At 62.0% G+C, this 115,343-nt stretch carries 89 protein-coding genes, 1 tRNA gene and 7 pseudogenes; 55 read left to right on the forward strand and 42 right to left on the reverse strand.

Annotated features, from left to right (window positions below; translation table 11 throughout):
• Nucleotides 1–243: 243 nt before the first annotated feature.
• Nucleotides 244–888 (reverse strand): CatB-related O-acetyltransferase, encoded by a 645-nt coding sequence (locus IVA95_RS34220; protein WP_247514528.1) that lies wholly within the window; start codon nucleotides 886–888, stop codon nucleotides 244–246.
• A gap of 129 nt (nucleotides 889–1,017) precedes the next feature.
• Entirely contained in the window at nucleotides 1,018–2,130 is a 1,113-nt protein-coding gene (gene leuB / locus IVA95_RS34225) for a 3-isopropylmalate dehydrogenase (protein ID WP_247514529.1), read from the reverse strand.
• A 243-nt stretch (nucleotides 2,131–2,373) separates the two neighbouring features.
• Between leuB and IVA95_RS34230 the strand changes: the two genes are divergently transcribed.
• A complete protein-coding gene (locus tag IVA95_RS34230; RefSeq protein WP_247514530.1) occupies nucleotides 2,374–3,561 on the forward strand; it encodes a YbfB/YjiJ family MFS transporter in 1,188 nt (395 codons plus the stop codon).
• A 343-nt stretch (nucleotides 3,562–3,904) separates the two neighbouring features.
• A complete protein-coding gene (locus tag IVA95_RS34235; protein WP_247514531.1) occupies nucleotides 3,905–5,074 on the forward strand; it encodes a saccharopine dehydrogenase NADP-binding domain-containing protein in 1,170 nt (389 codons plus the stop codon).
• Between the two features lie 348 nt (nucleotides 5,075–5,422).
• On the opposite strand, the gene IVA95_RS34240 is transcribed toward IVA95_RS34235, so the two are convergent.
• The gene (locus IVA95_RS34240) at nucleotides 5,423–5,680 is read right to left on the reverse strand and encodes a hypothetical protein (RefSeq protein WP_247514532.1); all 258 of its coding nucleotides are present in this window, start codon (nucleotides 5,678–5,680) and stop codon (nucleotides 5,423–5,425) included.
• Nucleotides 5,681–6,268: 588 nt separating this feature from the next.
• Here IVA95_RS34240 and IVA95_RS34245 point away from each other — a divergent pair.
• From IVA95_RS34245 to IVA95_RS34260, 4 genes and pseudogenes are all read left to right on the forward strand, one after another.
• On the forward strand, nucleotides 6,269–7,342 hold the full coding sequence (locus IVA95_RS34245) for a TRAP transporter substrate-binding protein (RefSeq protein ID WP_247514533.1): 1,074 nt from the start codon (nucleotides 6,269–6,271) through the stop codon (nucleotides 7,340–7,342).
• A gap of 132 nt (nucleotides 7,343–7,474) precedes the next feature.
• Nucleotides 7,475–8,035, forward strand: a complete 561-nt coding sequence (locus tag IVA95_RS34250) for a TRAP transporter small permease subunit (RefSeq protein ID WP_247514534.1) — start codon at nucleotides 7,475–7,477, stop codon at nucleotides 8,033–8,035.
• A gap of 20 nt (nucleotides 8,036–8,055) precedes the next feature.
• Nucleotides 8,056–9,438, forward strand: a complete 1,383-nt coding sequence (locus IVA95_RS34255) for a TRAP transporter large permease subunit (protein WP_247514535.1) — start codon at nucleotides 8,056–8,058, stop codon at nucleotides 9,436–9,438.
• A gap of 32 nt (nucleotides 9,439–9,470) precedes the next feature.
• A pseudogene (locus tag IVA95_RS34260) lies at nucleotides 9,471–9,609 on the forward strand (transposase domain-containing protein); the annotation flags it as partial.
• A 379-nt stretch (nucleotides 9,610–9,988) separates the two neighbouring features.
• Here the strand turns inward: IVA95_RS34260 and IVA95_RS34265 are convergent.
• The 4 genes from IVA95_RS34265 to IVA95_RS34280 form a co-directional block, all read right to left on the reverse strand.
• Entirely contained in the window at nucleotides 9,989–10,774 is a 786-nt protein-coding gene (locus tag IVA95_RS34265) for a molybdopterin-dependent oxidoreductase (protein WP_247514536.1), read from the reverse strand.
• Between the two features lie 17 nt (nucleotides 10,775–10,791).
• Complete coding sequence (locus tag IVA95_RS34270) at nucleotides 10,792–11,421, reverse strand: cytochrome b/b6 domain-containing protein (RefSeq protein ID WP_247514537.1); 630 nt, start codon at nucleotides 11,419–11,421, stop codon at nucleotides 10,792–10,794.
• A gap of 180 nt (nucleotides 11,422–11,601) precedes the next feature.
• Nucleotides 11,602–12,156: a fasciclin domain-containing protein gene (locus IVA95_RS34275; protein ID WP_247514538.1), complete on the reverse strand. Its 555-nt coding sequence runs from the start codon at nucleotides 12,154–12,156 to the stop codon at nucleotides 11,602–11,604.
• A 294-nt stretch (nucleotides 12,157–12,450) separates the two neighbouring features.
• Entirely contained in the window at nucleotides 12,451–13,212 is a 762-nt protein-coding gene (locus tag IVA95_RS34280; RefSeq protein WP_247514539.1) for an SDR family oxidoreductase, read from the reverse strand.
• An 84-nt stretch (nucleotides 13,213–13,296) separates the two neighbouring features.
• Here IVA95_RS34280 and IVA95_RS34285 point away from each other — a divergent pair, with 84 nt between their 5' ends.
• The 12 genes from IVA95_RS34285 to IVA95_RS34340 all read left to right on the forward strand — a co-directional run bounded on the left by IVA95_RS34285 (nucleotide 13,297) and on the right by IVA95_RS34340 (nucleotide 28,007).
• The gene (locus IVA95_RS34285; protein WP_247514540.1) at nucleotides 13,297–14,826 is read left to right on the forward strand and encodes a malonyl-CoA synthase; all 1,530 of its coding nucleotides are present in this window, start codon (nucleotides 13,297–13,299) and stop codon (nucleotides 14,824–14,826) included.
• Nucleotides 14,827–14,856: 30 nt separating this feature from the next.
• Nucleotides 14,857–15,339: a DUF3658 domain-containing protein gene (locus IVA95_RS34290; protein WP_247514541.1), complete on the forward strand. Its 483-nt coding sequence runs from the start codon at nucleotides 14,857–14,859 to the stop codon at nucleotides 15,337–15,339.
• Nucleotides 15,340–15,718: 379 nt separating this feature from the next.
• The gene (gene sdhC, locus IVA95_RS34295) at nucleotides 15,719–16,117 is read left to right on the forward strand and encodes a succinate dehydrogenase, cytochrome b556 subunit (protein ID WP_213250830.1); all 399 of its coding nucleotides are present in this window, start codon (nucleotides 15,719–15,721) and stop codon (nucleotides 16,115–16,117) included.
• Nucleotides 16,118–16,131: 14 nt separating this feature from the next.
• Nucleotides 16,132–16,506: a succinate dehydrogenase, hydrophobic membrane anchor protein gene (gene sdhD, locus IVA95_RS34300; RefSeq protein WP_247514658.1), complete on the forward strand. Its 375-nt coding sequence runs from the start codon at nucleotides 16,132–16,134 to the stop codon at nucleotides 16,504–16,506.
• Nucleotides 16,507–16,509: 3 nt separating this feature from the next.
• Entirely contained in the window at nucleotides 16,510–18,360 is a 1,851-nt protein-coding gene (sdhA, locus tag IVA95_RS34305; protein ID WP_247514542.1) for a succinate dehydrogenase flavoprotein subunit, read from the forward strand.
• A gap of 135 nt (nucleotides 18,361–18,495) precedes the next feature.
• Nucleotides 18,496–19,281 carry a succinate dehydrogenase iron-sulfur subunit gene (locus IVA95_RS34310; RefSeq protein ID WP_213289840.1) on the forward strand — a complete coding sequence of 262 codons (786 nt, stop codon included), beginning with the start codon at nucleotides 18,496–18,498 and terminating at the stop codon, nucleotides 19,279–19,281.
• Between the two features lie 271 nt (nucleotides 19,282–19,552).
• Nucleotides 19,553–21,685: a hybrid sensor histidine kinase/response regulator gene (locus IVA95_RS34315; RefSeq protein ID WP_247514543.1), complete on the forward strand. Its 2,133-nt coding sequence runs from the start codon at nucleotides 19,553–19,555 to the stop codon at nucleotides 21,683–21,685.
• A 186-nt stretch (nucleotides 21,686–21,871) separates the two neighbouring features.
• Entirely contained in the window at nucleotides 21,872–23,866 is a 1,995-nt protein-coding gene (locus tag IVA95_RS34320; RefSeq protein ID WP_247514544.1) for an ABC transporter ATP-binding protein/permease, read from the forward strand.
• A gap of 256 nt (nucleotides 23,867–24,122) precedes the next feature.
• Nucleotides 24,123–24,950, forward strand: coding sequence for an FkbM family methyltransferase (locus IVA95_RS34325; RefSeq protein WP_247514545.1), 828 nt, complete (start codon nucleotides 24,123–24,125; stop codon nucleotides 24,948–24,950).
• 42 nt (nucleotides 24,951–24,992) lie between these two features.
• Nucleotides 24,993–25,379, forward strand: coding sequence for a VOC family protein (locus tag IVA95_RS34330; protein WP_247514546.1), 387 nt, complete (start codon nucleotides 24,993–24,995; stop codon nucleotides 25,377–25,379).
• Between the two features lie 93 nt (nucleotides 25,380–25,472).
• Nucleotides 25,473–25,703 carry a hypothetical protein gene (locus IVA95_RS34335; RefSeq protein WP_213250808.1) on the forward strand — a complete coding sequence of 77 codons (231 nt, stop codon included), beginning with the start codon at nucleotides 25,473–25,475 and terminating at the stop codon, nucleotides 25,701–25,703.
• Between the two features lie 195 nt (nucleotides 25,704–25,898).
• Nucleotides 25,899–28,007 carry an OmpA family protein gene (locus IVA95_RS34340; RefSeq protein WP_247514547.1) on the forward strand — a complete coding sequence of 703 codons (2,109 nt, stop codon included), beginning with the start codon at nucleotides 25,899–25,901 and terminating at the stop codon, nucleotides 28,005–28,007.
• A 56-nt stretch (nucleotides 28,008–28,063) separates the two neighbouring features.
• On the opposite strand, the gene IVA95_RS34345 is transcribed toward IVA95_RS34340, so the two are convergent.
• Nucleotides 28,064–29,020: a homocysteine S-methyltransferase family protein gene (locus IVA95_RS34345; RefSeq protein ID WP_247514548.1), complete on the reverse strand. Its 957-nt coding sequence runs from the start codon at nucleotides 29,018–29,020 to the stop codon at nucleotides 28,064–28,066.
• A 227-nt stretch (nucleotides 29,021–29,247) separates the two neighbouring features.
• Between IVA95_RS34345 and IVA95_RS34350 the strand changes: the two genes are divergently transcribed.
• Nucleotides 29,248–29,865 (forward strand): TetR/AcrR family transcriptional regulator, encoded by a 618-nt coding sequence (locus tag IVA95_RS34350; protein ID WP_247514549.1) that lies wholly within the window; start codon nucleotides 29,248–29,250, stop codon nucleotides 29,863–29,865.
• Nucleotides 29,866–29,885: 20 nt separating this feature from the next.
• Here the strand turns inward: IVA95_RS34350 and IVA95_RS34355 are convergent, their stop codons facing one another.
• From IVA95_RS34355 to IVA95_RS34385, 7 genes are all read right to left on the reverse strand, one after another.
• Nucleotides 29,886–31,640 (reverse strand): alkaline phosphatase, encoded by a 1,755-nt coding sequence (locus IVA95_RS34355; RefSeq protein WP_247514550.1) that lies wholly within the window; start codon nucleotides 31,638–31,640, stop codon nucleotides 29,886–29,888.
• 267 nt (nucleotides 31,641–31,907) lie between these two features.
• Entirely contained in the window at nucleotides 31,908–33,245 is a 1,338-nt protein-coding gene (gene argG / locus IVA95_RS34360; RefSeq protein ID WP_247514551.1) for an argininosuccinate synthase, read from the reverse strand.
• A 111-nt stretch (nucleotides 33,246–33,356) separates the two neighbouring features.
• The gene (locus IVA95_RS34365) at nucleotides 33,357–34,118 is read right to left on the reverse strand and encodes a phosphatase PAP2 family protein (RefSeq protein ID WP_247514552.1); all 762 of its coding nucleotides are present in this window, start codon (nucleotides 34,116–34,118) and stop codon (nucleotides 33,357–33,359) included.
• Between the two features lie 164 nt (nucleotides 34,119–34,282).
• Entirely contained in the window at nucleotides 34,283–34,774 is a 492-nt protein-coding gene (locus IVA95_RS34370) for a hypothetical protein (RefSeq protein ID WP_247514553.1), read from the reverse strand.
• A 154-nt stretch (nucleotides 34,775–34,928) separates the two neighbouring features.
• Nucleotides 34,929–36,155, reverse strand: a complete 1,227-nt coding sequence (gene rlmN / locus IVA95_RS34375) for a 23S rRNA (adenine(2503)-C(2))-methyltransferase RlmN (protein WP_247514554.1) — start codon at nucleotides 36,153–36,155, stop codon at nucleotides 34,929–34,931.
• 185 nt (nucleotides 36,156–36,340) lie between these two features.
• The gene (locus tag IVA95_RS34380; protein WP_247514555.1) at nucleotides 36,341–36,988 is read right to left on the reverse strand and encodes an invasion associated locus B family protein; all 648 of its coding nucleotides are present in this window, start codon (nucleotides 36,986–36,988) and stop codon (nucleotides 36,341–36,343) included.
• Between the two features lie 163 nt (nucleotides 36,989–37,151).
• Nucleotides 37,152–37,991 (reverse strand): SDR family oxidoreductase, encoded by an 840-nt coding sequence (locus IVA95_RS34385; RefSeq protein ID WP_247514556.1) that lies wholly within the window; start codon nucleotides 37,989–37,991, stop codon nucleotides 37,152–37,154.
• 117 nt (nucleotides 37,992–38,108) lie between these two features.
• On the opposite strand from IVA95_RS34385, the gene IVA95_RS34390 reads away from it, so the two are divergent.
• From IVA95_RS34390 to IVA95_RS34400, 3 genes are all read left to right on the forward strand, one after another.
• Nucleotides 38,109–39,083 (forward strand): NADPH:quinone oxidoreductase family protein, encoded by a 975-nt coding sequence (locus tag IVA95_RS34390; RefSeq protein ID WP_247514557.1) that lies wholly within the window; start codon nucleotides 38,109–38,111, stop codon nucleotides 39,081–39,083.
• Nucleotides 39,084–39,424: 341 nt separating this feature from the next.
• Nucleotides 39,425–40,525 carry a hypothetical protein gene (locus IVA95_RS34395; protein WP_247514558.1) on the forward strand — a complete coding sequence of 367 codons (1,101 nt, stop codon included), beginning with the start codon at nucleotides 39,425–39,427 and terminating at the stop codon, nucleotides 40,523–40,525.
• 53 nt (nucleotides 40,526–40,578) lie between these two features.
• On the forward strand, nucleotides 40,579–41,742 hold the full coding sequence (locus IVA95_RS34400; protein ID WP_247514559.1) for a TAXI family TRAP transporter solute-binding subunit: 1,164 nt from the start codon (nucleotides 40,579–40,581) through the stop codon (nucleotides 41,740–41,742).
• Between the two features lie 116 nt (nucleotides 41,743–41,858).
• Here the strand turns inward: IVA95_RS34400 and IVA95_RS34405 are convergent, their stop codons facing one another.
• Complete coding sequence (locus tag IVA95_RS34405; protein WP_247514560.1) at nucleotides 41,859–42,245, reverse strand: YkvA family protein; 387 nt, start codon at nucleotides 42,243–42,245, stop codon at nucleotides 41,859–41,861.
• Between the two features lie 108 nt (nucleotides 42,246–42,353).
• Nucleotides 42,354–42,659 (reverse strand): 4a-hydroxytetrahydrobiopterin dehydratase, encoded by a 306-nt coding sequence (locus IVA95_RS34410; protein WP_247514561.1) that lies wholly within the window; start codon nucleotides 42,657–42,659, stop codon nucleotides 42,354–42,356.
• Nucleotides 42,660–42,878: 219 nt separating this feature from the next.
• On the opposite strand from IVA95_RS34410, the gene IVA95_RS34415 reads away from it, so the two are divergent.
• Both IVA95_RS34415 and IVA95_RS34420 read left to right on the forward strand, forming a co-directional pair.
• Nucleotides 42,879–44,309, forward strand: coding sequence for a TAXI family TRAP transporter solute-binding subunit (locus IVA95_RS34415; RefSeq protein ID WP_247514562.1), 1,431 nt, complete (start codon nucleotides 42,879–42,881; stop codon nucleotides 44,307–44,309).
• Nucleotides 44,310–44,398: 89 nt separating this feature from the next.
• Nucleotides 44,399–45,985, forward strand: coding sequence for an alkaline phosphatase D family protein (locus IVA95_RS34420; RefSeq protein WP_247514563.1), 1,587 nt, complete (start codon nucleotides 44,399–44,401; stop codon nucleotides 45,983–45,985).
• Nucleotides 45,986–46,007: 22 nt separating this feature from the next.
• Here the strand turns inward: IVA95_RS34420 and IVA95_RS34425 are convergent, their stop codons facing one another.
• Nucleotides 46,008–46,388 (reverse strand): response regulator, encoded by a 381-nt coding sequence (locus tag IVA95_RS34425; protein WP_247514564.1) that lies wholly within the window; start codon nucleotides 46,386–46,388, stop codon nucleotides 46,008–46,010.
• 199 nt (nucleotides 46,389–46,587) lie between these two features.
• Between IVA95_RS34425 and IVA95_RS34430 the strand changes: the two genes are divergently transcribed.
• The 3 genes from IVA95_RS34430 (at nucleotide 46,588) to IVA95_RS34440 (ending at nucleotide 50,881) form a co-directional block, all read left to right on the forward strand.
• Entirely contained in the window at nucleotides 46,588–47,343 is a 756-nt protein-coding gene (locus IVA95_RS34430) for a Crp/Fnr family transcriptional regulator (protein WP_247514565.1), read from the forward strand.
• 244 nt (nucleotides 47,344–47,587) lie between these two features.
• A complete protein-coding gene (gene typA / locus IVA95_RS34435) occupies nucleotides 47,588–49,414 on the forward strand; it encodes a translational GTPase TypA (protein ID WP_213250754.1) in 1,827 nt (608 codons plus the stop codon).
• A gap of 207 nt (nucleotides 49,415–49,621) precedes the next feature.
• Nucleotides 49,622–50,881, forward strand: a complete 1,260-nt coding sequence (locus IVA95_RS34440) for an NAD(P)/FAD-dependent oxidoreductase (RefSeq protein ID WP_247514566.1) — start codon at nucleotides 49,622–49,624, stop codon at nucleotides 50,879–50,881.
• A 245-nt stretch (nucleotides 50,882–51,126) separates the two neighbouring features.
• Here the strand turns inward: IVA95_RS34440 and IVA95_RS34445 are convergent, their stop codons facing one another.
• The 4 genes and pseudogenes from IVA95_RS34445 to IVA95_RS34455 form a co-directional block, all read right to left on the reverse strand.
• Nucleotides 51,127–51,534 carry a thiol-disulfide oxidoreductase DCC family protein gene (locus IVA95_RS34445; protein ID WP_247514567.1) on the reverse strand — a complete coding sequence of 136 codons (408 nt, stop codon included), beginning with the start codon at nucleotides 51,532–51,534 and terminating at the stop codon, nucleotides 51,127–51,129.
• A gap of 10 nt (nucleotides 51,535–51,544) precedes the next feature.
• A complete protein-coding gene (locus IVA95_RS34450; protein WP_247514568.1) occupies nucleotides 51,545–52,864 on the reverse strand; it encodes an SDR family oxidoreductase in 1,320 nt (439 codons plus the stop codon).
• Between the two features lie 5 nt (nucleotides 52,865–52,869).
• Nucleotides 52,870–53,027 (reverse strand): annotated as a pseudogene (locus IVA95_RS39210) (DUF2269 family protein); the annotation flags it as partial.
• Nucleotides 53,028–53,041: 14 nt separating this feature from the next.
• Complete coding sequence (locus IVA95_RS34455) at nucleotides 53,042–53,878, reverse strand: alpha/beta hydrolase (RefSeq protein WP_247514659.1); 837 nt, start codon at nucleotides 53,876–53,878, stop codon at nucleotides 53,042–53,044.
• Between the two features lie 343 nt (nucleotides 53,879–54,221).
• Here IVA95_RS34455 and IVA95_RS34460 point away from each other — a divergent pair, with 343 nt between their 5' ends.
• Nucleotides 54,222–54,731: a GNAT family N-acetyltransferase gene (locus IVA95_RS34460; RefSeq protein WP_213250743.1), complete on the forward strand. Its 510-nt coding sequence runs from the start codon at nucleotides 54,222–54,224 to the stop codon at nucleotides 54,729–54,731.
• A gap of 141 nt (nucleotides 54,732–54,872) precedes the next feature.
• Nucleotides 54,873–55,403, forward strand: coding sequence for an inorganic diphosphatase (gene ppa, locus IVA95_RS34465; protein WP_213250741.1), 531 nt, complete (start codon nucleotides 54,873–54,875; stop codon nucleotides 55,401–55,403).
• Nucleotides 55,404–55,515: 112 nt separating this feature from the next.
• Here the strand turns inward: ppa and folD are convergent, their stop codons facing one another.
• From folD to IVA95_RS34480, 3 genes are all read right to left on the reverse strand, one after another.
• A complete protein-coding gene (folD, locus tag IVA95_RS34470; RefSeq protein ID WP_247514569.1) occupies nucleotides 55,516–56,400 on the reverse strand; it encodes a bifunctional methylenetetrahydrofolate dehydrogenase/methenyltetrahydrofolate cyclohydrolase FolD in 885 nt (294 codons plus the stop codon).
• Nucleotides 56,401–56,464: 64 nt separating this feature from the next.
• Entirely contained in the window at nucleotides 56,465–56,782 is a 318-nt protein-coding gene (locus IVA95_RS34475; RefSeq protein WP_213250737.1) for a DUF167 domain-containing protein, read from the reverse strand.
• Nucleotides 56,783–56,801: 19 nt separating this feature from the next.
• Nucleotides 56,802–57,092, reverse strand: a complete 291-nt coding sequence (locus tag IVA95_RS34480; RefSeq protein ID WP_247514570.1) for a YggT family protein — start codon at nucleotides 57,090–57,092, stop codon at nucleotides 56,802–56,804.
• Between the two features lie 183 nt (nucleotides 57,093–57,275).
• Here IVA95_RS34480 and IVA95_RS34485 point away from each other — a divergent pair.
• Nucleotides 57,276–57,351: transfer RNA gene (locus tag IVA95_RS34485), tRNA-Ala, on the forward strand.
• A gap of 225 nt (nucleotides 57,352–57,576) precedes the next feature.
• On the opposite strand, the gene IVA95_RS34490 is transcribed toward IVA95_RS34485, so the two are convergent.
• The 4 genes from IVA95_RS34490 to IVA95_RS34505 all read right to left on the reverse strand — a co-directional run bounded on the left by IVA95_RS34490 (nucleotide 57,577) and on the right by IVA95_RS34505 (nucleotide 61,097).
• Nucleotides 57,577–58,389, reverse strand: a complete 813-nt coding sequence (locus tag IVA95_RS34490) for an enoyl-CoA hydratase (RefSeq protein WP_213250731.1) — start codon at nucleotides 58,387–58,389, stop codon at nucleotides 57,577–57,579.
• Nucleotides 58,390–58,615: 226 nt separating this feature from the next.
• Complete coding sequence (locus IVA95_RS34495; RefSeq protein ID WP_247514571.1) at nucleotides 58,616–59,416, reverse strand: glutamine amidotransferase; 801 nt, start codon at nucleotides 59,414–59,416, stop codon at nucleotides 58,616–58,618.
• Between the two features lie 166 nt (nucleotides 59,417–59,582).
• Nucleotides 59,583–60,362 carry an SDR family oxidoreductase gene (locus tag IVA95_RS34500; protein WP_247514572.1) on the reverse strand — a complete coding sequence of 260 codons (780 nt, stop codon included), beginning with the start codon at nucleotides 60,360–60,362 and terminating at the stop codon, nucleotides 59,583–59,585.
• 231 nt (nucleotides 60,363–60,593) lie between these two features.
• Nucleotides 60,594–61,097 (reverse strand): TerB family tellurite resistance protein, encoded by a 504-nt coding sequence (locus IVA95_RS34505; protein ID WP_213250723.1) that lies wholly within the window; start codon nucleotides 61,095–61,097, stop codon nucleotides 60,594–60,596.
• A gap of 371 nt (nucleotides 61,098–61,468) precedes the next feature.
• On the opposite strand from IVA95_RS34505, the gene IVA95_RS34510 reads away from it, so the two are divergent.
• Nucleotides 61,469–61,945 (forward strand): hypothetical protein, encoded by a 477-nt coding sequence (locus IVA95_RS34510; RefSeq protein WP_213250720.1) that lies wholly within the window; start codon nucleotides 61,469–61,471, stop codon nucleotides 61,943–61,945.
• 6 nt (nucleotides 61,946–61,951) lie between these two features.
• On the opposite strand, the gene IVA95_RS34515 is transcribed toward IVA95_RS34510, so the two are convergent.
• The 3 genes from IVA95_RS34515 to IVA95_RS34525 form a co-directional block, all read right to left on the reverse strand.
• Nucleotides 61,952–63,361 (reverse strand): adenylate/guanylate cyclase domain-containing protein, encoded by a 1,410-nt coding sequence (locus IVA95_RS34515; RefSeq protein WP_247514573.1) that lies wholly within the window; start codon nucleotides 63,359–63,361, stop codon nucleotides 61,952–61,954.
• Between the two features lie 102 nt (nucleotides 63,362–63,463).
• A complete protein-coding gene (locus IVA95_RS34520; RefSeq protein WP_247514574.1) occupies nucleotides 63,464–64,849 on the reverse strand; it encodes a cytochrome P450 in 1,386 nt (461 codons plus the stop codon).
• Between the two features lie 174 nt (nucleotides 64,850–65,023).
• Nucleotides 65,024–66,391, reverse strand: a complete 1,368-nt coding sequence (locus IVA95_RS34525; protein ID WP_247514575.1) for a hydrolase — start codon at nucleotides 66,389–66,391, stop codon at nucleotides 65,024–65,026.
• A gap of 149 nt (nucleotides 66,392–66,540) precedes the next feature.
• On the opposite strand from IVA95_RS34525, the gene IVA95_RS34530 reads away from it, so the two are divergent.
• The 6 genes from IVA95_RS34530 to IVA95_RS34555 all read left to right on the forward strand — a co-directional run bounded on the left by IVA95_RS34530 (nucleotide 66,541) and on the right by IVA95_RS34555 (nucleotide 73,345).
• Entirely contained in the window at nucleotides 66,541–68,232 is a 1,692-nt protein-coding gene (locus tag IVA95_RS34530; protein ID WP_247514576.1) for an MFS transporter, read from the forward strand.
• Between the two features lie 325 nt (nucleotides 68,233–68,557).
• A complete protein-coding gene (locus IVA95_RS34535) occupies nucleotides 68,558–69,679 on the forward strand; it encodes a TRAP transporter substrate-binding protein (RefSeq protein WP_247514577.1) in 1,122 nt (373 codons plus the stop codon).
• Nucleotides 69,680–69,800: 121 nt separating this feature from the next.
• Nucleotides 69,801–70,406, forward strand: a complete 606-nt coding sequence (locus IVA95_RS34540; protein ID WP_247514578.1) for a TRAP transporter small permease subunit — start codon at nucleotides 69,801–69,803, stop codon at nucleotides 70,404–70,406.
• Nucleotides 70,403–71,752, forward strand: a complete 1,350-nt coding sequence (locus IVA95_RS34545; RefSeq protein WP_247514579.1) for a TRAP transporter large permease subunit — start codon at nucleotides 70,403–70,405, stop codon at nucleotides 71,750–71,752. Before IVA95_RS34540 ends, IVA95_RS34545 begins: the two co-directional genes overlap by 4 nt.
• Nucleotides 71,753–71,783: 31 nt before the next feature.
• A complete protein-coding gene (locus IVA95_RS34550; RefSeq protein ID WP_247514580.1) occupies nucleotides 71,784–73,175 on the forward strand; it encodes an amidase in 1,392 nt (463 codons plus the stop codon).
• Complete coding sequence (locus IVA95_RS34555) at nucleotides 73,172–73,345, forward strand: hypothetical protein (RefSeq protein ID WP_247514581.1); 174 nt, start codon at nucleotides 73,172–73,174, stop codon at nucleotides 73,343–73,345. The genes IVA95_RS34550 and IVA95_RS34555 overlap by 4 nt, the downstream gene beginning before the upstream one ends.
• Before the next feature lie 20 nt (nucleotides 73,346–73,365).
• On the opposite strand, the gene IVA95_RS34560 is transcribed toward IVA95_RS34555, so the two are convergent.
• Together IVA95_RS34560 and IVA95_RS34565 are read right to left on the reverse strand one after the other, a co-directional pair.
• Nucleotides 73,366–73,593, reverse strand: a complete 228-nt coding sequence (locus IVA95_RS34560) for a hypothetical protein (RefSeq protein ID WP_247514582.1) — start codon at nucleotides 73,591–73,593, stop codon at nucleotides 73,366–73,368.
• Between the two features lie 214 nt (nucleotides 73,594–73,807).
• A complete protein-coding gene (locus IVA95_RS34565) occupies nucleotides 73,808–74,035 on the reverse strand; it encodes a hypothetical protein (RefSeq protein WP_247514660.1) in 228 nt (75 codons plus the stop codon).
• Between the two features lie 363 nt (nucleotides 74,036–74,398).
• Between IVA95_RS34565 and IVA95_RS34570 the strand changes: the two genes are divergently transcribed.
• Entirely contained in the window at nucleotides 74,399–75,427 is a 1,029-nt protein-coding gene (locus IVA95_RS34570) for a polysaccharide deacetylase family protein (RefSeq protein WP_247514583.1), read from the forward strand.
• Nucleotides 75,428–75,504: 77 nt separating this feature from the next.
• Here IVA95_RS34570 and IVA95_RS34575 read toward each other — a convergent pair whose 3' ends face one another.
• Nucleotides 75,505–75,909: a hypothetical protein gene (locus tag IVA95_RS34575; protein WP_247514584.1), complete on the reverse strand. Its 405-nt coding sequence runs from the start codon at nucleotides 75,907–75,909 to the stop codon at nucleotides 75,505–75,507.
• A gap of 299 nt (nucleotides 75,910–76,208) precedes the next feature.
• On the opposite strand from IVA95_RS34575, the gene IVA95_RS34580 reads away from it, so the two are divergent.
• From IVA95_RS34580 to IVA95_RS34590, 3 genes are all read left to right on the forward strand, one after another.
• A complete protein-coding gene (locus IVA95_RS34580) occupies nucleotides 76,209–77,552 on the forward strand; it encodes a site-specific integrase (RefSeq protein WP_247514585.1) in 1,344 nt (447 codons plus the stop codon).
• 68 nt (nucleotides 77,553–77,620) lie between these two features.
• Nucleotides 77,621–78,379, forward strand: a complete 759-nt coding sequence (locus IVA95_RS34585; protein WP_247514586.1) for a hypothetical protein — start codon at nucleotides 77,621–77,623, stop codon at nucleotides 78,377–78,379.
• Nucleotides 78,380–78,775: 396 nt separating this feature from the next.
• On the forward strand, nucleotides 78,776–79,246 hold the full coding sequence (locus IVA95_RS34590) for a hypothetical protein (protein ID WP_247514587.1): 471 nt from the start codon (nucleotides 78,776–78,778) through the stop codon (nucleotides 79,244–79,246).
• A 194-nt stretch (nucleotides 79,247–79,440) separates the two neighbouring features.
• Here IVA95_RS34590 and IVA95_RS34595 read toward each other — a convergent pair whose 3' ends face one another.
• Nucleotides 79,441–79,863 carry a hypothetical protein gene (locus IVA95_RS34595; RefSeq protein WP_247514588.1) on the reverse strand — a complete coding sequence of 141 codons (423 nt, stop codon included), beginning with the start codon at nucleotides 79,861–79,863 and terminating at the stop codon, nucleotides 79,441–79,443.
• A 487-nt stretch (nucleotides 79,864–80,350) separates the two neighbouring features.
• On the opposite strand from IVA95_RS34595, the gene IVA95_RS34600 reads away from it, so the two are divergent.
• From IVA95_RS34600 to IVA95_RS34635, 8 genes and pseudogenes are all read left to right on the forward strand, one after another.
• Nucleotides 80,351–80,719: a hypothetical protein gene (locus tag IVA95_RS34600; protein ID WP_247514589.1), complete on the forward strand. Its 369-nt coding sequence runs from the start codon at nucleotides 80,351–80,353 to the stop codon at nucleotides 80,717–80,719.
• A 245-nt stretch (nucleotides 80,720–80,964) separates the two neighbouring features.
• The gene (locus tag IVA95_RS34605) at nucleotides 80,965–81,267 is read left to right on the forward strand and encodes a hypothetical protein (RefSeq protein WP_247514590.1); all 303 of its coding nucleotides are present in this window, start codon (nucleotides 80,965–80,967) and stop codon (nucleotides 81,265–81,267) included.
• A gap of 335 nt (nucleotides 81,268–81,602) precedes the next feature.
• A complete protein-coding gene (locus IVA95_RS34610; protein WP_247514591.1) occupies nucleotides 81,603–81,968 on the forward strand; it encodes a hypothetical protein in 366 nt (121 codons plus the stop codon).
• A gap of 469 nt (nucleotides 81,969–82,437) precedes the next feature.
• Nucleotides 82,438–83,421: a SpvB/TcaC N-terminal domain-containing protein gene (locus tag IVA95_RS34615; protein ID WP_247514592.1), complete on the forward strand. Its 984-nt coding sequence runs from the start codon at nucleotides 82,438–82,440 to the stop codon at nucleotides 83,419–83,421.
• Between the two features lie 45 nt (nucleotides 83,422–83,466).
• A complete protein-coding gene (locus IVA95_RS34620; RefSeq protein ID WP_247514593.1) occupies nucleotides 83,467–83,802 on the forward strand; it encodes a hypothetical protein in 336 nt (111 codons plus the stop codon).
• 34 nt (nucleotides 83,803–83,836) lie between these two features.
• Nucleotides 83,837–93,976 (forward strand): neuraminidase-like domain-containing protein, encoded by a 10,140-nt coding sequence (locus tag IVA95_RS34625; RefSeq protein ID WP_247514594.1) that lies wholly within the window; start codon nucleotides 83,837–83,839, stop codon nucleotides 93,974–93,976.
• Between the two features lie 330 nt (nucleotides 93,977–94,306).
• On the forward strand, nucleotides 94,307–94,558 hold the full coding sequence (locus IVA95_RS34630; protein WP_247514595.1) for a cupredoxin domain-containing protein: 252 nt from the start codon (nucleotides 94,307–94,309) through the stop codon (nucleotides 94,556–94,558).
• A gap of 39 nt (nucleotides 94,559–94,597) precedes the next feature.
• A pseudogene (locus IVA95_RS34635) lies at nucleotides 94,598–95,843 on the forward strand (IS3 family transposase); the annotation flags it as partial.
• 178 nt (nucleotides 95,844–96,021) lie between these two features.
• On the opposite strand, the gene IVA95_RS34640 reads toward IVA95_RS34635, so the two are convergent.
• Both IVA95_RS34640 and IVA95_RS34645 read right to left on the reverse strand, forming a co-directional pair.
• Nucleotides 96,022–96,408, reverse strand: a complete 387-nt coding sequence (locus IVA95_RS34640) for a hypothetical protein (RefSeq protein WP_247514596.1) — start codon at nucleotides 96,406–96,408, stop codon at nucleotides 96,022–96,024.
• 2 nt (nucleotides 96,409–96,410) lie between these two features.
• Nucleotides 96,411–104,339: a SpvB/TcaC N-terminal domain-containing protein gene (locus IVA95_RS34645; protein ID WP_247514597.1), complete on the reverse strand. Its 7,929-nt coding sequence runs from the start codon at nucleotides 104,337–104,339 to the stop codon at nucleotides 96,411–96,413.
• 165 nt (nucleotides 104,340–104,504) lie between these two features.
• On the opposite strand from IVA95_RS34645, the pseudogene IVA95_RS34650 reads away from it, so the two are divergent.
• Nucleotides 104,505–104,643: pseudogene (locus IVA95_RS34650) on the forward strand (transposase); the annotation flags it as partial.
• A gap of 36 nt (nucleotides 104,644–104,679) precedes the next feature.
• Here IVA95_RS34650 and IVA95_RS39215 read toward each other — a convergent pair.
• Nucleotides 104,680–104,754 (reverse strand): annotated as a pseudogene (locus IVA95_RS39215) (hypothetical protein); the annotation flags it as partial.
• Nucleotides 104,731–104,904: pseudogene (locus IVA95_RS34660) on the reverse strand (recombinase family protein); the annotation flags it as partial. The pseudogenes IVA95_RS34660 and IVA95_RS39215, both read right to left, overlap by 24 nt.
• A gap of 341 nt (nucleotides 104,905–105,245) precedes the next feature.
• Between IVA95_RS34660 and IVA95_RS34665 the strand changes: the two are divergent.
• The 3 genes from IVA95_RS34665 (at nucleotide 105,246) to IVA95_RS34675 (ending at nucleotide 107,479) form a co-directional block, all read left to right on the forward strand.
• A complete protein-coding gene (locus tag IVA95_RS34665; protein ID WP_247514598.1) occupies nucleotides 105,246–105,950 on the forward strand; it encodes a hypothetical protein in 705 nt (234 codons plus the stop codon).
• A 222-nt stretch (nucleotides 105,951–106,172) separates the two neighbouring features.
• Nucleotides 106,173–106,673, forward strand: a complete 501-nt coding sequence (locus IVA95_RS34670) for a hypothetical protein (RefSeq protein ID WP_247514599.1) — start codon at nucleotides 106,173–106,175, stop codon at nucleotides 106,671–106,673.
• A gap of 53 nt (nucleotides 106,674–106,726) precedes the next feature.
• Complete coding sequence (locus IVA95_RS34675) at nucleotides 106,727–107,479, forward strand: DUF5131 family protein (RefSeq protein WP_247514600.1); 753 nt, start codon at nucleotides 106,727–106,729, stop codon at nucleotides 107,477–107,479.
• On the opposite strand, the gene tcmP is transcribed toward IVA95_RS34675, so the two are convergent.
• Entirely contained in the window at nucleotides 107,437–108,339 is a 903-nt protein-coding gene (gene tcmP / locus IVA95_RS34680; RefSeq protein ID WP_247514601.1) for a three-Cys-motif partner protein TcmP, read from the reverse strand. The two genes, IVA95_RS34675 and tcmP, sit on opposite strands and share 43 nt — an antisense overlap.
• Nucleotides 108,340–109,690: 1,351 nt before the next feature.
• Between tcmP and IVA95_RS34685 the strand changes: the two genes are divergently transcribed.
• Nucleotides 109,691–113,035 (forward strand): adenylate/guanylate cyclase domain-containing protein, encoded by a 3,345-nt coding sequence (locus IVA95_RS34685; protein WP_247514602.1) that lies wholly within the window; start codon nucleotides 109,691–109,693, stop codon nucleotides 113,033–113,035.
• A gap of 439 nt (nucleotides 113,036–113,474) precedes the next feature.
• Nucleotides 113,475–114,834: pseudogene (locus tag IVA95_RS34690) on the forward strand (IS1182 family transposase).
• A 314-nt stretch (nucleotides 114,835–115,148) separates the two neighbouring features.
• Here IVA95_RS34690 and IVA95_RS34695 read toward each other — a convergent pair.
• Entirely contained in the window at nucleotides 115,149–115,319 is a 171-nt protein-coding gene (locus IVA95_RS34695) for a hypothetical protein (protein ID WP_154070762.1), read from the reverse strand.
• Nucleotides 115,320–115,343: the final 24 nt, after the last annotated feature.

The following is a 115,343-nucleotide window of genomic DNA, read 5'->3' on the forward strand; positions in this document are numbered from 1 at the left end:
TCGCAAGATCGACGTCCGACCTCAGACCGGGACAGCCCCAGACGAACCAACGGAAATGCGTGAACCCGCGAATAAGAGCTTGTTGACCGACGTCTCTGGATTCTGCTTCCACCCTTGCACGATCATTCCACCGACACCTCTCCTGCATTCCTGGAGACAGCCCTTCATCATGTCCCGCCTCTTGACACGGGACATAAGAGGATGAGGTCTGGCAGGAGTGCCACGCCCTTCCCGGATTTCGATCTAGCGACCCGCAGCAAGCGCCGGGTCGTAACGCTCGCAAAACTGCTCGATCGCTTCGGAGCGAAAATCGCTTATGCGTTCGAAGATAATGTCATCCGGCCAATCCCACCAGGCGATGCGACGCAGGCTTTCGGCGATCGCGTCGGGAAAGCGCTTTCGGATCGGGCGAGCCGGAACGCCGCCGACGATGGTATAGGGCGACACGCTGCGGCTGACGACCGCTCCCGCGGCAATGACGGCACCGTCGCCGACCGTCACGCCCGGCAGGATGATGGCGGCATGCCCGATCCAGCAATCGTTGCCGACGATCACCCGGTCGCTGCGGCGTTCCGCAAAGAAGTCGCGGTCGCGGGTGGCCGTCGCCTCGTAATATTCCGGGCAATAGGTGAAGCGATGCTGGGACGGGCGGCCCATGGGGTGGTTCGGAGCGCCGATCCGGACCGAGTTGGCGATTGCCGTGAACTTGCCGATCAGTGCGTCGGCGACCTCGCAATTCTCCCCGAGATAGGAGTAGTCGCCAAGCGAGGCATATTCGATGCGCGTGTTACACAGGACCTCGCAACGCCGGCCGATCTGCGCCTCCCGCAGCCGCACCGTTTCATGGACGACGGTTTCCACGATCTTCGGCCGATGCGATGCGTCCATGAAACGGCTCCGATGGTGTCTTCTGCGACGTAGCCCGGATGGAGCGAAGCGCAATCCGGGAATCTTGCCGCTTGTGAGATAGACACCGGATTTCGCTACGTTTCATCCGGGCTACACCAAACAAATCACTCACGCGTGTAGCTTCTGCAGCTCCTTCAGGATCGCCTCGCCCATCTGCGTGGTTGAGGCTGCCGTCGTGCCCTCGGACTTGATATCAGCGGTACGCAATCCACTGGCGAGCACCGCGGCGATCGCCGCGTCGACCTTGTCGGCGAGATCGCCCATGTCGAAGGAATAGCGCAGCGCCATCCCGAACGACGAAATCATCGCAATCGGATTGGCCAGCCCCTTGCCGGCGATATCGGGCGCCGAGCCGTGCACCGGCTCGAACAGCGAGCGGCGCTTCTTGGTCTTGGCGTCGATCTCGCCGAGCGACGCCGAAGGCAACATGCCGAGCGATCCCGTCAGCATCGCCGCGATATCAGACAGCATGTCACCGAACAAATTGTCGGTGACGATGACGTCAAATTGCTTCGGCGCCTTCACCAGCATCATGCCGCCGGAATCGGCGAGCTGGTGCTCCAGCGTCACGTCCTTGTACTCGCGCGCATGCACCGCCGTCATGACCTCGTTCCAGAGCACGCCCGATTTCATGACGTTGCGCTTTTCCATCGACGTCACCTTGTTGCGACGCTTGCGCGCCAGGTCGAAGGCGACGCGGCCGATGCGCTCGATCTCATAGGTGTCGTAGACCTGGGTATCGATGGCGCGCTTCTGGCCGTTGCCGAGATCGGTGATGGTCTTCGGCTCGCCGAAATAGACGCCGCCGGTGAGCTCGCGCACAATCATGATGTCGAGGCCTTCGACCGCCTCGCGCTTCAGGCTGGAAGCATCGGCGAGCGCCGGGTAGCACACGGCGGGGCGCAGATTGGCGAACAGGCCGAGATCCTTGCGCAGCCGCAACAGGCCTGCCTCGGGGCGCACCTCGTAGGGCACGCTGTCCCACTTCGGGCCGCCGACCGCGCCGAAGATAATGGCGTCCGCGGCCTTCGCCTTGGCCATGTCGCCTTCCGAGATCGACACCTTGTGCGCGTCATAGGCGGAGCCGCCAACCAGCCCCTGCTCGGTCTCGAATGACGCGATACCTGCCGCGTTCAGCCAGTCGATCAGGCGCCGCACCTCGCCCATCACTTCGGGGCCGATACCGTCGCCGGGGAGAAGCAGCAGTTTCTGGGTCGCCATGTCGTTTACCTCAGACTGGTGTTTTGGCCGTCATTGCCGGGCTTGACCCGGCAATCCATCCCGCTTCGCAAAATCTTCTGAAGATGGATGGATGCCCGGGTCAAGCCCGGGCATGACGAGCGAAGGAAATCCGGGCGGAGTGCTAGAGCGGCATTGCGCCATTGGCAAGACACCATTGCGGCCGCAGAGCCTGTGCATCCCCCTGCCGGCCTGCCACAATGCCGTTCCGCCGGAGCAAATTCCTTGCACGCCCCCGACCGTCCCGCGAGTTACGCGCATCCCGCACGGCTGATCCTGATTCTGTCGCTGGCGCCGACCGTCGGTCTCGGCATCGGCCGCTTCGCCTATGCGCTGGTGCTGCCTGATATGCGCGACACGCTGGCCTGGAGCTATTCCGCCGCCGGTTTCATGAACACCATCAATGCCGCCGGCTATCTCGCGGGCGCCCTGTTCGCCTCGCGGATGATCCGGCGTTTTGGACTGGCGGCTTCGGTTCGATGGGGCACGCTGGCCTGCGTGTTGTCGCTGGCGCTCTGCGCCACCACAGGCAATTTCTACGTCCTGAGTTTTGCGCGGCTTCTGGCGGGCGTCGGCGCCGCGGCCGGATTCGTCGGCGGCGGCGCCCTGGCGGCGACGATTGCGCAGTCGCGCCCCGAACGGGCGAATTTTCTGCTCAGCCTGTTCTATGCCGGCCCCGGGATCGGCATCCTGGCGTCCGGGCTGGTGGCGCCGTTCGTGCTGCAGGGCTTTGGGCCGGGCTCGTGGTGGATCGTCTGGTGGGCGATGACCGCGCTGGCGGTCGTCATGACCATTCCCGTTCTGCTCGCGCCGCTTCATGACGGCGTGACGGCCGCCGCGACCACAACGGCCAAATTCGCGATTGCGCCGGTGGTGATCTATCTCGCCGGGTACTTCCTATTCGGCGCCGGCTACATCGCCTACATGACCTTCATGATCGCCTATGTCCGCGACGCCGGTGGCGGGGCCGCGGCACAGAGCGCGTTCTGGAGCCTGATCGGCCTCAGCGCCTTTGTCACACCCTGGGTGTGGCGGCGCGTGCTGGCGCTCGACCGCGGCGGCCTCGCCACCACGATCATTCTCGGCGTCAACGCGATCGGCGCGGCGATGCCGATCTTCGGACACTCGGTTTGGCTGCTCGCCACATCGGCCCTGGTATTCGGCGTCGCGTTCTTCGCCGTGGTCGGCTCCACCACCGCCTTCGTCCGCTTCAACTACCCGCCGCAAGCCTGGCCCACGGCGATTGCGGCGATGACGATTTCATTCGGCATCGGCCAGACGCTGGGCCCGATCGTGGTCGGCGCGATTACGGATGCGCTGGGCAGCCTGTCGTTTGCGCTGAATGTTTCCGCGGCGATGCTGGCGTTAGGCGCAGTATTGTCGGCGTTTCAGAGAAAGGTGCGAAGTTTTTAGTGGGAGTGCGCCAGTCGTCATTGCGCGGAGCAAAGCGGGACGAAGCAATCCATCTATCGCTGCGCGAAGAGGTGGATTGCTTCGCGGAAGCCTGTCATCCGGCGCGCATTCGCGCGACCCGTTGGCTCGCAATGACGGCAGCGAAAAGCGCGCTCGACGGTCTTCCCAGAAGCTGCCTTACACTCGTATGCTTTGGACGTTTCCGACCGCAAAGTGTGGCGGTTTGCGGCATAAAGTGACGTCGCCTGATGGTAAGATGTCTGCTCGGCAGCGGGAACTGTGGTATCCTCCATCAAACGCGATGAGGCGGTAGCTCTCCCGGGTTTCGAGAAGGACCAACGTCGTGAAGCGGGACTTCGACCTCATCGTTTATGGCGCGACGGGTTACACCGGCCGTCTCATCGCCGAATATCTGGCGACGTCCTATCGCGGCGACGATGCTCCGTCCTGGGCGATCGCGGGACGCTCGACCGACAAGCTCCAGAAGGTGCGTGTTGACATCGGCGCACCGGGCGATTTGCCGTTGGTCAAGGCGGATGCCGACGAGCCGGCCAGCCTGCGTTCGATGTGCGAGCGTGCGGCCGTGATCATCACGACCGTCGGGCCCTATCAGCTCCACGGTCCCGGGCTGGTGGCGGCCTGCGCGGCCACGGGAACCGCCTATGTTGATCTCTGCGGCGAACCGGTTTGGATGCGGCGCATGATCGACGCCCATTACGAAGAAGCGAAACGGACCGGCGCGCGCATTGTCTTCTCCTGCGGCTTCGACTCCATCCCGTTCGATCTCGGCGTGCTCACGCTGCAGGAGAAGGCGCGCGAGAAATTCGGACGCCCGGCGCGGCGGGTCAAAGCCCGCCTGCGCAAGGTGAAAGGCGGCATGTCTGGCGGCACCGCGGCGAGCGCCCAAGCAACGTTGGCCGCCGCCGCGCGCGATCCAGCCCTGATCGGGCTGCTGACCGACCCCTTCGCGTTGACGCCGGGGTTCACCGGGCCGTCTCAGCCGTCGGGCCTCATCCCCGAATACGACCCGCACATGAACGCGTGGCTCGTGCCGTTCCCGATGGCGCCGGTCAACACCAAGAACGTGCACCGCACGAATTTCCTGTTGGGTCATCTCTACGGCAGGGATTTCGTCTACGACGAGATGATGGTCGCGCCGGGATTGGGGGAAATCGCCGGCGTAACCACGGAGGCGTTCGCCACGGTGTTTTCCTTGTTCAGGACCGGCGGTCTCAAACCCGGCGCAGGCCCGACCCGGGAAGAGCGCGAGAAGGGCTTCTATGACATCCTCTTCCTGGGCGAGCAACCGGATGGCGGACGGGTCGAGACGGTCGTCAGGGGCGACCGCGATCCGGGCTACGGCTCGACCAGCAAGATGATCGCCGAGAGCGCTCTCTGCCTCGTGCGCGACGTGCAGGGCGAGGGCGGCATCTGGACGCCAGGCGCGCTGATGGGTCCGGCGTTGCGCAAGCGTCTGACGGAGCGCGCCGGCCTCACCTTCAGCACGCGTTGAGGTAACGTCAGAACTGCAGCGGCGTGGTCGAGTGCGGTTACTTTCGCGCAGCCCCAACGCCACCGCATCCTCTCGCCTTCGCGAGAGGATGCCTATGTTGTGGAGTACCTGCAGGTACCTGCAGCGGCCCCAGAGTGACGATGGGAGGTATGCTCATGGGCATGCCGAGCAAGGAATTTGCGCTGGCGGGCAGCCTTGAGGAGCTGAAGCTCAAGGGGCGGCTCGTTGTGCGCGGTGACCATCGTCCGATCCTTGTCATCTACGACCGGTGAGGGCCGCACTAAGTGCGATCTGAAGTGACAAAGGCCTGCTGTCATTCAGCGTGCAAAATTGCACGCCGATCATGGGTCAATTTTGGACGCCGATTGACATACCAAACGTTGAGCCGATTGTCCGAGCGCGTGGACGGAACCTCGCGTCCCGCGGGTACTTCACCGCCAAAGTCGGCTCCGCGAACTGGTCTAGGCGACGGTACGACGCGAGCACACCGTTCATCAGCTTGCTGAACGACGTCAGATCGTTGCTGCTGAGATCCAGGTTGTAGGACTTGGCGATGTGCTCGACCGTCAGTTCCAAATCACGTTTGGCGAAAATCTCGCGCCTCAAGGGCGCGACCCCGCGCAGGCGCGGGCGGAGATTCCGATGGAGATTCCGATCAAGGCATCCTGCATCTGCTGACGAATGGACATGGCAGCCGCGTAGTTGTTCGCGGCTCCAGTTTGGATTGGGCCTTTGGCCGAAACAGCCCGTCGTCGCGTCGGTTGTCAGCGGCAGAGCGAAGATCGGTCCGCGCTCTCTTCGCGGCTACTTTTGACCCGAGTCGGACATCGGGGGCACTGGTTTGTCCTAATTGTTTGTGCGGCACCCTGGCCAATGTGAGCTCTTTTGGATGGGCGTGGGATCGTGTAGTCTTGTTTAGAGCTGCTCTTCGAGACGGGACGTGCCGACGTCTTCGTTCGAGGCGAATTGGCAGCGGGGAATGCCGTCGGCAGGCATCGCACTCTCAATAGAACCGACAGTCCTTTTTGCCGGTATCGAGCACTCGCCGTGCCGCACGGGCACGCGAAATGCTTGCTTTGACTGCGACGAGGGAGCGGCGCGCAACCACCTTAACGAACGTGCCGTCGAGCAACCATTGCGGCCGTGTGGGCTGCGGGAGTTGGCATTGCGAGCAACGAAGGGAGGAGCTGCAAGATGATGAAATCCACACTGTTAATGGGATTCGCGGGGCTAGCCGCCTTGGCCCTCACGGCCGTGACCACAGATGCGAACGCGCAGGACAAAGTCCGCTGGAAGATGCAGAGCGCGTTCGGCAGCCAGCTGCCACACCTCGGCACCCCGGCCGTGCGCTTCGCGAAGAATGTCGAGCGGTTGTCGGGTGGCAAATTGGAGATCAAGTTCTACGAGCCCGGCGCGCTGATCCCGCCGCTGGAGTGCTTCGACGCGGTGTCCAAGGGCTCGATCGAATCGTGCTGGACGACACCGGGCTACCACACCGGCAAGTACCCCGCGCTCGCCTTCTTCACCACCGTGCCGTTCGGCCCGCCTATCGGCGAGTTCCTCGGCTGGAAGTGGTTCGGCGGCGGCAACCAGTTGCGCGATGAGATTTACGCCAAGCACGGCCTGATTGCGATCGACTCCAGCGCCATTGCGCCCGAGACCTCCGGCTGGTTTCGCAACGAGATCAAGTCGATCGAGGAGCTGAAGGGGCTGAAGATGCGGTTCTTCGGCCTTGGCGCACAGGTGATGCAGAAGCTCGGTGTTTCCACCCAGCTGCTGGCAGCGGCTGACATCTATCCTGCGCTGGAGCGTGGCGTGATCGACGCGACCGAGTTCTCGATGCCGACGATGGACACCAAGTTGGGCTTCCATCAGATCGCCAAGTTCAACTATTTCCCAGGTTGGCATCAGCAGGTCTCGGCGGGCGAGCTTCTGATGAACAAGGCGGCATGGGACGCGCTGTCGGATCAGAACAAGGCGATCATCGAGATCGCCCTCGGCGAAAACATCACGCGCAATTACGTCGAGAGCGACCACTCCCAGTTCGCGGCGATGGCCGAGATGCGCGACAAGCACAAGGTTCAAATCAAGCGCTGGAGCGACCAGGACCTGGCCACGCTGGAGAAGGCCTGGTTGGAAGTACTGGCGGAGGAATCGGCCAAGGACCCGCTGTTCAAGAAGGTCGCCGACCACTACCTGGACTACCGCAAGAAGTTCGCGGTTTGGGGCGCGTCGCAGACGATGAAAGCCACCTACCAGAAGGATTGAGCGGAGGAGCCGGTGCAGCGCGCGGCTGCACCGGCTCCCGCCGGGGAGGTTTGCCTCGCCGGCCGGTGATGAGATCAGCCGGTTGCGCACAGTGCGCTGCCGCGGGTTGCACCACAGCAGGACTTTGTTGCGATGAATGCATTGCTGAAGCTGGCCGAGAATATGCGGCGGGCGCTCGAGGTTGTTGCCCTGGCGTCCGGTTGGCTGCTCGTCATCATGGCGTGCGTGACTACGTTCGATGTCGTCGCGCGCAAGTTTGGCTTGCAGCTGCCGTACACCAGGCTGCAAGAGCTGGAATGGCACTTCCACGCCGCGATCTTCTCGCTTTGGATGGGCTACTGCTACACGATCAACGCGCATCCGCGGGTCGATACATTCAGCGAGATGATGTCGTATCGCCGCAGGGCATGGATCGAACTCGCTGGCTGCCTCCTGCTGGCGCTGCCCTACACGGCGCTGGTCGCCTACTACAGCCTGGATTTCGTTGCGCAGTCCTATCGGCTCGGCGAGCAGTCCGATAGCACCGTCGGGCTGACCCACCGCTGGATCATCAAGGGCATCTACGCAGCCGGCCTGTGGATGGTGGTGCTCGGCATCGTCAGCGTACTGCTCCGCGTGATCGTCTTCCTGTTCAGCCAAAAGTCGGAGCGCGAAGTCAATCTGCAAATCGGACATGTGATTACCGAAGTCTAATCCAACCGGGGGACCGCAACGTGCTCGACTGGCTGGCCGACAATCTCGCTCTGATCATGTTCGTGTCGATGTTTTTCTTCATTTTCATGGGCTACCCGGTCGCATTTATCATGGGCGGACTGGCGCTCGCCTTCGCGGTCTTCGGCGCCTGGCTCGGCACGTTCAACCTGATCGGCCTGTCCGATATCGTACTGCGCATGTGGGGCGGGGTCGCCAACGATCCGGTGCTGGCGTCGATCCCGATGTTCATCTTCATGGGCGCGATCCTGGAGCGATCGGGCTCCGCCAAGGACATGCTGGATGCCACCGAGGTCCTGCTCAAGCGGTGCCCGGGCGCGCTGGCGGTCTCCGTGATGGTGATGGGCACGATCCTGGCGGCGCCGATCGGCGTGGTCGGCGCGGCGGTCATCACGCTGTCGGTGATCGCGCTGCCGCAGATGATAGCCGCGGGCTACGACAAGCGGCTTGCCATCGGCACCATTGCCTCGGCCGGAACGCTCGGCATCCTGATTCCGCCGGCCATCATGCTGGTGGTGATGGCGGACATGCTGGCGATTTCGGCAGGCAACCTGTTTCTCGCCGCCATCATGCCGGGCTTCCTGCTCTCCGGCCTCTACCTCGTCTATATCCTGCTCGTCGCCATCTTCAGGCCGGGCGCCGCGCCCAAGCTGCCGCCCGGCTACGGGCCGCAAACCCGCACTGCGTTCTGGTACGCCCTCTGGCGGGGCCTGTTCCCGATGACGGCGCTGCTGGTGATCGTGCTCGGCTCGATCTTCGCCGGCTGGGCCACGCCTACGGAGAGCGGGGCTGTCGGCGTGATCGGCTCCATGTTCATCGCAGCGCTGAACCGGCGCATGACGTTCAAGATGATGAACGACGCGATCTATGCCTCCTGCCGCGCCAACGGCCTCGTGTTCCTGATCTTCCTCGGCGCGACCGGCTTCTCCTACGTGTTCCGCGTGCTCGGCGGCGACGACCTGATGATCTCGACGCTCACCCATTTCGGCATCGACACCAAGTGGGAAATGCTCGGCTTCGTCATGATTCTGATCTTCCTGCTCGGTTTCCCGTTCGAGTGGATCGAGATCTGCCTGATCGTCCTGCCGGTGTTCGGGCCGATCCTGTTGAGGTACGACTTCTCCGACCACATCGGCAACAACGCTGCCCTGATGACCTGGTTCGGCACGCTCGTTGCAGTCAATCTGCAGACCGCATTCATGACTCCGCCGTTCGGGGCGACGCTGTTCTACATGAAGGGCACGGCGCCGCCGGGCGTCACCATGAATGACGTGTTCACGGCCATGTATCCGTTCGTCGCGCTGCAGGCTTTCGGCTTGATACTCTGCATTTATTTTCCAAGCATCAGCCTATGGCTGCCGAGACTGGCCGGCTTCATCGAATAGCCGCCATTCCCTTGGACCGTGGAAATTCGGCTTCGGCAAAGCTCAACGAGCCCGATCCGCAAGCCTGGCTGGCGGATGTTGCCCGCTCGAATCGCCGATACCGAACAAGACCGGCTCCATGAGCTGCTGCCTTGGAAATGGAAGAAGATGCTCACGCGCTCCGCTGCCTGACGGCCACGATCCCCCGCGGTGCTCATCGAACGGTTAGCCAAAGAACGAGATTTCCGCACATCGGAGTGGTCCGCTTGTGGCCGATTGCGTTGCAAAAGTCGAAATTCGAACGACCCCGAAAATCTCGCGAAAGGCGAATTTCAGAGAGTTGTAACGTTGCGAAGCGCCATCACGCCGCTACGCAGGTCCGTGGTCGTTTTTCCGAGGAACGACGTGGTCCCTCACGTCGCCACGTGCAACACGCGTCAGCGTCCCCGAAAATTTTCGTTCGTCACCCCAAAAAGACTTTTGCAACAGAATCGGCCCGAAGCGGACTTGCGGGACATGTTCGCTTCGCGCCGATTTCGGACGACATCAAACGCGGCTGATCGGAGCGCCTCTAACTCCCACTGAACGAATTATATCCCTGGTCTTCCCAGAAGCCGCCCTTGTAGTCGTTGGTGACTTCCATCGAGATCACGTATTTCGGGTTCTTGAAGCCGAGCTTGGTCGGCACCCTGATCTTCATCGGGAAACCATAGGCGCGCGGCAGGATCTCGTCGCCGAATTTGAACGTCATCTGGGTCTGCGCATGCAGCGCGCTCGGCATGTCGAGCGGCGAATTGTAACCGTCCTTGTCGGCGCACTGGAACCAGACATATTTCGCGCGGGTATCCGCGCCGACCAGTTTGAGGAAATCGCGCAACGGCGTGCCGGTCCAACTTCCGATCGCGCTCCAGCCTTCGACGCAGATATGGCGCGTGACCTGCTTGACCTGCGGCAGTTGATAGAGCTCGTCCAGCGTCCAGGATTTCTTGTTCTCGACGAGGCCACGCACCTCGAGTTTCCAAGTCTTGCTGTCGACTTCAGGCGCCTCGTCAAGATCGTAATAGGCGTTGAACGGGAACGGCTTTGTAATTGCGCTTTCCGGGAAGGTCGGCGCCATCGCATCGGGATTGAACATCAATGCCTGCACGCCGTCATTGAACTTCGAGACCTGCTTCAGCATCTCCTCGGCCGAGAAACTGTCCGTGACGTCGCAGCCGGTCAGAAGCGTCAGCGCGCCGAGGCTGGCGCCGCCGGAGATGAAACGACGGCGGGTGAGATCCGGCATCGTCTTGACGGCGTCCCGGACCAGAAGCGCCTTGTCAACGCCGGGGATCAGAAGCTTGCGCATGCGGCCCATGGTCGTTCTCCCCTAAATTAGCGGCCGATGATCATGGCGCGCAGGCTCTTCGGCACCAGAAGCGCGAGCGCGACATGAACCACCATGAAGGCGACGATCGCCGCCATGCAGAAGAAATGAACGTAACGGGCGCCCTCGTAGCCGCCGAACAATGCCGCCAGATATTGCAGTTGCACCGGCTTCCAGAGCGCCAGACCCGACAGCACGATTAGGATGCCGACGACGATGATGCCAGCGTAGAGCAGCTTCTGCACGTGGTTGTATCTGGTAAGGTCATCGTGCGACAGCTTGCCGGTCAGCGCAGCTTTCGTATCTGAAATCACGCCCTCCGACGTGATCGGCAGCAGTTTCTTGCGGAAGCGGCCGGTGACAAAACCCAGCACCAGATAGATCAGGCCATTGACCATCAACAGCCACATCGCGGCGAAGTGCCAAAGTAGCGCGCCCGCGAGCCAGCCGCCCAGCGTGATAGATCGGGGGAACGTAAAGCCGAATAGCGGCGAGGCGTTATAGATCTGCCATCCCGACATGATCATCAGGACCATCGCGAAGGCATTGGTCCAGTGCAGCGCCCGCACCCAGGCCGGCTGAATGATTTTTGCCTTGGCTGACGCGGCGTGTTCGTCGCTGACTGTTACGGCCGACATGGCTCATCCCCGCTTGCATTTCGTTGTCGAATATACGCCCGGAACCGGGTTTTCGTTACTGCCATGACGCTATCAGATCGATGCCTGGCGCGTATCGATCTTCACGAAAAAGCGAGCCGGGGTTGCCCCGGCCCGCCAATCCACGCGTCCCTGTTGGGACCAGTCAGGCGCGCGCGGGGCTCAGGACGCCGGCATCAGCACAGTGTCGACCACATGGATCACGCCGTTCGACTGGTTGACGTTGGTGATCGTGACCGTCGAGGTTCCGCCCTTGGCGTCGACGATCCAAGTCTTGCCGTCCTGCTTCTTGACCGTCAGCTCCTCGCCTTCGGCCGTCTTGAGCTTCTTGCCATCGGTGAGGTCAGCCGCGGCGAGCTTGCCGGGCACGACATGGTAGGTGAGGATTTTGGTCAGAGTCGCTTTGTTCTCAGGCTTCACCAGCGTCTCGACGGTGCCGGCCGGCAGCTTGCCGAAGGCGGTGTTGGTCGGCGCGAACACGGTGAACGGGCCCTTGCCTTCCAGCGTCTCGACCAGGCCGGCCGCCTTCACGGCGGCGACCAGCGTGGTGTGGTCCTTCGAATTGACGGCGTTCTGGATGATGTTCTTGGACGGGAACATCGCCGCACCGCCGACCATCACGGTCTTTTCCTCCGCGCTTGCGGGCGCGGTCATGGTGGCGGTGAAAGCCAGCGCGCCGAACACGGCGGCGGACAGAAGTGCAATACGTTTCGACATGGAATCTTCTCCCGAGGATTGCTGCGGCCGGCGGGTATCGCCGGTGATGAAAACAACGACGCTGGTCGATGGACCGGTTGATTTCGTCGTCGTTGGGCCGAGCTACGGGAGGTTTTTGGGGCCGGTTTCGAGGAATAATTTATCGTGATGTCTGAAACTTTTGCGGGCGCAGTCCGTGCTGTGCCGTCATTGCGAGCGAAGCGAAGCAATCCATCGCGCGCACGTGGCGGCATGGATTGCTTCGTCGCTGGCGCTCCGCAATGACGGGGTCCCAATTCGCAGAGGATTGGCGGACTAATCCCGGCTGTGCGGCGTCTGGATAAACCCGCGATTATGCGTCGGGCTGATCAGGATCTCGTTGACGCAGACCCGCGGCGGCAGGCTGGCGACGAAGGCGATGGTGCGCCCGCAATCTTCCGGCTGCAGCATTTTGGCTTGCTCTTCCTCCGAGGGCACCACCGGACGCAGCTTCAGAATCGGGGTCGCGACCTCGCCGGGTGAGAGGCAGCAGGCGCGCAGCCCGTTGACGCATTCGTCCATGTTGAAGGAATGGGTCAGCGCCAGCACCGCATGCTTTGTCGTGGTGTAGGCCGGGCCCGGCATCTTTGACACGTGACGGCCGGCCCAGGACGCGACGTTGATGATGCAGCCGTCCTTTTGCTTGCGCATCGCCGGCAGCACCGCGCGCATGCAGTAGAGCACGCCGTTGAGGTTGATATCGACGACCTTGTCCCAGCCCTCCAGTTCCATGTCGGCCCAGCTTCGCTTCGGCACATTGATGCCGGCACTGTTAACCAGGAGGTCGATCCGGCCGTGTTTGGCCAGGATCTGCTCAGCCGCCTTGTTGACGTCTTCCTTGTTGCTGACATCGAGCGCGATCGCCTCGGCCTTGCCGCCCTTTTGGGTGATATTGGCCACGACCTTGTCGAGGGCATCTTTCCGCCGCCCCGAGACCACCACCGTCCAGCCGTCGGCCGCCAGCGCCTCGGCGCCGGCCTCGCCAATCCCGCTGCCACCGCCCGTCACCCAGGCCACGCGTTTCCCGCCATTTGTCATGCAAACTGTCTCCGTTGCTTTTTGAAGGGCGTTCTTGCTATTCCAGCCTGCGAAATTCGCCAGCGCCCTCTTAGGGAAGTTTGCATGAACACGACCGCCAACGCCAACCTGTTTTCCCGCCTGTTCGATACGCTGGACGATCCGAACCGGCTCGCGATCGAAATGCTCGATGGCGCGCGCATCAGCTATGGCGAGCTGATTGCTCGCGCTGGCCAGATGGCGAATGTGCTGGCGTCGCGCGGCGTCAAGCCCGGCGATCGCGTCGCGGCCCAGACCGAAAAGTCCGTGCCGGCGCTGGTGCTATATCTTGCGACCGTGCGCGCGGGCGGCGTCTACCTGCCGCTCAACACTGCGTATACGCTGAACGAGCTCGACTACTTCATATCCGACGCCGAGCCTGCGCTGGTCGTCTGCGATCCCTCCAAGGCCGAGGGCATCGGCGCCATCGCGGCGAAAGTGAAGGCGAAGGTCGAAACGCTCGGGCCCGACGGCACGGGATCACTGACGGACGCCGCCGCCAAGGCCGATGCCGCCTTCGCGACGGTAGCCCGTGGCAATGACGATCTGGCCGCCATTCTCTATACGTCAGGTACCACCGGCCGCTCCAAGGGAGCGATGCTGACGCATGATAATCTAGCGTCAAACTCCTACAGCCTGGTCGACTACTGGCGCTTCACCGACAAAGACGTGCTGATCCACGCGCTGCCGATCTATCACACCCATGGCCTGTTTGTGGCGAGCAATGTTACGCTGTTCGCCCGCGCCTCGATGATCTTCCTGCCGAAATTCGATCCTGAAGTAATCATCAAACTGATGGCGCGCGCGACCGTGCTGATGGGCGTGCCGACCTTTTATACACGGCTGTTGCAGAGCCCGGCGCTGTCGAAGGAGTCGACCAAGCACATGCGGCTGTTCATTTCGGGCTCCGCGCCGCTGCTCGCCGACACCCATCGCGAATGGGCCGCGCGCACCGGCCACGCCGTGCTGGAACGCTACGGCATGACCGAAACCAACATGAACACGTCGAACCCCTATGACGGCGAGCGCGTGCCCGGCGCGGTCGGCCATCCCCTGCCTGGCGTCTCCGTGCGCGTCACCGATCCCGAGACCGGGAAGGAGCTCGCTCGCGACGAGATCGGCATGATCGAGGTGAAAGGCCCGAACGTGTTCAAGGGCTATTGGCGGATGCCGGAGAAGACCAAGTCCGAATTCCGGGACGACGGCTTCTTCATCACTGGCGATCTCGGCAAGATCGACGACAAGGGCTATGTGCACATTCTCGGCCGTGGCAAGGACCTGGTGATCTCGGGCGGCTTCAACGTCTATCCCAAAGAAATCGAGAGCGAGATCGACGCCATGCCGGGCGTGATCGAATCCGCCGTGATCGGCGTGCCGCATGCCGATTTCGGCGAAGGCGTCACCGCGGTCCTAGTCTGCAACAAGGGTGCTGACGTCACCGAGGCGGGTGTGCTGAAAGCGCTCGAAGGCAGGCTCGCCAAATTCAAGATGCCGAAGCGCGTGTTCGTCGTCGACGAACTGCCGCGCAATGCCATGGGCAAGGTGCAGAAGAACATTTTGCGGGATACGTATAGGGATATTTATGCGAAGAATTAGCGGCGCGCCGCCGATCCGGGGGCAGAGACCATGAACGAAGCGCAAGCGGCCGAAATTCTTGATTGCTTGATCGAAGCGGCCCGCGAACTCGATGAGGCGAGGGCCGCCGCGGACATTCTTGCACACGAGAACAAGGAAGCTGCCTCGGTCAGGGATCTCGTCATCAAGCTCAATTCGGAGCTGCTGCAAGCGATTTATGAGCGATTTCCCGATTTGCTGCCGTTTAAAGAATTTCCCGCAATCAGCAGCTCGCTGAGATGGGACCAGGTCCGGCTTCCGCCCTCCGCCTCCGAGGCGCAGGTCGATCAGATCATCTTCTCGGTCATTGCACCTATCTGGCACAAGATGGCGCGCATCATCTGGGATGCCGTAAAGCGCGGCGAAGAGCTCGCTCTCGGAGTCACCCACGAAATGTTCGCTGCCCGCATTCGGGTCTTGGTTGAGGCGGGTCGTCTGGAAGGCCAGGGTGATCTTCGCAAATGGCGGCATAGCGAGGTGCCATTCAAAGACTGAGCGGGCGGCGACCCGGCTCAGCGGACCGGTGCCCGCTACTGTCCATTCAACAGACCAATCACGAACCCCCGGCTGGCTTCTCCGAAGATCAGGGCCTTCGTCGACTATCTCGCTGAGCGGTCGCGCGGAACTGATCCCTTTGACGTGCAGCTCCGCGCCCCTCAACGAATAGAATGCGTATTCAATTCTTCGATCGCGCCCGACACTGTGGTATACCAAGCCACTGAACAATCGCGTTTCGTAGCCGCATAGCAATGAACGCTGACTCCATTCCAAGCGATTTGATCGTTGCGCGGACGGACTCGACTACGTAAATAGAATTTATCTACCGCGTTCCCCGATGGGCCGGCCGCGGCCCCACACAACGTAAAGCCGCCGAATGACCGCCAGGATAGAACGACCGCTATCGCCCCATTTGCAGACCTATCGCGTCACCCTGACGATGGCGCTTTCCGTCATCCACCGCGCCACTGGGATTGCGCTCTATTTCGGTACCTTGCTGCTGGCCTGGTGGCTGATTGCAGCGGCGTCCGGCCCCGGGGCGTATGCCCATGTCCAGGCCTTCACCGGCAGCATAATCGGCAAGCTGATCGTGTTCGGCTACACTTGGGCGTTGCTGCACCATCTGGTCAGCGGTATCCGCTACTTCTTCTGGGACCTCGGCTACGGCTTCAAGCCCAACGAGCGCGAAGCGCTCACCTGGGGCGCGCTGATCGCGGGCATTTCGCTGACCGTCCTGGTCTGGATCATCGCCTACACGGTCGGAGGCGGACGATGAGCGGCCGCTCCTCGATGCGCACGCCGCTCGGCCGCGTCCGCAATCTCGGTTCCTCGCATTCCGGCACCACCGATTTCTGGCGCCAGCGCCTCACGGCGGTGGCCATGACGCTGCTGATCGTGCCGGTCATTGTGATCGTGCTGATGCTGATCGGCCGCAACCAGGCCGGCGCGGCGCAAATCCTCGGCTCGCTTCCGATCGCGATCATCCTGGTGCTCTTCATCATCGCCAGCGCCTGGCACATGAAGATCGGCATGCAGATCATAATCGAGGACTATGTGCACAACGAGATGCTGAAGCTCGCCAGCGTGATGGCCAATAATTTCTTCTGTATCGCGGTCGCCTTGGCGTCGATCTACGCGATCGTCAAATTGTCATCGGGAGTGTAACCCATGGCGTCTCAAGGTTCGGCCGCTGAAGGTAACGGCAAGGCCACTAGGGCCAGTGCCAGCAACGGAAAAGCCTATCCGATCGAGGACCACACCTACGACGTCGTGGTCGTCGGCGCCGGCGGCGCCGGCCTGCGTGCCGTGGTCGGCTGCAGCGAGGCTGGCCTGCGCACCGCCTGCATTACAAAAGTGTTCCCGACGCGCTCGCATACGGTCGCGGCCCAAGGCGGCATTTCGGCCTCGCTCGGCAACATGCATCAGGACGACTGGCGCTGGCACATGTACGACACCGTCAAAGGGTCGGACTGGCTCGGGGACCAGGACGCGATCGAATACATGGTGCGCAACGCGCCGGAAGCCGTCTACGAGTTGGAGCATTGGGGCGTGCCGTTCTCGCGCACCGAGGACGGCAAGATCTACCAGCGTCCGTTCGGCGGCATGACCATGGACTACGGCAAGGGCCAGGCGCAGCGCACCTGCGCCGCCGCCGACCGCACCGGTCACGCCATGCTGCACACGATGTACGGCCAGGCGCTGCGCCATTCGGCCGAGTTCTATATCGAATTCTTCGCCATCGACCTGATTATGGACGACCAGGGCGCCTGCCGCGGCGTCATCGCACTCAAGCTAGACGACGGCACGCTGCACCGCTTCCGTGCCCAGACCACGATTCTCGCCACCGGCGGCTATGGTCGCGCCTATGCCTCCTGCACGTCGGCGCATACCTGCACCGGCGACGGCGGCGGCATGGTGCTGCGCGCCGGCCTGCCGCTGCAGGACATGGAGTTCGTCCAGTTTCACCCGACCGGGATTTACGGCGCCGGCTGCCTGGTCACCGAGGGCGCGCGCGGCGAAGGCGGCTATCTCGTCAATTCCGAGGGCGAGCGCTTCATGGAGCGCTATGCGCCCTCCGCCAAGGACCTCGCCTCCCGCGACGTGGTCTCGCGCTCGATGACCATCGAGATCCGCGAAGGCCGCGGCGTCGGCAAGAAGAAAGACCACATCTACCTGCACCTCGATCATCTCGACCCGAAGGTGTTGCAGGAACGGCTGCCCGGCATTTCCGAATCGGCGAAGATCTTCGCCAATGTCGACGTCACCCGCGAGCCGATTCCGATCGTGCCGACCGTGCACTACAACATGGGTGGCATTCCCACCAATTATCACGCCGAAGTCCTGACCAAGAAGGACGGCGATGACAATGCCGTGGTGCAGGGCCTGATGGCGATCGGCGAAGCGGCCTGCGTGTCCGTGCACGGCGCCAACCGGCTCGGCTCCAACTCGTTGATCGACCTCGTCGTGTTCGGCCGCGCCGCCGCGCTAAGGCTCGCGGAAAAGCTGACGCCCAACGGCAAGCAGCCCGAACTGCCGAAGGATTCCGCCGACTTGGCGCTTGGACGGCTCGATCATTACCGCCATGCCTCCGGCGGCACGCCGACCGCGAAGCTGCGGGATAGCATGCAGCACGTGATGCAGAACAACTGCGCGGTGTTCCGCACCGGCGAAATCCTGCACGAAGGCCAGAACCTGATCCACAAGGTGCACGGCGGCATCGGCGACATCGCCACCACCGACCGCTCGCTGGTGTGGAATTCCGACCTGATCGAGACACTCGAATTCGATAATCTGATCGTGCAGGCGGTGGTCACGATGGATTCGGCGGCGAACCGTACCGAGAGCCGCGGCGCCCATGCGCGCGAGGACTTTGCCGAGCGCGACGACAAGAACTGGATGAAGCACACGCTGGCGTGGATCGATCCGAACGGCAAGACCACGATCGACTATCGCCCGGTGCACGACTACACGATGACGAACGACGTTCAATACATCCCGCCGAAGGCGCGGGTGTATTGAGTTTGCTTGTCATGCGCGGGCAAAAGGCGCGAAGCGCTGTCTTCGCACCAGATGACCCGCGCACCCATCTTCAAAAGAGGATGGATTGCCGGGTCAAGCCTGGCAATGACGAGAAGGACCGTAGAGGCAAGACATATGGCTGAATTCACGCTTCCGAAAAATTCGAAGATCACCGGCGGCAAGGCTTGGCCGAAGCCGGCGGGCGCGACTGAGACGCGCGAATTCCGGGTCTATCGCTGGAATCCGGACGACGGTAAGAACCCGAGCGTCGACACCTATCATGTAGACATCAACGATTGCGGGCCGATGGTGCTCGACGGCCTGATCTGGATCAAGAACAACATCGATCCGACGCTGACCTTCCGCCGCTCCTGCCGCGAAGGCGTCTGCGGCTCCTGCGCCATGAATATCGACGGCCAGAACACGCTGGCCTGCACCAAATCGATGCACGATGTAGCTGCAGGCGGCGCCGTGAAGGTCAATCCGCTGCCGCATCAGCCGGTCGTGAAGGACCTGGTGCCCGATCTGACCAACTTCTACGCGCAATATGCCTCGATCGAACCCTGGCTGAAGACCACAACGCCGACGCCGCAGAAGGAATGGAAGCAAAGCCACGAGGACCGCGAAAAGCTCGACGGCCTTTACGAGTGCATCCTGTGCGCCTGCTGCTCGACTTCCTGCCCGAGCTACTGGTGGAACAGCGAGCGCTTCCTCGGGCCCGCCGCGCTGCTGCAGGCGACGCGCTGGGTGAAGGATTCCCGCGATGAGGCCACCGGCGAACGGCTCGACAACCTCGAAGACCCGTTCCGGCTCTACCGCTGCCATACCATCATGAACTGCGCCAAGTCCTGCCCGAAGGGCCTGAACCCGTCGGAAGCCATCGCCGAACTCAAGCTGAAGATGGTCGAGCGCCAGATCTAGCCGGCTAGCCTGTAGCCCGGATGGAGCGTAGCGCAATCCGGGATTCTCACAGCGGGACCAACCTGCCCCCCGGATTACGCGGAGCCTGTCATCGAGCGCGCATTCGCGCGACCCGTTGGCTCCATCCGGGCTACGGGATACCGCGAACAGCCGGATTTGAATCGATAGTTACCGATCCGGGGTTGGCCGCCACCCAAGTAAGTTCCCTTCGCCGCTCCGCTTTATTCCTCGCACGACTTTGCGTTAAGCTCGGTGCGGAGCCGGAGCAAGCGTGCAGACCGCGCAACGTAATTCGCTGAGACTGCTGCAATGGATGATGGTCGCCTCATTGGCGCTTCCGTTGGCGCTGTTTGTATTTGCATCCGCCGGCTCCTGGGTCTCGATCCGCGAAACCGCCGACCGTGAAATCGAGCGCACGCTGGATGTCGCGCACGAGCATGCGCTGAAAGTATTCGAGACCATCGACCGCAGCCTGTCGGAGATCGCCGAGATCATCCGCGACGTCCCCGATGCCGACATCGTTGCCCGCGAGCAAACGCTGCATTTCCGGCTGAAACAATTGGTCGCTTCGCTGCCGCAGGTGAAGTCGGCCTGGATATTCGACGCCAAGAGCCGCGCGCTCGTCAACAGCCTCGTCGTCCCGGCGCCTGACATCGATTTTTCCGACCGGGACTATTTCAAGGCCCACGTCGCCGGCGATATCGGAACCTATATTGGCGAGGCGCTCACGCCGCGGCCGCCCTATCAGGGCGCCGCGTTCTTCGGCGTCAGCAGACGGCGCCCGAGCGAGGACGGCAGCTTCGCAGGTGTGATCCAGACCTCCGTGCTGCCGGAATATTTCGAAAATTACTACGCCCGGATCGGCCGCGAGCCGGGCAGTTTCTTCGCGGTCGGTCGCGCGGACGGCACCGTGCTGGCTCGTTTCCCCGCCGCAGGCCGCGAGGTCCGCCTCGACCACAACGGCCCGATCGGAAAACTGCTTGCGGCCGATCCCGAGGCCGGCCTCGTCACCGTGACCTCGTCGACGGACGGCATCGAACGACGCCTCGGATACCGGCGGCTCGCGGAATACCCGATCTATGTCAGTGCCGGCCTGGAGACGTCGGCGATCCGGGCGCGCTGGCTGTCCACCATGAGCCAGCACCTGATTTTCGGCGCGCCGGCCACCGCGCTGCTGTTTGCCCTGCTGGGGCTGGCCTTGCGCCGGACGCGCCACCTTTATTACGAGGCCGAGAAGCGCCGGGTGGCCGAGGAAGCGCTGAAGCACGGTCAGCGGCTGGAGGCGCTTGGCCAGTTGACCGGCGGCGTTGCGCACGACTTCAATAATCTGCTGACAGTGATCCGCGCTTCCGTCGACCTGTTGCGGCGGCCTGACCTGCCGGAAGCGCGGCGGCTGCGCTATATCGATGCGATCTCGGATACGGTGACCCGCGCCGCCAAGCTGACGGGGCAATTGCTGGCCTTCGCGCGCCGCCAGACGTTGAAGCCGGAGGTGTTCGACGTCGGGCGGACCGTGCAGATGCTGAGTGAAATGATCGGCACCCTGATCGGTTCGCGCATCGAAATTGTCATCCTTGGGCCGGAAGAACCGTGCTTCGTCAACGCCGACGCCGGCCAGTTCGAAACCGCCATCATCAACATGGCCGTGAATGCGCGGGACGCTATGGAAGGCCGCGGACGGCTGACGATTGCGGTCGGAATGGCAGCCAGCCTGCCCAACTCCGCCCCGCAGCCGCAACATCCATATGGTTATGTGGCCGTATCCGTCGCCGATACCGGCAGCGGCATTCCGCCGGATCAGTTCGAACGCATTTTCGAACCCTTCTTCACAACCAAGCAGCCCGGCCATGGCACCGGGCTCGGCCTGTCGCAGGTATTCGGCTTCGCCAAGCAATCCGGCGGCGAAGTGGCTGTGGCCAGCGAAGTGGGCAAGGGCAGCATTTTCACGCTGTATCTGCCGCGCACCGCCGGCAGCGGCAAATCGCGACAGACGCCGGCAGCAGATGCCGCGGCGATCGACGGAAGCGGGATGTCGGTGCTCGTGGTCGAAGACAATGCCGAGGTCGGACGCTTCGCCACCGATGCGCTGGCCGAACTCGGCTACGCCACCACACTCGTCGGCAATGCCGTGCATGCGCTCGAAGAACTGGCGGCCGGCGCCGAGCGTTTCGATGCCGTATTCACCGACGTCGTAATGCCCGGCATGACCGGCATTGAACTCGCCCAGGAAGTCCGCCGCCGCCATCCCGACCTGCCGGTGGTGCTGACCAGCGGCTACAGCCACGTGCTGTCGGAGCACGGCAGCTACGGTTTTGAGCTGCTGCAAAAGCCCTACTCGGTCGAGCAGCTTTCCCGTGTGCTGCACCGGGTTGGCCGGCGGAAAGTGGAGCACGCAGCAAAGTAGGCTGACCTGTCGCTTCTCCCGTTGTTGGAGCGAAGCTATTCGTCCGCCGTAGCTTAGTGAGGGCGGGAAGCATTCCATTTCTCCGCGGAAAGATGGATTGCTTGCGCCTTCGCTCTTCGAGCCACCACGGACAAGAGTACAGAACGATTGTCAGGAACCATCTGATTTTCCTTGCGTTGTTGCGCCATGGCCAGGTCCGACACCAAGTCAAAGCCACCCCGCAAAAAAACCAACGCGAAGAACCCCTCTGAGTCCGAAGAAGAATCAGAGTTGATAGACGTTACCGCGGAGGGCGGCGATCCCGTCGAACCGCCTCCGCCGGAGGTGGTAGAGCCCGATCCGCAGATGTCTCCGGAAGAGGCCGAGCAAGCTCGCAAGAATTATCTGCTGACGCGGTTCTGGATCAGCGCACGCGGTTATTGGGGCAGAGGCGGCGACCGGCTGGCGTGGCTGTTCTCGATCGGCCTGTTGCTCCTGATCGTCGGCCATGTCGCCTTTCAATACGGCATCAATGTCTGGAATCGCGCGATCTTCGACGCCATCGAGAAGCGCGACTCCGCCACCGTGTATTATCTCGCCGCAGTGTTTTTTCCGCTCGCCATCGGCAGCGTGATGCTCGGCGTGGCGCAGGTGTTCGTCCGCATGGGCATCCAGCGCCGCTGGCGCGCCTGGCTGACGAACGCAGTGATATCGCGGTGGCTGGCGAATGGCCGCTACTATCAGCTCAACCTCGTCGGCGGCGATCATCAGAATCCCGAATATCGCATCGCCGAGGATTTGCGCATCGCGACCGACTCGCCGGTTGATTTCGTCGCCGGCGTCACATCGGCATTTCTGTCGGCCGCCACCTTCATCGTCGTGCTCTGGACCATCGGCGGCGCGCTGACGATCACGCTCGCGGGATCGACCATCACCATCCCCGGCTTCCTCGTGATTGCAGCAATGGTTTACGCTGCGATCGCTTCGGGCTCGATCACGGCGATTGGACGAAGCTTCGTGCAGGTGTCCGAAGCCAAGAACCAGGCCGAGGCCGAATACCGCTATGTCCTGACCCGTGTGCGCGAGAACGGCGAGAGCATCGCGCTGCTCGGCGGCGAAGAGGAAGAGCGCGACGGCATCAACAAGACGTTTTCAAAAGTGCTGCGGCAATGGGCGCGGGTAGCGGGCCAGCATATGCGCACCACGGTGGTGTCGCAGGGATCAGGCCTGATCGCGCCGGTCGTCCCGCTATTGTTGTGCGCACCAAAATTCCTCGACGGCAGCATGACGCTCGGTCAGGTGATGCAGGCGGCGTCCGCCTTCACCATCGTGCAGACCGCGTTCGGCTGGCTGGTCGACAATTACCCGCGGCTTGCCGAATGGAACGCCGGAGCACGCCGCATCGCTTCGCTGATGATGTCGCTCGACGGCCTGGAGCGCGCCGAGCAGGGCGACGGCATCGGCCGCATCAAGCGCGGCGAGACCGAAGGCGGCGCCATGCTGAGTCTGAACGATCTGTCGGTGACACTCGACGACGGCACCGCCGTCGTCGACGAGACCGAAGTCGTGATCGAACCCGGCGAGCGATTACTGGTGGCCGGCGAGTCCGGCACAGGCAAGAGCACGCTGGTGCGCGCGATCGCCGGGCTGTGGCCCTGGGGCGGCGGCAGCGTCAATTTCCATATTGACCGCCGGCTCTTCATGCTGCCGCAAAAGCCTTACATCCCCACCGGCACGTTGCGCCGCGCGATCGCCTATCCCGGTGCGGCCGATGACTGGCTCACCGAGCAGATCTGCGATGCCTTGCACAAGGTCGGCCTCGACCATCTCAGGGAGAAGATCAAGGAAGAGGGACCATGGGATCAGACGCTGTCCGGCGGCGAGAAGCAGCGGCTGGCATTTGCGCGGCTGTTGCTGCACAACCCCGACATCGTGGTGCTGGACGAGGCGACGTCGGCGCTCGACAAAGAGAGTCAGGACAAGATGATGGAGCTCGTCATCAAGGAATTGCCGAACGCGACCATCGTCAGCGTCGCCCATCGCGCCGAGCTGGAGGCGTTCCATAGCCGCAAGATCGTGCTGGAACGACGCAAGGATGGCGCCAAACTCGTCAGCGACGTCGAGCTGATTCCGCGCAAGGACAAACGCCGTTTGCTCGGCCGGCTCCTGCGTCCGCGCAAGACGGCGCGAAAGGCGGCTTAGTAATTTCCTCGGTCATATCCGCCGTCATCGTCCGCCAACGGGTCGCGCGAATGCGCGCCCGATGACAGGCTCCGGCGGACGATCCAGTATTCCAGAGACGACAATGACATAGAGAGGCCGGGGCGTACTGGATGCCCCGCCTTCGCGGGGCATGACAGCCAAAACGGGGGCAATCGCGCTACCCGCACTCAGAGCCTCGTTGGAGTCGCGTGCAAAACCGGCTATGCATGCGCCGCTTCTACCCGAGGACTTAGGTTTGACGCCCGACAACGATCCATCGCCCGCCCCGTTCGGCGCGTTCGCTCCGAATGCCGCACAGGCCGCCATTATCTCGCTGGCCCACCGCTCGCGGCTGAAACGCGGCGCGTTCCGGCCGATGCTGTCGCGGCTGGTGAACCTGTTGCGGACAGGGCCCGTCGACATGCAGTACCAGGGCGCCTCGTTCCGCTTCTATCATCAGGCCAGCGCCACCGAGCGCGGCGCGCTGTTCAATCCCGACTACAATCTCGAAGAACTGAATTTTCTGCGCGCGCATGTGCCCGCAGGCGGCGTGTTCGTCGATGTCGGCGCCAATGTCGGTACCTATGCGCTTGCGCTGGCGCGCCATGTCGGCGCCGGCGGCAAGGTGATCGCGATCGAGCCGCATCCGGTCACCCATGCGCGGCTCGCCTTCAACAATGCCGCCTCCGGCTACAGGCAGGTGCGACTGGTCGCGGCCGCCGCCGGTGCCGCCGACGGCGAATTGATGATCGAAACCGATGGGGACAATCTCGGCGCCAGCCACATCGTGTCGGGCGTGGCCTCCGGCAAGGCGATCAGGGTGTCGTCGCTGCGGCTGCAGCGCATCCTCGAAGAAGCAGACGTCTCGCATGTCGACGCGCTCAAGATTGACGTCGAAGGATTTGAAGATCGCGTGCTGACCGGCTTCTTCGCCGAGGCGCCGCAGACGCTGTGGCCGCGCGCGGTCGTGATCGAGCATCTGTCAAAGGACGAATGGCAGCAAGACTGCATCGCGGACATGCGGACGCGGGGTTATGCCGAGACCGGCAGAACCCGCAGCAACACGCTATTGGCGCGAGGCTGAATTTCCGCTGCGAACCCATCTCTCAAACCGCAGGAGAGCCTGATGATCGACCACATCGGATTTCCGGTTTCGGATTACGAGCGTTCCAAGGCCTTTTATCTGAAAGCCCTGGCGCCGCTCGACTACACTCTCGTGATGGAAGTCACGCAGGAGCAACACGGCCACGAGCCCGCCGCAGGTTTCGGCGCCAACGGAAAGCCCGACTTCTGGATCGGCGGCGAGGGCGGATTGGACAAGCCGCTGCATGTCGCGATCGTGGCGAAGGACCGCGCCACGGTTGACGCCTTCTACAACGCGGCGATGGCCGCGGGCGGACGCGATAACGGCGCACCGGGAGTCCGCGCGCACTACCACCCGAATTACTACGGTGCATTCGTGCTCGATCCCAACGGCCACAACATCGAGGCCGTCTGCCACGCGCCCAAGTAACCGGGTTCCATCGGTTCCATTAATTGGATCGCGCGGGAACTTGGCGCCGCCGTCGCCGTTGTCGCTCCCGGAACTTGTAGCCCGGGAGATGTGATGCCGATTGAACCGCCGGAAGTACCACCGGCGACACCGGGAAAACCGACCGAGCCGCCGCGCGAAGAGCCGCCGGGCCGTCCGCGTCCGGAGGTGCCGCCACCGGTACACGAGCCGGGCCAGCCACCGCAGCCGCGGGAATTGCCGGGCAAGATGCCAGACGAGCTACCGGTGCGCGGACCAAATGGCCCGCGAACGCCTAACCCAGCCACCGATCCGGGGACCGAATGAAACAAACTTTGAAAGCACCGTCTGAACGCGCAATGAATAAGGGTGCATGCAACCCCTTGCTTTCATGAAATAAAAAGCTACGGGCGATTTGTAAGCCGCCACAATCCGGCCTAATGATGAGCGGCTGATCGACCAACTGATACCTCAATACAGCACTTCCGTTACTGCCAGCCTTTTTCGGGGACCAAGGACATCATGACAAACCTTCGCATCGTGCTGCTTGCCACAACTGCTTTGACGGTGACGCAGCTCGCGATCTCCGCATCGCAGGCGCAGACCGCTCCGCTCGTCGTGGCGCAAGCCAAGGAAGAGGAAGGCAGAGCCAAGGGACAGCAGCAGCAGCCGAAGGGCGCGCCGGGCGCACCGCCGCCGGCCGCTGCCCCCGGCCGACCGGCGCCTACTCCCCCGCCGCCGCCCGCTGCGGCGCCGCCTCCACGTCCGACGCCTGCCCCACCTCCGCCGGCGGCTGCCCCACCGCCACGCCAGGCACCGCCGCCGGCACCACCGGCGGCTGCACCGCCGCCACGTCCAACGCCGCTGCCACCTCCTCCGGCAGCCGCGCCGCCGCGTCCAACGCCGCCTCCGCCGCCACCTCCTGCGGCCGCACCCGCGCGTCCGACTCCGACACCGCCACCTCCCGCGGCGGCGCCTGCGCGTCCAACTACACCGCCGCCTCCGCCACCGGCGGCAGCTCCCGCTGCGCCGAAGCAACCGGCGGCACCGACGCCGACGCCTCTACCGCCTTCATCTCAGAAGGGGACGCCATCGCCCACACCGCCCCCGCCTTCCGGTGCAAGGCAGCCGCCGGCGCCGACTGCGACGCCGGCTCCAGCCGCGTCGCCGACCGCCCCATCGCCCGGCGGAACCACGGCTGCGCCGCCGGCGCGTCCCGGCGCGCCACCCACGACGCCACCGGCCGCCGGCACCACGACAACGCCACCGGCCGCGGGCACCACGACAACGCCACCAGCGGCGGGCACCCCAACAACCGCGCCAACGCTACCGCAGGGACGCCCTGGCACACCGCCTCCGGCCGCCGGTGCTCCAACGACGGCGCCAACGGCACCGACGGGCCGCCCCGGCGCGCCGCCCCCCGGCGCCCCCGCTGGAACGGCGCCGACCGCGACACCTGCGCCAACGGCGCCCCCGGCTGCTGGCACTCCGGCCGCTCCGGGCACCACGACCGCTCCCGCAGCGCCGACCGCCGTGCCAGGTGCTCCGGCCGCCACGCCGCCGGCCGGCCGGGTCCAGAACGCACCGCCAACCGTCGCGCCGGCCTTCCAGCGTGCGCCTCAGGTCACAGCGCCATTGCCGCCGCCTCCTCCGACTCAAGAGGGGCTCAGGGTGATCGCTCCGGGCGCTGCGCCTGCGGGTCCACAGCGGCTGGATGACTTCCGTGGCCAGCGTCGCGAAGTCCAGCAAGGCGGCCGCACCGTCATCACCGAACCCGGCCGGATCATCGTTCGCGATCCCGGCGGACAGGCCTATATCCGTCACAATGAGGTCGAGCGCTTCCGCTACGGCGCGCGCGACATCCAGACCCAGACCGTCGGCGGCGAGACCCGTACTGTCGTCATCAGACCCGATGGCACCCAGGTCATCACCGTGATGGGCCGCGACGGTCAGTTGCTGCGCCGTATCCGCCGCGACGAGCGGGGCCGGGAGATCATCATCATCGACAACAGCTACCGCGATCCGCGGGCGACGGGCGGCTTCTTCGTGGCGCTGCCGCCGCCGACGATCCATATCCCCTACAACAGATACATCGTCGATGCCGAGGAGGCGGAGCCGGAGGTGATCTACGAGACCATGATGGCGCCGCCGGTGGAACGGATCGAACGGCGCTATTCACTGGACGAAATCCGCTACAGCCCCACCGTGCGGCAGCGGATGCCGAGCATCGACGTCAACACCATCACCTTCGAAACCGGATCGTGGGAAATCCCGCCCGATCAGGCGGCGAAGCTGCAGGTGATTGCCGACGGCCTCAACCGGGCGATCCAGCAGAATCCGCGCGCGGTATTCCTGATCGAGGGCCACACCGATGCGGTCGGAAACGATGTCGACAATCTGTCGCTGTCGGATCGCCGCGCCGAATCTGCGGCCACCTTGCTGACGCAGCAGTTCAACGTGCCGGCGGAGAACCTGACCTCGCAGGGTTATGGCGAGCAGTACCTGAAGGAGCAGACCGACGGCCCGAGCGCGGTCAACCGCCGCGTCACCATCCGCAACATCACGCCGCTGCTCAACGGCGGACAGGCTTCGCTGCCGCCGCCCCCGCCCGGCACCGCGCCGCCGCGCTGAGCCTCGCAGTCGATCAAAATGAAATGGCCGGGAACAATCCCGGCCATTTTTTTGAATCAAGCGCTGAGGGCCCGCGGTGGCACGCACGCCTCGCAAATGGCAGCGGCGTGCCGGTGATCGGTGCCGCAGCAGCCGCCAAGAATGCGCATCGCCGGAAACGCGCGCCTGAGCGCAACATAGCGTCGCCCAAGATCGGCCGGATCACCCGCATCGAGCGTTTCGGATTCGTCGAGTTCGGCATGGCTCTTTGTCGAGGCGTTGGCCCTGATGCCATGGATACGTTCGGTCCAGGTTTCGCCCGCCTTCAACGCGTCTTCGAAATGCGTTGGGTGCGCACAGTTGATCAGGAAGTATTCGGGCGCACCATCGGTCTCGCGATCCACGGCCTCGATCGCCTCACGCAACGTTTCCCCCTTCACTAGGCGGCCATTGGTCTCCACCGTGAACGAGATAGCCGCCGGTATCCCTTGCGACCGCGCGGCGCGCGCGATGCCGATCGCTTCATTGATACTGGTAAGGGTATAGGCGGTGACCATGTCGGCGCCGCCCTCGACGAACGCCGCAATCTGCGCCCGATGATAGGCTTCGGCTTCCGCAGCGTCCATGTTGCCCGCCTTGTAGCCGTCGCCGCGCGGTCCGATGGCGCCGCTGATGACGCAGGGTGCGCCGGGCCGCTCCCAGCCGGAGCGCAATTCTCTGAGAAACTCCATCGAACGGACGTTGATCGCCTTGAGTGCAGGCGCGTCATACCCGAGCTTCGCACCCCAATCCGGATTGGCGCGCCAGGTCGGACTGTCGAGCACAAAGCCGGTGCCGTGGTCGCGCGCGACCTCAAGATAGGCGGCATAATACTGCTTCAGCTTCTCCCGTCCTTCGGCACTGTCGAGCAGCACAAAGGCGGCAAAGTGCGGCAGATCCACGCCTCCGTGAAAGATCAGCGTGGTTTCCATGCCGCCATCGGTTAGGAAAATGCCACCACGGCGCTGCGGCAGGGCATGTCGGTACTTGGCCATTTCAATATCTCCGCGAAGTGAGGACCTCGATACGTCTCGCCGGCATCGGCTTGGTCCGGCCGTGTTGGTGCCTCATAGTGTCGCGGCGGCCTAGGCGGCTCGTGGTGCGGCTGAACCATAGGCCCGCAAATTGATACGAAATCAGATGGTTATAGGGTTGGTCGGCAGCCCGCTTGCACTGACTGCCACGGAGAAACAGTACCATGGGTACAGTTCTGGAACCCCGGATGAGCAAAGGCGAAGCGACTCGCGAGCGCATTCTCGAGATCGCGGAGGCTGCCGTTCTCGCCAAGGGATTTGGCGCCACCTCGATCGAGGAGGTGATCGCCGAGGCCGGCCTCACGAAGAGCGGCTTCTTTTATCACTTCAAGGACAAGAATGCGCTCGCCCGCGAAATGCTTCGCAGATACGTCGCGACCAACGATCAGCTGTTCGATGATATCTTCGCGCGCGGCCGCCAGCTTTCCGACGATCCGCTGCAGGCATTTCTGATCTCGCTGAAGCTGCTTGCCGAAACGATGGCCGATCTGCCGAACGGACATCCCGGCTGCCTGATCGCCAGCATCTGCTATCAGGAACGGCTGTTCGACCGTGAGATACGCGATCTCACCGCGCAGTCCGTGCGCGACTGGAATGCGCGCTTCCGCACGATCCTCGACGGCATCGCGGCGGTGTATCCGCCGAGAGAGCCGGTCGACCTCGACGATGTCGCCGACATGCTGTCCTGCATCGTCGACGGCGCCATCATCATGTCCAAGACGCTGAATGATCCGAGCCGTCTCGAACGGCAGATCATGATCTTTCGAAGCTGCGTCAAACTGATGTTTGCCGCGCCGACGTCTTAATGAAGCTCACGGCGCAAAAGCTACCGGCCCACTGCGGCAAGGCCGAGCGCCTCCGCCATCACACGAAAGACTTCGGTATTGTCCATCGAGCCCCGCACGCGTTCGCTGCCGGGGCCGGTCGCGGTGAGGATGACGTCCTCACCGGAATGCACGCTCGCCCCGACCATCGCCGGCAGGTTGCCCGGCCGCAGCACCGCGCCGGGGACGCCCTTGTATTTCTCATTGGCCTTGAAGGTTGCGGGGTCATCGCCCTTCACCGTCGGCTCGTTCGGATCGTCGAGCTTGGGACGGAAGGTCTCGTAGTGGTCGGGAAGGCTGGCGGAGAAGATGGCAAGCCGCCGGCTGACATCGACGCGCGACGGATAGCCGTCCGCATCAGGCGCCGGATAGTTGGGGAAGCCGGCCTTGTCGTAGACGCCGACGCGTTCGCGGAACGGCACGTTCGGCGTCGTGCTCATGTCATCATTGATGGTGCCGACAAGGCTGTTGGGATGGTTGTGATCAGCCACAACCAGGATCAGGGTGTCGTCGCGGCGCTTGCTCGCCCAATCGCGGGCGAGGCGCACGGCATTATCGAGCATGATGGTGTCGTAGACCGCCCGCTCCATGTCGAGCAGATGCGCGTATTTGTCGATCATTCCGGACTCAACCATCAGGAAGAAGCCAGCCTCGTTCCTCGACAGCACGTTCAAAGCAGCCTGGACCTGTTCGGTCAGGTCGGGCTGCTCGGGGAATTTCTTGACGCCGCCGCCCTTGAGGAATTTGCGGTCGAGCGCGCCATCCATATTCCCGGCGGCGAACAGGCCGAGCAACCGGCGCGTCTCGGACTTTGTCGCGAGCGCATTTAGTTCGCCCGCGGTGGTCGCCAAGGGATAACCGGCCTCGCGGAAGCGGGCGATATAATCGACATCATCTTTGCGCTTTCCGGATGCAGCTTTTGGCAGGAAATTGGCGCTGCCGCCGCCGAGCAACACATCAGGCTTGGCTGCGAAATACTGCTCAACAATCTGATCATACTCGGCGCGGCGGCGGGTATGGGCCACCATCGCCGCGGGTGTTGCATCCTCGATCTCGGTGTTGCTGACGACGCCTACCGCCATGTTGAGCCGGCGCTTGACCAGGTTCGCAATGGTCTCGACCTTGGGATCGTCTAACGGGTCCTTGGTGCGATCCGCATAGACACCCATCGCATTGACGGCGCTCTTGTGGCCGGTGGCATAGGCGCTGGCCGAGTTCGCCGAATCGGTGATAATCGAATCGGAGCCCGCCGTCGCCACCAACGCCATATGCGGCATGTCGTCGATTGCGAGCTTGCCGAGGCTCTTTCCTTCAGCGATGCCCTTGGAAAGCAGCCGAGCCGCAACGCGATGCGAGGGCGACATGCCGTCGCCGATGAACAGGATGACATTTTTCGCTTTGCGCGGGGCGGTGTCATAGACGGTCCATGTCACCTTGCCGCTGCGCGCGCCGTCACTGGCCTCGACGACGACAGGGCCGGGCGCGGTCAGCGTGACATCGCGGAGGATCAGCGCCGACTGGTCCTTGCCATCCTCGCGCTCGACGAACGTTCCGGCCCGGCCGAAGGCGGCGGCATAGTCTTGACCGTTGACCGTCACCTTCAGCTTCGCCGGATCGATCTTGTCGGGAAATTCGACCTTGAGGTCGAACTGCGCGCCGGAAAGGATTTCGGCCCGGTCAATGGGATAGATCGTCTGGGCATCCGCCGCTGATGCCGAAAGCAGGAGGCCGAGGGCGATGGTGACTGGCTTGATCATGATCGAGGCTCCGGTCGGACACACGGAGCGGCCAGCGTCCGCGGCTGCTCCGCAAGAATTCACGGCGGCAAATCTATCTGTCCCGGATGACGTGTCGATAACGGACAGTCAACCCGGGCGGGCCTCGTGCCCCGGACGCGGCGCAGCACGAAGTGATGCGCTGCTGAGCCGGGGCCCACATTAGGCGGCCACTATCGGCACTCTTGGGCTTGGGTCCCGGCTCTGCGCCGCACCGCTACGCGCTGCGTCGCGTCCGGGACACGAGAGTCAGCCCTTGTCGCTCTCGAGCTTGAAGATCTCCGAGCCTTCGCTGCCGGACAGCAAGCCCGTCTCTCCGTAGAGCTTCAGCTTGGCGCGGGTATCGGCGATGTCGAGGTTGCGCATGGTGAGCTGACCGATGCGATCCGCCGGCGAGAACGCGGCGTCCTCGACCTTCTCCATGCTCAGCCGCTCCGGCTGATACGTCAGGTTGGGGCTCTCGGTGTTCAGGATCGAGAAGTCGTTGCCACGGCGCAGCTCGAGCGTCACCTCGCCGGTGACCGCGCGCGCCACCCAGCGCTGCGCGGTTTCGCGCAGCATGAGGGCCTGGGAATCGAACCACCGCCCCTGGTACAGCAGCCGGCCAAGGCGCATGCCGCTGATCCGGTATTGCTCGATGGTGTCCTCGTTGTGGATGCCCGTGACCAGGCGTTCATAGGCGATGTGCAGCAGCGCCATGCCGGGCGCTTCGTAGATGCCGCGGCTCTTGGCCTCGATGATCCGGTTCTCGATCTGGTCGCTCATGCCGAGGCCATGCCGGCCACCGACGGCGTTGGCTTCGAGGAACAGCGCCACCGGATCGGCGAATGTCTGGCCGTTCAGCGCGACGGGCTGGCCCTCCTCAAAACGCACGGTGACCTGTTCGGCCTTGACGGCGCAGTCGTCACGCCAGAACGGCACGCCCATGATCGGATTGACGATCTTGATGCCGCTATCGAGACGCTCGAGATCCTTGGCCTCGTGGGTGGCGCCGAGGATATTGCTGTCGGTCGAATACGCCTTCTCGGCACTCATCTTGTAGGCGAATCCGTTGGCGGTCATGAACGCCGACATTTCCGCGCGCCCGCCCAGCTCGTCGATGAACTGCTGGTCGAGCCAGGGCTTGTAGATCCGCAAGTTCGGATTGGTCAGCAGGCCGTAGCGATAAAACCGCTCGATATCGTTGCCCTTGTAGGTGGAGCCATCGCCCCAGATATTGACGCCGTCCTCCTTCATGGCCGAGACCAGCATCGTGCCGGTCACCGCGCGCCCAAGCGGCGTGGTGTTGAAGTATGCGATGCCGCCGGTAGAGACGTGGAAGGCGCCGGACTGGATCGCGGCAATCCCTTCGTGGACCAGTTGGGTGCGGCAATCCACCAGCCGGGCTTTCTCCCCGCCGAACTCGAGCGCCTTACGCGGAATCTCGTCGTAGTCGGCCTCGTCAGGCTGGCCGAGGTTTGCGGTATAGGCAAAAACGCGCGCGCCCTTTTGCTTCATCCAGAGCAGCGCCGCGCTGGTGTCGAGACCGCCCGAGAAAGCGATGCCGACTTTTTCCCCCTTGGGCAGGCTTTTCAGGATCGTACTCATCGAGCTTCCAATCGGTCGAAATGGCGGATGTCGTTTGCGGCTTGAGGGCGCGAATAACAAATTTCACGCTACTGAGCACGCGTTTAATGGCGCTTCGCGGCTGAGTTCGGCTTATCCCGCCTCGCGCCCGCGCCAGCGCTGCCACAGGCGATAGCCGGGCCAACCCCAGCGCGCCAGCGCGGCCTCGACTTGCGCATCCGTAAACCTCGTCGACGGCCAGCGGTAAATCCAGGCATAGGCGAGCCAGATCACGAAGAAGCTGACCAGGCCGGCGGCGGCGACATCGGTGAAGAAATGCCCGCCGAACGCCATTCGCAGCGCGCTGGTCGCGATACCGAACAGGGTCGCCGCGGTATAGGCCAACGGTCGCCACGCCGGCGGCGTCAGCGCTGCGGGCGCGTAGGTCCAGAATGCGGTGGCGCCCTCGCCCGAGAAGAACGAGCAATTGCGCCCGCAAGCCCCGCGCGGGTCCCACCACGGCACGAATTCCCAGGGGCCGTTGAATTCCGTCACCACCACCGGTCTTGGCCGTCCCCAATGGCTCTTGAAGGTCAGATTGGTCAGCACGACCGCGGAGAGCAGGATAGTGACCAGGAGGAACACCGCCGCGCGTCCCGGAACCAGCATCGGCCGATCCGGCCGCAGCAGCTTCGCGACAATCGCGATCAGCGCCGGCAGCGCCAGCGCCCACGCGATCCACATCGCGGCATCACGCGCGAATGCGGCAACCCCGTTCTGCTTTAAGGGAAACGAGGCGCTCGCGGGATCGTAGAACAATGCCGCCAGCTTCAGATCGAGTTCGGGAAAGATTCCAAACAGCAGTCCGACAACGAGCGACAAGCCCAACGCGATAATTAGTCCGGTACGGTTCATGGCGCGGGGTTTAGCCGAGGCAGTTGGGGATGAAAACCCCTGTCATTGCGAGCGAAGCGAAGCAATCCATTCTTTCTTTTCGCGGCGGGATGGATTGCTTCGCGGCCTGTCATCGGGCGCGCATTCGCGCGACCCGTTGGCTCGCAATGACGGCTGTGCCTGAGTCACACCTGCGGCCGAGACTGTGACGGCAATGGCGGCGGTGGCCGCAGTGGAGGTCGCGGTTCGCGCCAGGCTCCGGCGGATCGGCCCGCGATCATCCAGTAGACGAGGCCGGCGACGATGCCCGCCCCGGTCATGATTTCGAGGTGGCGGTGCACGATGCCGTCGAAGCGCAGCGTTTCCGGGTCGAATGGCGTAAGGCCGAGATAGCAGGCCGCGCCGACGATAGCGCCGCCGATGGCGTAAGCGAGCACGCTGCGGATATAGAAAGCCTCGGTAATCAGGACGATGACCAGCGCCGGCAGCAGTGCGAAACCGGACAGAAAAATGAAGCCGAAGCCGAGCACGACGTTGACCGCGCTCTGGTCGATCGGCACGCCACCGAGATCGCTCAACTCAGGATACAGCACCGCGCCGACCACGATCATGCCTGCCACGAAGCAGGCGGCGAGGAAAGCGAACAGGATGACGAAGAGGCGGCCGATCAGTGCCATTAGGCTGTTCCGTCGTTGAGCATAAATAGCGCTGCCCTCTCCACCGTCATGCCCGGGCTTGTCCCGGGCATCCACGTCTTATCTGTCGAGATTGACCAAAGACGTGGATGGCCGGGTCAAGCCCGGCCATGACGACCATTAGTGCTCTGGACATTCAATCCGTCATCGCCATAGCGCGGAGCGCCTGGCGTTCGCGCGCGGACAGCTTTTCGGTCTCCGACTTCAACTGGCCGCAGGCGGCGAGAATGTCGCGGCCGCGCGGCGTGCGGACCGGCGAGGAATAGCCGGCATTGAATATGTATTCAGAGAATTTTTCGATCTGCTCCCAGTCCGAACACTCATACTTTGTGCCCGGCCAGGGGTTGAACGGGATCAGATTGATCTTGGCAGGAATGCCCTTGAGCAGCTTCACCAGCAGCTTGGCGTCGTCGAGGGAATCGTTGACGCCCTTGAGCATCACATATTCGAACGTAATGCGCCGCGCGTTCGACGAGCCCGGGTAGTCGCGGCAGGCCTGCAGCAGTTCGGCAATCGGATATTTTCGGTTCAGCGGCACCAGCTCGTTGCGCAATTCGTCACGCACCGCATGCAGCGAGATTGCGAGCATGACGCCGATCTCCTCACCGGTGCGGATGATGTTCGGCACCACGCCCGAGGTCGACAGGGTGATGCGGCGGCGGGAAATGCCGATGCCTTCATTATCGGCTGTGATCAGCAGTGCATCGCGCACCGCGTCAAAATTATAGAGCGGCTCGCCCATGCCCATCATGACGATGTTGGTGACGAGGCGGCTGCCGGTCGGCGTCTCGCGATCGGCCCAGTCGTTGAGACGGTCGCGCGCCACCATGATCTGGCCGACGATTTCACCCGCGGTGAGGTTGCGCACCAGCCGCTGCGTACCAGTGTGACAGAACGAGCAGTTCAGCGTGCAGCCGACCTGCGAGGAAACGCACAGCGTGCCGCGATCGGTTTCGGGGATGTAGACGCACTCGACCTCATGCGCCTTCTGGAACGCATCGCCGCTCGGCAGGCGCAGCAGCCATTTGCGGGTACCGTCGCTGGAAATCTGCTCGGCCACCACCTCGGGGCGGTCGACGGTAAAATGCTGCTCGAGCTGTGCCCGCATGTCCTTGGAGACGCTGGTCATCTCGGCGAAAGATTTGGCGCCGCGAAAATACGTCCAGTGCCAGAGCTGCTGCGTGCGCATCTTGCGCTGCGCAGGCGCAACGCCGATCTCGCCGAGCCGGTCGGCGATCTCGGCGCGCGACAGGCCGATCAGCGAGGGCTTTGCCGGCGGCACATAGGTTTCGAGCGGAACCTTCTCCAGCGGCGCCACGGAAGTTATCGGCGTGGACTTCGTCTCTGTCGAAACTGCGGTCATCGTATTTCTGTTCTAGGGAGGTTTCTCCCTCATCCTGAGGAGCGGCGTCTTCGCCGCGTCTCGAAGGATGAGAGACGGGCCTCATGGTTCGAGACGGCGCAAGCGCCCCCTCACCATGAGGGGAGACAGCTTCAAATAGGCTTTCCAACGCCCGCAAACAACGTCATTTTGGGCTTAAATGCCGTCTAGCGCTTGCAATCCTGCGCCAGCCGGTCGAGCGCCTGGGACAGCCCCTTCAGCGAGAAGACGTCTGTCGTCTCGGTGCCCTTGGCCGAGATGCCCTTGACGGTGACCTCGGCGGATTTGCGCATGGCGTTGACCATTTGCTCTTCCTCCGCGGCGTTCTTGATCCAGAGCCCATCGCCCTGGGTATACATCGCGTAGGACGCGCCGCCGACTTCGAGAGAGGATTCCGAGCCCGGCTTTAGCGCATAGCCGATCATGATCGAGACCTCGTTGAAGACCTTTTCTGCCGGACGCGTCGAGACGAAGGCGTAGGCTGGATCGCGCGGACGATTCGGCGGATTGGTTTTCGACGACGACGGCTTCGCCAGCGCGAAGCAAACCTTCTTGCCGTTCGGCGCCGCCGTGTAGGCGCCCCAGGTACCGTACTGGCCGATCAAGGTAGGTTCCGCACCGCCCGCCGCAGCGGCCCCTGCCGGTTCCGCAGATTTAGCTCCGGGCTTTGCCGCCGGTGCAGGCGCAGGCTTGGCTGCTTCCTTCGCCGAATCCTTGGCGCCCTTCGAAGCAGGGGCCTGTGTTTGCGCGAGGGCTGTCGTCCCGCACAACGCCGCAATCGCAACCAGAAATGTCAGTATTCGCAACACGGACAACTGGTTCCCTCATTATTGTGACTGGAAGATGGCCCGAGCGCCCATCGCGCCGCCGGGGATGGATAGCCGGGAAATGCTTTTTTGGGAAGGCAGTTACGGTGTTACTCACCGTCGCGGACCTTCGTTCCCGATGCCGTTCGAATTCAGCGCGCGGGTCTCGACTTCAGTCCCTGGAACGGCGCTCGCGCTGCTTCTGCCACTGCACATCAGTCCATTGCAGCAGATCCTCGGCGCCGGAACTGCGCAAATGCGCGCCGCCATCCTGCACCACCATCTCACCATTGATGTAGCCGGCCTGGTCCGAAATCAGAAAGCTCGCGAGATTCGCAAGTTCGCCATGCTCGCCGGCGCGGCCGAGCGGATTGCGCTGCGCCCAGCTTTCATCGCGGCCCTCGGGACGGAGCTGGCCCGAAGCGCCGGGCGTCGGAAACGCGCCGGGCGCGATCGCAACCGTGCGCACGCCCTTGGGTCCCCACTCCACCGCAAGGCTCTTGGTCATCGCGAGCACGGCGGATTTCGCCATCGCCGACGGCACCGTGAACGCGCGGCCGGTGATCGTCGAGGTCGAGAGTATGCTCAGCACCACGCCCTTGTGCTTGCTGTCGATCCAGCGCCTGCCCGCGGCGAGGGTGCAGTACATCGTGCCGTGCAGCGTCGGCGCCAGGATCGCATCCGCCGCGCGGAACGAAAGATGCTCGGTCTGCGCGATGAAGGTCGCGGCAGCATTGTTGACCAGCACGTCGATCGGCGCCTCCCGCCAGATCTGGTCCATCATCACATCGACGGCCGCAGCGTCGCGGATATCGCATCGGACTGCAGTGACCTTGCCGCCGAGTTCACCGCGCATCTGCGCGGCAGTCGCCTCCAGCAATTCGAGCCGGCGGCCGCAGATGACGAGCTCTGCGCCAAGCTCGACGAAGCGGCGTCCCATCGCGGCTCCAAGCCCCGAGCCGCCGCCGGTGACCAAGATCCGCTTTCCCGCCAGCAAGCCCTTTTCAAACATCGTTTGAATCCCGTTCGATCACCATAAGCCATGCGCCTGAATCGGATTGTAGCCTGCCTTCAAATCCGGCAAGAAGCATCCAGCCTCTTCTTTCCCGTCCGAAAATCAGGTGTGTCCATGAAAGCCATTCTCTGCTCGCAATATTGCCAACCGGACGATCTCGTGCTGGCCGACGTGCCCGATCCGGTGGCCGAACCGGGACAGGCCGTGATCGCGATCAAGGCCGCGGCGCTGAATTTCTTCGATATCCTGATGATCCAGGGCAAGTACCAGATCAAGCCGCCGTTCCCGTTTTCGCCAGCCGCCGAAGTTGCCGGCGTGATCGAAAGCGTCGGCGCCGGGGTGACCGACCTGAAGGTCGGTGACCGCGTGGTGGCATCCTGCGGCCACAACGGCGCGCGCGAAAAGATCGCGCTGCCGGCAAGCTCGATCGTGAAGATCCCCGAAAATCTGGATTTTGACCGCGCCGCCGGGATCATCATCATCTACGGCACGGCACTACACGCCCTGGAAGATCGCGCCAGCCCGAAGCCAGGCGAGACGCTTGCCGTGCTGGGCGCTGCCGGCGGCACCGGCCTTGCGGCCTGCGAGCTCGGCAAGCTGATGGGCCTGAAGGTAATCGCCTGCGCGTCGTCGGACGAGAAGCTGGAATTTGCCAAGGCGCACGGCGCCGAACTGACGCTGAACTACAGCAAGGAAGATTTGAAAGAGGGCTTGCGTCGCCTCACCGGGGGCAAGGGCGTCGACATCATCTTCGATCCGGTCGGCGGCACTTACGCGGAAGCCGCCTTGCGCTCGATCGCCTGGGAAGGCCGCTTCCTGGTGATCGGCTTTGCGGCGGGCGACATTCCGAAGATGCCGCTCAACCTGGCGCTGCTCAAGGGCTGCGATATCCGCGGCGTGTTCTGGGGCGCCTGGACCAGGGTCAATCCCGAGAAGAACCGCGCCAACCTGGAAAAGCTCGTGAAGTGGACGGCGGAAGGCAAGATTTCCTCGCATGTCGACCGCACCTTTCCGCTGGCACAAACCGCCGAAGCGCTGAAGGTGCTCGCCGGCCGCAAGGCGATGGGCAAGGTGATCCTGCATCCCTGAGGTGCGGGATCATCTGTCGAACCTAGTCGTCCACTCGGAAGAAACGGGAGCGGTCCGTACGATGCGCGGACCAGCGACGCACTTTTTTTCGCGTCAGCGGCATGAATTTCATCTCACCGATATAGTTGCTCGGTAACAATGCGTGTTTTCAAACGGCAGGATGCCGCTTGTTCGCCTCAATCATACCAAAATATCTCCTCATTCCCCCCGGCCGCCGTCGTTTTTTGAACCCATTCCGTGTGCGATTTTAACCATCAGTAGAGGGGCTCCTGTACGTCAATAAGATCAAGAAGTAGGTGCAGGGGAACGCCCGTCGTTGCGTTCAGTAGTGGGGAGCATCCATGGCGGAGAACACCAAGCCGGATCAGGCGAGAGATCCGTTCGACAGATTCGACGAAGCCATCAGCGATCCTCGGTTGTACGAGGCCGATCAATCTCGATTCGAGCAGCTTCGATACGAGCAACCCCGATACGAACAGCCTCAATACGAACAGCTCCGATACGAGCAGCCTCACTACGAGCAGCCCCAATATGCGCAGTCCTTTGCGCCATCGTTTGAGCGGACAGATGTGCTGCCGGAGGAGCTGCCACCACACGAGCCGGTACCGCTTTTCCTCTCCAACTACGAGGAGGAGTCACATCAGCAGCTTTCCGAATATACGTTCGGCAGTGGAAGGTTCGGCAGCGGCGGCCTGAAGAAAGCGCGCGCCGGGCGCATTGTAACCGGCGTCGTGATCGTGTCGGCGATAGCCGCTGTCCTCGCGCTGTTTTCGATCGACTCGACGCGTGCCGTCATCTTCAACGCCTCGCTCGGCGGTGGCGGCGGCAACAGTCCACCGCCTGCTGAGCTCGCCGCCGCGGCCATGCCCGAGCCTGCGCAGCCGCAGCGCGTTGCCGCGCCGCCGCTGGCCGCCGAACCGTCCGGCGCGGAGATGGCAGCCGCTCGCCGCACGCCGCCCACCGCGCTGGCATCGGCGTCGCCGACGCGCGACGAAATTGCCGCCGCCTATCAGAGCGCGCTCAAGGGCAAGGTCGCCGTACCTGAGCCGGTGGCGCGCGAAGCGTCCCGTGAAGTCGTCGCCGCGATTAATCCGGCGGCCTCGGTTGCTGCGGCTGCGCCCGCGGTTCGCGAGCCCGTTCCGGTGACGCGTGAAGTGGCTCCGGCACGGCGCATCGATCCGGACGAGCTTGCGGCGCTATTGAAGCGGGCGAAGAGCCTGCTTGCGATCGGTGATATCACCTCCGCCCGGCTGCTGCTCGAACGGGCTGCGGACGCGCAGGAAGTGGAGGCCGCGCTGATGCTCGCGGGAACGTATGATCCGCAGGTGCTGGGCAGCCAGGATTTGCGGAGCGTCACGCCCGATCCAGCACAGGCAAAGCTCTGGTACCAGAAGGCCGCCCAACTTGGTTCGGCCGATGCAAAGCGGCGGCTCGGCCAGTAACAGAACCAGGCAATTACTCAAGAAATTTACTCCAGACCAGCGCAGAGGAACCCATGCGACACTTATTGGGAATGGTATTGCTCGCCATAACGGTGGCATGCAGCAATACGGCGGCAAAGGCCGCCGAAACGGAATACGATCCAGCCAAGGTCAGCGAAAGTCTGAAGGCCATCTTCCAGTTCGGTTCGGTCGCCACCAAGCAGGCGCTGAACGCCAACACAGTTACGCTGATCTCCGGAACAATCGGCGGCACCTATGTGCAGTTCGGTGCCGACCTCGCTTCCGTGCTCGACGACGGAAACAAGTTGCGCGTACTTCCGATCGTCGGGCGCGGCTCGGTGCAGAGCGTGGCCGACATCCTGTTCCTTCAGGGTGTCGACCTCGGCATCGTGCGCGCCGACACGCTCGACTATCTCGAGAAGAAAGGCTTCGCCAAGGACATCAAGAAGCAATTCACCTACGTGACGAAGCTCTACAACGAAGAGATGTACGTCATGGCGTCGAAATCGGTGACCAGCATCAGCCAGCTCAACGGCAAGAAGGTCAGCGTCGACCTTCCCAACGGCGGCACCTTCGTGACCGCCGCGGTCGTGTTCGAGCGGCTCGGCATCAAGCCGAACTTCGTCTATATCGAGCAGCGTATCGCGATGGAGAAGATGCGGGCCGGCGAGATCGACGCGGTGATTGCCGTCGGCGGCAAGCCATACAAATCGGTCAGCAATTTCAACGACAACCGTTTCCACCTCGTCCCGGTCGAGTATTCGCGGCCGCTGCAGGGCGACTATCTGCCCGCGGTACTGACCTCGAAGGACTATCCCAACCTGATCGCCGAAGGCGCGAAGGTCGATACCATCGCCGTGCCTGCGGTGCTCGCAGCCTACAACTGGGCACCCAACACCGAGCGCTATCGCAAGCTGGCCCAGTTCGTGGACGCCTTCTTCACCAAATTTCCGAGGTTCCAGAACCCGCCGTTCCATCCGAAGTGGAAGGAAGTCTCGCTGGCGGCGCCGTTGCCGGACTGGCAGCGCCTGCCGGTGGCCGAGCAATGGCTCAAGAGTCACAACGTCGAGGCCGTGTCGCGCGCCAGGTTCGATGAATTCCTGAAACAGAGTCCGACGACCGCGGCAAGCGTCAAGACCGACGCGGACAAGGAGGCGCTCTTCAAGCAGTTCCAGGCGTGGGAAGCGGAGCGAAGCGCAAGGGCGCAGACTCGCTGAGGCGTTTTCCGCCGGAAGCCGGCGCCGGATTCAATCCGCGATGGCGGCCGGCTCATCAAGGCCGGACAATCAAAAGCCCCGTTCCGATTCAATCGGAACGGGGCTTTTGGGATCTGCTATTCCGTCGCTTCAGCAGTGTCGATCCCGCGCTTCAACGCAGCGCGGGCGGCATCGCGATGCTCCTGCGTGATGTGACTTGCAACCATGCGGATGGCGGTAGCGAGCACAGCGGCATCGTCGGTAAAGCCCAGCAACGGCAGCACGTCCGACACGAAATCGAGCGGCAGGATGAAGTAGGCGATAGCGCCGAGCAGCGCCGCCTGCACGTGACGCGGCGTCTCTTTGTCGAACGCACAATAGTAGGCCGCGAGCAGGTCCTCGGCGAAGGGAAGCTGCGCCACGACCCGCTTGAGCTTGATCCAGAAGCGCCGGCGCACACGCTCCCGGTCCTGCGCCAGCCGGTCGGCCGGCTCAAAACCCGCGGTGTGATCGGACGATGCCATCGCGGCGCTCTCCTCGCATCCTGGCGCGGTAGATCGCCGCGGCCAACCCTGTACGAATAAAGAATTGGGGATGTCCGGCCGCCGCCGCAAGATCGCGGCGAGGCCACCTCAGGCGACGCCCAATTGCCTGGCGATGGCGTTCATGGCCTTGGCCAGATCGATATCGCGCCTGGTGACGCCGCCGGCGTCATGGGTCGCCAGCACCACTTCCACCGTCTTGTAGACGTTCTTCCATTCCGGATGGTGATCGCTCTTTTCGGCCACGAGAGCGGCGCGGGACATGAAACCGAACGCTTCGTTGAAGTCCTTGAAAGTGAAGGTGCGGGCAATCGCCTCGCGGCCGGCCGTTTCCGACCAGCCGGTCAGTTCCGCCAGCGCCGATTTTCGCGCTTCTGCCGACAGCCGTTCCGCCATGATCGCCTCCGCGCTTGAATCAGCCTGCCACCCTAACACCCAAGGCCGCTTCGGGGATCCCCATGTCCAAAAGAGGCATGCAAGGCGTGTCCAGTGATGGCCTCGGACGCCGGTAACCATGACAGAGATGTAACAAAGGTTCCGCGAGAAAATTTGCTAGAATGCGCGCCGAAGCGTGCCGGCTGCGTGAAAATTCCACCCTCAAACGTACGGGGATTGATGACCGACGGCCCCCATTCCGCGGAAACGCCGGCCGCACCCTCGCCCCGCTCTGCGAAACGACGGCTGACATTCGTCACGCTGGCCGGCATGCTGGCCGTCGTCGGCGCGCTGGCGGCCGGGTATTACTTTGCGATGCGGCCAGTGACGCTGCGGATCGCGGTTGGCCCTGCCAACAGCGACGATCTCAAGGTCGTCCAGAATCTGGCGCAGGCCTTCAATAGTCCCCGAAACAGCCAGGTCCGGTTGCGTCCGGTGCAAACTGACGGCGCACTCGCGAGCGCCAATCTGCTCGGCGAAGGCAAAGCTGATCTCGCCATCATCCGCGGTGACCTCGATGTGCCGAAGAACGCGCAGGCCGTGGCAACGCTGCGCAAGAACGTCGCGGTATTATGGGTGCCGTCGGCCGGCAAGGCCAAGGCTGCCAGGGGCAAGAGGGCCGCGCCCGAAATCACCAAGATTACGCAGCTCGCCGGCCGACGCATCGGCGTGGTCGGCCGCACCCAGGCCAACGTCAATTTACTCAAGGTGATCCTGCGGCAATACGGCGTCGATCCCGACAAGGTCGAGATCGTACAGTTTCCGGCCAACGAGGCCGCGGAAGCCATTCGCAGCCAGAAGGCAGATGCCTATCTCGCGGCCGGCCCGGTCAACAGCAAAATCACTTCGGACGCGATCGCGGCTTCCACGCGCGACGGCGGCACGCCGAAATTCCTGGCGATCGATTCGGCGGAGGCGATTGCGCAGAACCACCCCGCCTACGAGGCTTCCGAGATTCCCGCCGGGACCTTTGGTGGCGCGCCTGATAAGCCCGAGGCAGAGGTCAAGACCATCAGCTTCGCCCACCATATCGTGGCGCGCAGAGGCGTTTCGGAATCGACCATCGCCGCCTTTACCCGCCAATTGTTCGCCATCCGGCAAAACCTGAAGAACGAATTTCCGCTGGCTGCCAAGATCGAGACGCCCGACACCGACAAGGACGCCACGATTCCCGTGCATCCCGGCGCCGCCGCCTTTGTCGACGGCGAGGAAAAGACCTTCCTCGACCGCTACAGCGATTACATCTGGTGGGCGTTGATGGCCATGTCGGCGATGGGCTCCGCCGGCGCGTGGTTCGCCGGCTATCTCAAGAAGGACGAGCGCAACGTCAACACATCGCAGCGCGACCGGCTTCTCGACATGCTCAGCGCCGCCCGCCAGTGCGATTCGATGGACGAGCTCGACCAGATGCAGGCGGAAGCGGACGACATTTTGCGCCACACGCTGCTGTGCTACGAACATGGCACGATCGAGGAAGGCACGTTGGCCGCTTTCAACATCGCGATCGAGCAGTTCCACAACGCGGTCGCCGACCGCAAGGCGCTGTTGCTGAGCATGCCGCAAAACCTGCAACGCGCAAGCGCGCAGTTCCGCGCGGCCGGCAACGCCTGATCATCCAATCCGGTAATCGAGCCGTCATCAATTCTCTCTAGGTCTATCGGCGCTATCACTATGCCCGTTCCAGATCCGAAGAAGTTCGCATGACGTTCAGGTTATTTCGCAGAACTCCCCCCGATGGTCTCCACGGAATTTCGCGACGCCGTTTCCTCGCGAGCGTGGGCGCCGGCGCGATCGGCGCGCTTGCGATGCCCTATCTCAGCCGCGCCGCGGACCGGCCCGTCGTCACCTCCGGCGTGCAATCTGGCGATGTCGGCGCCGACGGCGGCGTCGTATGGGCACGCGCCGACCGCCCCTCGCAAATGCTTGTTGAGGTCGCCACGTCTGAATCCTTTGCCAACGCGCGGGCTTTGCCCCCGATCGCAGCGCTGCCCGAAAGCGACTTCACCGCGAAGATGCTGCTGGAGAACCTGCCTGCCGGGCAGGAGATCTTCTATCGCGTCCGGTTTCGCGACCTCGCCCATACCGGCATCGAAAGCGAGCCGGTGGTCGGGCGGTTCCGCACCGCGCCTGGCGACCGCCGCGACGTCAGTTTCGTTTGGGGCGGTGACGTTGCCGGACAGGGCTGGGGCATCAACCCGGATGACGGCGGCATGCTCACCTTCGCCACCATGCGCAAGCATCGCCCGGATTTCCTGCTGCACTCGGGCGACACCGTTTACGCCGACGGCCCGATCAAGAGCGAGGTGACGCTTCCCGACGGCAAGGTGTGGAAGAACGTGACGACGCCCGAGAAAGCAAAGGTCGCCGAAACGCTCGACGAATTCCGCGGTGCGCACAAGTACAATTTCATGGACCAGCATCTGCGCGCGTTCAATGCCGAAGTGCCGATTCTCGTGCAGTGGGACGACCACGAAGTCGTCAACAACTGGTCGTCTTCCAAGGAGCTTCCCGCCACCTATAAGGAGCGCAACGTCGCCCTGCTCGCCGCCCGCTCAGCGCGTGCCTTCCACGAGATGTATCCGATCCGGGCGAGCATCACGGACCCCGGACGGCTCTACCGCACGATTCATTATGGCCCGCATCTCGATGTGTTCGTGCTGGACGAGCGCAGCTATCGCGGACCGAATGGCGCGAACCAGGAGGCTGCTTACGGGCCGGAAAGCTACTTTCTCGGGCCGGCGCAGCTCGCCTGGCTGAAACGGGAGCTGTTGAATTCGCGCGCCACCTGGAAGGTGATCGCATCCGATGTGCCGCTCGGCCTCATCGTCTATGACGATGCGCGCAACAAGAAGGGCTCGGAGGCCGTTGCGCAAAGCGACGGCCCGCCGCGCGGCCGCGAACTGGAGATCGCCGACCTCCTGCGCTTCATCAAGACGTCGGGCGTGGTCAACACCGTGTGGCTGACGGCGGATGTGCACTACGCGGCCGCGCATTACTACAATCCCGACAAGGCGCAGTTTGGGGAATTCGACCCGTTCTGGGAGTTCGTCGCTGGTCCCCTGCACGCCGGCACGTTCGGCCCGAACGACCTCGACGACACCTTCGGACCCGAGATGAAGTTCATCAAGGCGCCGGGGCCCGGCAATCAAAACCTGCCGCCGTCGGCCGGCATGCAGTTCTTCGGCCATGTCAGGATCGACGGCGGCAGCGGACGGATGACGGTGACCTTACGCGACCGCGCCGATGTTGCCTTGTGGTCGACGACGCTCGATCCCAAGCCGGTGTAATTGCTGCGCCGGGCGCACCCGCTCAAGGAATGATGCGGCTGTTCTTCAGCAGCGCCTCAAGCGCTTCGGGCGAACAGGGCTTTGGCAGACGCGGCTTCGTCGCGAATGCCGCCGGCAGCAGGGCATCGGCGCCATAGCCCGTGACAAAGGCAAACGGAATCTTCAGCACCTCAAGCCGTTCGGCGACGGCAAAGCTCTTTTCGCGGATAAGGCTGACGTCGAGCAGCGCAAATTCCGGCGGCCGATGGGCGATCAATTCGAGCGCCTTGGCCACGTTCGCGGCAATCCGCACCGTCTTCACGCCAAAACCCAGAATGGTGTCTTCGAAATCGAGCGCGATGATCGGATCGTCTTCAACGACCAGCACGTCGCTGGGCATGCCGTCGTGGGAGGCGCGGTCCATGTTCTCGCCGGTTCCAAGGGTCAGATTTGATCGGATCCAGGCCGAAGCCCCGGAAATGCGCGGTCGGCCCGGTGCCTCGCAAAAAGCGCATCCGCCGGTTCCGGAACTGAAACCATCATATCTTCGTTCTATCGTCTGTTCACTTGTGGACATATGAACGGAGTCAAACCGATTATAGTTTGAGGGAAAGGGGCTCCCGATGCTCACGCGACGCGATGTGACGGCCGCCGTCCGGCCGTTCAATAACCTGCTGCGTCGCTTGAATGACGCCGACTTCGGATTGATCGAACCACACCTCGTTCCGGTCGATTCGCAACCGAACGACCTGCTCTACAACCCTGGCGACAACGTCGAGACCGTCCATTTTCCCTGCGGCCCCAGCCTCGTCTCCTACATGGTCCCCAACGAGGATGGCCGCGACGTCGAAACCGTTCTGATCGGTCGCGAGGGTGCGGTCGGTGGCGTCGTCAGCCACGGCTATCTCCCAGCCTATACCCGCATTACGGTCAAATTCGCTGGGCCGTTCGTGCGGCTCCCGATCGGAAAGCTCGATGCGGCGAAATCGAAGTCGCGCACGCTGAGCAACATTTTCGCACGCTATGCGGATTGCATGCTGGCGCAAATCTTCCAGTCCACCGCCTGCAACGCGATCCATTCGATCGAACAGCGCACCGCGAAATGGATCATTTCGGCGATGGAGCGCACCGATGGCGATGACGTCGTGCCGCTGACGCATGAGCAACTGGCGACCCTGCTTGGCGTCGGGCGCTCCTACGCCAGCCGGGTTATTCAGACTTTCAGGGTGGAAGGCACGCTGGAAACCCGGCGCGGCTCGATCCTGGTCCGTAACCGGGACACGCTGCGGAACCGGTCCTGCCGCTGTAACGAGGCGGTCAAAGCCCATTTTGACGAGGTTTTGCGCGGGGTCTATCCCGACCCCGAAACGGGCAACTGAGCCCGGCGCCCATGCCCAAAATCGGCTACCAAATGCCAAACGAACCATTGTTTTTTGGCGTTTTCTGAATATATTGCGCCGCAACGCGTAAGGTGTGCCCGGTCCTTTTGGCCGGGCTTCCTTTTTGGGGCCAGGTTTGAGCCATGGCCCCGTTCGCATTCCAGGCTTTGAGCGCGATCCGGAAAAGTGGGTCCCGGTTTTCCGGTGAGATCGCGCCTCCACCTGCACGACCAGAAGAAGAGCCATGAACCTTCGTAACGTCGCCATCATCGCCCACGTCGACCACGGCAAGACCACCCTCGTCGACCGTTTGCTGCAGCAATCCGGCACCTATCGCGAGAACCAGAAGGTCACCGAGCGCGCGATGGACTCCAACGACCTGGAGCGCGAGCGCGGCATCACCATTCTGGCCAAGGCCGCCTCGGTGCAGTGGAAGGACACCCGCATCAACATCGTCGACACCCCCGGCCACGCCGATTTCGGCGGCGAGGTCGAGCGCATCCTGAACATGGTCGATGGCGCGCTGGTGCTGGTCGACGCAGCCGAAGGCCCGCTGCCGCAAACCAAGTTCGTGGTGTCGAAGGCGCTCAAGGTCGGGCTGAAGCCGATCGTCGTCATCAACAAGGTCGACCGTCCCGATGCGCGTCCGACCGAGGTCATCAACGAGGTATTCGACCTGTTCGCGGCGCTCGACGCCAGCGAGGAGCAGCTCGACTTCCCGATTCTTTACGGGTCGGCCAAGCAGGGCTGGATGGCCGACAGCCCGGATGGCTCGCAGGATGCCGGCATGCAGCCGTTGTTCGACCTGATCGTGCGTCATGTGGCGCCGCCGAGCGTCGAGCAGGGCCCGTTCCGGATGATCGGCACCATTTTGGAAGCCAATCCCTATCTCGGCCGCATCATCACCGGTCGCATCACCTCAGGCTCGATCAAGCCGAACCAGCAGGTGAAGGTGCTGGGCGCTGACGGCAAAACGATCGAACAAGGGCGTATCACCAAAATCCTCGCCTTCCGCGGCATCGAGCGCACCCCGCTCGATGAAGCCGAAGCCGGCGACATCGTCGCGATTGCGGGCCTGACCAAGGGCACCGTCGCCGACACCTTCTGCGATCCTTCCGTCGAGACGCCGCTGGTGGCGCAGCCGATCGATCCGCCGACAGTGTCGATGTCGTTCATCGTCAATAACTCGCCGCTCGCCGGCACCGAAGGCGACAAGGTGACCTCTCGCATGATCCGCGACCGCCTGCTGCGCGAAGCCGAAGGCAACGTCGCGCTGCGTGTGGTCGAGGCCGCCGACAAGGATTCCATGGAAGTATCGGGCCGCGGCGAATTGCAGCTCGCGATCCTGATCGAGACTATGCGCCGTGAAGGCTTTGAGCTTTCGGTGTCGCGTCCGCGCGTCGTGCTGCAGAAGGACGAGGCCACCGGCCAGTGGCAGGAGCCGATCGAGGAAGTCGTGATCGACGTCGACGAGGAGCATTCCGGCGTCGTCGTGCAGAAGATGAGCGAGCGCAAGGCCGAGATGATCGAGATGCGCCCCTCCGGCGGCAACCGCCTGCGGCTGGTGTTCTACGCGCCGACCCGCGGCCTGATCGGCTACCAGGGCGAATTGCTCACCGATACCCGCGGCACCGCGATCATGAACCGCCTGTTCCACGGCTATGCGCCCTACAAGGGCGACATCCAGGGCCGCCGCAACGGCGTGCTGATCTCCAACGACCAGGGCGAAGCGGTGGCTTACGCGATGTTCAAGCTGGAAGACCGCGGCCCGATGATGATCGAGCCCGGCTGGAAGGTCTACAAGGGCATGATCGTCGGCGAGCACACCCGCGACAACGACCTCGAGATCAACGTGCTCAAGGGCAAGCAGCTCACCAACATCCGCACAACGTCGAAGGACGAAGCGGTGCGTCTGACGCCGCCGATCAAGATGACGCTTGAAAAGGCGCTGGCCTATATCGAGGACGACGAGTTGGTCGAAGTGACGCCGAAGTCGATCCGCCTGCGCAAGAAGTTCCTCGATGCCAATGACCGCAAGCGCGCGGAAAAGGCCAAGGAAGCGGTAGCGTAGGTAGATCTCGCGCCCCGGACGCAGCGCGATAACGGTGCGCTGCTGAGCCGGGGCCAAGCGTTCGTGGCACCCTACGGGTCCCGGCTCTGCGGAGCAGCGTTACACGCTGCACCGCGTCCGGGACACGATAGCATCGTCTTCCCTTCGCGATGACAGCTATGCTCAAGGCGGCTTCTGGCACGGCATCGAACATGCTAGAGGCGTCCCATGACGTCCCTCCCCTCCTCAGTCGATGTCGCCATCATCGGCGCCGGCGCCGCCGGGCTCGGCGCGGCGAACGCACTGAAAAATTCCGGCCTCTCCGTCATCGTGCTGGAAGCGCGTGACCGCGTCGGCGGCCGCGCCCACACCGTCATGGCCTCGCCTGACGTCACCTTCGACGTCGGCTGCGGCTGGCTGCATTCGGCGGATGAGAACTCCTTTGTCAAAATCGCCGAACAGCTCGGTTTCGAGATCAACAGGTCACTGCCGCCCTGGCGCGAGCGCGCTCACGGCAAGGCGTTTCCGCAAGCCGAGCGCGACGACTTCATGCACGCGCTCAATGCGTTCTACGACCGCGCCGAAGTAGCGGCGGCGGAAGCCGCGAAGAGTGGTCGCGACTGCGCCGCGAGCCTTTATCTGGAGCCTGGCAATCGCTGGAACCCGATGATCGATGCGATCTCGACTTACGTCAACGGCTGCGAGCTCGACCAGGTCTCCATCCTCGACATGGACGCCTATGAAGATAGCGACATCAACTGGCGCGTCCGCCGCGGCTATGGCGCGCTGGTGGCGGCCTATGGCGCGACTTGTCCTGTGGCGCTCAATTGCGCCGTGACGCTGATCGATCATTCCACCAAGCGCATCCGCATCGAGACCTCGCGCGGCACGCTGACGGCCGGCAAGGTGATCATCACGGTGCCGACCGGCCTGATTGCAGACGAAGGGATTCGCTTTCAGCCGCCGTTGCCGCAAAAGGTCGATGCCGCGCGCGGCCTGCCGCTCGGCCTCGCCGACAAGGTGACGCTGGCATTGGATCAGCCGGAGGCGCTGCCCGTAGAGGGCAATCTGCGCGCCGCCACCATGCGTACCGAAATGGGCACCTATCACATCCGCCCATTCGGCCAACCCTGCATTGAAGGCTTTTTTGGCGGCCGCTTTGCGCAATCGCTGGAAGATGCCGGCCCTGGCGCGCTGGCCGCGGCTAGCATCGACGAGATCGTCTCGATTCTCGGCAACGATTTTCGCAGCAAGCTGAAGCCGCTCGCGGAGTCACGCTGGGCGTATGATCCTTTCGCCCGCGGCTCCTATTCACACGCGCTGCCGGGCCATGCGGGAGATCGGGCGGTGCTCGCGGCCCCGGTCGACGGCCGGCTGTTCTTTGCGGGAGAGGCGACCTCGCCGGAGTTCTTCTCGACCGCACATGGGGCGCGGGACAGCGGCGAGCGGGCGGCGGAAGAAGTGCTGGCCACACTGACCAAGCGCTGAGCCCTAGCATGATGAAATTGGATTTGGTTGCGACCACGAAGAAGGTGCGCTCCCTCTCCCGCTTGCGGGGGAGGGCTGGTGGGGGTGTCTCCGCGGGCGACACTGCCCGAGTGGAGAGAGCCCCCACCCGGCGCTTCGCGCCGACCTCCCCCGCAAGCGGGAGAGGTAGAATGCGTCTGCGGCCAAATCGATCCAACCAAAAATCATCAAGCTCTGGTCGCAAATGACGATTGAGGCGACGGCCTTCATTCAATCACCCTCGCCCGCATCTCTGCATCCGGCACAAAGCACTCGTCGTACTTTCCGAATATCCGATAGCGGTTTTTCGCCACGAGGCTGTAGACAGCGTCGCGCAGCGGCTTCGGCACGGCAAACAGCGCCCGCGTCCATCGCCAGCCCGGCAGCATGCCGAGTACTGTCAAAGCGGCGTCCGATTTGAGATACGCGACGCCTCCATGCACCACAGCATTGGTGTCAGGATCGTTGGGATCGATGCCAAATGCCTGCGCCAGTCGTGTGCCATACGCCGACTGGATCGCGGTGAAACGAAACCTCCGCTCGATGTCGCGTCTTGCGACGAAGCGGACCCAGCGGGAGCAGAAGACGCAGACGCCGTCATAGAGGATCACGTCATCATCGGGCCATTGGGTCACAGGTTTGGGCTCATCGGTTATCCAACGTCAGCAGCGCCACCAGCATCAGCACGATCGCGGGTCCCGTCTTCACCAGCGCACCGAGCGGCTCGATCCAGAGGTCCGGCGTCAGGATTGCGGCGCCGGCCATATAGCCGAGCGATGCAACAATACCTGCAATAAGGCCAAATGCCGAGGTGCGGCGGAACGCGATCAGCGCGCCGATGGTCATATCCATCAGGCTGGTGCCCACGGTAATGGGGGCGACGAGCGCCGGCGGAAAGCCGTGGCTGCGCAGGATTCCGGCCGCCGCGTCATAGGAAATCACCAGTGCAATGAAGCCGGAGGCGACCCAGAACAGCACGAGGCTTGCGATCATCAGGGCCTTGATCGGAAACAGCCGGGCGAACCATTTGTCCTGGATGGTCGCTACGCGTTTTCCCGCCATTTGCCCGATCGTCTTCGGTATGATGCCGGTGGCGGTCATCCAGCCCGCGGGGCTGCCGCTGACGCCGCGCCGCAGTTCCGCAATCGCCGTCGTCCGCATCGGCGGCGTCCAGCCGAGCAAGCTCGTGAGGTCGCCGAGCCTGGCACCGAGATCGAGCAGGAACGCCGGCATCGCAATGCGCCACCATTTGCCGGTGCCGAACACCTCGCGAAATTGATCGATGACGTCGCCGAGCGTGACCGGCTGCTCCTGCATCAGGTCCCACGTCACGGCGTTCGCCTCGCCCGGATCGCGCGCGGCAAGCCAGGCGATGGTCGCGGCGATGTCCTCCATGGCGACGGGCTGGAATGGCGTGAGCCGTTCGGCAGGCGAAAGATCGAGCGGAAGCGCCGCAACCGAGCGCAGCATGGCGCTGCCGCCATAGGCGGCCAATGCCACCACGAAACCCGGCCGCAGGATCGTGTACGGGACGCCGGAATCTGCGATCAGCCGTTCGGCCTCGCGCTTGGTGGTGCTGAAGGCGGTGGCGTCGGTCTCGGCGGAGCCGGGAATCGAGATATGCACCAGCCGGATCGCGAGGCGGCTTTCGCGGATCGCCTGCAACAGCCGCGCGACGAATTCGCAATGCACGGCGGCGGTGTCGCTGCCGGGGCCGTCCTGCAGCACGCCGAGGCAATTGACGACGAGGCAGATACCGTGATCGCGCAGCAGGCGCGCCATCGCCGCCGCATCCATCGACATCAGAGGCAGTTCGAGATCGACCGCGCCGTTCTTCTGCGAGGCGGATAATTTGCGGGCGACGCCGACCACGCGAAATCCCCTCCCGCGCAGATCGTCAGTCACGAAGCGGCCGATCAGGCCAGAGGCGCCGAGCACCAGGATTTTTCGGATGTCGGCGGTCATGCTGCCTAGAGCGGTTTGGCGATCATCAGCCAGAGAATAGCCATGACCGGCCAAACCCGGGAATCCCAAACAGAAACCAGCGGTGGAAAAGTGCAAAATAGCGCGACGGCAATCCTCGGTTTTGCTCCGCCGCCTTGCGCGCGAAATCGCGCATTTCGATCTGCAGGAGATACAGCGTCATCGCTTGGCCGCCGGGGTACGGGACCGCGCCTTCAAGGCACGATCGAGTTCAGGTCCGGCAAGGTGTACACCGCCGCCGGTTTCCACCAGCCAGTGGCCTTCACTGCCATGGGCCGGCAGCACGCGAAAATCGGCCTTGCCGCCGGCGGCGCGAAACGCATCGGCCAGTTGACGCGACAATGCGGGCGAAAAGTAGCTGTCATTGGCAGCCACCAGCCAGGTCACCATCACGCGTGCGGCCTTGCCGAATTCGCCGGCGGCAGCCATTAGCGTGCGCGGCGCGCAGACGCGGTCGAGAGAATCATTGGCATGCCCGCCGCGCCCCGGCGCGAACGCGATGATGGCGGCAACGTTCTTCGGATCTTCGCCGGCCAGCACCAGTGCACCCCAGGCGCCGGCCGAATGACCGATCACGACCATGCCTTCGCCGCGGATGAAGGGCTGCTTGCGTATGAAGCCGGTGGCAGCGGCGATCGCATCCGCCACAACGCGGCCAGACTTGGCGTAATCAGCCTCATCGCAGCCGCCTTGATCCTCGAGGTATTTTCCGCCCGTCTGGCCGTGGCCCGGGCGTTCAGGAACCAGCACGGCAAAACCGCGAGCCACGAGCCATCCGGCGAGCGCGCGGTATTCCGGTTGCGGCATCTGCGCCCGCCGCAACACGTTCTGGGTGGAGGCGTGCGCAATCACGGCAAGCGGAAACGGCCCCTTGCCGGGCGGCCTGAACAGCACCGCATGCGCCGCGGTCGCAGGATCGGGGGAAGATACCAGCCATTGCTGCCGCCGATGAGGCTCGCCTTCCGGGCCTTGCGCACCGAGGCCGGGCTGCGCCATCGACACCCGCGCGCCGAGCGCAGCAAGAATGGCCACTGCAAAAAGCAATCTGGGCGGATGCATGGATTGGCCTGAGCCGGGAGGAGTGTTGCGAGTAACCAACAGAATACCGCCGCCGAATCAACTCCAGCGCATTTTTCCGTGAACGGATTTGCGGAAGGCATTCGACGGATCACGCAGAGAATAGTTTTCCCCTTCGTTACCCCGGCAAAACGCAAATCGAAGCAACACCCTGTCCTCTTTCGGCACAGAAGCGTGAAGAACTGATGCAGAAAATCCACAGGTTAACCGATAATTAACGATGGACCTTGAAGCCGGCCCGCCGACTTGCTTTGATCAGGATATGAGCACAACCCTGATCGAGGTTCGACCGGCCAAGGCTGCAGACGCAGCCGCGGTGGCCTCTACCCATGATGAAGCCTGGCGCTCCGCCTATCAGGGCATCATTCCCGGCGCCGAGCTCGAAAAGCTTATTAACCGTCGCGGCCCGCAATGGTGGGACAGCGCGATCCGCAAGGGCAGCCGCGTCAGCGTGCTGGTGTTCGGCGACAAGATCGCCGGCTACGCCAATTACGGCCGCAACCGCGCCCGCAGCCTGCATTTCGAAGGCGAGATTTACGAGCTCTACCTGCGGCCGGAATTCCAGGGTCTCGGCTTCGGCCGCCGCCTGTTCACCGCCGCCCGGCGCGATCTGATGCAGAGCGGGCTGAAGAGCATGGTGATCTGGGCGCTGTCCGACAACGACCCGGCGACGGAATTCTACCGCGCGCTCGGCGGCCGCATGGTGGCGCGCTCCTCGGAGAAGTTCGGGGCCAAATCGCTCGATAAAGTCGCTTTCGCCTGGACCAACTGAACCTCCGGCCGTCATTGCCGGGCTTGACCCGGCAATCCATCGTTCCTAAAGCGCCGTTGAACGTACGATGGATACGCGGGTCAAGCCCGCGTATGACGATTATGCCTGTCGGCACACCTGCCCAGCACCACGGAGCCCCTTATGCGTATTGACGCCATCTCGATCGGAGTAAATCCGCCACACGACGTCAACGTCATCATCGAGGTGCCGGTTGGCGGCGAGCCGATCAAATATGAGATGGACAAGGAAGCCGGAACGCTGGTGGTCGATCGCTTCCTCTATACGGCGATGCGCTATCCCGGCAATTACGGCTTCATCCCGCACACGCTGTCCGGCGACGGCGATCCCTGCGACGTGCTGATTGCCAATACCCGCGCGATCGTGCCGGGCGCCGTGATGAGCGTGCGGCCGGTCGGCGTCTTGCTGATGGAAGACGAGGCTGGCGGCGACGAGAAGATCATCGCCGTGCCATCCTCAAAACTGACCCAGCGCTACGACAAGGTCCGAAACTACAACGACCTGCCCGACATCACGCTGCAGCAGATCCAGCACTTCTTCGAGCACTACAAGGATCTCGAGAAAGGCAAATGGGTGAAGGTGCTGCGCTGGTTGGGCGCTGAGGACGCCCACCGCCTGATCCTGGAAGGCATCGAGCGCGCTAATAAGAAATAGGCCTCGTGTCCCGGACGCAGCCTGGTAACGACGAAGCCGTCATTCCGGGGCGATGCGCCAGCATCGAACTATGGTTCGCTCGCTTCGCGCCCGCCCCGGAACGACGATAAGCTCACACCGCCGGCTTAGGCAGGCCGTGAATCGCACAGGCCGCGCGTAGCGTATTCACCAGCAGGCACGCCACTGTCATCTGACCGACGCCGCCCGGTACCGGCGTAATTGCACCGGCGACCTCGGCGACTTCCTTGAAGGCGACATCGCCGACCAGCCGCGTCTTGCCGTCGGCCAAAGGCTGGCGGTTGATGCCGACATCGATCACGGTAGCGCCCGGTTTGATCCAGCCGGCGCGCACCATTTCGGGTTTGCCGACCGCGGCATAGACCAGATCGGCGCGCGCGCAGAGCTGCGGCAGCTCCTTTGAGCGCGAATGCGCGATCGTCACCGTCGCATTTTCATTCAGCAGCAATTGCACCAGCGGCCGGCCAACCAGATTGGAGCGGCCGATGACGATCGCGTTCATGCCTTCCAACGAGGCATGCACGCTCTTGGTCAGGATGATGCAACCGAGTGGCGTACACGGCGACAGCGCGGCAAAGCCGCCGGCCAGCCGGCCGGCATTGTTAGGATGCAACCCGTCGACATCCTTGGCGGGATCGATCGCGTTGATGATGGTTTCGGCGTGAAGCGATTTCGGCAGCGGCAACTGCACGAGAATGCCGTGCACGGCGGGATCGCGGTTGAGCTTTGCGATCAGCGCCAAGAGATCGTCCTGAGCGACGTCGGCGGGCAGCTTGTGCTCGAACGAGGCCATGCCGGCGGCCTGGGTCTGGGTGTGCTTGCTGCGGACATAGACCTCGCTGGCGGGGTCGTTGCCGACCAGTACCACCGCAAGACCCGGTGTGACCTGATGCTCGCGTTTGACCCGCGCGACCTCTTCGGCGACACGGGCGCGAAGCTCCGCCGCAATGACCTTTCCGTCGATAATGCGTGCCGTCATCTCAGTCCTTCGTCTTCGCTTTTCCGCATGATCTTTTCGGAAAACCGGTTCCCACTTTTCCGGATCATGCTTTGTCGGCGGCTACCTTTCGCAGCGTTTCGCCGAGAATTTTGGGATCGCCATCAACGGCGACCTGCTTGATGCGCGAGGTCATGCCAGACAGGATTTTCACCCTCGCCTTCGGGACACCGAGCACCTTCGCCAGCAGTTCCGTGACCGCACGGTTGGCCTCGCCGCCATCAGCGATGGCGCGGACGCGAACCTTCACCACGGAACGGCCGTTGGCGAGCGTTTCAACGCCGTCGATGTCATCGCGCCCTCCACGTGGCGTCACCCGCAGTGCGACACTGATGCCCTCGGTGGAGTAACGCCAAGGATCCATCAGCTAGCGGCGCCCGCGGTCAGATGACGTTTGGATAGATGTAGTAAAGGATTACCCGCTGGATGAGCATGATGATCAGGATCAGGATGATCGGCGAGATGTCGAGGCCACCCAGGTTGGGCATGAACCGGCGGATCGGCGCCAGCGCCGGCTCGGTGATCCGGTACAGGAATTCCGCCACCGTCGCGACGAACCCGTTGCGCGTGTTCACGACATTGAAGGCGATCAGCCAGGACAGGATGGCCGCGGCGATCAAAAGCCAGACGTATAGGTCAAGGACAATGATGATGATGTCGAGGATAGCGCGCATGTGAGGGGGAGCTCGCAGGAGGGATACTCAGCTAGATATCGGTTCATCCCCCCGCAAACAAGGGAAGTTCCCGGCAAAATCACGCCAAAATCGGTACTTTCACCGTTCTTGACTTGACCTCTGGCCGGACTGTAAATGGCGCCGATTGTCGGCTGCTTCGGACGATGTCGAGGCGGTCGCGACGGGGCCATAGCTCAGCTGGGAGAGCGCGTCGTTCGCAATGACGAGGTCGGCGGTTCGATCCCGCCTGGCTCCACCACGCTTCGCCCTTTGGGCTACGCGTGGCGCAGCCACGTGAGGCCCGAAGGGTGAAGCGTGGTGCCCGGCGTAGCCCGAAGGGCGGAGACGGGCTTCATCCGCAACTACTCTTTCACGAGCTACGGCTCGGCAAGCCACACCGTGCCCTATCGTAGCGAAGTGAGCGAAGGCTGCCACGCCATAGCCCGAAGGGCGACGGCGGGCCGACAGACCCGACCCCGCCCCCTCACTTCCCCGTAAACCGCGGCGGCCGCTTCTCCACAAAACTCGCCACGCCCTCCCGGAAATCGCTCCCCTTCAGCGCGATCTGCATTTCGCGGTTGGCGTCGATGGTGGCTTCCGCGAGCGTCTGGAACGGCACGTCATAGAGCTGGCGCTTGATGACCGAAACCGCGCTGGGCGAGACGAAATCGGCGAGATCGCGCGCATAGGCATAGGTCTGCTCGCGCAACTGATCCGGCGGATAGATCCGGTTGACCAGCCCGATCCGCAGCGCTTCCTCGCTTGAGACCCGCCGCGCCGACATCAGCAAATCCAGCGCATTGGCGTGGCCGACGATGCGCGGCAGCATCCAGCTAATGCCGTGCTCGGCGATCAGCCCGCGGCGTGCAAACGACGTGGTGAAGACGGTATTGTCGGCCGCAAAGCGCAGGTCGCAATAGAGCGCGTGGACCAGGCCGATGCCGGCGGTGGCGCCATTGAGCATGCCGATCACGGGTTTCGGGATCGCCGGATAATAGGCGTAGCGCGTCTGCCAGTCCGCCCGGCGGTTCATGTCGAAGGGCGGGATGTTCTCGCCGCGCCGGATCTCGCTGGGATTGATGGCCTGCAACGCCTCCATGTCGGCACCTGCGCAGAAGGCGCGGCCGGCGCCGGTGAGCACGATGACGCGGACATCGTCGTCGGCGCTGGCGGCCTCCATCGCGTGACGCACATCGCGCTCCATGGTCGCGGTCCACGCGTTCATGCGGTCGGGCCGGTTGAGCGTGATGGTCGCGATCTTGTCGCTCACCTCGTAGAGAATATGCTGGTAAGTCACCGCGGGTCTCCCCTGTCGTTCTTGTCATTGCTGTTTTGCGCGCGAGCCCTTCGGCCGCGCCAGATGTAGACGTGATAGACGGCGTCTTCGGTAATATCTGGCGAAGCGCGCGCCGTACCTCGCCTCTCTTTCGCCCGTTCGGAACCTACGGGCTCAGGAGCGCGACACTATCACATCAGCAGTTTTTGAAGGGCGTTCGGACGCGCGGGCAAATTCCGCGTGGCGGCTATTCGGCTGCTTCCAGCAGAACTGCGTGTGGCGCCCGCGCGATCCAGCCCGCAATGAAATTCTTCAGCCACGCCCGTTCGACGACGTCGTGCACGGCGCGGCCTTCGAAGTGAAGGTGACGCGGCTGCGCGCCCGGCGAATCCATCCGCACGCACCCGCGCGTGGTCCAGCGATGCATCATGGCGTAGGTGACGTCGGGATGAAACTGGAAGCCGAACGCGTGACCGTGCCGAAACGCCTGCACCGGAAAGTCATCGCCTTCGGCAAGCAGTTCGGCGCCATCAGGCAGTTGAAATCCTTCGCCGTGCCAATGGTAGACGCGCTCCGGCCAGTCCGAACAGAGCGCATGACCGGCAGCGGTTGGGCGGATCGGATAGTAACCGACCTCGACCCGGCCTTCATGATGCGGTGCGACCTGCGCGCCCAATTGTTTGGCAAGCATCTGGGCGCCCAGGCAGATGCCGAGAAACGGCCGCCGCTCGCGCAAGGGAACTTCGATCCAGTCAATCTCGCGGCGGATATAGTCGTCGGAGTCGTTGGCGCTCATCGGGCCGCCGAAGATGACCGCGCCGGCATGCTGGTCCAGCGTTTCCGGCAAGGGGTCGCCCAACCGCGGACGCCTGATATCGAGCGGATAGCCGAGCGCACGCAGCGCGTTGCCGACCCGGCCGGGTGTCGAGCTTTCCTGGTGAAGGACGATCAGAACGGGTGGCAGGGATGCGGCGTCAGGCGCAAGCAGCGCCTTTCGACCCGGAAAGGGCACGATGTTGTCACCATTTTTGCTCGACCGGAACGACATCGACGTTGCTCAGGTGCCTCAGACCGAAACCATACCTAAGTGAATCTTAATTTCGGGTGAGTTCACGCACACATCCAAAAATGTAAGCAAACCGCGGGCCAGATGCGGTCAGCGCGCGCGACCCGCGTGCGAACGGGCAAGAACACCGGAAAACCCGGAGATTTCTTCAGCGCTGGCGGAGCTGGAAGCGACCGATCGCCCCGAGGATAAAGGAGCGCGGAAACAGCCGGAGCATGAATGGCACAATCTTGATGCCGAGACCCGGCAACACTGCCCGTTTGTTGGCCATCAATCCGCTATAGGCCTGCTGAGCGACATCGGCCGGTGAGACGTTGAGGACCGCCGAATCATAACCGGGATTAAATCCGGCGCGCGCCTGAAATTCCGTGGGCACGGGCCCCGGACACAACACCGTCACCCGCACGCCATGTGGCGCCAGTTCTGCGCGCATGGCCTCGGTGAACGACAGCACATAGGCCTTGGACGCGTAATAGACCGCCATTCCCGGCCCCGGCAGGAAACCCGCGATCGAGCCGACGTTGAGAAGCCCGCCGCGATTGCGGATCAGGTGATCGGAAAACCGCAGCGACAGGTCGGTCAGCGCGCGGATGTTGACGGCGATGATCTCGAGCTGGTTGGAGCGATCGCGCTGGATCGCTCTGCCGAACACGCCAAATCCAGCGTTGTTGACGAGATATTCGACCTCTACGCCGGCGGCGATCAAGGCCTCGGCAATCATGTCGCCGCAATCGGGCTGCGCGAGGTCGCAGGGAATGACGATCGGTGCCGCGCCGCCGGCCGCCTTGATTTCCGCCGCCAACGCTTCCAGGCGATCAGCGCGCCGCGCCACCAGCGCTACGCGATGGCCCTTCGATGCAAAAACGCGTGCTAGCTCGGTGCCTATGCCCGCCGATGCACCGGTAATCAGCGTCACACGCTCGGTCACGGTTGAATGCTCTTAATATCAAATCAGGGTTATGCCGCCAGCACGGGAACGAGAGCATAGGCGCGCGGTGTGACGCAAGCCATCCCCCAAATATGGCGCCATGCGGGCCTGTATGGCCCCACGCGCTGAAGTTCCTATGTTTTCAGGCTTATCTCGCGCGCGGTCGCCGCCGATTGCGTCGCACATTAAAGTTTCGTCATCTGCAATTAAGCACGGCTTCATCACTCACCATCACATTGCTGCGTCTTCGGCGTTCGGCGCACCTGCGGACGAGGCCGGCTGCCGCTCAGCCACCCGATGCTTGAGGTCGATCCGGTCGCGCGAGGAAATGCCGAGCAGGTCGGCCGCGCGCCAGACGACGTTATCCTCGAACTCGCTGACCTCGCCATCCGCGTATACCAGTTCCCACATCATCTCGATGATGCGAAGCCGGCCCTCCTCGTTCACCGAACGCATGATGACGCTGGTGAAACGATAGAGATCGACCGCCTCACCTTCGGCCCGCGTCGCCGACGCGATCAAATGATCCGCCGTCCCGGGATCGAGCTTGAAGCGGCTCTCGATCAAACTGTGCAATTTGCGTTTCTCGATCGCGCTCGGCTCGCCGTCGAGCGAGACGACGTGAACCAGTAGTGCAGTCGCCGCGAGAAGATAGCCGGTATCATCGAACGCGAGATCTGAATCCGCGCTGGGTGCAACGATGTCGGCAATGAATTGGCGCAGTCCGTCGAGCATCAATCTACCTGCAAATTCGAAGAAGCTGTTGAGCGAATATGGGTCGAAGAGCTGGCCTTCGCAATCCGCGCGTGGGTCGCTGACAAGGCACGCAGATTAAATCGGCGTCACGTTGAATGTGACGGAAATTTCTGCGCTAAACCTAGGCAGGGCTCAGAACCGCCACGGCGAGCGGCTTTCGCTTTCTGCTGAAGCGAGCCCGCGGTCGAGGGTTCGACCTTGCTGCTTCGGAAAGACATGTCCAATCGGGCAAAGTCCGACTCGCGCGATTCGCCGCACGCTGCGAGGTCGATAATCTAATTGCAAGTAATTCGCATTTGCATTAGAGAAGAGCTCGCTGTTCCAACAAGCGATTTTTCGAGGAAACGATCATGGCCTCCTTCCGCTTCGCACTTGGTGCTGCCGTTGTGCTCGGAATCGCTTCGGGAGCTGCGCTTGCGGCAGGTGACCTGTCGCGACAGACGCCGATCGAGGTGACGGTCGATCTCGGCGCGCCCGGCAAACACGAATTCGCGCCAAAGCAACTCAAGTTTGAAACGGGCAAGCTTTACAAGCTAATCCTGCGCAATTCGAGCAACGATCCGCACTACTTCACCTCGCACGCGTTCTCGCAGATGGTGTTCACGCGCAAGGCGCAGGTGACGCAGCAGCAGAACGGCAAGACCGTTACGCTCGCCGAATTCAAGGGCGCGATCCGCGAGATCGAGGTCTACCCGGGACAATCCGCCGAATGGTGGCTGGTGCCGATCGCAGCCGGCCGTGCCAGCGACCTGCGCTGCGACATCAAGACCAGCGACGGCAAGACCCACGCCGAACTCGGCATGACCGGCGAGATCGTGATCGAGTAGCGCCGTTTAGGGTATCTCGTACACCACCATCTTGTCGGCGATGCCGCGCAGTGCCGCTTCCTTCTGGATCGGCCGGATCGCCTGCTTCGCCAGGATCGTGGCCACCGCGGGCGATTCGATCACAGGCCCGGTGATGTGGATCTCCTGCGAGGTCGACAGGCTCTGCACTCTCGATGCGATGTTGACGGTCTGGCCGAAATAATCCTGCCGCTCGTTCAGCATCACCGCCAGGCACGGACCCTCGTGGATGCCGATCTTGACGATCAGGTCCTCCCGGGCGCGCTCGACATTCAGCTTCGCCATCGCCGCCCGCATGCGCAGGCCCGCAACGATCGCATGTTCCGGCCTGATGAAGGTCGCCATCACGGCATCGCCGATCGTCTTCACGACCGCGCCCTTCTCCGAGGCGATGATTTCGAGCAGCGCGTGGAAATGCGCCCGCACCAGGTCGAAGGCGGCGAGATCGCCGACCCGCTCATAGAGCGCGGTGGAGCCCTTGAGATCCGTGAACAGGAAGGTCAGCGAGGTGATCTTGAGGCGCTGATCGACGTTGAGATTATCCGCCTTGAAGACGTCGCGAAAAGTCTGGTTGGACAGCATCCGCTTGGCGGTCAGGATCGGCTTGCGCTTGCCGAGCAGCTCATGGAGCGTGTCGTTGGCGACCCAGACCGCGGGCAGCACCCGGTGATCGGTCTGGTTTTCGAGCGACAGCCGCAGCGGTCCCGGCCGCATCACCGTCGAGCCCGTAGGCGCCTGCAGCTTGTTGAAGACGATCGAAAACTGTTGCCGCTCGCGGGTCGGCTCGCCCTGGACATCGAAGAAATGCGCCGAATGCGTTACCGGCTCGAACACGATCACGAACTGGTTGGGTAATTGCAGCGACAGCACCGCCTTTTCGCCCGCCGGCAACTCGATGGCTTCGAGCGAGACTTCATCGATGAGCCGCTTGATCGATTCCTCGCTCAGGTCCATCCCCGAGCTCCAGAACATCTGGCGGTTATATTCCCAGATCGGCAGCGTGTTGGGATCGTGTGCGGCAATGCGCCTGACGCGCGGGCTGACCGTGAATGCGACCTCGACGCGGTCGTCGACCGATGCCTCGTAACCTTGCGCGCATAGCGCGCAATTGTAATCGTCGTGGCGGAGGGATTTCAGGGTGTCGTGCGCGCCGAGCACGCCACCGCAGCCGGGACACAGCACATTCCAGGTGAGATCGAACAGCCCGAGCCGCGCCGAATGCAGGAAGGCCGAGATGACCTTTTCCTCGTCGAGCCCGTAGCGCGCAGCAAAATCCAACAGGTTGATCCGGTTGAGGTCGCGGTCCTCGCCCTTGGCGATCAGTTGCGAGATGGCGTCGACCACCGCGGGATCGGCGGTCTGCTTCAAGACTGCGAACTGGGCCTGGGTATCGCTCATGGTGACAACCTAGATGACGCTCCCGCAGCGACTGCGCAAGGTGCGCTTTCTTCTCTGACGCATTTTCTTCGCGCTCTCCGGCAATCCCGGATCAAAAAAAGACTACAGAGGCGTGATCACAAATATCGGCGAACGGTCGGGCTGCGTCGTCACCACGCCGATCGGCATCACCGGCTCCTTGTCGAACAGCGTGACGCGAAACGCGCCGATCATCTTCGCCAGCGCCAGCGTGGCTTCAACCAGCGCAAAATGCGCGCCGATGCAAACACGGGCGCCGACGCCGAACGGCAGATAGGCGAAACGGTCGGGCGGCGTTCCCGTCATGAAGCGGGACGGGATGAACGCGCTCGGATCGCGCCAGAGTTTCTCGTGCCGATGCAACAGCCACGGCGCGATCAGGACAATGTCGTTCTTCTTGACCGGCAGGCCGGCGATCTTATCCGGCCCAATCGCCGCGCGTGCGATCAGGAACGCCGGCGGATAGAGCCGCATGGTCTCATCGATCACCGCGCGGGTGAATTTCAGCCGCTCGATATCGAACGCGCCGTTGACCGTCGCGCCCTGCACTTCGCTCGCCACCTGCTCCTGCGTGGCAGGATCGAGCGCCAAAAGATAGAGCGCCCAGAACAGTGCGGTCGCCGTCGTCTCATGGCCGGCGAGAATCATGGTCGCGACCTGATCGCCGAGTTGTTCGTCGGTGAAGGCCTCGCCGGTTTCCGGATCGCGCGCGTCGCCCATCAGGTCGAACAGGTCGCGCGCCGGCCCGCCCTGTTGCTTGCCGGCGGCGCGGCGTTCGGCCATCAGCATGCCGACAAACGCGGTCCATCGCTTGCGGAAGCGGCTGCGTGCAATGTCCTGCGGGCTTGGCCAGCTCAACGGCAGCAGCAGATCGAGGAAATGCGGGCGCGCCAGCCGCTCGCCATATTCCATCACGAAATCGCGCAAGGCGGCGCCATGGCGATCCATCCCGAACGAGAACATGGTGCGCCCGGCGATCTCGAGCGCCATCCGTTGCATCGCCTCGCGCAGGTCGACGTGCCCATTGCTGGCGGCTCTGAGCTTGGCGACCGTTTCGTCGATCGCCGCCAGCATGTGCGGAACGAGCGGCATTACCGCGCGCGGCGTGAACGCCGGCGCCAGCGTGCGGCGCTGATGCTTCCACGCGCGTCCTTCGGCAATCAGCAGGCCTTCGCCGAGGATTGGACGCAGCACCCGGATGCCGGCCGGCGTGCGCGTATAATTCTCGTAATTGTCGACCAGCACATGCTTGATCGCATCCGGCGCGTTGAGAATGAACGTGCTGCGTCCGAAGAAGCGGCCCTGGACGATATCTTCCTCATAGGCCCGCTGACCCCAGCTACCGATCGGGCTTTCGCGGATCGCCTTCATCCGCCCGAACACGGTCATGTCGTCGGGCGCCCGCGGCGGGCTCGGCGGCACCAATGGAGCTCGCGCAACCGTCATGTCGTAGGTCTCGGCTATGCTCATCGGCGCCACTCTCGTAGCCCGGATGAGTCAACGGGTCGCGCGAAATGCGCGCCCGATGACAGGTTCCGCGATATCCGGGACCAACGCCCCCGCATATCGCTTCGCTCATGCGGGCTACGGCTCCAACTATGTATTCGATCCGGGCGCCACAAAGGCGCACCCGTCAGGAAACAGCTAATAAGTCAGTTCGGCAACCGCAATCCGGTTCTCGGAGGCCGGCCAGGCCCGTGCCACGATCCGCTCGGTGTTGAAGATGGTCACGACGGGCCTGCCGACCTCCGACGCCGGAAGCCGCAAGGTGGTGACCGAATCGGCCGGCACGCCTGATTTCACGTCCTTTGGCTCCTTGCCGTCGATCAGCACCACATCGCGTGGCAAGCCGAAATAGCCCCGCGGGCGCGACATCAGGACCACCGCCCCCGCACCGGCATCGGCCGTTCCGAGCGGGCGTGCGGCGCGCAGATGCACAATCTCGGAAGAACGCGGAAACGGCGAGCGATAGATGTGCGTCGTGGTCGAACCGGCCGATGTCAGCACGATTTCCAGATACCAGGTCGGGTTGACCTGCGCCGGACCCCAGCGGCCATCGGCGCCGGTCTGCGAAGAGTGGATCAGGCCGCCGAGCCGTTCACCGGTCTCGGCAGAGACGCGATAGATTTCGACCATTGCGCCGGCCACAGGGCGGTTGGTGACGACGCCCCCCGGCGAGCCCGTCACAAGTCCGCTCAGTTTGACGTCCGCTTCCGGCACGATCTCGATGCGTAACGGCTCCACGCCAGCGATAAATTTATAGATCTCGCGAAACGCGCGCGGATGAAAGGCGACTTCGCGGTGATCAAGCGCGCCGAGCACCAGATTGGTCGCGCCCCTCAGCGCAGGACCATCTGATGTCACGCCGGTCGGCGTGCCCGGCTTGCCGACGAAGCGTCCGTCGGGTTGCGCATATTTATCGTTGCCGTCGCTGCGCAAAGTGAGAAACGCCGTGCCCGGCGTCGCCTCGCTGTCGCCTTCATTCAGGCCACGCAAAAATGGGCCGCGGCCGTTGAACTCGTTATTGATGCCGTCACCCCAATCGTAGATTCCGTGATTGGGAACGCCGCACAGCACGGCGTGGCTCACATCAGCTCCGCCGCCATTTCTGATGTAATTGCGGATCGAATAGCCGCCGCGCGAATTACCGACCAGGGCGATGCGCGCGGCGCCGGTACGACGCTGCAATTCCTTGACGGCCTCGCCGAGCTCGCGGCGCTGGTCTTCGGTCGAGGAACGGTTCGGTTGCTCCACTTTGTCGTCACTCCGCGCCAGCGGGTCGGTGAAATTGATCGCCAGCACTCGCTCGCGCGGCACGCCATTCGATTCCATTCGCCACAGCGTCGTGATCCAGAGCGCCGCATGGTCGCCATTGCCATGCACAAACAGGATCGGCGGAACGGCTGCAGGCGCGGTCTGCGCCCGCGCCTGCAGACCGAGGAGCGGAAGACCGCCCGCCAGCAAGGGCAACGCTCCGGCACTCTTGAGGATCAACCGCCGCGACAGCCGCATTCCGAAACCTCCCGTTGCTTTTCAATACCTTAGCTGTGCGATAGCACCCCCGATGGTGCTGCTTCGACTGGACAGGCCGGCGCTTTCGCAGGCATCACCTTACATTCGAACGGAATCAAGCCGGTGACAAAACGCCAACGGAACCGATCATGACCGACCAGCCGAAACGTTCGCGTCTTGCAACAGACGGGATCGCAGCGCCGTTGCGGCACGCGGTGTTCCGGCGGATCTGGCTCGCCAGCCTCGTTTCCAATCTGGGAATTTTGATCCAGGGCGTCGGCGCGGCCTGGGCGATGACGCAGATGACTTCTTCGGCCGACAAGGTCGCGCTGGTGCAGACCGCGCTGATGCTGCCGGTCATGCTGATCTCGATGCCCGCAGGCGCTATCGCCGACATGCACGACCGCCGCATCGTCGCGCTGGTCTCGCTCGGCATCGCTCTTGTCGGTGCAACCGCGCTCACGGTGCTGGCGTGGCTCGGCCTCGTTACGCCGAACATCCTCTTGGCGCTGTGCTTCGTCGTCGGCAGCGGCATGGCGCTGTTCGGGCCGGCCTGGCAGGCCTCGGTGAGCGAGCAGGTGCCGGCGGAGACACTGCCGGCGGCGGTCGCACTCAACGGCATCAGCTACAATATTGCGCGCAGCTTCGGTCCGGCGATCGGCGGCATCGTGGTCGCCACATCGGGCGCCGTAGCCGCCTTTGCCGTCAATGCGGTGCTGTATCTGCCGCTGATAGTGGTGCTGTTTCTGTGGAATCGCGCCAACGAGCCGTCGCGCCTGCCGCGCGAACGGCTTAACCGCGCCATGGTCTCCGGCGTGCGTTACATCACCAATTCGCCATCGATCAAGATCGTGCTGACGCGCACGCTGGTCACCGGCATCATTGGCGGCTCGGTCTCGGCGCTGATGCCGCTGGTCGCCCGCGATCTCCTGCATGGCGGCGCGCAAACCTACGGCATCATGCTCGGGGCCTTCGGCATGGGCGCGGTGTTCGGCGCGCTGAATATCGGCGAGGTGCGCCGGCGCATGAGCGGCGAGGCCGCGGTGCGCGCCTGCGCGATATCGATGGCCGGCGCGATCGCGGCGGTCGCCCTGAGCACCAACGCGGTCCTGACGGCGATTGCGCTCGTGCTCGCCGGCGCGGTGTGGATGCTGGCGGTCGCTCTGTTCAATATCGGCGTGCAGCTTTCAGCGCCGCGCTGGGTTGCGGGCCGCTCGCTGGCGGCTTTCCAGGCGTCGATCGCCGGCGGCATTGCGGTCGGAAGCTGGGGCTGGGGACACCTCACCGACCTCGCCGGCGTGGAGATCGCTCTCCTGGTTTCGGCCGGGCTGATGCTGATCTCACCCCTGCTTGGCATCTGGCTGCGCATGCCGCCGGTCGGCGCGCGCAACGAGGATGCCACCGAACTGCTTGCCGATCCCGAAGTGCGGCTGTCGCTCACGGGGCGCAGCGGACCACTGGTGGTCGAAATCGAGTATCGCGTCGCGCAGGATAACGCGCGCGCGTTTCACAATGTGATGCAGGAAGTGCAGCTCAGCCGCCAGCGCAACGGCGCCTATGGCTGGTCGATCGCGCGTGACATCGGCGACCCCGAATTATGGACCGAGCGCTACCATTGCCCGACCTGGCTCGATTATCTGCGCCAGCGTAACCGGGCGACGCAGTCGGAGCGCGCCCTGCACCAGCGCGCGATCGACTTTCATCTCGGGCCGGAGCCGATCCGCGTCCGTCGCATGCTGGAGCGCCCGTTCGGCTCGGTCCGCTGGAAGGAAGATACCCCCGACCGCGCCGCCAACGAGGTCTTGCCGGTAGTCGCAACCGCAGCAGGCAGCAGCACCTGATCAATCGGTAAGGGCGACGCGGCGCGGCTATTGGGCGCAGAATGGCGCGGGAATAAATCAGCCCAACTTGATTCAGCGTATTGCCGACACCGCGCTACCAATTTCCTGCGACTAAAGTGCAAGATGCCGGCGCGCATTCGCCCCGCCGAACGCGAACAGGTCCTGCTTCGCGCCTGCGAAATGGCAACGTTGCCCTGCCGCTTGAGCGATTCATAAGGAGCACGCGCACTTCCCGCTTGCCAAAATGCCGCGCAAGCCTTTGACTTGTCGTTGAGACAAACAAGCCTGCGGCGACAGCGGGCGACATCTCAACCGGGAGGAACTCATGAGCAAGCGTAGCGATACAAAAACGACGCGGCGCCGTTTCCTGACGGCCGCAGCCGCCGGCGGTGCGGCGATTGCGATGCCACAAGTCAGCCGGGCGCAGACGGCGACCCTGAAGATGCAGGGCTCGTGGGGCAAAGCCGACGTCTTCAACGAGATGGCCGAAGACTATGTGAAGCGCGTCAACGAGATGGCGGGCGGCCGGTTGCGCATCGACTATCTGGTGGGCGGCTCGGTCGTGCACCCGTTCCAGGTATTCGACGGCGTGCATGGCGGCCAGATCGACGCGGCACATACGGTGACAGTCTACTGGTATGGCAAGCACAAGGCGGCGTCGCTGTTCGGCACCGGTCCGGTGTTCGGCTTCAATGCCAACGAAGGCCTTGGCTGGATACACAACGGCGGTGGCAAGGAGCTGTTTGAAGAGCTGCAGACGCAGATCATGAAGGTCAACATCAAGAGCTTCTTCGCGATGCCGATGCCGACCCAGCCGCTTGGCTGGTTCAAGAAGCCAATCACCAGCGATGCCGACCTGAAGGGGCTCAAGTATCGCACGGTGGGTCTGGCCGCCGACCTGTTCCAGGTGATGGGCGCCTCTGTCGCACAGCTTCCGGGCGGCGAAATCGTGCCGGCCATGGAGCGCGGCGTGATCGACGGATTCGAGTTCAACAACCCGACCTCGGACAGGCGCTTTGGCGCACAGGACGTCGCCAAGAACTACATGTTGGGCAGCCATCATCAGGCGACGGAATACTTCGAGATCATGTTCAACCGCACGAAATACAATGCGTTGGCGGCCGAACAGAAGGCGATCCTGCAGTATGCCGCAGAGGCAGTCTCCTCCGCCAACGAATGGAAGGGGATGGACTACTACTCCAAGGACCTGCAGGAACTGATCAACAAGGACAAGGTCAACGTTCAGCGGACGCCGAAGTCCGTGTTCGATGCGCAGATCAAGGCGTGGGACGGCTTGATCACTCAGCTTGGGTCAGATCCATTCATGAAGAAAGTGATGGACTCGCAGAAGGCATGGGTGCGCCGCGTGGTTTACTACAACATGACCAACGCGACGGACTATCGTGGCGCCTTCGAGCATCACTTCCCGGGCGTGCTCAAGGTGTGACGACCTTCGCGGCGCGTTATCGGCGCTGCGCGGTATGAACCAAGGGTGGCGCGGTTGACGCGCCGCCCAGCCAGCAACTGGGGGACGTCAGGATGTGCCACTTGCCGCGAGTTCAGCTCGCATGAGGAAATTTCTTTTTTTCATCGATGAACTCAGCACCTGGGTCGGCAAGGCGTTCGCCTGGCTGATCCTCGTGCTTACACTCGGCGTCAGCTACGAGGTGTTCATGCGCTACGTGCTGCGGGCGCCGACCACCTGGGCATTCGACATCAGCTACATCACCTATGGCGCGATGTTCCTGATGGCCGGCGCCTATACACTCTCGCGCAACGGCCATGTGCGCGCCGACGTAGTCTACCGCCTCTGGTCGCCGCGCACCCAGGCGACAATGGACCTCATTCTTTACATCCTCTTCTTCCTGCCCGCGATTGCGGCGTTGATGTATTCGGGCTGGAATTATGCCGACATGTCGGTGCGCTTCCGCGAAGTCAGCATCTTCAGTCCGGCCGGCGTGCCGGTGTTTCCGCTGAAGGCGTTGATCCCGATCACCGGCCTGCTTCTGTTTCTGCAAGGGTTCGCTGAAATCATCCGCTGCGTACTGTGCATCCGCACCGGCCAATGGCCACAACGCCTGCACGACGTTGAGGAAACCGAGAGCCTGATCATCCGCGAGCGTCAACAGCATCAGGCTGCGGTGGAGCCGAGCGAGAAAGGAGCCGGCGCATGACCGACCCTCAACTCGGCATGCTGATGCTGGGGCTTTTCATCTTCATCATCATGCTCGGCTTCCCGATCGCCTTCACGCTGATGGCGATGGGCGTCTCGTTCGGCTATTATGCCTACTACACTCCCGGTCAGGAGTTCTTCCAGAACCGCATCTTCACGCTGCTGGTGCAGAAGACGTTCGAGGTCACGTCCAGCGACGTGCTGGTGGCGGTTCCGCTGTTCCTCTTCATGGGCTATTTGATAGAGCGCGCCAACATTCTCGATCGCCTGTTCTACTCCCTGCAGCTGTCGATGAAGAACGTGCCGGGCGCGCTGGCGGTAGCCACGCTGATCACTTGCGCGATGTTCGCCACCGCCACCGGCATCGTCGGCGCCGTTGTCACGCTGATGGGGCTGCTGGCTTTGCCCGCCATGCTGCGAGCCGGCTACGACACCAAGCTGTCGGCAGGCGTGGTCTGCGCCGGCGGCTGCCTCGGCATCCTGATTCCGCCGAGCATTCTCCTGATCGTCTATGCGGCCACCGCCGGCGTTTCGGCGGTCAAGCTTTATGCGGCCGCGTTCTTTCCGGGGTTCCTGCTGGCTCTGCTCTACATCCTTTATGCGATGGCGCGCGCGATCATCAATCCCGCGCTCGCACCGAAGCTGCCGCCCGAGCAGACTAACGTGCCGATCCGCACGGTGATCTGGGCGCTCGCCACGTCATTCCTGCCGCTGGCGCTGCTTATCGTTTCGGTGCTCGGCGCGATCCTGTTTGGGCTGGCGACGCCGTCCGAGGCGGCTGCGGTAGGCGCCCTCATGAGCATCGTGCTGGCGGCCGCCTATCGTTCGCTCAACTATACGATGATGCGCGAATCGGTATATCTGACCGTGCGTGCGACCGCGATGGTCTGCTACCTCTTCATCGGCTCGTGGACGTTTTCCGCGGTGTTTGCCGTCCTTGGCGGACAGACGGTGGTCGAGCAGTTCTTCGCCTCGATGAACCTGTCGCCGATCCAATTCCTGCTGTTGACCCAGGTGATCATCTTTCTGCTCGGCTGGCCGCTGGAATGGACCGAGATCATCATCATCTTCGTGCCGATCTTCCTGCCGCTGCTTCCCAACTACGGCATCGATCCGATCTTCTTCGGCATCCTGGTCGCACTGAACACGCAGACCGCGTTCAATACGCCACCGGTTGCGATGGCCGCCTTCTATCTGAAGGGCGTGGCGCCGCCGGAGGTGAAGCTCACCGACATCTTCTCCGGCGCGCTTCCCTTTGTCGGCCTGGTCTTCTTCACTATGGCACTGGTCTACATCTTCCCGGAAATTGCGTTGTGGTTGCCCAGCTATCTCTACGGATCGCGGTGAGCCGGCCCGGTAAAGCGCTGAGGGGGTTCGCATGAGTCTCAATGCGCTCGGGCTTGCGGAAGCGGCGGCCGGCATCCGTGACGGCCGGCTGAGTTCGGCGGAGCTTGTCGCCGACTGCTTGAAACGCATCGAAGAGGCCGATCGCGACGTCGAGGCGTGGGCATTCCTCGATCGCGACTACGCCATGCGGCAGGCCGAGGCCGCCGACGACCATCGCAAGCAGGGCAAGGCCACGGGCCCGCTGCATGGCGTGCCGGTGGGGATCAAGGATATTTTCGATACCGGCGACATGCCGACGGAATTCGGATCAAGCCTGTGGGCGGGACGCACGCCGCGCAGCGATGCGGCGGCCGTGGCACGCCTGCGGGCGGCAGGAGCCGTGATCCTCGGCAAGACGGTGACGACCGAGTATGCCTATTTCAATCCGGGCAAGACCCGAAATCCGCATAACCCGGCTCACACGCCGGGCGGATCGTCGTCGGGCTCCGCCGCTGCTGTCGCGGCGCTGATGGTGCCGGGTGCCATAGGCTCGCAGACCAACGGGTCCGTAATCCGCCCCGCCGCTTTCTGCGGGGTGGTCGGTTTCAAGCCGACACACGGTCTCATTCCACGGAGCGGCGCGCTACTGCTATCGCGGGCACTCGATCATGTCGGCGTGTTTGCGCGCTCGGTCGACGACGCAGCACTGCTGGCACAGACGCTTGCGGGTTTCGACGAGGAAGATCCGGATACGCGACCCCTCGCCCGTCCTCCCTTCGTCGATGTGGCGGCAAGCGAGCCGCCATTGCCGCCGCGGTTCGCCTTCGTTCACTCGCCCGCGTGGAAGCACGTCGAGCAGGTGACGACGGAGGCGTTTGCCGAACTGGTTGAAGAGCTCGGCGAGCACGTTTCCGAAGTCGAGATCGGCCCGAGTTTCGACCGCGCCGTCGACATGCACCGCACCGTCATGGAAGTGGAGATGGCGCACAACCTGCATCGCGATTTCGAGCAGGGTGGCGAGTCCCTGAGCCAGATGCTGCGCGCGTTGATCGAGCGCGGGCGCCAGGTTCCGGCCGTCGACTACACGCGTGCCTTGGCCGGCAGCGCGTCGCTCAACGCGGCGCTCGACGGCGTGTTTGACGAATACGACGCGATTCTGACCCCGTCTGCACCTGGCCCAGCGCCGCGTGGCCTCGATAGTACCGGCAACCCCGTGTTCTGCTCGATATGGACTTATCTCGGCACGCCGGCGGTTACGCTGCCGCTGCTGCAATCGGAAAGCGGCCTGCCGATCGGCGTTCAGTTGGTCGGGCGCCGCGGCAACGATGCGCGGCTCCTGCGGACGGCCAACTGGCTAATCAAAACTCTCGGAAAACGCAGCCGCGGCAGAGCCGCGCCTGCCAAGACCAGTGCGCGTCGCGCGAAAACAAGGAGCGACAGATGACGAATTTGATCACCGGACTGATCGGCGTTGCCGGCGTCTGCGCGTTTCTCGGCATCATGCTCTGGTGGATCAAGGCGGTGCCGCTGATCATCATCTGCGTGCTGGTGATGGGGCTGTTGATTTACGATTTATATCAATCGCTCCGCGCCAACGGAAACGGAGCGGGATAAGTCGCGGCCGCCGCGGCTGTCTACTGCCCATGCCTCGCGAGCGTCTGCTGGCAGCCCTTGCTGATCTTGGCACGGTTCTGCTTCAGACACGCGAGCACGATCTGGTCGCCATCCTGCATATGCGCCCGGCAGTACCGCGAGACGTCGCGCGAGCAGGCATCATGCCCCTTCTGCCGGTCCTGCTGGGACTGGGCCGCGGCGGCTGACGCGATCAAAACCAGGGGAACAACGAAAAGGATCTTGGTCATTTTGCTATGCCTTTACACCGGGAGAACGCAATCAGCGCTTTCTATAGCGGTTTCCAGCGATGTGCATACCGGTTCGCGTCAAGAAAACGCGTCAAAACAGGAATCGGGCGCTGAAATCTGGGCGGCAACGCAATTGTGAATGGGGAAAGTGCGTTTGGTGGAACGCCTGCGTCGCATCGCCGCAAGCGTTTCCCGGGGAGCCGAAGTAGGCCGGCTAGTGCGCGGCGAGCTTGCCCTTCTTCGCCGCGAGATCGCGATCCATCACGGTGCGGCAGCCCGCACTCAGGTCGGCGCGATGCTTGATCATGCAAGCGGTGATCTTCGGAATATTCGGGATTTCCGAGCTGCAGAGGCGGAATGCGTCGCCGGTGCACATCTGCTGCTGCTCAGAGGTGAAGGCGAAGCTCGCGGTCGACGAAGCGGCGGCGAAAGAGGTGGTCATGGCCAGCACCAGACTGATCTTGCGAACGGCATTGAAGAACACTGCGGTCATTGTCGGCTCCTGTTGGCTCGGCAAGCGAGCCCGTTGTTGATGTCAGGAGCATGCGCCGGGAACCGCGGGGGCGACTGTGACTGACCTCACTCGCGCATAAGGCTCTCATCTCCTTCGTCTAGAGCCTTTTTGGCTCTGATTGAATCAGAACCGGGGCTCTAGATTCTTGTTTTGACGCGTTTTCTTGACGCGAACCGGTGTCCACTTCGCTGGAAAACGCTCTGACCGCCGCTTGTTCGCGAGACGTTAAGACATTGTTGGCATTAATGGCCCGTTGCGTGTGTGTACCCCGAGTATGTGGAAAGAGTAGCGATGCGTAATGCGTTGGGCCTGATGCTGGCCAGTGTAGTGACGGCGCTGGTGATCACCGGCGTTTGGTTCTGGACCTCCTCGCCGCGGGCCGACGCGGCTGCACCCCAAACCGTCGCCGCCCGCGCGGCCGAGCCGGCACCCGCCGCAGCCAGGCCCGCACTGAGGGACGACGTCGAAACCACGGCCTCGCTCTCGAAGCCGGCCCCTGCCCCCCTGCCTGTTCCCGCAGTCCAACCGATGCGATCGGCCTGCGCCAATCCCGACGCACTCGGCGTCAGCCGCACCGTCGTGATCGACACCACCGGCGGCCCCGGCTTCGGCTTCCTGCAATACAAGCAGTTCGACTTCCTGACGGACAAGGAGGTCGTGCTGACCTTCGACGACGGCCCGTGGCCGACCACGCCCGCCGTGCTCAAGGCGCTATCGGACGAATGCACCAAGGCCGTGTTCTTCCCGGTCGGCAAGCACACGACCTATCATCCGGAGATTCTCAAGCAGGTCGCGGCCGCCGGCCACACCATCGGCTCGCACACCTGGTCGCACGCCCATCTCGACAGCAAGAAACTGACCGAAGCGCAGGTCAAGGAAGAGATCGAGAAGGGCTTTAGCGCCGTGAAGATGGCGCTGGGCACGGCTCCCGCGCCGTTCTTCCGCTTCCCGGGGCTCGCGCACACGCAGGCCGCGCTCGGCTATCTCGGCACGCGCAACATCGCGATGTTTTCAGTTGATGTCGATTCCAACGACTTCAAGTCTTCCGGTCCCGACCAGGTCATCCAGAACGTCATGACCAAGCTCGACAAGCAGGGCAAGGGCGTGATCCTGATGCACGATCTGCAGAAGAGCACTGCGATTGCGCTGCCGACACTGCTGCGCCGCCTGAAAGCCGGCGGCTACAAGGTCGTGCAGATGAAGGCCAAGGAGCAGCTCGAAACCCTGCCCGAATATGACGCGATGCTGGTCAAGGACCAGAAAATGCCGGCGGTCGCCAGCCGCCCGATCAGCAGCGTGGTGCAGACGGTTTCGCAGTAAGCCGACAGGCTCAGGTATCATTCAACAAAAACGCGCCCTCGGAATAGGCCCGAGGGCGCGTTTTGCTTTGGCAATGCTTACCAATAGATCCCGTGGCGATGCAGCTCGCGGACGATGCGCGCTTCGATCCAGTGGTGCTTGCGGCGCGGCTTCATACTCCTGGACATTGAGGCCGTTCTCCGGAACGCGGGCCTCGCGGGCGCGGCGTTCACGGACGCAGCCGCGGCGGGCCGATATATCCTGGTCGCCTTGGGCGTGGCCGTCTTGTTCGTGTCAGTCTTCGGCGTCTCAGCCTTCGGCTCGATCGCCGGCCGCTCGACATATTTCGGCGGTTCCGGCGGCTGCGGGGCTTCAGCGGTTTTCGGCGCATCGACGGCCTTCGTGGGCGCCGACTCGATGCCACCCAGCGACAAGCTCCGATCCCCAGCCTGAGCCGCGGCGGATGCCAGAACGAATCCTGCGATGAGAATGAGTTTACGCATGTTGGTGTCTCCCCTTGAGGTCGAGGCAGAGACTAGACCAGGCAGGCGGTCCGTTATGTGAGACAGGTCACGCAAACGCATCCGCCAACGAGCGCCCATCGTTCAGGAAATTTTCTGAAAAAGCGTGGTGCCGCAAACAGGACTCGAACCTGTGACCCCGTCATTACGAATTAGAGGGTCCGTAATTTATTGAGATTACTCACGATTTCCAAAGTATCAAAAACCAGCTTGCTGTAAGGGTTTCCTGCTTTACCGTCGTCCCTTAAGATTACCCGTGATTCCCGCCCGGTGGTTACTCGGTGGTTCCGTGGTTCCTGAAGGACGCTCGGCAAGTGGCAACTTCCCAGATCACCAAACGGCTCCTTGACAGTCTTAAGCCGCGCCAAGGCGAGTATTTCGTTTGGGACGGCTCGCTATCGGGCTTTGGTGTGCGGGTTCAATCCACGGGCGCGATGTCCTATGTCGTGAAATATCGCGCCGGCAGCGGGCGCAGCGCCCCTACGAGGCGTCTCACGCTGGCGAAGGCCGGCACCATCACGCCTGACGAAGCCCGCACGCTAGCTAAGAAAACCCTTGGCTCTGTCGCCCACGGTGCCGATCCGGCAGCCCAGCGGGCCGCTGACAAGCGCGCGTCCACCCTCGCGGAGGTAGCTGAGCAATTCCTCACCGAGCACGTTGAGGCGAAGCGATCAGCATCATCCGCAAAATCATACCGCGATTTGCTTCAGCGGCTGGTCATACCGGAACTAGGCAAGCGCAAGGCTGAGAAAATTACTACGGCTGAAATCCAACGGTTGCACAGCAAGCACAGCCGCAGTCCCTATCAGGCCAACCGGTTGCTACGGGTTCTGAGCAGCCTATTCAGTTTCGCCGCCAAGACGCACATTGTGCCTGTCGGCTTTAACCCCTGTCGCGGTATCGAACATTTCCCGGAAGAAGGCCGCGAGCGGTACCTGACGACAGTTGAGCTTGCACAGATCGGGGAAGCGATCCGGGAGGCCGAGACGATCGGATTGCCCTACACGGTGGACGCCACCAAACCCAAGGCCAAGCACGCGCCGAAGGAAGCCAGCCGCCGCACCGTGATTGGACCGCATGCCGCCGCCGCCCTTCGCTTGCTGATCTTCACAGGAGCCCGGCTCCGGGAAATCCTCCATCTCAGGTGGGGACAGGTCGATTTCGAGCGAGGGCTCCTGTTGTTGCCAACCAGCAAGACTGGCAAGAAAACCATCGTGCTGAACGCGCCGTCCTTGGCGATCCTGAATGCCCTGCCCCGGAGCGGCGAATACGTCATCGCGGGAACGTCGGTTGATAGCCCGCGCTCCGATCTGAAGAAGCCGTGGAAGGCTGTGGCGGCCCGCGCGGGCCTGACTGGCGTTCGCATTCACGATTTGCGCCATACGCATGCGTCTGTGGGAGCGGGTGCTGGATTGGGGTTGCCGATCATCGGCAAGTTGCTCGGTCACACGCAGTCCGCGACCACCGCACGTTATGCGCACCTCGATAACGATCCACTGAAGAAGGCGTCGGAACACATCGGAAGCCGGTTGGCTGCTGCGATGGGTGAAGTCAAATCTCCACGCGCGAACGTCACCAGCATATCGAAAGCGAAACAATCGAAGAAACCGGCGCGGCTAGGGTAGCTCCCGAAAAGCTGGTCCGCACCAGCCTGCCGCGTCGTCACCAAGCGGATGCACGAGCGGAGGTGCGAATGTTCCCTTTGTCGGCAGAAAAACTGTCTCTTCGCGAAATTGCAGACTTCTGGTCACGCGAAATCCACCCTCCTGCATCGAAGAAGGAACTGCTGGCTAAGCTGGAATCTGCATGGTGGCTTGGCGAAATCACCGGCGATTCGGCCGGCGCGCGACTGAGATATCTCGGGAAGATTTTCGAATGGCAGAAGCTACCCGGCCCGCAGCCCGTCGTTTTCACTACGCCGTCTGACGAGGGATCAGAAACACCCCATCGCCTCGCGAACGGCGAGGTCGTCGTCGACATACGGCCCAGAATAAGCGTGCCCCGAAAGAAGAATAGTTGGTCCGAGGACTCATGTCGCGCCGCGTTCACGATACTGGCAACGATGCCTTCCTATGAGTACTTTCCAGAACTCAGCTTGGGATTGCTCTACATCGAACTTACAGAGGAGGAATTTTTTGGATGGATTGATAAGCGAGGTTTTGACCCACCAAAGTTTTGGAAAAGAACAGCCGCGGTGGATGTCGCCCAGGCATCGGACATCTTAATCAATTCGCAGGTCGCGCCAACGTTCCCGACGACTGGGAGGGGTGCAAAAACACGAGCGATTCTGCGAGCGTATAGATCACTCTCATCTAACGGCATGATTCACGAGGGGACCACTTCACAGCGACGAAATGACCTCATTTTGGATAAGTTGAGGAGCGAAGGCCACAAGCCGCTACCGCACGAAAGGACGATTGGACGAGCGATCAAGGGCCTCAAGGAATGCTGATTGGCGTGATGTCTCCAAATGTCGTCAAATGTCGCGAACGACCGCATGACGAATACCAGAATCCGTCCCACTACTCCTTTCATCGGCGGGCATTGCTCCGCGAAGATGCGAGGCGCAGATGGATACCCTTCTCAAGGATTCTGTTAAACACGATCGTCTGCTAAGGCGGACGGACGCGGCCAAGTACGTCAGCGACACCTATGGAATCCCCTGTTCGCCAAAAACACTGGCAAAAATTGCTTGTGCAAGCTCTGACGGGCCACCCTTTCGGCTGGCAGGTCGCACGCCGTTGTACCCAACGTCTGGCCTCGACGAATGGGCGCAGGGCAAGATCGGGCCGTTGGTTCGGTCAACTTCTGAGGTCCACCGCCCGTCGTCTCGCAAGGTCCGCGAGTGATGACCGAGGTCGTCATCATCGTTTCGCCGTCCTTTGATCATCGCGGCAAGCGCCGTCATGGCCGGTTCGACGCCCGCCTCAAAGACACCGACGAGGTGATTTGCAGTGCCACGCGGCAGCCGCTGCTGGACGGCAGTCGGGTTCTTCTCGACAAGGGGCACGACCCTTCTATCGTAATCCGTATGGCGTACGCACATGCGCCAACAGTGATTACCAGTTGGGCAGTCATCGGCGTGGCTGCGCAGTATGACGTAATGGGCGAGAAGTTTGTCCGGCGAAAGAAGACTGCAGGGCCTATGCCGGGCGCACCGATCAAAATCGACGTATCGGCCGGGCCGAGGGCCCGCTCCGGAACGACGGCGGCTCCGCGGGATCGGCATAAGGGTTCGGCTAAGCTTACAGCAGCGCCGCCGATTTACTTGCCGCCGACGGTGTTGCCGGTCCTACTCCCAGTCAGAAAGCGAAAGTGAAAACGCCGACGTGAGCGCCAACTCACGTCGGCTGAATGTCGTCCCTCAACCGCAAAGCAGAGACACAACGATGCCGAAGATACCGCGCAATGGCTTACAAAGTCAGCTTTCTTTTGATCTCACTTCACTCGGCCAATATGCCATCAGTCGTGACGCCGTCATCTTGACGCCGGGTGGACGCCACGTTCAGCGTCTTACCGGTCTCCCCGCCAGTCTGGCGAATCTCTTCGCTGAACTGAATGGAATTGCCCGATCTCGTTGATGTTGCCGTGGCAAGTCCCCGCCGACGCGGCAGCCAATACAACCCAACGACCCACCGGCTGCGGGAAGTCGAACGCATAATTGCGTACCGGCACGGGATTCTCCGGGTCACGGAAGATGCCGACGTCTTTCTCCTCCAAGCAGCAAAGCAACTTCGCCGGAATCTCAAAGACCGACGCGGCCTTCCGACTAGTGACGAGGTGCTGGACCGTCTGACAATCTGGGCGGAACGTTGGGCACACTTCACTCCAGTCGAGCATCTTCATGAGATAGCCGCTCGCGTGATGCGCCAGCCGGCCATTGAAAAAGCTGATGCGCTCGCAGTTCTGCTGCACCTGACCTACGCCGAGCGCCAATACCTAAAGATCACCACCATTGGCGCATGCGATGTCAGCAGTGCTAAGAGGCAATTGCTAAGAAAGCAAAGGAAGCGCGACCGCGACCGCATTCGAGCTGCCGAGAAACGGCTGTTAGCAGGGGCGCGACCACGGGCCGAATACCTGGCGACCAGTCTCACTGCCGCTCGCCCGTGGGTGAATGAGGGAATCTCCCGGAAGACGTGGGAGCGGAGGCGAAGACTTCTGGCTGGAGCAAATGGCGCAACTCCATCGCATACCAACTGAACGCAGAATGCTGAGCGACGCACTTGCGACTAGCATGGCCAATGGCTCCTGTTGCCGCAATTCCCGTTGGGTTGGAGGCTTACTCCAGCCAAGCCCGATTAGCGCCGAGCTGATCGGTGTCGCGTGCCTGCATGGAGAGGACCATCGCTTCGATCTCGTCCAGGAGGTTCATCATTGGAGATGAAACGCATCGAGTCCAGTAACAGAATGGGTGGAATGCATGCAACGGATACCCTTCGAGCTTGGGCTTCAGCTCAACATCAATCGACTGATCAGCGATGGCCTCATTCAACCTGGAAAAGTGACTCAGCTGTCAGATTTTCATTGGCTGGACGAAGGCGACGAGAGAGCCTCAGCGCGCATCGAAGCCGACCTCACAAGTCCCTCGCCCGAGGAAGCGCGGCACGGCACGATGCGCATTCATGCCAACTGGATCAATCAGACCATCCGGCTCGTCGGCTGCCCGCGTCATTTTGGTGGGTTACAGTGCTATTTTGTTTGTCCCGCTCAAGACCGGTACGTTTCCGTACTATGGTCGCTCCCCGGTGAGAGATTTTTCGCCGGGCGCAAGTCCTTGGGCAAACAGTAGCCAGCTCGCGGATCGCATCGATGAGCGACTGCGTAGACTAGACCGTGAGAGTGACGATCGTCGCTCTTGACACTTTGGGCGCACTAAATCTCGATCCTCAACAAGTGAAGCAAGATGAAACGCAGAAGACCGCCGCTGACGGCGCAGTCGCAGCGGGAATTCCGGAAAAGCAGTCAAGTTGAGGTTGAAAGTCGATCAGTAAAGCGACGCCAAACCTGGGAACGGTAATTTGGAGGGAAATTATTATGTCTAAAATGAACGACGGCGAAACCGGCAAGCCCGCCGGGTCCGGCTTGTTTTCTCTGCTTTTGGGTGTCGCTTCGATTCTTCTGGTATTCATATGCTGGCTTTTGGCAGTGGACATCAGAAAGATTAGGCCAGAAGTCGTACTTGCGGTGTGGACAATAGCATCAGGGAGCCTCATGGCCCTATGGGGTATTCGCCGCTATTTCAACGTGAAGTCAAAAATAGGCCAACCGACAATAAACGCATGGGTTGCGATTTTCGCTGTAACCTGCACGATTTGGGCAATTATCGCGGAAAAATGAAAATCACCCGGAACGCTTTCGAGTTCCATCAAACGATGTTCTGACCGGCACGTGCTCGCCCGGCTCTCGGGTTCGCCGCACGTCCGGCACAACGGTTATTGGTGCCGGCTCAGGCATCACCCCAAGCAGCGGTCGAATTGCAGGCAATAAGGTTATCGGGACAGCACGCGTTGGCGGTCCGTGCAAGCAAAAAGCTCCGCAGCGATGAGCTATTACATGTTTCGCCTCATCGATCGAGACCATATGCTGTGAAAGTTCGATCTTTGGGATTACGAACAGGTCAAGACGAACGCGCCGCGCATCCAGGAATTCTGCGACGGCCCCCACCACGCGGCATGCCGACGGAAGCGACCGGCGGCCCCTGGCCCGAAGGATGGATCGAAGTTCTTGAATTGTGGATGGACAATAATTTTCCGCAGCTTCTTCTCACGCTAGGGCAATATACAGTGCAGCAGATTGCGGGCGGGGGAATTGTCCTTGCCGTATCCATTCCGCTCGACAATGGCGCTGCAGAGGCTTGGCTTGAACGAGAACTGTCCTCTCGTGAACAAGTCGAATACACCGTCTGGATGCGGCCCCCTTCGCAAGGGCTCAGTAGGCCGGCCAAGGTGGCTCTGCACAAAGAGATCCTGTCTGGACCAATCGACAAGCTATTTATCAACGACGCTGCCGGCCTTCACGAGATAGCGCTACCGAGTTGACTGGGGGCGCCGAAGACGCGGCGGACCCTTAGTACATCCAACTTATCGAATGGCGCTAGGTTGAAAATGCCCTCAACTTGACGGTACATGTGCAGGGCAGCCCTTCGCTACCGCTTCTGATCTAAAAGACCGGCAAGCTGGTGCGGCAAGTCGGCTTCCGTTTGATCGTACAAGACGCCGCTCGCTCTCCGCGTCGACGATAAACGTGTCGCTCGACAGTGGTTGGCGCTTTCAGCTGACGCGCCGCTAAAGCTTGATCAGGATTGCATAATCAACGTCTGCGCCGAATGCACCTTCAACTCCCTCCAAATAGGCCTGGTGGCCGTCGCTGGTGGACGCGGTCGGCGAGTCGATCCAAAATAAAAAGTTTCAAGCTCTGGAAAGTCCGCACGTTAGTGCTACAATTTTTACGCTCAGACCTGGAGAGCACCCTTCCTGGTTTTCGGCCCGGTATGGGAGAGCGTGTAACGTGCTTGCTCGTGAAAGTGCAAGAGGCGACACCTCAACGCGGTCGGACGACAAGTTTCGTCTGAGTGCGCCGCAGCTTTCGCTCGCGAAAGGCGGCGCCATCAGGGGCATGGGCGAGAAGTTTGCCACCAATCCTGTCACTGGCAACGGCTCTATGACTGTGCCGATCGCCATTTCTCCGGGCCGGTCGGGATTCGGCCCGGAGCTCTCACTTTCCTACGATTCTGCCTCCGGCAATAGCCCATTCGGCTTCGGTTGGAACCTCTCGCTTCCTGCCATCACTCGCAAGGCCGATAAGGGGCTCCCCCGATATCTGGACGCATGCGACTCGGACGTCTTCATCCTCTCAGGTGCCGAAGACCTCGTTCCTGTATATCGGCAGGACATCGACGGGTTCTGGGTTGCCAGTCATCCAGGTTACCAACGCGACCCTGAGGGTTCCTGGGTGCGCGACTTCGCCGGTCGCATGGTCATTTACGAAGACGAACTCGACGGCTACCGCGTCCGCCGCTATCGGCCAGGCATCGAAGGGCTCTTCGCCCTCATCGAACGCTGGAGCAAGCTCGGCGCGCCAAGCGATGTTCATTGGCGCTCAATTTCCAAGGACAATATCCTCACCCTCTATGGCCTCGATGCGAACTCGCGCATCGCAGATCCGTTGCATGCAAGCCGTGCCTTCAGTTGGCTGATCTGCGAGACGCGTGATGAGAAGGGTAACGCAGTGCTCTACCGCTATAAAGCGGAGGACGGACTTGGTGTCGATCTCGGCAGTGCGCATAAGCGCAATCGTGGGCAGCAAGATGATGCCCGTCGGACGGCCAACCGTTACCTCAAGCGAATCCACTATGGCAACCGTACGCCGCTGCTCGACACCGCTGGTCATCGCCCTCGCTTCCTGGACGAGGCACAGATTGACGCTCAGATCGGCAGCGCCGATTGGATGTTCGAGGCGACCGGGGTCGATTTGGAGAAGGGATTGGAATGATTTCGTATGTGCGTTCTAGTGGACGAACGGGAGTAAATGGGAGACATGAGCTTCGAACCCAAGAAACTCTTCGTAGGCTTGATGAAGTTCTTCTCCATCTTGCTGCCGGGCGCGCTGCTCACCTATCTCCTGATGGGTGAATTGGGCTCGGGCGGTGCTGGGAGATCGATACTCCAAACTGGCCGCCGCGAAGCCGGGGCCGCGCTCTTGTTCGCGAGCTATCTTCAGCCATTTGTTTTCCGGCCCTGCACCTTGAAACACCCAAATTCGATGCTCGTCCGCCGAAGCCGCTTGCTGCTTCCGCTGGTGATGAAAAAAGATGCGCGGTTTTCGCGTGCGCGAACTCATTGCGCGTGGTTACGGGAGATCGAACTCATCTAGTTATTGTAAGGCGCGTCTGCGTCGGGAGGCTGCAATGAACAAGATCACTCCTTCGCTTAAACAAGGCGCGCGCGGCACAGCCGTCGCGGATCTCCAGGACGCGCTTCGCCATTGCATCGCTGAAGGCATTGTTCGCATCGGCAGCGCCGACCGGCGCGCGCTCGAGCAAGGGCTGCAGCGCGAACGCCATGGCAGCGCTTACGGCGACGTCACCCACCGGCTCGTCCGCCTGTTTCAGGAGCAGCACCGGCTGAAGGCGACGGGAGACGTCAACCGTCCGACAGCCCAGGCGTTGAACAAGCTGCTGCCTGATAAGAATTTTCCGCCGCCGCCACCTCCCGGGCAGCCGCGCAAGCCTCCCCCATATGTTGTGAAGGGAGTTGTGCGACACGAAGATGGCTCGCCCGCGCCCGAAATCCAAGTCGTTGCTTTCGACCGCGACCTGCGCAGCGAGCAGCGTCTCGGCGAAACCCTCAGCGACGCCACCGGCGCCTATGAGATCGGTTATTCCTCGGACCAGTTTAGCACGCGCGAGCGCGGCGGAGCCGACTTGGTAGTGAGGGCCTTCCACAACAACTCGCTGCTTTTGACGTCTCCAACCCTCTTCAATGCATCGCCGCAGGCGGAGCTCGATCTTATCGTCCCGGCGGACAAGTCCCCCTCGCTGATTGAAAGGATCTCGCGCGCCATACGGCCGCTGCTCCACGGCCTCGCGGTCGATTCGCTGCAAGAGGACTCCCGGCAGCAGGATGTGAGCTTCCTCTCGGGCGAGACCGGATTTGCCAAGGACGTCCTTGCGCGATTCGTGCTGGCGCACCAGTTGGCGCGCGAAAGCATCGGAAGTGAATTTTGGTTCGCACTGCTCGGCGGCCCGTGGTTCCAATTCGCCGAAGATCGAAGCCTGCAGGACCAGATGGCGGCCCTGCGTCGCTCGCTGCCCCTGGTCGACGCGAGCGTGGCGCGCAAGGCGCTTACGCGCAGCTTCGATCAACACGAAATCCCAACAGCCTTACGAGATAGTATCGAGAATTGGATCGCGGCATTCCTGCGCCTAGCCGCGCAACTCGCGATGGGAGATTCTTCGGAACCAAGCTTCCTCGGCCAGGCGATCGAGCATGCTGGAATCGAAGACGAGGAAAAACAACGCGCGGTGGCGATGCTGTTCATGCAAAACAAGGGGTTCACCCGGCAGGTCGCGGATAGTCTAGAGAAGCAAGGCGCGTTCACGCCGCAGGAGGTTGCCGATCTCAGCGCTTCGTTCCAGCTGGCGGAGCTGACGAACGGAGACTTCTCGGTTGTGAGCGCGATCCGAAAGGAATTCCAGATACTCAGACCGGAGGAGATCCGCAGGCTCGCCAAGAAGAGCGCAAGCCAGTGGACCTCTTTGATCGAGCGCAAGCACGCGGCCGGCGAGATCAAGATTCCATTGTCATTCAGTGAAGACCGGGGACCTGCTCGGGCGTCCGCCGGCCGGCTCTACGCCGTGCAGCTCGAGCGTCAGTTCGTCAAAGCATTTCCCACAGCGGCATTCGCCGGCGGGCTCGAACGCGCGCTCGCGAATGGCGGCACTCATGGATTGCAGCACGCAAGCATGCTGCACGGCTTCTTGGAGGAGCACGAGAATTTTGAGTTGCTCAATACGCATATCGACGAATTCCTCGACAAGCAGGCTCGGTCAGCTTACCGCCATTCGGCTGCGAATGAAGGCTTCCGCCGCGAGCTGAAGGCGATCCAGCGGATGTTCAAGCTGGCGCCACGCTTCGAGGCGACCGATACACTTCTTGCCGATGGCGTGCACTCTTCGCAGACGGTTTACAGGATGGGCGAGAGCGCATTCGTGCGGCGTTACGCCGGCCGTTCCGGTTTCGACATCGATAGCGCCCGCGCCGCGTGGAATTGCGCCGCCGATACCCACGCCGCGGTACTGACCGTGGTTGCGGATTTGAAGGCATACGAGGCTGAGGGCCTGCCGCGGGCTCTGCTCAACGGCAATGCAGCGCTGTCGCAGTTCCCCAACTGGGCCAACTTGTTTCAAACCGGCGATCTCTGCGAATGCGAACATTGCCGCTCGGTGCTGAGTCCAGCCGCGTATTTTGCCGACCTCTTAATATTCCTGCGCGACCGCAAGGCCAAGGATATCCTTTTCAACCGCCGCCCCGACCTTGGCTTCATCGAGCTCAACTGCGTCAACGCGTTGACGCCGTTGCCGTATGTCGATGTTGTCTGCGAAGTGCTGGAGAACGTCGTCGCGGCGGGCGCCAATGACATTCCGTTGCCCGGGTTTACGGTGATGCCGGCCGATACGGCGGCAGCCAAGGCTGCGGTCTTGGCGGCACTCACCCCGCACGGCATCACGTTGGGCGCCGACTTCGTCATCTCCCAGGTCAATCCGGCCGATCCCGACCGATGGGTCGTGCATGGCGACGACATCAGCTACCTCTTGAAGAAAAAACTCGGCCCTGCTTTCGTCGCTGAGATTCTGCGCAACACCAAGGCGGACGCAGCCGAGCTGCGGGCCTATCCGGCCTATGTGAATAGCGCGGCCTATGTCGAGCTGCGCCAGGCGCGCTTTCCATTCGGCTTACCCTTTGATCTGTTCGCCACTGAAGTCCGCGCAGCGCTACAGAAGGGCAATCTGCAGCGTTGGGAGCTGATGCGCGTTTTCCTTGGTCCGGGCGCGCCGAACAACCCAACCGACATCGACATCGCGGCCGAGTATTTTGGCATCAGTTCCGATCCGTCCGCCGCCTTCGATGAGCGGCGGATGATTCTGCATGCCGCTGCCACGGTGAACGGCCAAAAAACCGCTTGGGGCGAACCCAATAACAACAATTGGCTTGCCACTATCTCCAACGTCAAAACGTTCCTAGGAAAGACGGCACTGGAATACGACGATCTTCTCGCCCTGCTCGACCTGAAATTCATCAATCCGACCGGCGCGATCACCATTCGGCATCTAGATGCTTCCTGCGACCTCGACCAGAAGCGGCTTGAGGGGCTGAACGAGGCTTCGCTCGATCGCATTCATCGCTTCCTGCGGCTATGGCGCAAGCTCGCAAACTGGCGAATGTGGGAGCTCGATCTCGTCGTCCGACATGCCGGCATAGGTGGCGGCATGCTGAACGAGCCGTTTCTCATCCAGCTTTTGGCCTTCAGCCGCTTGAAGACGAGATTGGGAAGCAAGGCATCGGTCGAGCAGCTCTGCGCCTTATTCGGCAAGCTGACCGTTGATAGCCATTTCACCAAGCCGCACGGCCGCCGAGCCGACGGGCTTTATTCCAACTTGTTTCTCAACAAGAAACTGATCAAGCCACTAGACCATGCTTTCGACGTGGCAACCGTTGACGTTGCAGGACCGACCGTCGAGAAGATTCCCGGCCATCAGCCGGTGATACTCGCGGCGCTTGGCATTCGTCAGGCAGATCTGGACGTACTTACGGGACTTACGCGCGCGACGGACAATCTACCCTATCTCACGGACGATCTCACGCTCTCCAATCTTTCGTTCCTCTGGCGACACGCGTGGCTTGCCAAACAGCTCAAGTACAAGGCCGCTGATTGGAAGGTCCTACTCAAACTTTTCAATCAAGACCTTATCCAGTTTAGTAATGCGGAGGAGGCCTTCGCGTTCGTCGAGAAGGTTGACCGGTTGCGTGCAAGCGGCTTCACGATCGACCAGGCCAATTGGGTGCTGACCGGCGACCGCGCCGCAAAGGCGGCACCCAAGGAGGCCCAGGCGGCTCTCGCCCTGACGGCCCTGCGCAAGGAGCTGCAGGCGATCCGGGATGAGTTCGACGCCGCGCGCTATCCCTTTCTCAATCCGCCCTCCGACGTCGGTAATCTCATCGCATTGCTCACCACATTGCTGCAGCGCCTGCACCGCGATGAGCCATCGACCAAATTCTTCATTGCCACGCTGCAGGACGAGGCCGTCATTGAACTAAAGGTGGCGGGCCTACCTGCCGGGTTCGCTTTCCCTGCGCCAATCAAGAGTGCGATTCGCATCAGCTACGACGAACCATCCACCACGCTGCGCTTCACGGGGCTGATGAGGGAGCCGGAGCGCACGATCCTGCTCAACGATCCGGCGCTCGCTGCGGTGACCGGCATTGCCGCTTATCAGAACGCGATCCAGGAGTTTTTCACGCGGCCGCGTCTGGCGCTGAAATTTTTCGATCTGGCATTCGCCGCCCCGCTGACAACGTTGCCCGCCGCCGTCGACTTCAAGACGCTTTCCGACGCCGCGTTGGCGCAAAAGATCAGCTACGATGCCGAGGAGCGCCTGCTGCGTTTGGCGGGCATTCTTTCCGCCGAAGACAAGGCTGCGCTCGACACGCTTTCGGCCGACGCCGCCTACCGCAACGCGGTCAACAGCCTGTTCACCCAGCCGACGCTCGGACCATTCCCGTCCGAAAGGATATGGCTGCAGGATGCCGATCTGCAATTTCCGCTGCGCGATCTGGTAAACCCGGCCAACGATCACCTCGCCGCCAACCTCGCAACGGCTGTAAAGGAAGCGCTGACCTACCTCTCGAAGACGCTTTCGGCGAGTGCCGTGGTCCAGCACGTCAGTGCGAGTACCGGCCTGACCGAAGCCATTGCGCGCCGGCTGGTTACGCAGTACGCAATTCTTCCCGCCACCTTGATGACGCACCTCACCGTCACGTTCGCGCCAACAATCGGTGTGGTCGATTACGCAACGCTCCCGACCACCTTTAATGGGTGGTTCTGGGCCGGGCGAGTGGCTCTGCTGCTGAAGACTTGGAAGCTCACACTTCCGGAGTGGGAAAAGCTTTCGGCGCTCACGGCGTCGGCAAAACTCATCGATCCGATGACGTTGCCGCTGACTACGGCGAGCGCCGTGGCGTCGGTCGAGCAGATGTCACGACAAAGCCAACTCCTTCATTTTCGGGACGGTATGCCGGAAACAGACGTCAAGTTCCTCGACGTGCTTACGAGCTTGAACGGGGGCGCCTATACGGTGGCGAGCTTTGCCGCCGACGTGCACGGCATGAACGAGGCATGGAGCGCCGCTGACGCCGAAGAGCTTGTTACCGCGCTAAGTCCCTCCTATCCGTCCGACTACCTGCTGGCCGAAACTTGGGAGCGGCTGCGCCGGGCGTTTGCGTTCATTGACAGCCTCAGCGCCGGGACGAGCATCGTCAAGACGTTCGCAGCGCCTGCAATGACGGCCGTGCATGCCCGCACGGTGAAGGAGCTATTGCGCTCGAAGCTCGGCGACGACACTTGGCTCACTTGGATCGGCGAAATCCAGGACGTATTGCGCGAGGCGAAGCGCACCGCGCTGGCCGCCTACCTATTGACGCGTCCGAAACCGGCCGATGCGCCGACCGGCAAATGGGAGAACACCAACGATCTCTATGCCTACTACCTGCTCGATGTTGAGATGTGCGCGTGCCAGTTCACTAGTCGCCTGGTGCAGGCGTCCGGTTCGGTTCAGTTATTCGTGCAACGCTGTCTTCTAGGGTTGGAGCCGGCGGTCACTGTCGAAGCCGACGGTCCCACCGGCGACAGCGCATGGCGGTGGTGGACCTGGATGCGCAAGTACCGGGTGTGGGAAGCCAATCGCAAGGTTTTCCTCTGGCCGGAAAATTGGATCGAGCCCGAGCTGAAGAAGGACCGCTCTTCGTTCTTCAAGGAGTTGGAGAACGAACTGCTGCAGAACGAGATCAACAAGGATACCGTCCAGTCGGCCTTCGCAGGCTATCTGGAGAAACTGGATGGCGTCGCGCAGCTGGAGATCGCCGGATTTTTCCAGGAGGATGACGGCAATACTGCGATCCTGCACCTGTTCGGCCGCACCAAAGGCGCTGACCCGCATCTCTACTATTACCGGCGTTACGACTATCGCCAATGGACCCCGTGGGAAAAGATTGATCTCGATATTCAGGGCAATTACCTGATCCCAGCCGTGGTCAACAAGCAGCTGTTCCTGTTCTGGCCGGTGTTCTCAGAAGTACCCGATGAGAGGGCGAACAACAGAGTCACGACGCCAAGCCCCAATCAGTCCGTCGATCTACAGGAGACGACGAAGAAGCTGCGCCTGCAGATGGCCGTTAGCGATTATCGGCAGGGCAAGTGGACGCCCCGGCGCATCTCAACCGATGCCGATGAAAGCTCGATCTACCATATCGAGATCGTCAGCAAGCACTACCGTTTCTTTCCGATCGACCGGACCGCGACGGAGGGGCGTTTCCTCATAGTTTACGATGGCTTCAGCGTCGGCACCGCGCCGACCGACGGCCCCCCGACACCCGTGGCGCAACTGTCCAAGGCATTCGAGGTCTCCGGCTGCAAGGGCGTTCCCGAATTGGTGAACTTCTCGGGACAATACGAGCATGCCATGCGTCCCGAACAGGCGGCGACCGGCCCCTATACGGATTTCCTTAAATGGGTCGAGCTTCCGCAGCGTCAGGATAATCCGCAAAACGATCTCTCCGTTGCGATCCTGCAGCCGAATGCCGCGCTGTTCGAGTTGTTGAAAAACACGCCATGGCTATTCCACATCAGCCCTCCCTGGCACCCCTCCTATCTTGATCGGCTGGTACTCGCCGGACTTTCGATCTTGCCGACATTCGACAGGGTGTCGCGGACGCCGGTCGGCAGCTGGCTGCCCTGGTTCTATAACGACAAGAAGCGCACTTACTTTGTGCTTCCCACGCTCGTGAAGGATCAGGCCCCCGGGGGCGCGGACACTGGCGGTTCCCTGCTCTACTATCCCGACATCAAGCGCAATTTCCGGCAGTGGGAAATGTATTTCGAAGGAGAGATCCGCAACTTGGTCCAGACGATCGACTTCAACGCATTGAGCGCGGCCGATCGCGATGCCTGGCAGCAATTCCTATACCAGCGAATGGGCGGGGAAACCCCGCCTCCATATACCTCGGTGCAATTAGCCGAGTTGACCGTGCAATACTACATGCGCTTCGTGCAGTATTATCTGGGCTGGGTCGCTTCGGCGCTGTTCCCACAGCGGCGTTTCCACTTCAAGAACTTCTATCACCCGTTCGTCTGCGACTTCGCCCGGATCGTCTACAACCCGGTGCAAGGTATACCCGCCCTCATGCAGCGGCAGACTCAGCTCAAGGGCCTCAAAGACGGCGTTTTCGATTTCAGGCAGATCTACGGGCCCAGTCCCTGGCTTCTCAAGGAACACTTCGACCCGCGGGAGATCGTTGACTTCGCGCCCGACGGCGCCTACTCGGGTTACAATTGGGAGTTGTTCTTCCACGCGCCGCTGCTGATTGCCAACGCGCTCAGCCGCAACCAGCGCTTCGAAGAGGCGCGCGACTGGTACCATTTCATCTTCAACCCGATCGGCGTCGAAAGTCCGATTCCAGGCGGCTCACCGATGAGCAAGTACTGGATTACCAAGCCGTTCTTCGAGGCGACCGAGCTGGACTACCTCCGGCAGCGCATCGAAAACATCATGCGCATGCTGGCGGGTGACACCAGCGCGCCCGGCTTCTCATACAACCTACAGGCGGAGCTCGAGGGGCAGGTACTCGACTGGCGCAACAATCCATTCGAGCCGCACCGGATCGCCAACTACCGCACCGTGGCCTATCAGAAGACGGTCGTGATGAAGTATCTCGACAACCTCATCGCCTGGGGTGACTACCTGTTCCGCCAAGATAGCATGGAGAGCATCAACGAGGCCACGCAGCTCTACGTGCTTGCCGCCGAAATTCTCGGGCCGCGTCCGCGGCGGGTGGCGCCGCAGGTAAAGCCACCGGAGCAGACCTTCAACGAACTCGAAACCGACCTCGACAGCTTCTCCAATGCCCTAGTCGAGGTAGAGAATTTGATCCCGCAACAGCAGGGGAATGGCCAGGGGAGCAACAACTCGCCGCCGCTGCCGATGCTGTATTTCTGCATCCCTCATAACGACAAGATGTTGGCCTACTGGGATACGGTCGCCGACCGCCTCTACAAGATCCGCCATTGCATGAACATCGAAGGCGTGGTGCGGCAGCTCGCGCTGTTCGAACCGCCGATCGAACCGGGCGCGCTGGTCAAGGCCGTGGCCGGCGGCATCGACATCGGTTCGGCGCTCGCCGACCTCAACGCACCGCTTCCGCTGTATCGCTTCAACGTGCTGCTGCAGAGGGCAAACGACACCTGCAACGACGTGAAGATGCTGGGTGCGGCGCTGCTCGCCGCGCTGGAGAAGAAGGACGCCGAGGCGCTGAGCCTGCTGCGCCAGAGTCACGAGGTTCGGCTGCTAGAGGCCGTAAAGGCAGTGCGCGAGCAACAGATCGACGAGGCGAAGGAAACCCTTACCGGAATCAAGCGCACGCGCGCGATGACTGTGGTGAAGAAGACGTACTACGAGAGCCGCGAGTTCATGAACCCGGGCGAGATCGCCGCGACGGTTCTCAACGCTCTCTCACTCGTGTCCCACACGGCGGGCACGATAGCCGACACGCTCGCCGGCGTGATGTTCCTGATTCCCGACTTCAAGGTCGGCGCGTCAGGGTTTGGTGGCAGTCCCCACGCAACCATCGATCCGCCGAGCGGTTCGAAGATCGGAAAGAGCGTGGAGCGCGGCGCAAACGGCCTCTACAACTTGGCGACCATTTCCGACAAGAGCGCCGCGATCGCGGCGGTGCTCGCCAGCTATCAACGGCGCAAAGAGGAGTGGGATTTCCAGAAGGAATTGGCGGTTAAGGAGCTCGACCAGATCGACAGTCAGATCGACGCAGCCGAATTGCGAGTGCGGCTGGCCGAGAAGGAGCTTGAGAATCACATCCTCCAGATCGAGAACGCGAAGGCCGCTGACGAATTCATGCGTTCGAAATACACCAACGAGGAGCTATACCAGTGGCAGGTCGGGCAGATCTCGAGCGTGTTCTTCCAGAGCTATCGACTGGCCTACGACTTGGCGAAGCGCGCGGAACGCTGCTTCCGCTTCGAACTCGGCATGCAAGACTCGAGCTTCATCAGTTTTGGTTACTGGGACAGCCTGAAGAAGGGGCTCATGTCCGGCGAAAAACTGCAGTATGACCTGCGACGACTTGATGCCGCCTATATCCAGCAGAACCGGCGCGAGCTGGAACTCACCAAGCACGTTTCGCTCGCGCTGTTGGACCCGTTGGCAATGGTCAAGCTGCGCGAGACCGGCCGATGCTTCTTCCGACTGTCGGAAGAAATCTTCGACCTCGATTTCCCCGGTCACTACTTCCGGCGCATCAAGTCGGTCAGTCTCACGATACCGTGCGTGACCGGTCCCTATACGACGATCTCGTGCACGCTTCGGCTGCTGAAGAACAGCATCCGCATCAATACGACGAGCGGCGATGACGGTTATGTCCATAACGTCGACGACGAAGGAAATTTGATCGAGGACGTGAGGTTCATCGAGAACAACATTCCGGTCCAGTCGATCGCCGCCAGCAGCGGCCAAAACGACAGCGGCCTGTTCGAGCTGAATTTCCGCGACGAGCGTTACTTGCCGTTCGAGGGCGCGGGTACGCTCAGCGAATGGTCGCTGGAGCTGTTCAGCGATCAGCCCGCCAACAATCCGGACCCGATGAACCCTGATTTCGGCCGGCCGCTTCGGCAGTTCGACTACGGCACCATCACGGACGCGATAATGCACATCAAGTATACGGCGCGCGAGGACGGCGGAACGTTCAAGAACGGCGCCATCCAGCACCTCCGAAGCCATTTCGAGCAGGACGGCGCCACGCCATCACTGCGCGCCTTCAGCCTTCGGCACGAGTTCCCAAGCCAGTGGAGCCGCTTCCTCCATCCGGCCGATCCCGCCGACGGCAACGTCTTCGACGTCACCATGACGGCGGATCTGTTCCGGAACTTGGATCTCGGCAAGACGCTCAAGGTGAACACGATCTGGCTGCTCGCACGTTGCACCGATGCGGGGAATTACAAGGTCGTCCTCACGCCGCCGCTTCCCGAACCGCCGCCTGCCGCAGCGAATGAGCTCTCGCTCGTCCGCAGCAACCAGTTCGGTGGGCTGCATTTCGCGCAGCGGGACAGCAGCCCGGATGGCGTCATCATAGAATCGAGCAATCCGGTCACATGGCAACTGGCGATGACGCGTCCCGGCGGTGGGGACCTACAGGAAGATCCGGTGACCAAGGCGATGGAGGTGGAGGATATGGTGCTGGTCGTGGGCTATGAATGGGAGTGATGTTTTCGCCGCCCGCGGCGTCCGCCTGGGCTGATCGCCGCGGGTGGTTGTTCGCGCGATGAACGAGGCCGCTAAAGGAGTGTGTCCCCATTTCCGTACAGGGGCATATTGCTGACCACGACGATTCGACCGCTGACTCCAGATTGGCTCTTGGACGATCCAGCGTTTTCTGAAATTGCAGTGTCTGCGCGAGGATCAAGATTTCCATATTCCGAGGCTCGGGGGACCGACCTCCGATGCGACGCACCCAAAAATACCGGGCACTGGATGCGGGCTCCATGCTAATCAAATATCGTGACCTTGGTCTGTATCAGAAAAGGGAGGTTGGTAGTGCCCAATGTAAAAATTTTTGACGATCGGTATGATCCACCTCGCCTTGAAGTTCATCAAGGCGATAGAGTCGCGTGGTCGAATAATGGCGGCACGGTTCATTCTGCTAGGGCTGACGATGGCTCTTTCGATACGGGCCGTATCGATCCTGGAAAGACCGCGGAAGAAGTCATCAAGCAGCCGCCAGGTTCAACAATTTGGTATCATGACTTCCACGTCGAATTTCGTGGCGAGATCGTCGTGGTAAAGTAGTCGAACGTGTCCGGGATCTCGTAACCATCAAGAGTGGAGATGAGACAGAAATCCGTGAACCAGAAGCCGTCGTCCGAGCGGATTGTAAAGGACATTCGGCGAGCAACTCGCAAACAATATTCGGCCGAGGAGAAGATCCGCATCGTGCTGGACGGCTTTCGGGGTGAGCACAGCATCGCGGAGCCTGTATTACAACTGGTCGAAGGAGTTCCTGGAAGCCGGCACGCCGAGACTGGCCGGGGATACAGCACGAGCGGCGACCAGCAGCGAGGTCAAGGACCTGCGACAGGAAGCCAAGGCGTTGAAGGAAGTCGTCGCCGAGCAGGCCCTGGAATTGCGGTTGCTCAAAAAAAGCATGATCGCGGATCGGGACGGCGAGGAATGAGATATCCGGCTTCGGGGAAACTGGAAATCATCCGCCTGGTCGAATAATCCCATCTTCCGGCGGGCCGGACGTTGGAAAAGCTCGGCATCCTGCGCTCGACATTCTACCGCTGGTATGACCGCTACCAGGCCGGCGGGCCTGAAGCATTGGAAGATCGACCATCCACGCCCAGGCAGGTCTGGAATCGCATCCCTGACGAGGTGCGTGAGCGGATCGTCGATCTGGCATTAGACGCGCCGGAGTTGTCGCCGCGGGAACTGGCCACGCGCTTCACCGACAAGGAAAGCTATTTTGTCTCCGAAGCGTCGGTCTATCGCTTGCTCAAGGCACACGCCCTGATTACCAGCCCCGCCTTCGTAGTGATGAAGGCGGCGGATGAGTTCAAGGACAAGACGACAGCACCGAACCAACTCTGGCAGACCGACTTCACGTATCTAAAGGTGATCGGCTGGGGCTGGTTCTATCGTTCTATCTGAGCACGATCCTGGATGACTTCTCCCGCTACATCATCGCCTGGAAGCTGTGCACGACGATGAAGACCGAGGACGTCACGAATACGATGGAGTTGGTTTTGACGCCATTAGGTTGCGATAGGGCGCGGGTTGTCCATAAACCGCGCCTGCTCAGCGACAACGGGCCCAGCTACGTCTCCGGCGAACTAGCAAAATGGCTCGACGAGCAGGATATGGTGCATGTTCGTGGCGCGCCAATCATCCTCAGACCCAGGGCAAGATCGAGCGCTGGCATCAAACCTTGAAGAACCGCATCCTGTTGGAAAACTATTACCTGCCTGGCGATCTCGAAGCCTGCATCGGCAGGTTCGTCGATTACTACAACCACCAACGCTATCACGAGAGCCTGAAAAACCTCACGCCGGCCGATGTCTACTTCGGGCGCGGGGACAATGCATCAGCTACGTCGCCGCGCCGGGCTAGCTTTTGTAAATTGCTCAAATAAGGTCTTAGTGGTTCAATACTAGTCGCGCTCTGCAACGTTCTTCCTACTATAGGTGACCTATACGCTAGTAGCTCTGCACGAGATTATAATCAGAGCGATGGATTTTCAATTTACACTAGGGCTATTCATCTGGACCGACATCAATAGAATCGCACGCGATCTCGAGCTCGGACCCGCTGTGCAAAATAAGTCTCCTTATGATTTGTGGAGGCACGATCCCCATCTCGGATAGCTGACGGAGACCTTCCTTCATGTCCTCAGACGCTCCTTCGTCAAGCGACTGCACTGTGTCGTATCCTGTGATATGACCTAACAGTGTTCCAGACGCTCGAACTACGTTGGAAAATGTTACAACTAGCTTTTTCCCGCACCAGTCTGGGTAACCGCAGTCGTCATCACAAATAACGTTCATTAGTAAATTCTTGTTCTTGTCGGTGGAGGCGAATGTGATTTTCTTTAAGAGCGCGTCGTGTAGGTAGTCCAGCTGCTCAACATCCTGAACCTTCATAATCACTTCTCCCCAGGAAGCTTAGTGGTTGGATTGAGGTGTCCTTTTTGTCCCGTAATATGTACATGCGTCCTTCCCCTCCATCCAGCCCTACCCGCTTCGGCGACATCGACGCGGCCGAGTTCTTGGAACTTTCCACCCGTGATCTTTCCCCAGCTACCGGTCCTGAATGGACTCTGAGTCCAACCAAGTGCTTTCGCTCTAACGGCAAAGCCTTCGAACGCCGCATGTTCGGCAGCATTGAGTACCCGGCCGCCAAGACCAATTGTCGCCGGAATAGGCGGTGGACCGGGAGGCAACATCTTGGGTGGCGGCGGCCCCGACGGCAACGCCTTTGGTGGCGGCGGCCCCGGCGGCAACGCCTTGGGTGGCGGCGGCCCTGGCGGTAATGCCTTGGGTGGAGCCGCGCGCATTAATCCTGCCGTAAAAATCGACATGACGATTTGGACATCGGCACTCTGGCTTTCCTCAACTATTGCTCCCGTCATGTCTAAAAAGGCATTGCTCTTGACTTGCCACTCCGGGTGATCGCGTTTCATGGTCCAGTAATTTTTGGCGGCTGGCGATAGTTGCCGCCATTGAGCTTCCGCGATTAATGCGTCAGTCTTCAGATTGCCGATGATGTGGCTTATGATCGACGCATCCTGTTCGAGTCCCGCATCTTGCATGGCCTTCGCGACCTGATGCAGGCTTTCGGCCCGAATTCTCAGTTGGGCGATCTCGTTTGGCGTCAGTCTGTAATCACCGGGCGTCAATGTACGGCCGAGGATCGGCCGCGCGACCGTTCTGCCATAGGCGCTCTCCAACTCCGCGAATCTCTTGGCGACGCCTGTCTCAGTGCTTTCGGTGCCGGCCAGATCAATCCATCGTGCCGGGTTGGATCGCGCGTAGGCATAGAGATTGACACCGTCTATCAGCTCCGCAGGGTCGCAGCTTGTCCACCGCCCTAGCCATGCCGCGTAATACCTTGCGCCGTGATAGTAGAGCCCACTCTCTGCGTCCCGCTCCTTGCCCGTGTACCGATATCGCTTCGCCGTCTCCGTCTGGCTGCGCACTGCCTGATAGGTCGAGCTTCCGTAGGGCGCGTATTCCTCGTAAGAAATGATCTGCGCCTCATCATCCAGCTCTAGGATGGCCGAGCCGAGGTGATTGCCGATCTGATAGCGGATCAGTTGTTGTGGGGCCGAGTCATCGCCCGCCGTGTCCAGAGTTCGCGTCTCCACCAGGGCGATGCGCTGACTGTCGTCCATGACATGCAGCGTCTCGCGCTCCAGCCGCTGCGCCCCTTGTCTCCGCCGAAAGATCTCAAAGCCGCCCAGATAGATGCGCTCCTCGACAAGCACTGCAGACTTTTCCCAGATTTTGCGCACGCGTTGCCCGGCAAAATCGTAGACATAGTAAGTCGTCCCGCCGCCGCCGAGATCGGTCCGCCGGAGTTGATCCTGATAGTCCCAATGCATGTTGGAAGCAGGATGCGCACCACCCAGATGCGGCATGCGGATCATGTTGCCGTGGGCGTCGTAGACGTAGTGGACCACCGGTGGGAGATTGCTGCCGACGGTCGTGCTGGTGAGGCGGTTGTTGGTCTTGAGCAAAGCAGCGCCAGTGCCGTCCTCGATCAGGCTGTTTTCGCCGTAGGCGTAGGCGCGGGTCCAACCGGGATGCACGGGGGCGCTACCGCGATGCTGCATTTCCAGGAGGTTACCGACCGCGTCATACACATAGCGCTCGACATAGGTCCCCATGGCGGCGCCATCGTTCGCTGACCAGTCGATGCCGACGCGGGGCGCATCGTCATGCGAATGCGGGATCGGTGCGCCGCCGACCTGGCCCAAGTGCTCGCGCCCGGTGGCTTCGATCAGCCGGTAGAGGGGATCGTAGGTGTACTTGGCGCTCGGTTCGACACGCGTGTTTCGAAAGAAAACCGTCTGCTGCGCATCGTCACGAATGCGCGTGATGTTCCCGACCGGATCATAGGTGTAGTGCACGTTCTGTATCTGGCAGCCCGGCCAGCCGGCGGGCGGCGGCTGGATGCAGTCATTGGGGAAAGCAGTCGCGGCGCGACGCGTTAGCAGGTGGACGAGCCGGAAGGTCAGGGGATCGTAGTCGTAGAGCGTGCTGGCGCCGTTGCCGTAGTCGATGCGCTGGCGTTGGCCCTTGGCGTCGTAGTCGATCTTGCTGACGAACGACGTCCACACGGGGTGACCGCCAGCGATGGTGCCGCGCACGTTCGCGTCTACGCGCTCGAGAAGATTGGCTTCGTTATAGCCGGTCCGGATGACGCTGGGCTGCATCGCCGGCGTATGCGGCGTGGTCAGAGTTACCGGGCTGTTGAGCGCATCGTAGGTAGTGGTGCTGGTGTAGGCGTCGGCTTCAAGCCTAGCTGCGAGAGCGGCATTGAGCGCGACAGCATTGAGCAATGCCGTGGCACTCGTCGGCAATGCGACGTGATCGGCGTCCACTGCGCGCCAGTCGACTGCCTGCCGGTACTGGACCCCGCTCATCAGGCGGCGCGAGACGCGCAGCGGATTGCCTTTAAAGTCGTTGGCTTCCGAGATGACCGCGCCGGCCTGATCGAGGTGGAGATAGAGCTTGCCGCGCAGGTTGAGCAGTTCGGCTTGCGGGTGCTGCTCGCCGTAAACCAGGCGCTCGGTGAGCAATTCCTGACTGGAGTTAGCAGGATCGGCGCCGGTCACGAGCGTCCGCAGCGGACGGCGCAACGGATCGAATTCCACGCGGAAGCCGTGTCCGCGACTGTCCCACGAGCGAATGGCTTTACCGGCCGCGTCATTGAGCATCCAACGTGCGCCAGCCTCCATGCTGAGCTGATAGATGCGGCTTGAGAGCATGTCGTAGGCGTACCGCATAACGATGCGCCCTCGGAGATCGCCTGCCTGCTCGATGGCATCGCGCACCTCGCGCTGGTTACCTTCGATATCCAGTTTGACGCGGGTGGCGAAGAGCAGATGCCGGGCAGGCTGCGCCGGATCCGGACCGTTATCCCCCAGCGTAAGGAACGGGCGGCCGAGCGCATCGAAGTGCGTCGTCGTCGGCGTACCTGCATGAACGGCGGCCTTGCCGGCGGCCGCTTGCTCATCTGGTCCAAGCGCGCCGCCTTGCCGCTGCGCGTGCCAGGTCTGCCACGACGGCGCAGGCGGGCTGGTAGGTAGCCCCGCAAAGTAGCCGGCGGTGTAGCCTTTGATGTCCGCGTCGGTACGCGGGTCGCCCAGCACGGTGTCGTTCACATCCCACGTGGCCTGTCGCCACGGGTCGAACACCACCTTTTCGTAGCTGTGATTGGGGTGAAGAGTGACGACGGCGCGGTCCAAAGGATCGTAGAACAGGATGGGACTGACGCCGATCTGCACGCCGAACTCGAAACGATGCGTGGCGCTGAAAAACGGCTCGTATTGGCGGACCGGCTTGCCCTTGTTGTTGAAGACGACCCAGCCGCTGCCTACCCAACGCGGGCTGATGATCGGGCCGCCCGTGACCAGCGCCCCGGGCTCCGCATGTATCTTCTTCTGGATCTCACGGCCGAAGCCGTCTGAGTAGGAGAAGCTGTGGTAGATTCTGGTCTTCGCGCCAGGTTGGAGATCGGCGTCATGCGTCTCACGCGCTAAAGTATAGGCGACAGGGGGCTGCGGCGCCGGTAGATTTTTCGTGCGGTGATAGGCGAAAAGGTCGTAAACTAGCCGCGTCGTGGCCCGACCGAGGACAGCATCGGGGTCTGTGAGCGGATTCGCCAAGTGGCCGAGGGTGACGGCTTCGGTCAGGTCGGCGGAGAAACCGTCGAGTGCGTCGCCGAGGCTTTCCTCGGGTTTGCCCATCACAGCTGTGCCGACCACCACGCCGAGCGCGTCGAAAGCCACTTGGCAACGGTTACGGTTGGGATCCATCACCCGCGCCGGCTGGAGCACGCGGTAATCATTGCCGGGCTTGCTGGGGTCGATCGTCCCGTTGAGTCGACGCTCACCGACGGTGACTCGATTCCCCAGTGCGTCGCGCGTATCGACGATCAACAGATCGTAGGTATCATACGTGTTGACGCTCTCGGTGCCGACCGCGTTGCTGTGGAACGGGTCGCGGGTCCGCTGCGGCAGAAAGAAGTGGCTCTGTGCGTATGCGAGCTCCTGGGCGGCCGTGTCGCTCCCGCCGGGGGATAGGAACGTTCGGCCGGAAGGTACCCACCAGTGATCATTCGGATCGCTGTTGGGAAACCGCCCGTCCGCCTTGAGTTGCTGACTCGCCAGATAGCCGCCGCGATCGCCGCCCTGGCCGCCAAGTACGTTGGCGGGGACCGGCAACAATGGCTGGCCATTGCGCCGGAACGCCTCAGTTAGCAGCCCGGGTGTGAAGGCCAGCCTGTAGCTCTCGCCGGATAGCGCCAGGGATTCGACTTGGCCTAACGGCAGAAGCGAGCTCAGATCATCCGCGCGGTAGATCGTGCGGATCTGTTCGATCGCACGACGCTGTCTGCCCGCGGTTGGTAGCTCCTCGTAATCGATTTCGCTGTCAAAGATGTGCGTCAGCACGCCGCCTGCGAGCTGGACGAAATCTGCGCACTGGAATCGCCCGCCCGTGCCGGTCGGTACGTAGCCGGTCAACTCATAAGTACGTGCCTCGCACAGCATCGGAGTGCGGTAAGCATCGATGAAGGCTGCGGCAACGTCGATCGCATTGCTGACCCGATGCTCCGTATAGGTGATCAGCGATTGGGTTTGCTTGTCCTGATCGGCCGGCAGCGGAAGTGAGAGATCGGCCTGCCGCCGGCCATACCCGATGGCAACTTCCTTCAGCATGTTGCCGAAGGCGTCGACTTCCAGCGTAAGGACGTGCTCAACGCGCGGGTCAGCCGGGTTGCGCTCGTAGTGGTAGTTAATCGTCTCGCCGGGATGCGCGAAAACCACTGCATGACGATTGGCGCCGCAGGGTTGTTCGATTCGGATGCTGAAGTTTTGCTCGGCGACGGTATAGGGATGTCCTTCCTTCGGCGTGCCGTCGACAGCATAGACCTCCTGGCGCAGCATCGATCCCTTGAGGGCGCGACAGGCTTCACGCTCTTCGTCCAGAGTCAAGCCAGACGGCAGCACCGTGTCGGGAAGCAGCAAGTCCTTGGCCTGCGCGTCGCTGAGACCCGGCTCGCGGTAGTACTCGCCCTTGTCCATGGCATCGAGCAGTCCGGCGAAGAAATCTGAGACATGGTCGCGGCCCAGATAGGCGCCAGTGTGGAACCAGGTCCTGGTCAGGACCGGCGGCACGTGCGTGGCGACATCTACATTGGTGGCGGGAGGCAGCGTACTCGCGGCCGAGAGCACCGCAAGTTCTTCCGTGTCCCACTGCTCCACCATGCCGAAGCCGCGGAACTCGCGCTCCACGCCGTCGAAGTAGCCGTGGTGGTAGGCATAGCGCGTGACGAAGCGATTGCGGCTGATATGGTCGCGTGTCTCGACCCGCTCGACCACATGCACCGGAAACGGCAGCCGGGTGATCCACGGCTTGCCATCGCGCCTGTCCTGCAAATAGAACTTGATGGACGAGGTGTATTGGACGACGGTTTCGGCGCCGAGGTTGTTGGCGGTCTTGACCAGCAGGTGCGGCTTGTGGCCGCCCATCAGATTCATGTAACGCATCGGCCGACGTGCATCGCCTGGCAGCGGCGATGACCAGACCAGACAGGCTGTGCCATTGCCAAGCAGGTCGGCCGCGACGATGGACACAAGGTTGTCCACCCGCGGGGAAACATTCAGTTGCTGCGGCTCGCTCCAGCCGTTGCCAGACTGGTTGAAGTATAGGCGCACGCCGTCGCGGTGCAGGTAGATTATGTCGTTCGTGCCGGTACCATCGATGTCCGTGATGCGGAGACGCGCGTGGTCGAATTGGTCCGGGGCGTCGAATCGGGGCGCGTTGTCCATCGTCACCTTAGCGCCGAAACGGGCGTAGCCGAGGTTGGGCCAGTAGCAGATCTCGCCGTTGCGGATCCGCACGAGGTCGGTGAGCCCATCGCCATCGAAGTCCGCCAGATAGATCGACTGGGTGCCGTCAGCGAAGACCAGACGGGGGCCCTTCTCTTCATCGAGTGCTTGACCGACGCGGTGCGCCGAGCCGAAGCCGGCCTCGGCTAACGAGCGATGCCAAACAAAGGCGTCGTCTTCGGTGATCAACACGTCCGCGTGGCCGTCGCCATTGAGATCGATGAGCTTCAGGTTGGAGTCGTGCATGTCGCGGTGGAGGCGCGACGTGAATGGACGGAAGGGCTGCCAGCCTTCGTCCTCGTCGTGTTCATAGAGGCCCAACATGGGGCCATCCAGTACGACTAGGTCAGGCAGGCCGTCGCCCGCCAGGTCCATGAACTGAGCCTTCCGAGCGGCCAGCGCCAGATTCGGTTTTGCCGCTACGCGCTCCAAGGGCGCGAACTCGACCGGCCGTTGGCTAATGGGGCTCAAGTTGCGCTTGTAGAACCAGGCGCCAGCCTGCTCGGTGAGAATGCCGGGAATGCCTTCGCCGTGCAGATCGGTCCATTGGTAGCTGGCACCGTCGACCCCGATGGGCAAGTTCTCGGTGCTCGCAGAGTCGACGTCCTCCACCGTGTCCTGCACGACCGGCTGCGTGTATTCGAACTGGACGGGCGGCAAGCTCCGCTTTTCGTAGCTACCGTTGTTGCGTCGGTAGCCAGTCTGCGTGACGGCGTGCAGGAAGGTATAGACGGGGTTGCGTGCGCTGGCCGGATCCAGTTGGTGAGAGTAGGTGAGGTCGGTAGAACGAACCAAGCCTTCGTAGCCTGTCTCTCCGGTAGCCAGGTCGGGTATGTGATGGAACATCAGAACGCGCTGACACAGACGCGTCGTGCGTACCTCAAAGCCAGGCCGGTAGGTCGAGAAGGAGTCGCTTCGGGACGTCCACACGCCGGTATCGTCCGGCTTCGGCACGTCGGCGTGGTGCTCACCGTAATCCAGGATCAGCTCAAACATCCAGGCGGCGTTCTGGACTTGTGCCACGGGCAGATCGGCAAGGAAGCGCGGCCGATGCCCGGCACTGTTCAGCAGCGGCCTGCGGTTGCCGTAACTTATACGCTTTAGATAGCGGTTGGCGGTACGCCGGGGGTCGTCGCGACCGCCTCGATTGCGCTCGCAAGCGCGGCTGAGATCGACGCCGGCGCCGTCTTCCCGTTTGTAACCGTAGAGAATGGCGTTGCCTTTGTCGTCGCGCGTTTCGCAGATCAGCCACGCGAAGATACGCAGGGGATTTTCGGGGTCCGCGATGCGCGAGTCCGCGTCCTTGCCATAGAGCGTTAGGATGTTGTCTCTGGAAATCGATCGCCAATGAACATCGCGATCACTCTCTCGGGTCCAGCGTTCGATGCGAGTGAACAGGCCCTCGATTCGAGGGCGATAGCGACGAACCACATAAGTAATACCATTGACCGTGCGCAGCGTGTCGTGAACGACATGCCTGCCATTCTGGATGATCCATCGTCCGGCAGCATCTTTTTTGAACTCCGGCACCAAGTCTTCTGCCCCCGACAGGATAAAGACATCCGATTCATCAACGTCGTTGTACTGCGGCAGGCCTTTTTCGGTCTTGCGCGTGATCCCAGGAAGCGAAAGGCTCCAACCGAATCCGAATGGTCCGCTGCCGGCGCTGGAGTCGTAGGAAAGGGCAAGCTGCGGACCGAAACCACCACGTCCGGGTGATGTGGCGATCGGCACCTTTATCGAGCCGGTGCCCGTGGTCGGATTAGCCGCGAACTTCTCGCCAATGCCGCGGATGGCGCCGCCACCCTTCGGGAGCGAAACCTGCGGAGCGCTTACACGAAAGTTATCGCCCGAAGCGGCGTCTGAAGCAGGCTTCGTTGCCACCGGGCCGGCGAACGGGGCGCGCTGATTAATAGAGGAATCCTCCGACCGACGATCCCTAGATCGTTTCATCATAGCACTAATCGCGCGACGCGAAAGGCTGATTCGGGCAATGCCTAAGTGTCTGTCTGGGAAGAAGTTGAATCCTATGAATCATTTGTGATTCAAGAGAGGTGGCCTGATTCGGAGGAGCCGCCGAAGTGGACGAATGAAAACCGCGCGCGGTAACACCGCAGCCATTTGGCGCTATCCCAGCGACCTCACCGACGACGAATGGAAACCGGTCGAACCGTTGATTCCGCCAGGCAGGCGCGGCGGCGAAAAACGCACAGTGATCATGCGCGAAGTTGTGAACGGCCTCATGTACATTCTCTCCACCGTGCGATCCCAACTCCACAGGTCGAAATAATCGTACAACGTCGAGCGCGGCGGCAGGTCCTTCGGGATAGCCCGCCACTGACAACCGGTTGAACTGCTGGGTAACCGACACGAATGAGACGCCGTGCTGGTGAAAGGTCTCGACGATCTTGGCAAAGTCGGCGAGCGAGCGCGTTAGCCGGTCGACTTTATAGACTACTACGGTGTCGATCGTGCCGGCCTTGATATCGGCGAAAAGCCTCTGCACGGCGGGACGATCCAATATTCTCCTGTCCTTCGCCCAGTTCGAGCGCGAGGTCACCGGCGAGCGCATCCGGGCCAAGTTCGCGGGTTCCGGGAAGAAGGGCCTCTGGATGGGTGGTTACGTCCCCTTGGGGTACCGAACAAACGGCCGCACTCTGGTAATTCAGAAGGCCAAGGCCAAGGTCATCCGCGCGGTCTTCAGCCTGTACCGCGATACAGCCTCCGTCGCGGCGGTCGAGGTCGAGCTGCATCGTCGCAAGATGTTTAGACCGGGGTCGACCACCATGACCACCGGCAGGACTTATGGCAGCCGGCCCTTCAGTCGCGGCGAGATCTATCGGCTCTTGGCGAGTCCGGTCTATGCCGGCGACATCGGCCATAAGGAGAAGCGTTACCCCGGACAGCACCTACCTATCGTCGACCGCGAGACCTTTACGGCCGTGCAGGCCCAACCTCGCCGCGAACAGCCATGCCCGTTACGTCCGGCTTGATGCCAAAGACCCGAGCCTGCTGGCCGGTCTCCTCCAGGACGAACAGGGCAATCGGTTTCGCACCCTCGGGCGGCGCGATCTGGTCGTCGCCGACCATCGACCCCAAAACAAACCGGATCTACGCGACGACGGGCGACAGCTATCTGACCCGGCCTCCACGACCTCCGGCGCGGTTGTGGCCTTTGATCTGGCCACCGGACGGCTCGCATGGTCGCAGCAGATGACCGAGGGTGATGCATACAATATGGCGTGCAGCGGCCAGTATCGCTCTAACTGCCCCGGCACCAAGGGTCCCGATTTCGATTTCGGCTCCCCTCCAATCCTGGTCGATTTACCTGACGGACGGCGTGCGCTCATTGCCGGGCAGAAATCAGGCATGGTGCACGCGCTTGATCCGGATCGCGATGGCGCCATCCTCTGGCAGCGCCGGGTGGGACAAGGCAGCACGCTCGGCGGCGTGCAATGGGGCTCCGCTGCGGACGATGCGAACGTCTATGTCGCGGTGTCGGATGTCGGGATGAAAGAGTCGAAAATTGCGCTTCTCCTAGGACCGTCTAACGAACTGATCGAATGATGTTGCCCATTGGTAATTAGCTGACACAGCCTTTCACCGCCGCTTTTGCGCCCTCAGAAAGCGGTCGTTTCGTTACTACCCTACTCGGCTCTCGCGCGACCAAGTTCGTACGCGACGACATGTGCTCGGGATAAGTCAAGCAATGGCGTGTCGATGCGCAGCGTGCGGGCGCGGCACTGCATATCGCCCAAGATGTGCTCACCTTCGAGTGACCACCGCGCCATGCTCGAAGCGGTGAAATCCGATCCGAACGCCAACAAACTCGCCTACCGTCTCCAATACGAAACGCAGACGGCCTACATCAACGCCCACGGAGGCCAACGGGTCATCTTCTGCAAGGACTTCATCGCAGCCAACAGCCAATACAAGGCGCGCTTCACCACCGTGGTCGAGGACCACATGAGCGACGTCAGCACTGGTGTGCAGAAAGCGATTGCCCACAACCTCTGCGGTGCGCCTCCCGTCAAGCTGTCCAAGGTCGACTGGAAACCGTACGCGCAAATCAAGATGCTTAGATCGAGCATAAGTTGGCAAGGAAAAGACGAACGGCTGAAACGTCACCGAGGAAACGACGGCGGTAACGGAACAGTTCTGTGCACCGGTAAAAACCCCATGAGCATCCCCGCCGCCAATCGTCCGACCCCCGCTGATGCGTCTTTGCCCGGCTCGGGTGGTCCGGGGGTTAGCGTCGCCACTCCTCCGCGCTCGCGACGCACCGCGTAAACTAAATCTAACCATTTTCTTGAGATTGTTCTATGAAGCCTTGAGAGGAAGTTATGGCCGAAACATCCATCGAATGGACGGACGCGACGTGGAACCCAGTCGCAGGATGCTCGATCCTGACAGCGGGCTGCACAAATTGTTATGCCATGCGTATGGCGGCTCGGCTCGACGCTATGGGCACCAAGAAGTACCGCGGGCTCACCAGAAAAAGCGGTAGGAGAGCGGTTTGGACGGGCAAAATCCGGCTAGACCATGCGACGCTCGACGTACCGAAGGCGTGGTCTAAACCGCGCAAGGTCTTCGTCAACTCCATGTCGGACCTCTTTCATGACGATGTGCCCGTGGAGTTCATTGCGCAGGTTTGGGCGGTGATGAAGGAAACACCGCGCCATACGTACCAAATCCTTACAAAACGACCCGAGAGAATGGCTGAAGTTTTGGCTGCGGCCCCTTTTGAAGTTCTCCCGAACGTCTGGCTCGGTACCAGCGTCGAAGATGGTCGTGTGCTGCATCGGCTGGATGCAGTTCGCCGGGTACCCACGGCGGTCAGGTTTGTTTCGCTGGAACCCTTGATCGGGTCCGTGGCGGCGGGTGACCTCACCGACATTCACTGGGCAATCGTGGGCGGAGAAAGTGGTCCGCGCGCTCGGGAGATGAAGCCTGAGTGGGTCGATGAAATCGAAGCGATGTGCCGCCGCTCAGATACGGCGTTTTTCTTCAAGCAGTGGGGCGGAAAGAACAAAAAAGCGACAGGCCGCACGCTTCACGGGCGCACCTTCGACGAGATGCCAGACTTGAGAATGTGACCCGCGATCCGCGAGGCCAGACCGATGGCGGCGGGCTTGGGATTTGAAATCGCGAAGAACAGCGCAAACTGGGGAATGCCTCTGTCATCATTCAGGCGCAGAGGGGGCAGGACGGATGAAAACAGCCCCGCCAACCGCGCACCGAAATACTTTTCCATATCATCGACCTCGGCTGTGCGCGCGAGACGTTCGTCCGTGTCGCCGAAAAGGTTGGTACGTTGGCTCATCTCGTACCAGTCCTTCTCCCAATCTGGCGTTCCGATCATTCTGGTAAGCGCAGTGCGCTTTGACGCGTCCAAATCCTCAGCATCGCGCGTTGCTTGACGGAATAGCCCGGAAAGCGAAACCAAATACCAAACGTCGATTGCTTCCGTCCTCCTGATCGCCTCCAAAGTTCGCCATTCAACCGACATCCCGTATGGGTCGAGGAACATCACAGCCCGTGTCCGTGCCCAGCTTTTTTGCTCCCCCAGGAGGTTCATGATTTCGGCGTTGGCGTCACCCGGAACTACAGAGATGTTTCGGAATGGGTTTGCGGATCGCAAATCGTTCAACGCTGCGACGTGTCTCGGCCTTTTGTCCATGAATACCAGTCTGTCGAAGGCCGGCGAGACATCGATCGCAATTTTCGCTGATCCGGCTCGGCGCTCCACCCGTGCATCGACTTCGGGTCCCAGCATATCGGCGGCGCGACCTGGGATGATAACCGTTCTCTCACCGGTGCCCGCGAAGGCGTCTACATACCAAAGGTTTTCGAATTGAGGCCGCAACGCCTTCGTAAATTGGTGCAGATACCCGCCGACCAAAGACAATTTAAGGTCCGTGGATATGCCGCCAAATTCATGATTGCTCTGAGCCATTACCACCCACACCAGCTTTTCCGATCAGATAGTTTCGCAACTGGAAGGCGTGAGCAAGGGCGGATCATACCGAATTACGCGAGAACCGACTGTCACTGATCCCGCTTGAGCTTCCGTTTCCCCCAATGGGTATCTTTGCGCTCGGGATTAAAAGCCCGCTCGACGTGACGGTTCAGCGCCTTCGTGAACCGCTCCGCGCCATCATTGTTGGACCGCCTCGCGACACCAGCATCAGCACCTCGATAGCAGCTTGTCATTCCGGCTGGTCGGCTTCCCTTTTTCGGCAGGCCGGTGATGTAGTCGGCAGCGTCCCTTAACGTGACCAGTTTTCGTCCGCCCGGGAGCGGAGGCGAAGACTTCCGGCTGGCGCAAGTGTCGCAACTCCATCGCATACCATTGAAAGCAAAATGCTTGGCGACGGACTTGCGACAAGCATGGCCGGTGGCTCGTGTTGCCGCAATGCTAGGCTTGGTTGAAGGGGTTACTCCAGCGGAGCCATCTTAAGGGCTATGGCAGCCTCACCGGAACATTTGGCGGCGTTCGGTCCTCTTCTCCCCACAGGAACTGTTCAGCGCATTGGCGGGGCCGGCATAGGCCCGCCCCCCCCCGCTGGATTCGGCACGTTTGAGACATGCCGAGGCGGTCGACGATGTCCGTTTCCAGAGGGATACTGTCGCAAAACTCGAAAGTTGCATCAGTCCGAATTTTTGGTGAAACCTTAAAACGCGAGGCGATCGACGATTCGGATAACCTCAATCGCGTTAGCGAAGTCGCCTATGAGTTTAGTGTGAGGCGATGAGGTCCCCTCAGATCTCTACACGAAAATCGCGCCTGCGGCCCTCAGAATTTTTGACACCTTCGGCACATGACTTTTGCAACACAATCAGAGGAAGACCGGAAGTAGCCGGCCGACGACCAAAATGACGCGATTGACCCACAACGGAAGTCGCAGCGCTCGCAATCTGCGACGCTGAGAACTGTGCGATAGCGCTGGCAACGCAGCCGGTATTGTCAGTTCCGGTGTGCCCCATCGCGGAAGAATTGCACCTCCAGGAAAAGCTGTATCCAATTCTTCTCCAACATAACGAAATGCGTTCCCTGGCCGATCTCGACGAGCCGCTTGTTCGGGCCACTCGGAAGCTTGTGGAAGAGCGCTTGCGGCCATACCGACCCCTGCCATCCCCACGGCAGCCCCGTTGCGAACCGCTTCGGCGGCACGAGCGCGTGCCACGTCTCCTACCTGCTCATCTGTGCCTCAACGTCACCAGGGGCGACAAACTGAATCGCTTGTCGTTGTTGCCCCGTGAGGCTATTCTGTCGTGCTCTACGGCGGAATCGCGAGGGGAAGCAGGTGGCCACGATCACGGAGTGGCTGGCTTCGCTCGGTCTGTCCGAGTACGCCCAGCGCTTTACCGAGAACGATATCGACGTCTCCGTCCTGCGTCATTTGACTGATCAGGATTTGAAAGAGCTTGGCGTCTCGCTTGGGCATCGGCGCAAGATGCTGGCGGCGACTGCCGAGCTTGCCGGCGCCGCCGCACTTCCACCCGCACATCTGTCGCCCGAGCCCAAGCAACGGGACAACGCGGAGCGCCGCCAGCTCACCGTGATGTTCTGTGATCTTGTGGGCTCGACCGTGCTCTCGACGAGGCTCGATCCCGAAGATCTGCGCGCCGTTATCGGAACCTACCACAAATGCGTCGCAGAGACGGTCGACCGGTTCGACGGCTTCGTCGCCAAATACATGGGCGATGGGGTGCTGGTCTATTTCGGCTACCCACGCGCACACGAGGAGGACGGCGAGAGGGCGGCGCGCGCCGGGCTTGCCCTTGTTGAGGCGGTGCCAAAGCTCAAGACAGCCGCCGATTTCCCCTTGCAGGTGCGTGTCGGGATCGCCACCGGGCTGGTCGTAGTCGGCGACCTTATTGGCGCGGGCGCGGCGCAGGAGCAGGCGGTCGTCGGTGAGACTCCAAATCTGGCCGCGCGCCTCCAGGCGCTGGCCGAACCGGGCGCCGTGGTGATCGCATCGAGCACCCGCAGGCTGACTGGCGGCCTCTTCGAATATCGCGATCTTGGAACCGTCACTCTCAAGGGCTTTGCTGAGAACGTGTCGGCGTGGCAGGTGCTGGGCGCGAGCGCCATCGAGAGCCGCTTCGAGGCCTTGCGCACGGCCACAATGCCGCTGGTCGGCCGGGAGGAAGAAACCGAACTGCTGATGCGCTGCTGGGACCAGGCCAAAGGCGGTGACGGCTCGGTCGTGCTGATATCGGGCGAGCCGGGCATCGGCAAATCGCGCATCGCGCAGACCATCGCGGACCGGCTCGCCGGCGAGCCCCATACCCGCCTGCGGTATTTCTGCTCGCCCCACCACCAGGACAGCGCACTCTACCCGATCATCGCCCAGTTCGAACGCGCCGCCGCGTTCCGGACCGAGGACACGGCAGAGCAACGGCTCGACAAAGTCGAGGCGGTGCTGTCGCAGGCGACCAGCGATCTGAGTGAGGCCGCCCCTCTCATCGCGGACCTACTGTCGATCCCGACCGGCGAGCGCTACCCGGCGCTCGATCTTGCCCCGCAGAAGCGCAAGGAGAAGACGCTCTGGGCGCTGATTGCGCAGGTCGAGGGACTCGCCGCTCAACTGCCGGCGCTTATGATATTCGAGGATGTCCATTGGAGCGACCCCACGACGAGAGAAGCACTCGACCTGCTCATTGATCGGGTGGCCACCCTGCGGGTGCTGGTGATCATCACCTTCCGGCCGGAGTTCACGCCGACCTGGATCGGACAGCCGCACGTGATGCTGTTCAACCTCAGCCGCCTGACACCGCGGCAGCGCGCCGAGATGATCGTGCTTGTGACCGGCGGCAAGGCGTTGCCCAAGGAGATCGCCGAGCAGATCATCGATCGCACCGACGGCGTGCCGCTGTTCATCGAGGAGCTGACCAAGTCCGTTGTCGAGAGCGGATTGGTGGTAGTCGCCGGGGACCGTTACGCGGTGACGGGGCCAGCGGCGCCGCTGGCCATCCCGACGACGCTCCACGCCTCGCTCCTGGCAAGGCTCGATCGATTGGCTCCAACCCGAGAGGTGGCGCAGATTGCAGCGGCGCTCGGGCGTTCGTTCTCGCACGTGCTGATCAGCGCCGTCGCTCAGATGCCCCGGATCAAACTGGATGACGCGCTGGAGCAGCTGGTGAGCGCCGAGCTGATCTTCCGGCGAGGGACAGCGCCCGACGCCGAGTATACTTTCAAGCACGCATTGGTGCAGGACGCGGCCTATAGCACCTTGCTGCGCACCCGACGACAGCAGATTCATGCCCGAATCATCGCGACACTGGAGAGCCAATTTTCCGAGATCGCGGCGACGCAACCGGCGCTGCTCGCTCAGCACTGCGCCGAAGCGAGCCTAACGGCGAAGGCAGTTGCCTATCGGCTCAAGGCTGGACAGCAGGCCCTGGCGCGTTCGGCGATGATGGAAGCCTCAGCGCAACTGCACAAAGGCTTGGACCTTCTTACCGGCCTGTCAGACGGCCCTGATCGCCAGCAATTTGAGCTCGACTTGCAGCTGCTTCTCGGCATGACGCTGACCGCGACGGAGGGCTATGCCGCGCCCGTGGTGGCAAAGGCATTTGCACGCGCACGCCAGCTCTGCCAACAGCTCGATCGACCATCTCAGCTTGCCATGCTACTGGTCGGGCAAGCCTCGTATCACTTCATCGCAGGCGAGCTTGCGCTGGCGTGTCAGGAGAGCAAGGAGCTTGTCGACCTGGGGCAGCATCGGAACGACGCCGATGTGAAATTCCAGGGCTGCACGTTCAGCGCTGTGACGTGGTTTCACGTCGGTGACTTCGTCGCCGCGCGCGATTACGCCGAACGGGCGATGGCACTCTTCGAACCGCCGCACCCCTCCGAGGCTTGGTGGACCCAAAACCCATATGTCACCGCGCTCACATTTTCATTTCGGTCACTGACCTATCTTGGCTATCTCGATCAAGCACGCGCAAGACGTGAGGAGGCACTCGCACAGGCGCACCAGCGCCAGCATGCCCACACGCTTGCCATGGTGCGCTGTATCTCTTTGCTCACCCTCGAACACATAAAATCAGACCCCGCAATCTTATTGGAACGGATCGAGGAGATGAGGGCACATTGCGTGGAACACGGTTTTCCTTATTTTGAGGCGGGGGCCTTGATGTGCCGTGGCCACAGCCTGTCGATGCTGGGTCGCACTGAGGAAGCTCTCGCAGATCTCACCGATGCGCTAGCAAAATATCGGGCCACCGGGGCTGTCACAGTCGTACCGCTAGTTCGGACGTGGTTTGCCGAAGCCCTTGGGAAGGCCGGTCGGCCAACGGAAGCACTAGAACAGCTCGACGAGGCCGAGCGTCAGATCGAAGCGACTCAGGAGCGTTGGACCGAAGCCGACATGTATCGGGTTCGCGGCGAGTTGCTGATCACCGTTGGTGATCCTGTGGCGGCTGAGAAATGCCTCCAAAAAGCCATCGCCGTTGCGCGCGGGCAAAGTGCGAAGCTATGGGAGATTCGCGCCGCCACGTGCCTCGCGCGCCTTTGGCGAGACCAGGGCAAACGCGCCGAAGCCCGCGACCTCCTCGCACCAATTTACAGCTGGTTCGCCGAGGGCCTCGACACGCCGGTCCTCGAGGAGGCCAAATTGCTGCTGGAGCGGCTCACGGAGTGACACCGACTGCGTGCGCCACCGTTCGGCTGGGAAAGAGGACCCCTCCGGGCCGAAGGTCGGCGCCTTGGATCCTCCGTCCGACCGTGTCCCTGGTCTGCTCTGTGATCTCGAACTGAACCGGGCGACCAACGGACATAGCCGAGACCGGCCGTGCCGTCCGAGATTAGGCGCTTTTCGGACATGGTGCGCTGTTCGACTAGAGTCCGCAATGCATCACGCGGTGCGCTCAATCGCTGGATAACGTAGCGAAGACAAAGGCATTAGAACGGGCTCTCTACCGACTATTCCTGGTGTCAACGAAGCGCGGATTACGCGCGAGCGTTGTTTGCTGCACTGCATGAGTCCGTTCATGGCAGATTTTGTTGCAAAAGTCGGTTGAGGCAGGCCACGAACCGTGATTCCGTTACGTTGACGCGAATCTCGGTGAGGTCGATCCACGATCGGCCGTCTGAAGAGTGACCAAGGTCAACTGTTCTACGAGTTTCATCTTGGCGACGCGGTGCCCGAGGATCACCTGGTGCGAAAGATCGACAGTGCCCTCGATCTTTCCTGGCTCCGCAGCGAACTTGCACCTCACTATTCGTCGATGGGTCGCCCGTCGATCGATCCGGAATTGATGATCCGGATGCTGGTCGTGGGATATGTGTTTGCGATCCGTTCGGAGCGGCTGATCTGCCGTGAAGTGCAGGTGAACTTGGCCTATCGCTGGTTCTGCAAGCTCGGTATCGAGGACGCTATCCCGGATCATTCGGCATTTTCGCGCGCCCGCAACGAACGTTTTCGCGAGGGAGAGGTTTTCCGTCGCCTGTTCGAGCGGGTTGTCGAGGCGTGTATTGCGGCCGGTTTGGTTGGTGGCGAAGGCTTTGCCGTCGATGCGAGCCTGATTGCGGCCGACGCCAATAAGCAGCGCTCGATCGCAGGTCAGGATTGGCGCAGGGATCGCGATCCGGCGAGGTCCAGCCGCGCGGTGAAGGAGTATCTGGCGACCCTCGACAATACGGCGTGGGGTGCTGCCAGCGACGTCGTGCCAAAGTTCGTCTCGCCATCCGATCCCGCGGCCCAGTGGACCGGCGCTCACAAGGGACCGGCATTCTTCGCTTATTCCGACAACTATCTCATCGACGCGAAGTTCGGTGTCATCGTTGACGTCGAGGCCTCCCGCACCATTCGCCAGGCCGAGGTCGGCGCGGCGAAGACCATGATCGAGCGGACAGAAGAGCGCTTCGGCCTCAAGCCGGAGCGGCTTGTCGGAGATACCGCCTACGGGGCAGCTCCAATGCTGAACTGGCTGGTCGAGGAGAAAGGCATCGCGCCCCATATTCCCGTGTTCGATAAATCGAAGCGAGATGACGGCACCTTCTCGCGCAGCGACTTTCGATATGATCCGACGAGCGACGTTTACCACTGCCCAGGCGGAAAGCGGCTTGGCACGAGTGGCACCGTGCATGAGGGCAAGACGCTTCTGTATCGCGCCAGCAAACTCGACCGCGATGTATGCCCGCTCAAACCGCAGGAAAGACCCATCGCGCAAGATCCCGCGCGACATCCACGAACACGCCCGAGATGTTGCCCGTTCGCTTGCCGACACTGAAGCCTTCGAGCAGTCACGCCGTGAGCGCAAAAAGATCGAGATGCGGTTCGCGCACTTGAAGCGCATTCTGAAGCTCGGCCGGCTTCGATTGCGTGGTCCACGAGGCGCCCAGGACGAATTTGTTCTGGCTGCAATCGCCCAGAACCTCCGACGGCTCGCGTCGCTAGTTGCCCGACCGCCACCCGTTCATGCGCCGTGTGTTGCGTAGCGTAGGAGTTGAGTAGAGAGCGCCGGGGAGCCGGCAGACAAAGCCGATCGCAGCAGTGTAGTGAAACGACCGGCCAACATCCATCGGTCTCAACCGACCTTTGCAACAAAATCGGCACAAAGCGGACTTGCCGGTGCGGTCTGACGATGTCCGTTCCCGGGGTTATCGCGGACGTGCGGCTAGCAGTGCGGACCCATTTGACATGATCGGCAGAATTCGGACTCTCACGGAAGCGAAGCGTTGCACGACAGGCAAACGCTCTCGAAGGCTTGGTCAGAAGCGGCGATGATTATCTTTCTTGGATTTGAATTCGGCTAATATGTCAGCGGCAGCACTCGTTGCACAATTGCGCCGAGGCAAACGAGCACCACGAGCAACTTAAGCAGATTTGCTAGTCGACCGTCGGTGGCGAACTTGTCGATGGCCCAAAAGCAGATTGCGCCGACGACGACGATTATTAAAACCCCAATCAAAACTGAAATCATCGCGCCCTCGTTGTGTTGCCGATC

Source organism: Bradyrhizobium sp. 157, assembly GCF_023073815.1.
GTDB lineage: Bacteria > Pseudomonadota > Alphaproteobacteria > Rhizobiales > Xanthobacteraceae > Bradyrhizobium.

Coding starts and splice junctions, on each gene's coding strand:
- IVA95_RS34365 (WP_247514552.1), bottom strand. CDS start 34,118: ATGAACCGTACCGGACTAATTATCGCGTTGGGCTTGTCGCTCGTTGTC.
- IVA95_RS34645 (WP_247514597.1), bottom strand. CDS start 104,339: ATGATGAAACGATCTAGGGATCGTCGGTCGGAGGATTCCTCTATTAAT.
- IVA95_RS34400 (WP_247514559.1), top strand. CDS start 40,579: ATGCGACACTTATTGGGAATGGTATTGCTCGCCATAACGGTGGCATGC.
- IVA95_RS34350 (WP_247514549.1), top strand. CDS start 29,248: ATGAGCAAAGGCGAAGCGACTCGCGAGCGCATTCTCGAGATCGCGGAG.
- leuB (WP_247514529.1), bottom strand. CDS start 2,130: ATGGCGACCCAGAAACTGCTGCTTCTCCCCGGCGACGGTATCGGCCCC.
- IVA95_RS34245 (WP_247514533.1), top strand. CDS start 6,269: ATGATGAAATCCACACTGTTAATGGGATTCGCGGGGCTAGCCGCCTTG.
- IVA95_RS34555 (WP_247514581.1), top strand. CDS start 73,172: ATGACGAATTTGATCACCGGACTGATCGGCGTTGCCGGCGTCTGCGCG.
- rlmN (WP_247514554.1), bottom strand. CDS start 36,155: ATGACCGCAGTTTCGACAGAGACGAAGTCCACGCCGATAACTTCCGTG.
- typA (WP_213250754.1), top strand. CDS start 47,588: ATGAACCTTCGTAACGTCGCCATCATCGCCCACGTCGACCACGGCAAG.
- IVA95_RS34250 (WP_247514534.1), top strand. CDS start 7,475: ATGAATGCATTGCTGAAGCTGGCCGAGAATATGCGGCGGGCGCTCGAG.
- IVA95_RS34355 (WP_247514550.1), bottom strand. CDS start 31,640: ATGATCAAGCCAGTCACCATCGCCCTCGGCCTCCTGCTTTCGGCATCA.
- IVA95_RS34575 (WP_247514584.1), bottom strand. CDS start 75,909: ATGCGTAAACTCATTCTCATCGCAGGATTCGTTCTGGCATCCGCCGCG.
- tcmP (WP_247514601.1), bottom strand. CDS start 108,339: ATGGCTCAGAGCAATCATGAATTTGGCGGCATATCCACGGACCTTAAA.
- IVA95_RS34415 (WP_247514562.1), top strand. CDS start 42,879: ATGACCGACGGCCCCCATTCCGCGGAAACGCCGGCCGCACCCTCGCCC.
- IVA95_RS34390 (WP_247514557.1), top strand. CDS start 38,109: ATGAAAGCCATTCTCTGCTCGCAATATTGCCAACCGGACGATCTCGTG.
- IVA95_RS34330 (WP_247514546.1), top strand. CDS start 24,993: ATGATCGACCACATCGGATTTCCGGTTTCGGATTACGAGCGTTCCAAG.
- IVA95_RS34590 (WP_247514587.1), top strand. CDS start 78,776: ATGACCGAGGTCGTCATCATCGTTTCGCCGTCCTTTGATCATCGCGGC.
- IVA95_RS34505 (WP_213250723.1), bottom strand. CDS start 61,097: ATGCTCGACGGACTGCGCCAATTCATTGCCGACATCGTTGCACCCAGC.
- IVA95_RS34290 (WP_247514541.1), top strand. CDS start 14,857: ATGAACGAAGCGCAAGCGGCCGAAATTCTTGATTGCTTGATCGAAGCG.
- IVA95_RS34515 (WP_247514573.1), bottom strand. CDS start 63,361: ATGAGCGATACCCAGGCCCAGTTCGCAGTCTTGAAGCAGACCGCCGAT.
- IVA95_RS34310 (WP_213289840.1), top strand. CDS start 18,496: ATGGCTGAATTCACGCTTCCGAAAAATTCGAAGATCACCGGCGGCAAG.
- IVA95_RS34565 (WP_247514660.1), bottom strand. CDS start 74,035: ATGACCACCTCTTTCGCCGCCGCTTCGTCGACCGCGAGCTTCGCCTTC.
- IVA95_RS34530 (WP_247514576.1), top strand. CDS start 66,541: ATGACCGACCAGCCGAAACGTTCGCGTCTTGCAACAGACGGGATCGCA.
- IVA95_RS34455 (WP_247514659.1), bottom strand. CDS start 53,878: ATGGCGCAGCCCGGCCTCGGTGCGCAAGGCCCGGAAGGCGAGCCTCAT.
- IVA95_RS34320 (WP_247514544.1), top strand. CDS start 21,872: ATGGCCAGGTCCGACACCAAGTCAAAGCCACCCCGCAAAAAAACCAAC.
- IVA95_RS34395 (WP_247514558.1), top strand. CDS start 39,425: ATGGCGGAGAACACCAAGCCGGATCAGGCGAGAGATCCGTTCGACAGA.
- IVA95_RS34335 (WP_213250808.1), top strand. CDS start 25,473: ATGCCGATTGAACCGCCGGAAGTACCACCGGCGACACCGGGAAAACCG.
- IVA95_RS34385 (WP_247514556.1), bottom strand. CDS start 37,991: ATGTTTGAAAAGGGCTTGCTGGCGGGAAAGCGGATCTTGGTCACCGGC.
- IVA95_RS34570 (WP_247514583.1), top strand. CDS start 74,399: ATGCGTAATGCGTTGGGCCTGATGCTGGCCAGTGTAGTGACGGCGCTG.
- IVA95_RS34670 (WP_247514599.1), top strand. CDS start 106,173: ATGCTCGAAGCGGTGAAATCCGATCCGAACGCCAACAAACTCGCCTAC.
- IVA95_RS34665 (WP_247514598.1), top strand. CDS start 105,246: ATGCCGGCGACATCGGCCATAAGGAGAAGCGTTACCCCGGACAGCACC.
- IVA95_RS34540 (WP_247514578.1), top strand. CDS start 69,801: ATGAGGAAATTTCTTTTTTTCATCGATGAACTCAGCACCTGGGTCGGC.
- IVA95_RS34560 (WP_247514582.1), bottom strand. CDS start 73,593: ATGACCAAGATCCTTTTCGTTGTTCCCCTGGTTTTGATCGCGTCAGCC.
- IVA95_RS34525 (WP_247514575.1), bottom strand. CDS start 66,391: ATGCGGCTGTCGCGGCGGTTGATCCTCAAGAGTGCCGGAGCGTTGCCC.
- IVA95_RS34550 (WP_247514580.1), top strand. CDS start 71,784: ATGAGTCTCAATGCGCTCGGGCTTGCGGAAGCGGCGGCCGGCATCCGT.
- IVA95_RS34480 (WP_247514570.1), bottom strand. CDS start 57,092: ATGCGCGCTATCCTCGACATCATCATCATTGTCCTTGACCTATACGTC.
- IVA95_RS34450 (WP_247514568.1), bottom strand. CDS start 52,864: ATGACCGCCGACATCCGAAAAATCCTGGTGCTCGGCGCCTCTGGCCTG.
- IVA95_RS34265 (WP_247514536.1), bottom strand. CDS start 10,774: ATGGGCCGCATGCGCAAGCTTCTGATCCCCGGCGTTGACAAGGCGCTT.
- IVA95_RS34270 (WP_247514537.1), bottom strand. CDS start 11,421: ATGTCGGCCGTAACAGTCAGCGACGAACACGCCGCGTCAGCCAAGGCA.
- IVA95_RS34545 (WP_247514579.1), top strand. CDS start 70,403: ATGACCGACCCTCAACTCGGCATGCTGATGCTGGGGCTTTTCATCTTC.
- IVA95_RS34495 (WP_247514571.1), bottom strand. CDS start 59,416: ATGTCGTTCCGGTCGAGCAAAAATGGTGACAACATCGTGCCCTTTCCG.
- IVA95_RS34410 (WP_247514561.1), bottom strand. CDS start 42,659: ATGGCGGAACGGCTGTCGGCAGAAGCGCGAAAATCGGCGCTGGCGGAA.
- IVA95_RS34280 (WP_247514539.1), bottom strand. CDS start 13,212: ATGACAAATGGCGGGAAACGCGTGGCCTGGGTGACGGGCGGTGGCAGC.
- IVA95_RS34605 (WP_247514590.1), top strand. CDS start 80,965: ATGTCTAAAATGAACGACGGCGAAACCGGCAAGCCCGCCGGGTCCGGC.
- IVA95_RS34610 (WP_247514591.1), top strand. CDS start 81,603: ATGCCGACGGAAGCGACCGGCGGCCCCTGGCCCGAAGGATGGATCGAA.
- IVA95_RS34520 (WP_247514574.1), bottom strand. CDS start 64,849: ATGAGCATAGCCGAGACCTACGACATGACGGTTGCGCGAGCTCCATTG.
- IVA95_RS34625 (WP_247514594.1), top strand. CDS start 83,837: ATGAACAAGATCACTCCTTCGCTTAAACAAGGCGCGCGCGGCACAGCC.
- IVA95_RS34370 (WP_247514553.1), bottom strand. CDS start 34,774: ATGGCACTGATCGGCCGCCTCTTCGTCATCCTGTTCGCTTTCCTCGCC.
- sdhD (WP_247514658.1), top strand. CDS start 16,132: ATGCGCACGCCGCTCGGCCGCGTCCGCAATCTCGGTTCCTCGCATTCC.
- sdhC (WP_213250830.1), top strand. CDS start 15,719: ATGACCGCCAGGATAGAACGACCGCTATCGCCCCATTTGCAGACCTAT.
- IVA95_RS34640 (WP_247514596.1), bottom strand. CDS start 96,408: ATGAAGGTTCAGGATGTTGAGCAGCTGGACTACCTACACGACGCGCTC.
- IVA95_RS34585 (WP_247514586.1), top strand. CDS start 77,621: ATGTTCCCTTTGTCGGCAGAAAAACTGTCTCTTCGCGAAATTGCAGAC.
- IVA95_RS34285 (WP_247514540.1), top strand. CDS start 13,297: ATGAACACGACCGCCAACGCCAACCTGTTTTCCCGCCTGTTCGATACG.
- IVA95_RS34600 (WP_247514589.1), top strand. CDS start 80,351: ATGCAACGGATACCCTTCGAGCTTGGGCTTCAGCTCAACATCAATCGA.
- sdhA (WP_247514542.1), top strand. CDS start 16,510: ATGGCGTCTCAAGGTTCGGCCGCTGAAGGTAACGGCAAGGCCACTAGG.
- IVA95_RS34405 (WP_247514560.1), bottom strand. CDS start 42,245: ATGGCATCGTCCGATCACACCGCGGGTTTTGAGCCGGCCGACCGGCTG.
- IVA95_RS34475 (WP_213250737.1), bottom strand. CDS start 56,782: ATGGATCCTTGGCGTTACTCCACCGAGGGCATCAGTGTCGCACTGCGG.
- IVA95_RS34510 (WP_213250720.1), top strand. CDS start 61,469: ATGGCCTCCTTCCGCTTCGCACTTGGTGCTGCCGTTGTGCTCGGAATC.
- folD (WP_247514569.1), bottom strand. CDS start 56,400: ATGACGGCACGCATTATCGACGGAAAGGTCATTGCGGCGGAGCTTCGC.
- IVA95_RS34345 (WP_247514548.1), bottom strand. CDS start 29,020: ATGGCCAAGTACCGACATGCCCTGCCGCAGCGCCGTGGTGGCATTTTC.
- IVA95_RS34340 (WP_247514547.1), top strand. CDS start 25,899: ATGACAAACCTTCGCATCGTGCTGCTTGCCACAACTGCTTTGACGGTG.
- IVA95_RS34535 (WP_247514577.1), top strand. CDS start 68,558: ATGAGCAAGCGTAGCGATACAAAAACGACGCGGCGCCGTTTCCTGACG.
- IVA95_RS34275 (WP_247514538.1), bottom strand. CDS start 12,156: ATGTCGAAACGTATTGCACTTCTGTCCGCCGCCGTGTTCGGCGCGCTG.
- IVA95_RS34425 (WP_247514564.1), bottom strand. CDS start 46,388: ATGGACCGCGCCTCCCACGACGGCATGCCCAGCGACGTGCTGGTCGTT.
- IVA95_RS34430 (WP_247514565.1), top strand. CDS start 46,588: ATGCTCACGCGACGCGATGTGACGGCCGCCGTCCGGCCGTTCAATAAC.
- IVA95_RS34620 (WP_247514593.1), top strand. CDS start 83,467: ATGAGCTTCGAACCCAAGAAACTCTTCGTAGGCTTGATGAAGTTCTTC.
- IVA95_RS34440 (WP_247514566.1), top strand. CDS start 49,622: ATGACGTCCCTCCCCTCCTCAGTCGATGTCGCCATCATCGGCGCCGGC.
- ppa (WP_213250741.1), top strand. CDS start 54,873: ATGCGTATTGACGCCATCTCGATCGGAGTAAATCCGCCACACGACGTC.
- IVA95_RS34460 (WP_213250743.1), top strand. CDS start 54,222: ATGAGCACAACCCTGATCGAGGTTCGACCGGCCAAGGCTGCAGACGCA.
- IVA95_RS34220 (WP_247514528.1), bottom strand. CDS start 888: ATGGACGCATCGCATCGGCCGAAGATCGTGGAAACCGTCGTCCATGAA.
- IVA95_RS34420 (WP_247514563.1), top strand. CDS start 44,399: ATGACGTTCAGGTTATTTCGCAGAACTCCCCCCGATGGTCTCCACGGA.
- IVA95_RS34675 (WP_247514600.1), top strand. CDS start 106,727: ATGGCCGAAACATCCATCGAATGGACGGACGCGACGTGGAACCCAGTC.
- IVA95_RS34695 (WP_154070762.1), bottom strand. CDS start 115,319: ATGATTTCAGTTTTGATTGGGGTTTTAATAATCGTCGTCGTCGGCGCA.
- argG (WP_247514551.1), bottom strand. CDS start 33,245: ATGAGTACGATCCTGAAAAGCCTGCCCAAGGGGGAAAAAGTCGGCATC.